112 protein-coding genes and 1 pseudogene (1 of these 113 cut by a window edge) are annotated in these 108,679 nt (G+C 69.9%); 57 read left to right on the forward strand and 56 right to left on the reverse strand.

Going from position 1 to position 108,679, the window contains the following annotated elements; translation table 11 throughout:
• Positions 1-182 (reverse strand): annotated as a pseudogene (locus AC0IW9_RS10415) (uracil-DNA glycosylase); the annotation flags it as partial.
• A gap of 100 nt (positions 183-282) precedes the next feature.
• On the opposite strand from AC0IW9_RS10415, the gene AC0IW9_RS10420 reads away from it, so the two are divergent.
• Positions 283-1,986: an electron transfer flavoprotein-ubiquinone oxidoreductase gene (locus tag AC0IW9_RS10420; RefSeq protein ID WP_471648170.1), complete on the forward strand. Its 1,704-nt coding sequence runs from the start codon at positions 283-285 to the stop codon at positions 1,984-1,986.
• Positions 1,987-2,043: 57 nt separating this feature from the next.
• Here AC0IW9_RS10420 and AC0IW9_RS10425 read toward each other — a convergent pair whose 3' ends face one another.
• From AC0IW9_RS10425 to AC0IW9_RS10440, 4 genes are read right to left on the reverse strand one after another with little or no spacing between them, the layout of a single operon-like run.
• On the reverse strand, positions 2,044-2,499 hold the full coding sequence (locus AC0IW9_RS10425) for a PIN domain-containing protein (RefSeq protein WP_471648171.1): 456 nt from the start codon (positions 2,497-2,499) through the stop codon (positions 2,044-2,046).
• Positions 2,496-2,750, reverse strand: coding sequence for a type II toxin-antitoxin system Phd/YefM family antitoxin (locus AC0IW9_RS10430; protein ID WP_471648172.1), 255 nt, complete (start codon positions 2,748-2,750; stop codon positions 2,496-2,498). The genes AC0IW9_RS10425 and AC0IW9_RS10430 overlap by 4 nt, the downstream gene beginning before the upstream one ends.
• Positions 2,751-2,809: 59 nt before the next feature.
• The gene (locus AC0IW9_RS10435) at positions 2,810-4,057 is read right to left on the reverse strand and encodes an acyl-CoA dehydrogenase family protein (protein WP_471648173.1); all 1,248 of its coding nucleotides are present in this window, start codon (positions 4,055-4,057) and stop codon (positions 2,810-2,812) included.
• A 3-nt stretch (positions 4,058-4,060) separates the two neighbouring features.
• The gene (locus AC0IW9_RS10440; protein ID WP_471648174.1) at positions 4,061-5,071 is read right to left on the reverse strand and encodes a phosphotransferase family protein; all 1,011 of its coding nucleotides are present in this window, start codon (positions 5,069-5,071) and stop codon (positions 4,061-4,063) included.
• A 92-nt stretch (positions 5,072-5,163) separates the two neighbouring features.
• Between AC0IW9_RS10440 and AC0IW9_RS10445 the strand changes: the two genes are divergently transcribed.
• On the forward strand, positions 5,164-5,643 hold the full coding sequence (locus AC0IW9_RS10445) for a TspO/MBR family protein (protein ID WP_471648175.1): 480 nt from the start codon (positions 5,164-5,166) through the stop codon (positions 5,641-5,643).
• A 10-nt stretch (positions 5,644-5,653) separates the two neighbouring features.
• On the opposite strand, the gene AC0IW9_RS10450 is transcribed toward AC0IW9_RS10445, so the two are convergent.
• Together AC0IW9_RS10450 and AC0IW9_RS10455 are read right to left on the reverse strand one after the other, a co-directional pair.
• Complete coding sequence (locus AC0IW9_RS10450; protein ID WP_471648176.1) at positions 5,654-6,286, reverse strand: flavin reductase family protein; 633 nt, start codon at positions 6,284-6,286, stop codon at positions 5,654-5,656.
• Positions 6,287-6,321: 35 nt separating this feature from the next.
• On the reverse strand, positions 6,322-7,281 hold the full coding sequence (locus AC0IW9_RS10455; RefSeq protein ID WP_471648177.1) for a tripartite tricarboxylate transporter substrate binding protein: 960 nt from the start codon (positions 7,279-7,281) through the stop codon (positions 6,322-6,324).
• Between the two features lie 218 nt (positions 7,282-7,499).
• Between AC0IW9_RS10455 and AC0IW9_RS10460 the strand changes: the two genes are divergently transcribed.
• Positions 7,500-7,970: a response regulator gene (locus AC0IW9_RS10460; RefSeq protein WP_471648178.1), complete on the forward strand. Its 471-nt coding sequence runs from the start codon at positions 7,500-7,502 to the stop codon at positions 7,968-7,970.
• Between the two features lie 12 nt (positions 7,971-7,982).
• Here the strand turns inward: AC0IW9_RS10460 and AC0IW9_RS10465 are convergent, their stop codons facing one another.
• From AC0IW9_RS10465 to AC0IW9_RS10475, 3 genes are read right to left on the reverse strand one after another with little or no spacing between them, the layout of a single operon-like run.
• On the reverse strand, positions 7,983-8,759 hold the full coding sequence (locus AC0IW9_RS10465) for an enoyl-CoA hydratase-related protein (RefSeq protein ID WP_471648179.1): 777 nt from the start codon (positions 8,757-8,759) through the stop codon (positions 7,983-7,985).
• A 10-nt stretch (positions 8,760-8,769) separates the two neighbouring features.
• Positions 8,770-9,912, reverse strand: a complete 1,143-nt coding sequence (locus tag AC0IW9_RS10470; RefSeq protein ID WP_471648180.1) for an NAD(P)H-dependent flavin oxidoreductase — start codon at positions 9,910-9,912, stop codon at positions 8,770-8,772.
• Between the two features lie 5 nt (positions 9,913-9,917).
• A complete protein-coding gene (locus AC0IW9_RS10475) occupies positions 9,918-10,682 on the reverse strand; it encodes a glutaredoxin domain-containing protein (RefSeq protein WP_471648181.1) in 765 nt (254 codons plus the stop codon).
• 128 nt (positions 10,683-10,810) lie between these two features.
• On the opposite strand from AC0IW9_RS10475, the gene AC0IW9_RS10480 reads away from it, so the two are divergent.
• Positions 10,811-11,914: a TRAP transporter substrate-binding protein gene (locus tag AC0IW9_RS10480; RefSeq protein WP_471648182.1), complete on the forward strand. Its 1,104-nt coding sequence runs from the start codon at positions 10,811-10,813 to the stop codon at positions 11,912-11,914.
• A 30-nt stretch (positions 11,915-11,944) separates the two neighbouring features.
• Here the strand turns inward: AC0IW9_RS10480 and AC0IW9_RS10485 are convergent, their stop codons facing one another.
• The 7 genes from AC0IW9_RS10485 to AC0IW9_RS10515 all read right to left on the reverse strand — a co-directional run bounded on the left by AC0IW9_RS10485 (position 11,945) and on the right by AC0IW9_RS10515 (position 21,839).
• Positions 11,945-13,318, reverse strand: coding sequence for an HlyD family type I secretion periplasmic adaptor subunit (locus AC0IW9_RS10485; RefSeq protein ID WP_471648183.1), 1,374 nt, complete (start codon positions 13,316-13,318; stop codon positions 11,945-11,947).
• Positions 13,302-15,020 (reverse strand): ATP-binding cassette domain-containing protein, encoded by a 1,719-nt coding sequence (locus AC0IW9_RS10490; RefSeq protein WP_471648184.1) that lies wholly within the window; start codon positions 15,018-15,020, stop codon positions 13,302-13,304. Before AC0IW9_RS10490 ends, AC0IW9_RS10485 begins: the two co-directional genes overlap by 17 nt.
• Positions 15,017-16,753 (reverse strand): ATP-binding cassette domain-containing protein, encoded by a 1,737-nt coding sequence (locus tag AC0IW9_RS10495; protein WP_471648185.1) that lies wholly within the window; start codon positions 16,751-16,753, stop codon positions 15,017-15,019. Before AC0IW9_RS10495 ends, AC0IW9_RS10490 begins: the two co-directional genes overlap by 4 nt.
• 21 nt (positions 16,754-16,774) lie before the next feature.
• Positions 16,775-17,497 carry a hypothetical protein gene (locus AC0IW9_RS10500; protein ID WP_471648186.1) on the reverse strand — a complete coding sequence of 241 codons (723 nt, stop codon included), beginning with the start codon at positions 17,495-17,497 and terminating at the stop codon, positions 16,775-16,777.
• Between the two features lie 31 nt (positions 17,498-17,528).
• Positions 17,529-18,773 carry a glycosyltransferase family 4 protein gene (locus AC0IW9_RS10505; protein WP_471648187.1) on the reverse strand — a complete coding sequence of 415 codons (1,245 nt, stop codon included), beginning with the start codon at positions 18,771-18,773 and terminating at the stop codon, positions 17,529-17,531.
• A 5-nt stretch (positions 18,774-18,778) separates the two neighbouring features.
• The gene (locus AC0IW9_RS10510; protein WP_471648188.1) at positions 18,779-20,998 is read right to left on the reverse strand and encodes a glycosyltransferase family 2 protein; all 2,220 of its coding nucleotides are present in this window, start codon (positions 20,996-20,998) and stop codon (positions 18,779-18,781) included.
• Positions 20,999-21,059: 61 nt separating this feature from the next.
• Positions 21,060-21,839, reverse strand: a complete 780-nt coding sequence (locus AC0IW9_RS10515; protein WP_471648189.1) for a calcium-binding protein — start codon at positions 21,837-21,839, stop codon at positions 21,060-21,062.
• A 449-nt stretch (positions 21,840-22,288) separates the two neighbouring features.
• Here AC0IW9_RS10515 and AC0IW9_RS10520 point away from each other — a divergent pair, with 449 nt between their 5' ends.
• Positions 22,289-23,536: a calcium-binding protein gene (locus tag AC0IW9_RS10520; RefSeq protein WP_471648190.1), complete on the forward strand. Its 1,248-nt coding sequence runs from the start codon at positions 22,289-22,291 to the stop codon at positions 23,534-23,536.
• 71 nt (positions 23,537-23,607) lie between these two features.
• Here AC0IW9_RS10520 and AC0IW9_RS10525 read toward each other — a convergent pair whose 3' ends face one another.
• Entirely contained in the window at positions 23,608-24,387 is a 780-nt protein-coding gene (locus AC0IW9_RS10525; RefSeq protein WP_471648191.1) for a class I SAM-dependent methyltransferase, read from the reverse strand.
• Positions 24,388-24,405: 18 nt separating this feature from the next.
• On the reverse strand, positions 24,406-25,407 hold the full coding sequence (locus tag AC0IW9_RS10530) for an NAD-dependent epimerase/dehydratase family protein (protein ID WP_471648192.1): 1,002 nt from the start codon (positions 25,405-25,407) through the stop codon (positions 24,406-24,408).
• A 210-nt stretch (positions 25,408-25,617) separates the two neighbouring features.
• Here AC0IW9_RS10530 and AC0IW9_RS10535 point away from each other — a divergent pair, with 210 nt between their 5' ends.
• A complete protein-coding gene (locus tag AC0IW9_RS10535; protein WP_471648193.1) occupies positions 25,618-26,931 on the forward strand; it encodes a nucleotide sugar dehydrogenase in 1,314 nt (437 codons plus the stop codon).
• A gap of 82 nt (positions 26,932-27,013) precedes the next feature.
• Positions 27,014-27,214, forward strand: a complete 201-nt coding sequence (locus tag AC0IW9_RS10540) for a hypothetical protein (protein ID WP_471648194.1) — start codon at positions 27,014-27,016, stop codon at positions 27,212-27,214.
• A gap of 37 nt (positions 27,215-27,251) precedes the next feature.
• On the opposite strand, the gene AC0IW9_RS10545 is transcribed toward AC0IW9_RS10540, so the two are convergent.
• Positions 27,252-27,884, reverse strand: a complete 633-nt coding sequence (locus AC0IW9_RS10545; RefSeq protein ID WP_471648195.1) for an MSMEG_1061 family FMN-dependent PPOX-type flavoprotein — start codon at positions 27,882-27,884, stop codon at positions 27,252-27,254.
• 199 nt (positions 27,885-28,083) lie between these two features.
• Between AC0IW9_RS10545 and AC0IW9_RS10550 the strand changes: the two genes are divergently transcribed.
• The 17 genes from AC0IW9_RS10550 (at position 28,084) to AC0IW9_RS10630 (ending at position 44,261) form a co-directional block, all read left to right on the forward strand.
• Complete coding sequence (locus AC0IW9_RS10550) at positions 28,084-28,833, forward strand: YebC/PmpR family DNA-binding transcriptional regulator (RefSeq protein WP_471648196.1); 750 nt, start codon at positions 28,084-28,086, stop codon at positions 28,831-28,833.
• 13 nt (positions 28,834-28,846) lie between these two features.
• Entirely contained in the window at positions 28,847-29,362 is a 516-nt protein-coding gene (ruvC, locus tag AC0IW9_RS10555; RefSeq protein ID WP_471648197.1) for a crossover junction endodeoxyribonuclease RuvC, read from the forward strand.
• Positions 29,363-29,432: 70 nt separating this feature from the next.
• Positions 29,433-30,038 carry a Holliday junction branch migration protein RuvA gene (gene ruvA, locus AC0IW9_RS10560; protein ID WP_471648198.1) on the forward strand — a complete coding sequence of 202 codons (606 nt, stop codon included), beginning with the start codon at positions 29,433-29,435 and terminating at the stop codon, positions 30,036-30,038.
• Positions 30,039-30,076: 38 nt separating this feature from the next.
• Entirely contained in the window at positions 30,077-31,108 is a 1,032-nt protein-coding gene (ruvB, locus tag AC0IW9_RS10565; RefSeq protein ID WP_471648323.1) for a Holliday junction branch migration DNA helicase RuvB, read from the forward strand.
• Positions 31,105-31,548 (forward strand): tol-pal system-associated acyl-CoA thioesterase, encoded by a 444-nt coding sequence (gene ybgC, locus AC0IW9_RS10570; RefSeq protein WP_471648199.1) that lies wholly within the window; start codon positions 31,105-31,107, stop codon positions 31,546-31,548. Before ruvB ends, ybgC begins: the two co-directional genes overlap by 4 nt.
• Positions 31,549-31,550: 2 nt before the next feature.
• Positions 31,551-32,321: a protein TolQ gene (tolQ, locus tag AC0IW9_RS10575; protein WP_471648200.1), complete on the forward strand. Its 771-nt coding sequence runs from the start codon at positions 31,551-31,553 to the stop codon at positions 32,319-32,321.
• A gap of 4 nt (positions 32,322-32,325) precedes the next feature.
• Positions 32,326-32,859, forward strand: coding sequence for a protein TolR (gene tolR / locus AC0IW9_RS10580; RefSeq protein WP_471648201.1), 534 nt, complete (start codon positions 32,326-32,328; stop codon positions 32,857-32,859).
• Positions 32,860-32,890: 31 nt separating this feature from the next.
• Positions 32,891-33,688: a hypothetical protein gene (locus AC0IW9_RS10585; protein ID WP_471648202.1), complete on the forward strand. Its 798-nt coding sequence runs from the start codon at positions 32,891-32,893 to the stop codon at positions 33,686-33,688.
• Between the two features lie 41 nt (positions 33,689-33,729).
• A complete protein-coding gene (gene tolB / locus AC0IW9_RS10590; RefSeq protein WP_471648203.1) occupies positions 33,730-35,103 on the forward strand; it encodes a Tol-Pal system beta propeller repeat protein TolB in 1,374 nt (457 codons plus the stop codon).
• 208 nt (positions 35,104-35,311) lie between these two features.
• Positions 35,312-35,788: a peptidoglycan-associated lipoprotein Pal gene (gene pal, locus AC0IW9_RS10595; protein WP_471648324.1), complete on the forward strand. Its 477-nt coding sequence runs from the start codon at positions 35,312-35,314 to the stop codon at positions 35,786-35,788.
• A 147-nt stretch (positions 35,789-35,935) separates the two neighbouring features.
• Positions 35,936-36,799, forward strand: a complete 864-nt coding sequence (locus AC0IW9_RS10600) for a tol-pal system YbgF family protein (RefSeq protein ID WP_471648204.1) — start codon at positions 35,936-35,938, stop codon at positions 36,797-36,799.
• 46 nt (positions 36,800-36,845) lie between these two features.
• Entirely contained in the window at positions 36,846-38,168 is a 1,323-nt protein-coding gene (tilS, locus tag AC0IW9_RS10605) for a tRNA lysidine(34) synthetase TilS (RefSeq protein WP_471648205.1), read from the forward strand.
• Between the two features lie 30 nt (positions 38,169-38,198).
• Positions 38,199-40,124, forward strand: a complete 1,926-nt coding sequence (gene ftsH / locus AC0IW9_RS10610; RefSeq protein WP_471648206.1) for an ATP-dependent zinc metalloprotease FtsH — start codon at positions 38,199-38,201, stop codon at positions 40,122-40,124.
• A 14-nt stretch (positions 40,125-40,138) separates the two neighbouring features.
• Positions 40,139-41,140, forward strand: coding sequence for a dihydropteroate synthase (gene folP / locus AC0IW9_RS10615; RefSeq protein ID WP_471648207.1), 1,002 nt, complete (start codon positions 40,139-40,141; stop codon positions 41,138-41,140).
• 60 nt (positions 41,141-41,200) lie between these two features.
• Positions 41,201-42,565 carry a phosphoglucosamine mutase gene (gene glmM / locus AC0IW9_RS10620; protein WP_471648208.1) on the forward strand — a complete coding sequence of 455 codons (1,365 nt, stop codon included), beginning with the start codon at positions 41,201-41,203 and terminating at the stop codon, positions 42,563-42,565.
• Positions 42,562-43,380 (forward strand): bifunctional hydroxymethylpyrimidine kinase/phosphomethylpyrimidine kinase, encoded by an 819-nt coding sequence (thiD, locus tag AC0IW9_RS10625; protein ID WP_471648209.1) that lies wholly within the window; start codon positions 42,562-42,564, stop codon positions 43,378-43,380. The genes glmM and thiD overlap by 4 nt, the downstream gene beginning before the upstream one ends.
• Complete coding sequence (locus tag AC0IW9_RS10630; protein WP_471648210.1) at positions 43,377-44,261, forward strand: PhzF family phenazine biosynthesis protein; 885 nt, start codon at positions 43,377-43,379, stop codon at positions 44,259-44,261. The genes thiD and AC0IW9_RS10630 overlap by 4 nt, the downstream gene beginning before the upstream one ends.
• A gap of 102 nt (positions 44,262-44,363) precedes the next feature.
• Here AC0IW9_RS10630 and AC0IW9_RS10635 read toward each other — a convergent pair whose 3' ends face one another.
• Positions 44,364-45,383, reverse strand: coding sequence for an AI-2E family transporter (locus tag AC0IW9_RS10635; RefSeq protein WP_471648211.1), 1,020 nt, complete (start codon positions 45,381-45,383; stop codon positions 44,364-44,366).
• Positions 45,384-45,494: 111 nt separating this feature from the next.
• Here AC0IW9_RS10635 and AC0IW9_RS10640 point away from each other — a divergent pair, with 111 nt between their 5' ends.
• The 3 genes from AC0IW9_RS10640 to serA all read left to right on the forward strand — a co-directional run bounded on the left by AC0IW9_RS10640 (position 45,495) and on the right by serA (position 49,117).
• Positions 45,495-46,271 carry a DUF1217 domain-containing protein gene (locus AC0IW9_RS10640; protein ID WP_471648212.1) on the forward strand — a complete coding sequence of 259 codons (777 nt, stop codon included), beginning with the start codon at positions 45,495-45,497 and terminating at the stop codon, positions 46,269-46,271.
• 81 nt (positions 46,272-46,352) lie between these two features.
• Positions 46,353-47,531, forward strand: a complete 1,179-nt coding sequence (locus tag AC0IW9_RS10645; protein WP_471648213.1) for a phosphoserine transaminase — start codon at positions 46,353-46,355, stop codon at positions 47,529-47,531.
• A complete protein-coding gene (gene serA, locus AC0IW9_RS10650) occupies positions 47,531-49,117 on the forward strand; it encodes a phosphoglycerate dehydrogenase (protein WP_471648214.1) in 1,587 nt (528 codons plus the stop codon). Before AC0IW9_RS10645 ends, serA begins: the two co-directional genes overlap by 1 nt.
• Positions 49,118-49,138: 21 nt before the next feature.
• On the opposite strand, the gene AC0IW9_RS10655 is transcribed toward serA, so the two are convergent.
• Complete coding sequence (locus AC0IW9_RS10655) at positions 49,139-49,933, reverse strand: enoyl-CoA hydratase (RefSeq protein WP_471648215.1); 795 nt, start codon at positions 49,931-49,933, stop codon at positions 49,139-49,141.
• Positions 49,934-50,017: 84 nt separating this feature from the next.
• On the opposite strand from AC0IW9_RS10655, the gene AC0IW9_RS10660 reads away from it, so the two are divergent.
• Complete coding sequence (locus AC0IW9_RS10660; RefSeq protein ID WP_471648216.1) at positions 50,018-51,103, forward strand: Zn-dependent alcohol dehydrogenase; 1,086 nt, start codon at positions 50,018-50,020, stop codon at positions 51,101-51,103.
• A gap of 79 nt (positions 51,104-51,182) precedes the next feature.
• Positions 51,183-52,232: a GGDEF domain-containing protein gene (locus tag AC0IW9_RS10665; protein ID WP_471648217.1), complete on the forward strand. Its 1,050-nt coding sequence runs from the start codon at positions 51,183-51,185 to the stop codon at positions 52,230-52,232.
• 1 nt (position 52,233) lies between these two features.
• Here the strand turns inward: AC0IW9_RS10665 and AC0IW9_RS10670 are convergent, their stop codons facing one another.
• From AC0IW9_RS10670 to AC0IW9_RS10695, 6 genes are all read right to left on the reverse strand, one after another.
• The gene (locus AC0IW9_RS10670) at positions 52,234-52,746 is read right to left on the reverse strand and encodes a hypothetical protein (RefSeq protein ID WP_471648218.1); all 513 of its coding nucleotides are present in this window, start codon (positions 52,744-52,746) and stop codon (positions 52,234-52,236) included.
• A 286-nt stretch (positions 52,747-53,032) separates the two neighbouring features.
• Positions 53,033-54,175, reverse strand: a complete 1,143-nt coding sequence (locus AC0IW9_RS10675; RefSeq protein ID WP_471648219.1) for an OmpA family protein — start codon at positions 54,173-54,175, stop codon at positions 53,033-53,035.
• 250 nt (positions 54,176-54,425) lie between these two features.
• On the reverse strand, positions 54,426-55,472 hold the full coding sequence (locus AC0IW9_RS10680) for an OmpA family protein (RefSeq protein ID WP_471648220.1): 1,047 nt from the start codon (positions 55,470-55,472) through the stop codon (positions 54,426-54,428).
• Between the two features lie 174 nt (positions 55,473-55,646).
• The gene (locus AC0IW9_RS10685) at positions 55,647-56,768 is read right to left on the reverse strand and encodes a 5-(carboxyamino)imidazole ribonucleotide synthase (RefSeq protein WP_471648221.1); all 1,122 of its coding nucleotides are present in this window, start codon (positions 56,766-56,768) and stop codon (positions 55,647-55,649) included.
• Complete coding sequence (gene purE / locus AC0IW9_RS10690; protein WP_471648325.1) at positions 56,765-57,232, reverse strand: 5-(carboxyamino)imidazole ribonucleotide mutase; 468 nt, start codon at positions 57,230-57,232, stop codon at positions 56,765-56,767. Before purE ends, AC0IW9_RS10685 begins: the two co-directional genes overlap by 4 nt.
• Before the next feature lie 52 nt (positions 57,233-57,284).
• The gene (locus AC0IW9_RS10695; protein WP_290318176.1) at positions 57,285-57,485 is read right to left on the reverse strand and encodes a YdcH family protein; all 201 of its coding nucleotides are present in this window, start codon (positions 57,483-57,485) and stop codon (positions 57,285-57,287) included.
• Positions 57,486-57,640: 155 nt separating this feature from the next.
• On the opposite strand from AC0IW9_RS10695, the gene AC0IW9_RS10700 reads away from it, so the two are divergent.
• The gene (locus AC0IW9_RS10700; protein WP_471648222.1) at positions 57,641-57,811 is read left to right on the forward strand and encodes a YdcH family protein; all 171 of its coding nucleotides are present in this window, start codon (positions 57,641-57,643) and stop codon (positions 57,809-57,811) included.
• Positions 57,812-57,836: 25 nt separating this feature from the next.
• Here AC0IW9_RS10700 and AC0IW9_RS10705 read toward each other — a convergent pair whose 3' ends face one another.
• Entirely contained in the window at positions 57,837-58,403 is a 567-nt protein-coding gene (locus AC0IW9_RS10705; protein WP_471648223.1) for a DUF1013 domain-containing protein, read from the reverse strand.
• A 148-nt stretch (positions 58,404-58,551) separates the two neighbouring features.
• Here AC0IW9_RS10705 and AC0IW9_RS10710 point away from each other — a divergent pair, with 148 nt between their 5' ends.
• A complete protein-coding gene (locus tag AC0IW9_RS10710) occupies positions 58,552-58,737 on the forward strand; it encodes a DUF1192 domain-containing protein (RefSeq protein WP_471648224.1) in 186 nt (61 codons plus the stop codon).
• A 66-nt stretch (positions 58,738-58,803) separates the two neighbouring features.
• On the opposite strand, the gene AC0IW9_RS10715 is transcribed toward AC0IW9_RS10710, so the two are convergent.
• The 9 genes from AC0IW9_RS10715 to AC0IW9_RS10755 all read right to left on the reverse strand — a co-directional run bounded on the left by AC0IW9_RS10715 (position 58,804) and on the right by AC0IW9_RS10755 (position 66,480).
• Positions 58,804-59,304, reverse strand: coding sequence for an Hsp20 family protein (locus tag AC0IW9_RS10715; protein WP_471648225.1), 501 nt, complete (start codon positions 59,302-59,304; stop codon positions 58,804-58,806).
• Positions 59,305-59,513: 209 nt separating this feature from the next.
• Positions 59,514-59,741 carry a 50S ribosomal protein L31 gene (gene rpmE / locus AC0IW9_RS10720; RefSeq protein ID WP_471648326.1) on the reverse strand — a complete coding sequence of 76 codons (228 nt, stop codon included), beginning with the start codon at positions 59,739-59,741 and terminating at the stop codon, positions 59,514-59,516.
• A gap of 85 nt (positions 59,742-59,826) precedes the next feature.
• Positions 59,827-60,198 carry a hypothetical protein gene (locus tag AC0IW9_RS10725; protein WP_471648226.1) on the reverse strand — a complete coding sequence of 124 codons (372 nt, stop codon included), beginning with the start codon at positions 60,196-60,198 and terminating at the stop codon, positions 59,827-59,829.
• Positions 60,199-60,219: 21 nt separating this feature from the next.
• Positions 60,220-60,876 (reverse strand): ABC transporter ATP-binding protein, encoded by a 657-nt coding sequence (locus AC0IW9_RS10730; protein WP_471648227.1) that lies wholly within the window; start codon positions 60,874-60,876, stop codon positions 60,220-60,222.
• Positions 60,869-61,624 carry an ABC transporter ATP-binding protein gene (locus AC0IW9_RS10735; protein ID WP_471648228.1) on the reverse strand — a complete coding sequence of 252 codons (756 nt, stop codon included), beginning with the start codon at positions 61,622-61,624 and terminating at the stop codon, positions 60,869-60,871. The genes AC0IW9_RS10730 and AC0IW9_RS10735 overlap by 8 nt, the downstream gene beginning before the upstream one ends.
• Complete coding sequence (locus AC0IW9_RS10740; RefSeq protein WP_471648229.1) at positions 61,621-62,553, reverse strand: branched-chain amino acid ABC transporter permease; 933 nt, start codon at positions 62,551-62,553, stop codon at positions 61,621-61,623. The genes AC0IW9_RS10735 and AC0IW9_RS10740 overlap by 4 nt, the downstream gene beginning before the upstream one ends.
• Positions 62,550-63,485: a branched-chain amino acid ABC transporter permease gene (locus AC0IW9_RS10745; RefSeq protein WP_471648230.1), complete on the reverse strand. Its 936-nt coding sequence runs from the start codon at positions 63,483-63,485 to the stop codon at positions 62,550-62,552. The genes AC0IW9_RS10740 and AC0IW9_RS10745 overlap by 4 nt, the downstream gene beginning before the upstream one ends.
• A 10-nt stretch (positions 63,486-63,495) precedes the next feature.
• Positions 63,496-64,815: an ABC transporter substrate-binding protein gene (locus tag AC0IW9_RS10750; RefSeq protein ID WP_471648231.1), complete on the reverse strand. Its 1,320-nt coding sequence runs from the start codon at positions 64,813-64,815 to the stop codon at positions 63,496-63,498.
• A gap of 87 nt (positions 64,816-64,902) precedes the next feature.
• On the reverse strand, positions 64,903-66,480 hold the full coding sequence (locus tag AC0IW9_RS10755) for an ABC transporter substrate-binding protein (protein ID WP_471648232.1): 1,578 nt from the start codon (positions 66,478-66,480) through the stop codon (positions 64,903-64,905).
• Between the two features lie 50 nt (positions 66,481-66,530).
• Between AC0IW9_RS10755 and pdxY the strand changes: the two genes are divergently transcribed.
• From pdxY to AC0IW9_RS10770, 3 genes are all read left to right on the forward strand, one after another.
• Positions 66,531-67,373: a pyridoxal kinase PdxY gene (pdxY, locus tag AC0IW9_RS10760; protein ID WP_471648233.1), complete on the forward strand. Its 843-nt coding sequence runs from the start codon at positions 66,531-66,533 to the stop codon at positions 67,371-67,373.
• Between the two features lie 401 nt (positions 67,374-67,774).
• The gene (locus AC0IW9_RS10765; protein WP_471648234.1) at positions 67,775-68,251 is read left to right on the forward strand and encodes a hypothetical protein; all 477 of its coding nucleotides are present in this window, start codon (positions 67,775-67,777) and stop codon (positions 68,249-68,251) included.
• An 8-nt stretch (positions 68,252-68,259) separates the two neighbouring features.
• The gene (locus tag AC0IW9_RS10770) at positions 68,260-68,739 is read left to right on the forward strand and encodes a hypothetical protein (protein WP_471648235.1); all 480 of its coding nucleotides are present in this window, start codon (positions 68,260-68,262) and stop codon (positions 68,737-68,739) included.
• Between the two features lie 248 nt (positions 68,740-68,987).
• Here AC0IW9_RS10770 and AC0IW9_RS10775 read toward each other — a convergent pair whose 3' ends face one another.
• Together AC0IW9_RS10775 and AC0IW9_RS10780 are read right to left on the reverse strand one after the other, a co-directional pair.
• Positions 68,988-69,338 (reverse strand): hypothetical protein, encoded by a 351-nt coding sequence (locus AC0IW9_RS10775; RefSeq protein WP_471648236.1) that lies wholly within the window; start codon positions 69,336-69,338, stop codon positions 68,988-68,990.
• 215 nt (positions 69,339-69,553) lie between these two features.
• A complete protein-coding gene (locus AC0IW9_RS10780; RefSeq protein WP_471648237.1) occupies positions 69,554-70,633 on the reverse strand; it encodes a TIGR03617 family F420-dependent LLM class oxidoreductase in 1,080 nt (359 codons plus the stop codon).
• Between the two features lie 140 nt (positions 70,634-70,773).
• On the opposite strand from AC0IW9_RS10780, the gene AC0IW9_RS10785 reads away from it, so the two are divergent.
• Positions 70,774-71,742, forward strand: a complete 969-nt coding sequence (locus AC0IW9_RS10785) for a Bug family tripartite tricarboxylate transporter substrate binding protein (RefSeq protein ID WP_471648238.1) — start codon at positions 70,774-70,776, stop codon at positions 71,740-71,742.
• Here the strand turns inward: AC0IW9_RS10785 and AC0IW9_RS10790 are convergent.
• Positions 71,726-72,634, reverse strand: coding sequence for a LysR substrate-binding domain-containing protein (locus tag AC0IW9_RS10790; protein WP_471648239.1), 909 nt, complete (start codon positions 72,632-72,634; stop codon positions 71,726-71,728). The genes AC0IW9_RS10785 and AC0IW9_RS10790 overlap by 17 nt on opposite strands.
• Before the next feature lie 107 nt (positions 72,635-72,741).
• On the opposite strand from AC0IW9_RS10790, the gene AC0IW9_RS10795 reads away from it, so the two are divergent.
• The 6 genes from AC0IW9_RS10795 to AC0IW9_RS10820 are packed head-to-tail and all read left to right on the forward strand — an operon-like array spanning position 72,742 to position 78,142.
• Positions 72,742-73,896 carry a thiolase C-terminal domain-containing protein gene (locus AC0IW9_RS10795; RefSeq protein ID WP_471648240.1) on the forward strand — a complete coding sequence of 385 codons (1,155 nt, stop codon included), beginning with the start codon at positions 72,742-72,744 and terminating at the stop codon, positions 73,894-73,896.
• Positions 73,893-74,303: a Zn-ribbon domain-containing OB-fold protein gene (locus AC0IW9_RS10800; RefSeq protein ID WP_471648241.1), complete on the forward strand. Its 411-nt coding sequence runs from the start codon at positions 73,893-73,895 to the stop codon at positions 74,301-74,303. The genes AC0IW9_RS10795 and AC0IW9_RS10800 overlap by 4 nt, the downstream gene beginning before the upstream one ends.
• A 4-nt stretch (positions 74,304-74,307) precedes the next feature.
• Complete coding sequence (locus AC0IW9_RS10805) at positions 74,308-75,087, forward strand: enoyl-CoA hydratase/isomerase family protein (protein WP_471648242.1); 780 nt, start codon at positions 74,308-74,310, stop codon at positions 75,085-75,087.
• Positions 75,084-76,076, forward strand: coding sequence for a CoA transferase (locus AC0IW9_RS10810; protein ID WP_471648243.1), 993 nt, complete (start codon positions 75,084-75,086; stop codon positions 76,074-76,076). The genes AC0IW9_RS10805 and AC0IW9_RS10810 overlap by 4 nt, the downstream gene beginning before the upstream one ends.
• Positions 76,063-77,115, forward strand: a complete 1,053-nt coding sequence (locus AC0IW9_RS10815; protein ID WP_471648244.1) for a CaiB/BaiF CoA transferase family protein — start codon at positions 76,063-76,065, stop codon at positions 77,113-77,115. The genes AC0IW9_RS10810 and AC0IW9_RS10815 overlap by 14 nt, the downstream gene beginning before the upstream one ends.
• Before the next feature lie 43 nt (positions 77,116-77,158).
• Complete coding sequence (locus tag AC0IW9_RS10820; protein WP_471648245.1) at positions 77,159-78,142, forward strand: Bug family tripartite tricarboxylate transporter substrate binding protein; 984 nt, start codon at positions 77,159-77,161, stop codon at positions 78,140-78,142.
• A 75-nt stretch (positions 78,143-78,217) separates the two neighbouring features.
• Here AC0IW9_RS10820 and AC0IW9_RS10825 read toward each other — a convergent pair whose 3' ends face one another.
• Positions 78,218-78,673 (reverse strand): hypothetical protein, encoded by a 456-nt coding sequence (locus AC0IW9_RS10825; protein ID WP_471648246.1) that lies wholly within the window; start codon positions 78,671-78,673, stop codon positions 78,218-78,220.
• A 132-nt stretch (positions 78,674-78,805) separates the two neighbouring features.
• Between AC0IW9_RS10825 and AC0IW9_RS10830 the strand changes: the two genes are divergently transcribed.
• The 3 genes from AC0IW9_RS10830 to AC0IW9_RS10840 all read left to right on the forward strand — a co-directional run bounded on the left by AC0IW9_RS10830 (position 78,806) and on the right by AC0IW9_RS10840 (position 81,290).
• The gene (locus tag AC0IW9_RS10830; protein WP_471648247.1) at positions 78,806-79,018 is read left to right on the forward strand and encodes a hypothetical protein; all 213 of its coding nucleotides are present in this window, start codon (positions 78,806-78,808) and stop codon (positions 79,016-79,018) included.
• Positions 79,019-79,087: 69 nt separating this feature from the next.
• On the forward strand, positions 79,088-80,194 hold the full coding sequence (locus AC0IW9_RS10835) for an amino acid ABC transporter substrate-binding protein (protein ID WP_471648248.1): 1,107 nt from the start codon (positions 79,088-79,090) through the stop codon (positions 80,192-80,194).
• Positions 80,195-80,222: 28 nt separating this feature from the next.
• On the forward strand, positions 80,223-81,290 hold the full coding sequence (locus tag AC0IW9_RS10840; protein WP_471648249.1) for an alpha/beta hydrolase: 1,068 nt from the start codon (positions 80,223-80,225) through the stop codon (positions 81,288-81,290).
• Positions 81,291-81,323: 33 nt separating this feature from the next.
• Here AC0IW9_RS10840 and AC0IW9_RS10845 read toward each other — a convergent pair whose 3' ends face one another.
• The gene (locus tag AC0IW9_RS10845; RefSeq protein ID WP_471648250.1) at positions 81,324-82,265 is read right to left on the reverse strand and encodes an AEC family transporter; all 942 of its coding nucleotides are present in this window, start codon (positions 82,263-82,265) and stop codon (positions 81,324-81,326) included.
• Positions 82,266-82,342: 77 nt separating this feature from the next.
• Between AC0IW9_RS10845 and AC0IW9_RS10850 the strand changes: the two genes are divergently transcribed.
• Entirely contained in the window at positions 82,343-83,410 is a 1,068-nt protein-coding gene (locus tag AC0IW9_RS10850) for an LLM class flavin-dependent oxidoreductase (protein ID WP_471648251.1), read from the forward strand.
• Here AC0IW9_RS10850 and AC0IW9_RS10855 read toward each other — a convergent pair.
• The 4 genes from AC0IW9_RS10855 to araD form a co-directional block, all read right to left on the reverse strand.
• Entirely contained in the window at positions 83,391-84,014 is a 624-nt protein-coding gene (locus AC0IW9_RS10855; protein WP_471648252.1) for an HD domain-containing protein, read from the reverse strand. The genes AC0IW9_RS10850 and AC0IW9_RS10855 overlap by 20 nt on opposite strands.
• Before the next feature lie 12 nt (positions 84,015-84,026).
• The gene (locus AC0IW9_RS10860) at positions 84,027-85,376 is read right to left on the reverse strand and encodes an amidase (RefSeq protein ID WP_471648253.1); all 1,350 of its coding nucleotides are present in this window, start codon (positions 85,374-85,376) and stop codon (positions 84,027-84,029) included.
• A gap of 51 nt (positions 85,377-85,427) precedes the next feature.
• Entirely contained in the window at positions 85,428-85,550 is a 123-nt protein-coding gene (locus AC0IW9_RS10865) for a hypothetical protein (RefSeq protein WP_471648254.1), read from the reverse strand.
• 61 nt (positions 85,551-85,611) lie between these two features.
• On the reverse strand, positions 85,612-87,351 hold the full coding sequence (araD, locus tag AC0IW9_RS10870) for an L-arabinonate dehydratase (RefSeq protein ID WP_471648255.1): 1,740 nt from the start codon (positions 87,349-87,351) through the stop codon (positions 85,612-85,614).
• 58 nt (positions 87,352-87,409) lie between these two features.
• Between araD and AC0IW9_RS10875 the strand changes: the two genes are divergently transcribed.
• The 5 genes from AC0IW9_RS10875 to AC0IW9_RS10895 all read left to right on the forward strand — a co-directional run bounded on the left by AC0IW9_RS10875 (position 87,410) and on the right by AC0IW9_RS10895 (position 91,890).
• The gene (locus AC0IW9_RS10875; protein ID WP_471648256.1) at positions 87,410-88,099 is read left to right on the forward strand and encodes a GntR family transcriptional regulator; all 690 of its coding nucleotides are present in this window, start codon (positions 87,410-87,412) and stop codon (positions 88,097-88,099) included.
• The gene (locus AC0IW9_RS10880) at positions 88,096-89,007 is read left to right on the forward strand and encodes a dihydrodipicolinate synthase family protein (RefSeq protein ID WP_471648257.1); all 912 of its coding nucleotides are present in this window, start codon (positions 88,096-88,098) and stop codon (positions 89,005-89,007) included. Before AC0IW9_RS10875 ends, AC0IW9_RS10880 begins: the two co-directional genes overlap by 4 nt.
• 98 nt (positions 89,008-89,105) lie before the next feature.
• Entirely contained in the window at positions 89,106-90,077 is a 972-nt protein-coding gene (locus tag AC0IW9_RS10885; RefSeq protein ID WP_471648258.1) for a TRAP transporter substrate-binding protein, read from the forward strand.
• Between the two features lie 3 nt (positions 90,078-90,080).
• Positions 90,081-90,599, forward strand: a complete 519-nt coding sequence (locus AC0IW9_RS10890; protein WP_471648259.1) for a TRAP transporter small permease — start codon at positions 90,081-90,083, stop codon at positions 90,597-90,599.
• Between the two features lie 10 nt (positions 90,600-90,609).
• Positions 90,610-91,890, forward strand: coding sequence for a TRAP transporter large permease (locus tag AC0IW9_RS10895; protein WP_471648260.1), 1,281 nt, complete (start codon positions 90,610-90,612; stop codon positions 91,888-91,890).
• Here AC0IW9_RS10895 and AC0IW9_RS10900 read toward each other — a convergent pair.
• The 6 genes from AC0IW9_RS10900 to AC0IW9_RS10925 form a co-directional block, all read right to left on the reverse strand.
• Entirely contained in the window at positions 91,841-93,232 is a 1,392-nt protein-coding gene (locus tag AC0IW9_RS10900) for an MATE family efflux transporter (RefSeq protein ID WP_471648261.1), read from the reverse strand. The two genes, AC0IW9_RS10895 and AC0IW9_RS10900, sit on opposite strands and share 50 nt — an antisense overlap.
• Before the next feature lie 77 nt (positions 93,233-93,309).
• Positions 93,310-94,680 (reverse strand): MmgE/PrpD family protein, encoded by a 1,371-nt coding sequence (locus AC0IW9_RS10905; RefSeq protein WP_471648262.1) that lies wholly within the window; start codon positions 94,678-94,680, stop codon positions 93,310-93,312.
• Between the two features lie 69 nt (positions 94,681-94,749).
• Positions 94,750-95,724 carry a hydroxyacid dehydrogenase gene (locus tag AC0IW9_RS10910; RefSeq protein ID WP_471648263.1) on the reverse strand — a complete coding sequence of 325 codons (975 nt, stop codon included), beginning with the start codon at positions 95,722-95,724 and terminating at the stop codon, positions 94,750-94,752.
• An 11-nt stretch (positions 95,725-95,735) separates the two neighbouring features.
• A complete protein-coding gene (locus AC0IW9_RS10915) occupies positions 95,736-96,695 on the reverse strand; it encodes a Bug family tripartite tricarboxylate transporter substrate binding protein (RefSeq protein WP_471648264.1) in 960 nt (319 codons plus the stop codon).
• 30 nt (positions 96,696-96,725) lie between these two features.
• Positions 96,726-97,337 (reverse strand): thiamine pyrophosphate-dependent enzyme, encoded by a 612-nt coding sequence (locus AC0IW9_RS10920; protein ID WP_471648265.1) that lies wholly within the window; start codon positions 97,335-97,337, stop codon positions 96,726-96,728.
• Positions 97,338-97,342: 5 nt separating this feature from the next.
• Positions 97,343-97,873 carry a thiamine pyrophosphate-binding protein gene (locus tag AC0IW9_RS10925; protein WP_290318216.1) on the reverse strand — a complete coding sequence of 177 codons (531 nt, stop codon included), beginning with the start codon at positions 97,871-97,873 and terminating at the stop codon, positions 97,343-97,345.
• Between the two features lie 99 nt (positions 97,874-97,972).
• Between AC0IW9_RS10925 and AC0IW9_RS10930 the strand changes: the two genes are divergently transcribed.
• Genes AC0IW9_RS10930 through arfB form a run of 3 tightly spaced genes read left to right on the forward strand, consistent with a single transcriptional unit; the run spans position 97,973 to position 100,499 of the window.
• Positions 97,973-99,343, forward strand: a complete 1,371-nt coding sequence (locus AC0IW9_RS10930) for an ethanolamine ammonia-lyase subunit EutB (protein WP_471648266.1) — start codon at positions 97,973-97,975, stop codon at positions 99,341-99,343.
• A complete protein-coding gene (gene eutC, locus AC0IW9_RS10935) occupies positions 99,340-100,077 on the forward strand; it encodes an ethanolamine ammonia-lyase subunit EutC (protein WP_471648267.1) in 738 nt (245 codons plus the stop codon). The genes AC0IW9_RS10930 and eutC overlap by 4 nt, the downstream gene beginning before the upstream one ends.
• The gene (gene arfB / locus AC0IW9_RS10940) at positions 100,074-100,499 is read left to right on the forward strand and encodes an alternative ribosome rescue aminoacyl-tRNA hydrolase ArfB (protein ID WP_471648268.1); all 426 of its coding nucleotides are present in this window, start codon (positions 100,074-100,076) and stop codon (positions 100,497-100,499) included. Before eutC ends, arfB begins: the two co-directional genes overlap by 4 nt.
• 9 nt (positions 100,500-100,508) lie before the next feature.
• Here the strand turns inward: arfB and AC0IW9_RS10945 are convergent, their stop codons facing one another.
• A complete protein-coding gene (locus AC0IW9_RS10945; RefSeq protein ID WP_471648269.1) occupies positions 100,509-101,267 on the reverse strand; it encodes an SDR family NAD(P)-dependent oxidoreductase in 759 nt (252 codons plus the stop codon).
• Between the two features lie 304 nt (positions 101,268-101,571).
• On the opposite strand from AC0IW9_RS10945, the gene AC0IW9_RS10950 reads away from it, so the two are divergent.
• Genes AC0IW9_RS10950 through AC0IW9_RS10960 form a run of 3 tightly spaced genes read left to right on the forward strand, consistent with a single transcriptional unit; the run spans position 101,572 to position 106,441 of the window.
• On the forward strand, positions 101,572-103,338 hold the full coding sequence (locus AC0IW9_RS10950; protein ID WP_471648270.1) for a cellulose biosynthesis cyclic di-GMP-binding regulatory protein BcsB: 1,767 nt from the start codon (positions 101,572-101,574) through the stop codon (positions 103,336-103,338).
• Positions 103,339-103,349: 11 nt separating this feature from the next.
• Positions 103,350-105,266: a glycosyltransferase gene (locus AC0IW9_RS10955; protein WP_471648271.1), complete on the forward strand. Its 1,917-nt coding sequence runs from the start codon at positions 103,350-103,352 to the stop codon at positions 105,264-105,266.
• Positions 105,263-106,441, forward strand: coding sequence for a hypothetical protein (locus tag AC0IW9_RS10960; protein ID WP_471648272.1), 1,179 nt, complete (start codon positions 105,263-105,265; stop codon positions 106,439-106,441). Before AC0IW9_RS10955 ends, AC0IW9_RS10960 begins: the two co-directional genes overlap by 4 nt.
• A gap of 148 nt (positions 106,442-106,589) precedes the next feature.
• On the opposite strand, the gene AC0IW9_RS10965 is transcribed toward AC0IW9_RS10960, so the two are convergent.
• Together AC0IW9_RS10965 and AC0IW9_RS10970 are read right to left on the reverse strand one after the other, a co-directional pair.
• A complete protein-coding gene (locus tag AC0IW9_RS10965; protein ID WP_471648273.1) occupies positions 106,590-107,786 on the reverse strand; it encodes an FAD-dependent oxidoreductase in 1,197 nt (398 codons plus the stop codon).
• Entirely contained in the window at positions 107,783-108,151 is a 369-nt protein-coding gene (locus tag AC0IW9_RS10970) for a hypothetical protein (RefSeq protein ID WP_471648274.1), read from the reverse strand. Before AC0IW9_RS10970 ends, AC0IW9_RS10965 begins: the two co-directional genes overlap by 4 nt.
• A gap of 57 nt (positions 108,152-108,208) precedes the next feature.
• Here AC0IW9_RS10970 and AC0IW9_RS10975 point away from each other — a divergent pair, with 57 nt between their 5' ends.
• A protein-coding gene (locus AC0IW9_RS10975; RefSeq protein WP_471648275.1) for a S49 family peptidase crosses the window boundary here: on the forward strand, positions 108,209-108,679 show its 5' portion. 339 nt of this gene lie beyond the right edge of the window; the window shows 471 of its 810 coding nt (coding positions 1-471); its start codon is at positions 108,209-108,211; the stop codon falls past the right edge of the window.

The following is a 108,679-nucleotide window of genomic DNA, read 5'->3' on the forward strand; positions in this document are numbered from 1 at the left end:
GGGGTGGGTGGGCCAGAGTCCGAACGTACGGAATCCGGCCGGGTGGTTTCCGTGGCGGTCGCCAGGTCCGGCGCGGGTGGGGCGGTGCGGTCCAGCGGCAGGGTCGCAAGGGCTTCATCCGCGCCCCAGTCGAGCTGGAGGCGCAGGGCGGCGATCAGGGCCGCCTGGGTTTCCGCCTCCATCGCCTGCTCCTCCATTCGGGAGGCATCTAATCCCCGGCCCCGGGGTTTCGTGCAAGCCAACCCCACGCTACATCCAGCGGGAACAGAAGGGAGCCAAGGCATGTCCGGGGCCGAAGAGCGCGAAGCTATGGAATTCGACGTGCTGATCGTGGGGGGTGGGCCGGCCGGGCTCGCCGCCGCGATCCGCCTCAAACAGGTCGCGCCGGATGTCACCGTGTGCCTGGTGGAGAAGGGCGGCGAGATCGGGGCGCATACGCTCTCCGGCGCGGTGCTGGAGCCGCGGGCGCTGGACGAGCTGATCCCGGACTGGCGGGACGATCCGCCGGCCCTGGCGACGCCGGCCGGCGACGACCGCTTCATGCTGCTGACCGAGACGAAGGCCTTCAGGCTGCCGACGCCGCCGCAGATGAACAACCACGGCAATTACATCGTCTCGCTGGGCAACGTCTGCCGCTGGCTCGGCGCCAAGGCCGAGGCCATGGGGGTCGAGATCTACCCGGGCTTCGCCGCCTCCGAGACGATCATCGAGGATGGCCAGGTGAAGGGCGTCGTCGCCGGCGTCATGGGCATCAAGAAGGATGGCGAGAAGGGCGCGGACTACCAGCCGGGCATGGAGCTGCGGGCGACCTATACGCTTTTCGCCGAGGGCTGCCGCGGGTCGCTGACCAAGCAGCTGTTCGAGCGGTACAATCTTCGGGAGGGCGTGGCGCCGCAGAGCTTCGCGCTCGGCATCAAAGAGCTTTGGGAGATCCCGAAGGAGAAGCACACGCCGGGCCTGGTGTGGCACAGCACCGGCTGGCCGCTGCCCTCCGATACCTATGGCGGATCCTGGCTCTACATGCTGGGCGAGAACCTGGTCTCGATCGGCTTCGTCGTGGGGCTCGATTACTCCAACCCCTGGCTTTCGCCCTTCGACGAGTTCCAGCGCTTCAAGACGCACCCGGAGGTGCGGAAGATGCTGGAGGGCGGCAAGCGCATCTCCTACGGCGCCCGTGCGCTGAACGAGGGCGGCTTCCAGGCCATCCCGAAGCTGATCTTCCCCGGCGGCGCGCTGATCGGCGATACCGCGGGCTTCCTCAACGTGCCGAAGATCAAGGGCACGCATACCAGCATGAAGACCGGCATGCTGGCGGCCGAGGCGGCGGCGGCGGCGCTGGCCGGGGAGGAGCGCCCGGCGCTGCTCGAAAGCTATCCGGCGACGCTCGAGAAGAGTTGGGTCTGGGAGGAGCTGAAGGGCGTGCGGAACATCCGCCCGGGCTTCGCCAAAATGGGCTTCTGGGGCGGCTTGGCGAATGCCGCGCTGGACACCTACGTCTTCCGCGGCAAGGCACCCTGGACCTGGAGCCACCATGCCGACCACGAGACGCTGAAGCCGGCCAGCGCCTCGAAGCGGATCGACTACCCGAAGCCGGATGGCAAGCTGACCTTCGACCGGCTCTCCTCGGTGTTCCTCTCGAACACCAACCATGAGGAGGACCAGCCGGCACACCTGCAGCTGCGCGATCCCGGCAAATGGAAGGGCGTTAACTGGGACCAGTTCCGCAGCCCGGAAAGCCGCTACTGCCCGGCCGCGGTCTATGAGGCGGTGGGGCCGGAGGCGGAGCGGGAGCTGCGCGGGACGCCGGATGCGGAGGCGACCGGCGAGGGTGCTTCGGTGGAGGCCGGGGACGCCCGGGCGCGGCTGGTGATCAATGCGCAGAACTGCGTGCATTGCAAAACCTGCGACATCAAGGACCCGACGCAGAACATCGACTGGAAGACGCCGGAGGGTGGCGGCGGGCCGAATTACATCGGCGGGATGTAGGGAGCGGGCGCCGCTGCCCGCTTCTCAAGGGAACCGGGCGGCGGCGGGATGGCAGGGTTAGGCAGGGAGCCTGCCGACCAAAGGATGCGGCATGATGGCGAAGGGATTCGCCACGGTCACGCCGCGCCAGACGAAGCCATCCTGCATGTCCTCGGACAGCAGCAGAGTGGCGCCCGCCTCGCCGGCTGCGGCAAGGATGACGGCGTCCCAGATCTGCAAGCCATGCTCCGTTGCCAGGGCGATGGCCTGTAGCATGGTGGCTTGGTCGGTCTCGGGAACCACGGCAGCCGCCGCGGACCATCGCAGGGCCGCTTGCTGGGCAAGGTCTGGCGAGCGCCGGCCTCGCCGCACCAGCACGGTGAACATCTCGCCGAGGACCTGGGCCGGCAGGACCAATCCGGCTTTGCGGATACCTGGAATCAGGGCCCGGGTGATGCGATGCTTGAGAGCATCGGTCGGGACCAGCAGCAGCGCCTCTGCATAGAGTAGGATATTCGAGTCGAGCGCGATCACTCCCGTGACCAGGATTTGCGCTCGTAGAGTTCCTCGCGTGTCCAAGGCTCGATGAGGGTGGGTTCCTGGGCGTCCAACCGCGCCAGCAGCGCCTCCCAGGCTGCCTCCTTCGCCGCCGTATCTTCTCGCACCGGGCCGATCTCGGCGACCGGGCGGCCGTGGGAGGTGATGACCACGCGCTCCCCGGCCGCGGCTTGGCGAAGCAGGGCGGAGAAGGAACGGTTGGCCTCGGCAGCGGTCAGGGTCTTCATGGCGGCACCAGGAAAGTAGTGTAATTCACTATATTGTAGTGCGGCGTCCGAAGCAAGGCTCAGCGCGGGAAGTAGCCGCCGCGCGACAGGCCCTGCGCCGCCTTCCGTGCCTTCAGCTCGGCCCGCGCCACGGTGCGGAGATGCACCTCGTCCGGGCCGTCGATGAAGCGCAGCGCGCGGCCCCAGCTGTAGAGGAAGGCGAGTGGCGTATCCGGCGTCAGCCCCATGGCGCCGAAGACCTGCATCGCCCGGTCGGTCACCCGCGTCTGCAGCCGTGCCGCGGCCAGCTTGATGGCGGAGACATCGACGCGGGCGGCCTTGTTGCCCTCCCGGTCCATCAGCCAGGCGGCGCGCAGCACCAGCAGCCGCACCTGGTCGATCTCGATGCGGCTTTCGGCGATCCAGTCCTGCACGTTGCTGAATTCTGACAGGTGCTTGCCGAAGGCGATGCGGGACTGGGCGCGGTCCACCATCAGCTCCAGCGCCACCTCGCATTGGCCGATGGTGCGCATGCAGTGGTGGATGCGCCCCGGGCCGAGCCGCGCCTGCATCAGGGCGAAGGCGGTGCCCTCCTCTCCGAGCAGGGCATCGGCGGGGACATGGACGTCGCGGAACAGCACCTCGCAATGCCCCTCCGGCGCGTGGTGGCCCATGATGGGGACGTTGCGGACGACGGTGACGCCCGGCGTGCCATGGGGCACCAGCAGGATGGTGTGTCGCTCATGCGGGCCGAGCGCGGCGCGATCCTGTTGCAGCCCCATCAGCAGGAAGACGCCGGCATTGGGGTGGATGGCGCCGGTGGTGAACCACTTGCGGCCGTTGATGACGTAGCCGTCGCCTTCCTTGCGGATGGTGGTGGCGATGTTGGTCGGGTCGGATGACGCGGTATCGGGCTCGGTCATGGCGACGGCCGAGCGCATCTCGCCGCGCATCAGCGGCTCGAGGTAGCGGGCGCGCTGGGCCGGCGTGGCGAACAGATGCAGCACCTCCATGTTGCCGGTATCGGGCGCGTTGCAGTTGAAGACCTCGGAGGCCCAGGGGACGCGGCCCATGATCTCGGCCAGCGGGGCGTATTCGAGGTTGGTGAGGGCGGTGCCGGGCTCATCCGGCTTGAGGCCGGGGAGGAAGAGGTTCCAGAGCCCCTGCTCGCGCGCCTTGGCCTTCAGGTCGTCGATGATGGCGAGCGGGAATTCGCCGCCCTCGGCGATGCGGCGGAATTCCGGGTCGGCAGGCAGGACGTGCTGGTCCATGAAATCCAGCAATTGCTGCTGCAGGGCACGGACCTTGTCCGAATAGGCGAAGTCCATGGGTCAGGCTCCGATGCTGGCAAGGCCGCGATGGGCAAAGGCGATGGAGAGCTCGCCGACCGCGGCGGCATCGGCTGAGGCGGCGTTGCCGGCGCGGGCGCGGGCGGCGATGCCCTCGAAGATCACGGCGAAGCGGAACATCGAGAAGGCGACGTGGAAGGCCTCCATCCGCGGTGCCGGGCGCTTCCGGCAGGCGTAGTAGTGGGCGAGGTATTCGGCCTCGGTCGGGATGCCGAGCGCCGCGATGTCGAGGCCGAACATGCCGCCATACTCATTGGGCGCGCTGCGCCAGGCGATGACGCTGAAGGCGAGGTCGGCGAGCGGATGGCCGATGGTCGACAGCTCCCAGTCCAGCACGGCGACGACCTCGGGCGAGCCGGGGCCGAACATGACGTTGCCGGGGCGGTAGTCGCCATGGACGATGGAGGCCTCGCCGTCATCGGGCGGGATATGCGCGGCGACCCAGGCGGCGAGCTCGGTCAGCTCCGGGATGTCGCGGAAGCGCTGGCTTTCCCACTGCTTGGTCCAGCGGCCGACCTGGCGCTCGAAGTAGTTGCCGGGGCGGCCGAAGCCCTCGAGGCCGGCCGCCTGCCAGTCGACGTCGTGCAGCTTCGCCAGCGTCTCGGCGAAGGAGAGGTACATGGCGCGGCGCTCGGCGACCGCGGCGCCGGGCAGGTCGCAACTATTGAAGACCCGGCCCTCGACCCGGTCCATGACGTAGAAGGGCGTGCCGACCACGTCCGGCTCGGCCTGGAAGACCACCACCGGCGGCACCGGGACGGCGGTGGGGGCCAGGGCCTGGAGGATGCGGGCCTCCCGGTCCACGGCATGGGCGGAGGGCAGGGTGACGCCGGGCGGCTTCTTGCGCAGCACTAGCCGGCGATTGGCATAGCTGACGAAGAAGGTCGGGTTGGACTGGCCGCCGGAGATGCGCTGCAATTCCATCTCCCCGGCCAGGCCGGGGATCGTGGCGCGCAGGAAGGCATCCAGCTTCGCCGGGTCGAATTCGGCCACCCTTGGTGTCCTCCGCGTGATTTCCGGCGGGAGAATGGCGGCGCCGGCCTCGTGGGGCAACCTGCCGGCGCGGAATGCGCTATGCTGCGCGCATGACCCTCACCGATACGATCGCGCTGTTCGGCTTCTTCGGCGCCGTCTTCGTCGTCGCCACCTCCGGCGCCTACTTCAAGCCGGGCGACTGGTACGAGAACCTGGCGAAGCCACCGTGGAACCCGCCGAACTGGCTGTTCCCGATCGCCTGGTCGGTCTTCTACACGCTGATCGCCATCTCGGGCTGGCTGGTCTGGCGGCAGGTGGGCTTCGGCCCCGCGCTGGTGGTCTACGGCGTCCATCTGCTGTTGAACGCCGCCTGGTCGGCGATCTTCTTCGGGCTGAAGCGGCCGGACTGGGCCTTTGCCGAGCTGGTGGTCTTCTGGCTCTCGATCGTCGCCACCATCGTGGTCTTTGCCCCGATCAGCGCCACGGCGGCTTGGCTGCTGGCGCCCTACCTGGTCTGGGGCAGCTTCGCCGGGGTGCTGAACTGGTCCATCTGGCAGCGCAACCGGGCGACGGGATTCGCCCGGGGCTGACCTGCTGCGTCTAGCGGTCTCGCTGCCCGGCGGCATACCCGCCGCCGTCGGTCGGGCGCAGTGCCTCGAACAGCTCCGTCACCGCGGCATAGTCGCGGTAGCCGCAGCGGGCGAGGGATTGCGCCGCGGCGGTATCGAAGCGGCCGTCGCGGATGAAGCCTTCCTGAATATGCACGCCGACGACCTGGCCGATGATGATCCAGCCGGCCAGCGCCGCGCCGGTCACGTCGTGCAGCTGCATGGAATGCACCACCTTGCATTCCATGGAGGCCGGGGATGCCGCGACGCGCGGGGCCCTCACCAGCTTGCAGGGGGCAGCCTCCAGCCCGGCCGCGGTGAACTCGTTCTCGCCATCGGCCAGTGCGCCGGAGGAGATGTTCATCGCCTCGAACAGCGGACGGGTCGAGAGGTTGAAGACGAACTCGCCCGTTGCGATGGCATTGGCGGCGCTGTGCTTCATGCTTTCGCTGGTGAAGGCCAGCATCGGCGGGCTGGAATGCACCGCGTTGAAGAAGCTGTAGGGCGCCAGGTTGGGCCGGCCTTCGGCATCGACGGTGGAGATCCAGCCGATCGGCCGCGGGGCGATGATCGCCTTGAAGGGATCATGCGGCAGGCCGTGGCCGAGCCGGGGTTCGTAGAACATGGGCGATGGTCCTGTGTGGATGGGGATCAATAGGCCTAGCCGCGCTTGCGGGCCATGCCGGAGGCGAGCAAGGCGGCCTCCACGCCGGGCTTCACGTCATGGATCAGCGCCATGGTCTCGGCCCGGCTGAGCGGGCGGCTGGCGATGCTGGCGGCATCCTGGCGGGCGATCACCTCCGGGTCGCGGGCGGCGGCCATCAGCGCGGCTTCCAGCTTCTCCCGGATGGGTGCGGGCAGGCCGGCGGGACCGGCCCAGATGATGGGCTGGCGCGTCGCGGTGTCGTGGCCCTGCTCGATCAGGGTCGGGACATCCGGGAATTCGGGCCAGCGGTCGATGCTGGCGCTGGCCAGCAGGCGCAGGTTGCCTCCCTTCACCAGGCCGATCATTTCCGAGGTGCCGGTATAGGTATCGACATGGCCCCCGGCGACTTGGCTGGCGGCATCGGTGATGCTGCCGAAGGGGACGTAGCTGAGCTGCATGCCTGTCAGCCGGGCCAGCTCGAAGAAGCTGACGGCCGAGCCGGGATTGGTCGTCGCCATGGTGATGGGGCGGCGGCGGCCCTCGGCGATGAGGTCGGCCAGCGTCCGGACCTGCGGCAGGGAGGGGCCGACCGGGACGCCGATGCGGAGTTCCGAGGTGCAGCCGAGGAAGTCGAAGGCCTCCATCGGCCTGAAGGGCAGGTCCATGGTCAGCGGCGCGACGACCAGCACCGAAAGCCCGGTGAGGCCGAAGGTATAGCCATCGGGCTTCGACTGGGCGATGCGGCCGGGGCCGAGGGTGCCGCCGGCGCCGGGCGTGTTCCGCACCGGGATGGAGACGCCGAGGGTCTTCTCCATATGCGCGGCGATGGCGCGGGCCACCACGTCGGTGCCGCCGCCGGGGCCGAAGCCGGTGACGAGGCTGATCTCCCGGCTCGGCCAGCGGTCCTGCGCGGCAGCCGGATGCAGGGCGGGGGCGGCGAGGGCGAGGCCCCCGAGCAGGGTCCGGCGGTGCATGGTTGGTGGTCCTCCCCCAGGTTTTCCGCCAGCCTAGCCCGAGCGGCGGGCGGGGTGCCATCCATGCGCTGGGCCATCCGTGTCCTGGCGCATCGCTCGCGAAGCCAATCCGCCGATCACGGCTTCTTCAGAAGCATTTCAGTGACGTCGATGTCTTTTATTCGCCTCTGGGTTGGGTGCTTGGGGAAGCTTCCAGCCCGGGTCGGAGGAGGGGGGTGATGCGGATATTGGTGGTCGAGGATGAGGTCCTCATCCGGATGCTGGTCTGCGACCTGCTGGAAGACGCTGGGCATGACTGCGTCGCCGTGGCGGATGCCGAGCAGGCGCTGATGCTGCTGGACCAGCCGCAGTGCCGGCCCGATCTCCTCGTCACCGACTACAACCTCGGGCCGGGGCTCGATGGCCAGGCGCTGGTCCGGCAGGTGCAGGCGATGCTGCCGGGGCTGCCGACGGTCTTCGTCACCGGCAACCCGGATTGCTTCACCGACTACCGCTTCGAGGCCTGGGAAAGGCTGGTGCCCAAGCCGTTTTCCGGCGAGTCCCTGGTCACGGCCATCGAGGCGGTGCGGCCGGTGGCGGTGCGGGCCGCCGGTATCGCCCTGGACGGCGCCCTGGATGGTATCGACATCCGCGCGGCGCTGTTCCGGCTGGTGACCGGGCTGGGTTGCGGCCGCGCCGAATTCGCCTGAGCGGCGGCGCGGTCAGCGGCCGGTCCAGCGGGGCGCCCGCTTCTCGACGAAGGCGCGGGGGCCTTCCTGGAAATCCTCGGTCAGCTTCATCCGGTCGCTGGCGGCGCGGCTGAGGCGCCAAAGGGTTTCCTCGTCCAGCTCCGTCGCCTGGCGGGCGATGGCGAGGCTTTCGCGGACGGCGATCGGCGCATTGCCGGTGATCCTGCGGGCCAGGGCGCGTGCGGTCTCCAGCACCTCCGCCGCCGGGACCACGGCATTGACCAGGCCATGGTGCAGGGCGGTCGCCGCGTCGATCGGCTCGCCGGTGGCGATCATGTGCAGCGCGACGGCCTTGGGCAGGGCGCGGGGCAGGCGGAAGACGCCACCCGCGGCGGCGACCAGGCTGCGCTTCACCTCCGGCAGGCCGAAGGTCGCGCCCTCGGCGGCGATGGCGAGGTCGCAGGCGAGCAGCAATTCGAGACCCCCGGCAAGGGCATGGCCCTGGGCGGCGGCGATCCAGAGCTTGCTGCGCCTGGCGCGGGTGAAGCCGCCGAAGCCGCCCTTCTCGGTGGCGAGGCTGGCGCTCTGCCCGGCCGAGACGGCCTTGAGGTCGGCGCCGGCGCAGAAGGCATGCGGCCCGGCGCCGGTCAGCACCACGGCCCAGAGATCCGGGTCGGCCTCCACCCGCTCCACCGCGGCTTCCAGGCCGGCGGCGACGGCGCCGTTGACCGCGTTGCGGGCTTCCGGCCGGTTGATGGTGACGAGGGCGATATGCGGTTCGGCGATCTCGAAGAGGACGGCGTCGGACATGCGGGATTCCCTAGGCGATGATGTGGCTGGTGCGACGCAGCGCCTGCTCGGCGCCGGCGACGATCCCGGCCAGGACTTCGGCCGCCGGGCGGATGCCGTGGATCATCCCGAGGCCCTGGCCGGCGAAGCCGCCCCAGACATCCGCCCGGCCGGCGGCCATGCCGGCGACGGTGACCGCGGTGGAGACGGCGCCCTGCCAGGGCATCGGCAGCGGTTCCAGCCCGGCCTCGGCATAGGCGGCGGCCCAGCGGCCCTTCACCATCCGCGCCGGCTTGCCGGTGACCGCGCGGGAGACGGTGGTGCCCTCGTCCCCACCATCGACCAGGGCCTGCTTCTGCGCGGCGCTGATGCCGGATTCGGGGGTGGCGAGGAAGGCGGTGCCGATCCAGGCGCCCTCGGCACCGAGCATGAGGGCGGCGGCGACGCCGCGGCCATCGCCGATGCCGCCGGCGCCCACCACCGGGACCCGGCCGCCGAGCGCATCCACCACCTGGGGGATCAGCGCCATGGTGCCGATGGGGGAATTATGGCCGCCGCCGTCATGGCCCTGCGCCACGATGACGTCGACGCCGGAATCCGCCACCTGCACCGCGTGGCGGCTGGCGCCGATCACGGCCATGACGATGGTGCCGTTCGATTTCAGCCGGTCCATCCAGGGGCCGGGATTGCCCAGGCCGGCGGCATAGACCGCGACCTTCTCCTCGATCACCACCTCCATCTGCGCCTCGAAGAAGGCCTGGGAGAGCGGGCGGGGGCCGTCCCGGTCGGTGGGGAAGCGGTCCTGCCAGTGGTCGATGGCGGCCTGGTCCGGTGCCTCCAGCCCTTCGCGGGCGAGGAAGGCGCTGGCGAAGGCGCGGTGCTGCGGCAGCATCTCCTCCGCCGTCGGGCCGCCGCCGTTGCCCGGCTTGCCGCCGCGGCGGACCGAGGCGGGGAGCAGGGTATCGACGCCGAAGGGGCGATCGGTGAGCGCCCGGGTCCGCCTGATCCAGTCCCGCAGCTGGTTGGGGCCGCAGGCGGCGGCGCCCAGCACGCCGAGGCCGCCGGCATTGGAGACGGCGGCGGCGAGTTCCGGCGTGCTGGCGCGACCCATCCCGGCGAGCAGGATCGGGTGGCGGATGCCGAGCAGGCCGCAGAGGCGGGTGGTGAGGGGCACCGGTCTCAGCCCCAGACTTCCTCCGGCATGGGCAGGCCGGCCCAAAGCTCGGCGCCGAGCCTGCCCTCGGGCTCGATGCCCAGGCCTTCCAGCACCCACATGAGCTGGCGGGTGTGCTGGCCGCTGTGCCAGGTGGTGCGCTCGAGGAATTCGTGCAGCGACTGGGCGCCGTAATAGACCTGGGCCGTGCTGGTCCAGTCGCGGTTGCGGCCCGGGCCTTCGAACCAGGCATTCAGCCGGGCGCGGACATCGGTCGCATAGGCCAGCAGGGCGGCGCGGTCGGCGCTGGGCGGCAGGCGGAAATAGGCCTCGTAGGTCAGCGGGATGCCGGCCTCATGCTCGAGGAAGGCGTCGACGATGTTGACGATGTGGTAGGCGAGGTCGGCATGGCTGCGCGGCCGGTCCGGCAGCAGCGTGGCCAGGGTCGCCTCGGGCAATTGCGCGGCGAAGCGGGCGGCGCCGGCGAGGATGGCATCCAGCCGGCGGCGCAGTTCCGCCACCGGCAGGATCTGCGGCGCGCCGAGGTCGATGCCGACGAGGTCGGCGACGTCGCGCAGCACCTGGCCATTGGCCCAGGCCTCGCCGCGGGTGACGATGGGCACCTGGCGGAGGCCAAAGCGCTCCAGCTCGGCATAGGCGCCGTCGTCGACCAGCACGTTGCGCGACAGGAAGGGGACGCGGCGGCGGGCGAGGAATTCCTTGGTGCGGAGGCAGCTCGTGCAGCCCGTCATCCAGTAGACGCGCACCTGGTCGTCGAGGGCGGCGGACATTCCTGTTCCTCCTGGGTTTTGCCGGCAGCTTATACCGCCGCGCCGGTTCGGCCAGCGGGTTTGGGGGTTCCCCGGCGACGGCTTCCGTGGTTCCTGCCGCCTCCGTAAGCTTCCGGAGGAAACCATCCATGGATCGCAGAGCCATACTGGGCCGCGGCGCACTGGCGACCGCTGCCGCCGGCCTCGCTTCGCCCATCCTTGCCAGCCCGGCCCTGGCGCAATCGGCGCCTGCCATCCGCTGGCGGCTGACCAGCAGCTACCCGACCAGCCTCGATGCCATCCACGGCGCCGGGCATGTCTTTGCCCGCACCGTCGCGGAGCTGACCGACGACCGCTTCCAGATCCGCGTCTTCGGCCCGGGCGAGGTGGTGCCGGCGCTGCAGGCGCTGGATGCGGTGCAGGCCGGGACGGTGGAGGCCTGCCACACCACAAATTCCTTCTACACCGGCAAGAACCCGGCCTTCGCCTTCGCCACCGGCCTGCCCTTCGGGATGAATACCCGCCAGCAGAGCGCCTGGATGTACGAGGGCGGCGGGATCGACCTGCTGAACGAGCTCTTCCGGACATACAACTGCTACGGCCTGCCGCTGGGCACCACCGGCGCCCAGATGGGCGGCTGGTTCCGCAAGGAGATCAAGGGCCTGGCCGATCTGCAGGGGCTGAAGATGCGGATCGCCGGGCTTGGCGGCACGGTGCTGTCCCGGGTCGGCGGCGTGCCGCAGCAGCTGGCCGGCGGCGACCTGTACCCGGCGCTGGAGCGGGGCACGATCGATGCCGTCGAATGGCTCGGCCCCTACGACGATGAGAAGCTCGGCTTCCACAAGGTGGCGCCCTACTACTACTACCCGGCCTGGTGGGAGGGCGCGGCGAATACCTCGCTGATGGTCAACCTCGACCAGTGGAACGCGCTGCCGGCCAGCTACAAGGCGGCGATCCGCGTCGCCGCGGCGGATGCGACGAGCTGGATGGTCGCCCGCTACGACACCCGCAACCCGGAGGCACTGCGCCGGCTGCTGGCCCAGGGCACCCAGCTGCGGTCCTTCCCGCGCGAGGTGATGGATGCCTGCTACCGTGAGGCCATGGCGCTGGAGCAGGAGCTGGCGGCGAAGAGCCCGGAGTTCCGCAAGATCCACGAGCCCTGGTCGAAGTCCCGCGACGACATGCGGGCCTGGTTCCGCGTCGCGGAGCTGTCCTTCGACAGCTACCTGGCGCAGGTGGCGGCGCGGCGCTGAGGGCGATGGGGGGGCGCAAGCCCCCCGGCATCAGTCGCGGAAGGCGCGGCGGGCGGAGCGCAGCAGCGGGCCCATCAGGTAGCTGAGCGGGGTGCGCTTCTCGCCGAGGACATAGACCTCGGCCGGCATGCCCGCCAGCGGCACGATGTCCGGGTTGTCCGCCAGGGCGCTGGCGTCGAATTCGGCGCGCAGCACGAAGTAGCGGTCGCCGGACTGGGAGGTCTGCACATCGGCGCCGACCACGGTGACATGGCCATGCAGCAGCGGCACCGAGCGGGTGCGGTAGGAGCTGAGGCGGACATTCACCCGCTGGCCGGGCACCACCTGCTCGATATCGACGGGCAGGACCTGGGCCTCGACGATCAACCGGTCGCGCTGCGGCACCAGGTCCAGCACCGGCTGGCCTGGCGTGATGGCGGCGCCGGGGGTGAAGGCGAGGATATTGGTCACCTTGCCGGCCTCGGGCGCGAGGACCTCGCGCCGGCTCAGGATATCCTGCGCGGCGCGGAGCTGCTGCGCGGCGCTGGCGATGGCGGCCTCGGTCGTCTGCAGGTCGTTGGCGATCTCCGACAGGCGAGTGAGGCGGATGCCGGCGAGCTGGCGCTCGGCCTGGATGATGCCTTCGCGGAGCTGGCCTTCCTGCGCCGTCGCCTGGCCGATGGTGGCGACGAAGCCGGCTTCCGACTGCTGCAGGTTCAGCACGGTGAAGCGGGAGGCATAGCCCTGGGACAGCAGGCGGTTGTAGCCGGCGATCTGTTCCCGGATGGTGCGGACCTGGGCCGTAGCACCTTCGCGCTGCGCCCGGGCGCCGGCGACCTGTTCCTGCAGCTGGCTGATGGCGCGTTCCTGCACGCCGGCGGTGCCGTCGTAGGCATCCCAGCGGGCCTTGAACAGGGCGCGCTCGGCGGTGACGAAGATCTGGATGCGGGGGTCGCCGGCGGCGGCGGCCAGCAGATCCTCGGGGAAGTTCAGCGCCCGGCTTTCGGCCTGTTCGGCGCGGAGCCGGGCGGCGCGGGCGCGACCGCCCCAGAAAGCCGCCCGAGCCTGGTCGGCGCTGGATTCCGCCTGGGTGACGTCGAGCTGGAGCAGCGGCTGGCCGGCTTCCACCAGGGAGCCTTCCTGCACCAGCATGCGGCGCAGGATCCCGGCCTCAAGCAGGTTGACGGTCTTGCGGCGGCCTTCGGGGACGAGCTGGCCGGGGGCGATGACCGCCTGTTCCAGCGTCGTCATCGTCGCCCAGCCGACGAAGGGCAACAGGGTCAGGCCGATGGCGAGCAACGAGGTCCGCACCACGCGGCTGACCGGTGGGCTCTTGATCGAGAATTCGAGTTGCCGTTGCAGGGATTCGAGCGGAATCGGCGGCGGCAGCGCCGTCGTCCGGCCTTGCTCAACCAATTGTTGCAAAATAAGGCTCCTTGCCTTCCTCGCGCTGGGCGGCATCCAGCTCCCAGATGCCGCCGGCGCTGAGCTTCAGCTGGTAGTCGGCCACATCGGTCCAGGTGGCGGGCTCATGCGTCACCACCAGCACGACGCCGCCGGCGAGGCGGGTGCGTTCCACCGCGGCGCGCAGGGCGTTGCGGGCCGGGCCGTCGAGCCCGACCTCGGGTTCGTCCAGCACCAGCAGTTCCGGATTGCCGTAGAGGGCCCGGGACAGCGCGACCAGGCGGCGCTGCCCGGCGGAGAGGCCGGAGGTGGTGCCGGAGGGGGTCTGGTAGCCCATCGGCATGCGGCCGATCATGTCATGTGCACCGGCGGCGCGGGCGGCGGCGACGACCAGCTCGGGCGGGGCATCCGGGCCGCGGCCGATATTGGTATAGATCGGCGCTTCCAGCAGCTGGACGTCCTGCGGCAGGTAGCCGATGCGGGCGCCGAGCTGGCCGCGGTCGCAGAAATGGGTGTCCTGGCCATTGAGCAGGACGCGGCCTTCCGTCGGCTCCAGCAGGCCGAGCACCAGCCGCAGCAGGGTGCTTTTGCCAACGCCGTTGCGGCCCTGGACGGTGGCGACGGCGCCGGGCCGCAGTTCCAGAGTCAGGCCGCCGATGATCGGGCGGGGGCGACCCGCCGGCCAGAAGGTGACGTCGTCGATCAGCAGGCCGGCCGGGGCATCGGCCACCGGCGGGCGGATCTCGGCCGCGCCATCCATCGCCATGACCTCGCGCAGCCGGCGCCAGGCCAGGATGCCGTCGTTCCAGCCTTCCCAGTAGCCGAGCAGGCCGGAGAAGGGGCCCATGGCGTGGTTGGCCATGAAGTAGCAGGCCATCAGCAGGCCGATGGTGCCGTTGTGCTCGATGATGGCAATCAGGCCGTTCAGCACCACGGCCATGAGGCAGAAGCTGGAGACGACATGCTCGATCTCCCGGATGGCATCGCCCCGGGTCTGCGCCCGGCCGGCGCTGTCCAGCGCCTGGTCGTAGCGGCGTTGCCAGCGGAACATGGTGGCCGGAAGCTGGCCGAGGCCGCGCACGACATCCGGATGCATGAGCTGGCCGGATAGCTGGGCGGAGGCGCGGTCCAGGTGCTCGTTGGTCTGGCTGGCGAGGCCGCTGACCGCACGCTTCATGCCATAGGCGACCAGGATGATGGTGACGATGCCTGCGATGGTGATCCAGGCGGCTCGCGGGTCCAGGTAAAACAGGAAGCCGACCGCGACGAGGCCCGCCACCATGTCCAGCGAGCCGGCGACGGCATGACTGGTGACGAAGCGCTGCACCGCGGAGATATCCTGCAGGACGGTGATGCCGGAGACCATGTCCCGACGGACCGAGTTGCGGATCGCGGCCTGCATCGCTTCGGCCCGCAACCGCAGGCCGAAGCGTTCGGTGACCGCCTGCAGCATCAGGGCACGGCGGTGCAGGTAGTAGTGCGAGGATACCGTCAGGAAGACCAGGACCAAAGCTAGGGCGACGACGCTGTCGGCATTGCCGGTATCCAGCACGCCGTCGCCGATATGGGCGATGGTCATGATGAAGGTGAAGACCCCGATCAGCCCGCCGAAAGTGAGCAGCAGGATGGTCAGTACGAAGAGCGGCGTGATGCCGATGTCGCGCAGACGGAGCCACCGCTGCCGTGCAGCCTTGGCCTTGGGCTGGGTGGGTGTCTCGGTCATGCCGCGGCGGCCCCGCGGTTGACCGCCGGGCCGCTGATCTGGGCCGGACCCTTGCGGCGCCGATCAGCCCCGACCAGGCGCGGCAATTCCTCGCCAGCCGGGACCAGCGTGCCGTTGCGCAGCGCCAGCACCCGGTCCGCCGCGGCGACGAGGGAGGGGCGATGGCTGGTGAAGATCACCGAGGTGCCTTCCCGCCGCAGCACGTCGAGCAGCGCCACGACCTGGGCCTCCCCTTCGGCATCCATGGAACCGGCGAGCTCATCGAGCAGCAGCAGCTTCGGCCGGCCGTAGAGTGCCCGAGCCAGGGCGATGCGGTGCCGCTGGCCCATGGACAGCTGGTAGTTGCCGCCGATCGGCGTCGCATAGCCTTCCGGCAGGGTGGCGATCACCTCATGCGCGCCGGCGCGATGGGCGGCCTCCAGCACCAGCTCCATGTTCGGCTCCTCGAGCCGGGCGATGACCTCGGCGGCGGTGCCGCGCGAGAGCAGCGGTTCCTGCGGCAGGAAGCCGACGTGCCGGGCGAAGTCCCGCCGGTCCCATTGGCTGGTCGCATGGCCATCGAGGTAGACGCCGCCGGCGGAAGGCCGGTGCAGCCCGACCAGCAGCCGCAGCAGGGTGGACTTGCCGCCGCCCGAGGCGCCGACGATGGCGACGATGCTGCCGGGCTCGACGGTGAGTTCGATGTTGCGCAGCAGCGGCGGGAGCGGGCCGCGGAAGGCATAGGTCATGTGCTCGACCACCAGCCGGCCATTCGGGCAGGGGAAGGGCAGGCCATCCGCTGGCGGCACGGTTCCCGAAACCAGGGAGCGCAGCCGGAGCCAGGCCGCCGTGCCTTCGCTGAGCTTGGCGTGCGTATCGCCGAAATCCGAGAAGGGTTTGACCAGTTGATAGATGACCATCACCGCGCCGGCCCAGGCGGGGTTGAGATGGGCGCCGGAGAGGGTGATCAGCGCTGCGGTGAAGACGACCGTGCCGCGGAACAGGCCCATCAGCAGGTCGAGGCAGAAGGCCAGCCGGGCGGCCTTGCGTTGCGCCAGCCAGGCTTCCCCGGCATTGGCGGTGCTGACCGAGGTCCAGAGCCGGACGAGTTGCGGCAGCATGCCCATGGCCAGCACGGCTTCGCCGGAGCGCATGGCATCTGCCGAGAGACCATAGGCCTGGGCGGTGCCGTTGGTGGTCAGCTCCGCCGCCCTGTTGGTGGCGCGAACCAGGAAATAGCTCAGGACTGCGGCGGTGGCGCCGAAAAGCGAGGCGATGATGGCATAATAGAAATGCACCGCCAGCAGCAGCGGTATCATCAGCGGAACGCAGATCAGCGAGATGCAGGTTCGGCTGGCGGTGCCGGCCAGGGTTGACCGGACCGTCTCCAGGTCGGTCATGACGGCGCTGGAGATGGCTTCCGGCCGCCCTGCACGCTGCGCCGTTGCCAACACCGCGGGTACGCTCAGACGGCTGGAGATGAAGCGCGAGAGATGGACGAGCGCGCTTCCCTGCAGGAAGCCGATCACCACGATGACCGCCAGCATCGATACCCAGAAAACCAGCATGGATTCGATGGTGTCGTAGCTCTGCGTGAGAGGCACCGACCGCATCAGTTCCAACCGGCTGAACAGCATCCCGAAGGTCAGCAGGACGCTGAGCATGCCGAGCCCGACCAGCAGCTTGATCCAGCCGGTGGCGACCAGCATGACGGATTCGATCGCCTGCCGCAGCAGCGCTTCGGACTCATTCACTGGGGCCTGCGCCATGGCGGATCAGAGACCTTGCCGGAAGTAGACGACCGCCGTGGCGGCGGTGAGCGCCACCAGCAGGATCCCGAAGAGCAGGGCCTGCCAGATGTCGATCCTGCCGCGATCCCTGGGCGCCGGCGGCGTGGCCAGTTCGGCCAGCCTGCCGTCCAGCCGGGTGATCCAGAGCTCCAGCGCATCGAGCCGGCGTTGCAGGTCCTGCCCAGCCTTGGCGATGGACTCGACGGCGCTGACGTCCGGCAACTGGGCGCTGCGCTGGCGCAACTCCTCGATCTCGCGCCGGACGCTCTGGTGTTCGGCCATCAGCGCTTCGGCGGCATTCTTCAGCTGCGCGGTCGCCTGCGCCGGGACCAGCATGTCGTCCTGGTTCCGGGCATGCACCGGCACCAGGAATTCATGGCCGTCCTTGCCATAGGCCACGGCGCTGAGGTCCCGCAGCTGGCGGAACCACTGGCGCAGCAGCGGAAATTCGAAGGCATGGCAGCCATCGCCGATGCCGTGCTTGGCCAGGTCGGGGCGGGCATAGTCGGCCACGGTGGTCGCCACGACTTCCCCGGCGAGGCGCAGTTCCACCTTCACCCGGTAGCCCGGGTGTGCGGCGTCCCAGGCCCAGCCATACAGGCGGTCGGCGGTGGCATTGTCGATCAGCCCGCGGACGTCCGACGGTTCGACTGCGGTGGCGGGGACCGGGGCGGCGGGGGCTTCGGACAACAGGGCATCGGCGTCCATGGGGCTCGGTTTCCTGGCCAGGGGCTGCATCTTAAACCGCGACCTCCGCCATTGCAGCTTGATAGAGTTCCAGATGCGCCAGGGCGGCCTGCTCCACCGTGGTAGGCGGGACGATGCCGGCGACGAGTTCATCCCAGAGGCCTGGTGTCTCGATCGCCCGGCGCATGACCTCGGCGAGGCCCAGGGGATCCTTCACCGGTGCATGCAGGCCGTCGATGCCGTCGCGGACCATCTCGGCCGTGCCGCCGATGCCGCTGCAGATGACCGGGCGGCGGTGGCGGAAGGCTTCCTGGACGACCAGGGGCGCATTCTCCCACCAGATCGAGGGAATGACGACCCAATCCACCTGTTCCATGAGCGCCGGCAGTTCCTCCGGCGTATAGGCGCCGCGCGAGGCGGCATCGGGGGCAGCGGCCAGGTCGGCGTTGAATTCGGCCATGAAGGTTTCGGACTGATAGGCGGCGCCGCCATGCAGCCCGACCCGGTGCGCCACCCCGGCCTCGCTGAGGCGGCGCGAGGCGCGCAGCAGCATGAGGCTGCCTTTGAAGCGGTTGATATGGCCGAAGAAGCCGAAGCGGTCCCGCCGCCCGTCCGAGGCCGGGCGATGCGGCACCGGCGGCAGGGCAGGGACGCCATTCGGCATGACGCTGAAGCGGCCGCCTGGCCAGCCCGCCGCCAGGTAGCGGCCGAGGGCGAATTCGCTGGGCACCAGGACGCGGGCGAAATCCGCCAGCACGTCGCGCATCTGCAGGTCCCGCATGACCAGGTCCCCGGCCGGGCGGCCGGGGAAGCAGCGCAGGCAGCCATCCAGCGTCGGCCCGGTGCAGAGCCGGCCATCGGTGGTGAGCAGTTGGCCTTCCTGGGCGCAGAGCGGGAAGAAATCATGCGCGGTGAAGACGAAGCGGGCCCGCGGTGCGAGGCGGCGGATCAGGTCCAGGGTCTCGACGCCCAGTTGCAGGGCGTGGTGCACATGGACGATGTCGGGGTCCAGCTGCTCGACCAGCGGGGCGATCGACAGCAGGCCATAGGTATCGGGCTGGGACAGGAAGAAACGGTCGAAGTGGTCGAGCCAGACCAGCAGCTCATCCGTGGCATCGCCGATCGACTGCACCATGGTGCCGGGCAGCCATTCCCGGTGGGTGCTGGTGACGGCGGCGAGGAAGAGCCCCGCCACCCCGTGCCGGTCCCGCAATGCGCGGAACAGGTTGCGGGCGAAGACTTCCGTTCCGCCGGCCTGCAGGCCGGGGTGGTTGTGACACAGGAAAAGGACGCGCATCGGCTTCAGCCTTGTCCGGCTGGCAGCGTGCCCGCGGGCCAGGGCCGCGCCATCAGGGCGGCCATGTCCGTGGCCCAGCGCCGATGATGCAGGCCGCGGTTGTAGGTCGCGGCCAGGGTGCGGGTATAGCCGGTGTGCAGATTGATCGACTGGCGTTCGAAGTGATACAATTCGGCGCCCGGGACATAGCCGATGCCGCCGCCATCCGCCCGCAGCCGCAGGCAGAGATCCGAATCCTCGTAGTCGCCGACGACGTAATCGGTGGAGATGCCGCCGACCGCGGCATAGGCGGCGCGGCGGACGCAGAAGGCGGCGCCGGTGATGCCGGGCACTTCGCGGGCCTGCAGCGCGGCCGGAAAATAGCGGGGCAGGCCCTTGAAATAGTGGCTGTTGTGCCAATCCCCGTTGTCCGGCTGTTCGAAGTAGAGGCCGGCGTGCTGCAGGGAGTTGTTGGCGAATAGCAGCTTCGGCCCCACTGCCGCGAGCTGCGGCGCGGCGGCCAGGGCGCCCAGCAGGGGCTGCAGCCAGCCGCGTGCGGCCGGCACCACATCCGAGTTCAGCAGCAGCAGCACCGGCGCCCGGGCCTCCGCCGCGCCGGCGTTGCAGGCGCTGCCGTAGCCATAGTTGTTCGGCTGCACGACCAGCGTCACCGGCATGTGGTTGATGCCGTGGTAGCCGCGCAGCATGTGCTCGAGCTCCTCCCGCTGCTCGGGGCTGTCGAGCACGTAGATCACCTCCGCCTCCCGCAGGGCGGGGTCGCGGGCGAGGGCGGAGAGCTGGTGCCGCAGGTAGTGGACGTTGCGGTAGATCGGGATGATCAGGCTGATGACCGGGGATGCCGCCGGCGTGCCGATGCGGATGACCTCCGGCGCCTGGCGTGCCGCCATGACCCGCTGGTGCAGCCGCTCGACCGGCAGGGCGATGCAGCGGGACAGGATGTCCGGCGTGACATGGGAGGGCGCGATGGCGCTGAGGATGCGGTCCCGCGCCAGCAGCGGGCTGGTGATGGCGGCGGGGGCGACCAGGGTCACCTGATCCCCGGTGGTCAGCCGGATGCGCAGGCGCCATTGCGCCGAGGGCTTGATGGCCCCCTGCGGCAGATGGGCGACGAAGCCGGCGCGGATGCCGGGGCTGCCATGCGGCGCATCGGCGTATTTCTTCACCAGGTCCGGCCGCGGGAAGCGGGTGAGCAGGCTGGTGGGCAGCGGCTGTTCGCCGAAATTGCCGGCGAGGGAGAGCTGGCCGATCAGCCCCAGCGGGTCCCGCAGCCAGCCGCGCAGGAAGAGCCCGCCGCCATGGTCGTCCACCGCCAGCTCGAGCGCGCCGCCGAAGGGCTCCTCCGGCTCGGCGACCTGGCTGAAGGCCTGGGCGGGGGCGAGGAGCTGGTGGTCACGCAGCAGCCGGCGGCAGGCCTCGTCCTCGGTCGCGCGGCGGGCCAGTTCATGCGTGGCGCTGCGGTAAAGCGCCTTGCTGGGCGCCTCCGGGCGGCGGGCGAGCTCGGCCAGGGTGGGCAGGTGGCCCTGGTGCGGGGCGAGGTGGATCGGGCCTTCCCCGGCGGCCGGAAGCAGGTAGCCATCCTCGAAGCGTCGGTCGGCCAGCACCATGGCGCCGGCGGCATGGCTGGCCTGGCGGATGCGGTGACGGCCGATGACCAGGGAGGTGGCCGGTGCGGAGGCAAGGCCGCGGGGCAGCGACCAGACCAGCGTATCCTCCCCACAGCGGGCAATGGGGGTGGCGACGCGGTCGGCGGATTTACCGAGCGAGGCAAGGTTGCGGCAGAAGCCGGCCAGGGCCGCATCTTCCGGCCGGCGAAACATGCCGAGCGCCCGGGCGGCGATGAAGCCGGTGATCCGCAGGATGACGGCCGGCGGCTGGCTGGCCAGCAAGTCCCGGACATCGCCGATGGCATGCAGATCGAGGCGGGCGATGCCGCCCAGCTCATCGGTGACGGTGAGGGTGGTGCCGGCGGCGAGGCCGGGCTGGGCCCGGGCAATGAGCAGGGACAGCGCAGGATCCGTGCCGGGCACCTGCAGCCAGGACATCGGGGGTTCGACCGGACCGTGGTCCGAGGCAAGCGAGGCGCTGCCGACATCGATGCCGGCTATGCCGCCTTGCAGGCCGAGCATGACGATGCCCGGTGAGAGCAGGAGAAATGCGGCAGCCGCGCTGCCGGCGATATTCTGTGATATCGCCGGCGTATGCCCGAAGGTATCCAGAAGCCTCACCCCCGTCTTCACGAGACACGGGTAACGGTTAAAGGTTTCCGGTGTCTTGAGCCAATCCGAACTAGACGATCTTGATCCAGGCTTCCGGGTTGTTCGCCAGGTCGGCGGCGCTGACGCCGGCGATGCCCTTGATCAGGATGGTGTCGGCGCCGATCGTGACCTTCACGCTGCTGCCGACGACTTCGATCTTGTTGGTGACGCCGTCGAAGCCGCTGAGCGAGGTAAGGCCGCCCATGCCCGCCTTGATCTCGACCATATCCGCACCGTAGGTGAAGCCGACGATCGTGTCGTTGCCACCGAAGCCGGCGCCATAGGCGAAGGTGTCGGCGCCTGCGCCACCGATCAGCATGTCGTTGCCGATGCCGCCAACCAGCCTGTCGTCGCCGTCGCCGCCCGAAAGCGTGTCATTGCCAGCGCCGCCCCAGAGGCTGTCGTTGCCCGAACCGCCCGAGATGCTGTCGGCGCCGATGCCGCCAATGAGCGTGTCGTTGCCGTCACCGCCCTGGAGGTTGTTGTTGCCGTCGCCGCCGAAGATGGCGTCGTCGCCACCGCCGCCGATGATCGTGTCGTTGCCGGCGCCGGCCGTGACGGAGTCGTCGCCGTCGCCGCCGAGGATGTAGTTGTTGCCCTCACCGGCGGAGACGCTGTCGGCGCCGGCACCGCCGTTCACGGTGTCGCTGAAAGCGCTGCCCTGGAAGCTGAAGTTCGACTCATCGCTGAGTGCGCTGCCCTTGTAGGCGATGCCGCCACTGGCGAGGGAGGCATCGACCTGGGTGTGGCCGGTCGCGTCGCTACGGTCGAGAAACAGACCGCCGGTCTCGATATGGTAGAAAGCGTCCACATTCGAAGGAATACCGGAGAGGGGGATAGGCGACCCTCCTGCGATCGAAGCAAAATCTGCCATGGCCTACACCCCGTCGACGGTTCGGGCACCGAAAAGGCGCCTTCCAATGAAGGTGATCTTTAACCAGCGGTTGCGTTGTGGTCAATCTGGAGGCAGTGCCCGAGACAAGTCATTACACCCACCCGGCCGGGGGGGTAAGGGAAGCCGCTCCGGATCCGGACATCCGGCCTGACGGCCACTTTCCGGCTCGATTGCAGTGAAATCGAAAAGGTTCCACGAAGCATGCCCGGTAAGATTATCACATGTTCGTGTGAAAAGAACCATTATCAGGATATGAACGGCGGTTTCCAGGCGGTGCCATGATCTTCAGTACAAATTGAGACGACCTGACTGCTTCACCAGCGGTTGTGAACACCGTATAAGCTGGCTGGTATCGGTTGAATGGGGTGTCCCGCAGGGGCGTCGCCCGTTCGCTTTGGATCAGCGGAGACGCCTCGATGGCCACATTCCTTGGGTACCCCGGCAACGCGACGCTGGTCGGCGACGGCAGCGACGACATCTTCGCCGTACTCGGCGGCTGGACCGGGACCGTGTCCCTGTCCGGCGGCGCCGGCAACGACACCTTCTACTTCGCGTCCGATTTCATCACGACCGCGGGCCAGTTCAGCACGATCGACGTCGGCACCGGCGCCGACGCCGTCTACAGCTACACCGCAAGCGGCCCCGTCAGCATCATCGCCAATGCCGATGCCATCGGCGACACGTTCATCGTCGGCATTGGCGCGGACACGATCTTGGCCGGTGACGGCGACGACTATATCGTCTCCACTGGTGGTGCCGACAGCATTACCGCCGGCGGCGGCAACGACACCATCCTCATCGCGTCCGGGGCTGCCACGATCAATGCCGGCAGCGGCAACGACTCGGTCGTCTGCGGCGACGGCGCCCAGACGATCGACGGCGGCTCGGGCAACAACTGGCTCGTCGCCGGCGCCGGTGACGACCTGATCTACTCCAGCGGTACGGATGTCATCTTCGGCGGCACCGGCATCGATACGCTGAGCTTTGCCAACCTGACCGCGGGTGTCGTGGTCAACGCATTCTCGGCGACCAGCACGGCGATCACCGGCACGACCTACTTCGACGGCATCGAGAAGCTGATCGGCACTGCCTATAATGACGTCTTCACCCTGACCGCCGGGACCATCGATGGCGGCGCCGGCTTCGACATCCTCGACCTGGGCAACTACCAGATCGGCTTCAGCATCGACCTTTCCGCCCCGGACAGCCCGGCCTTCGATCTCCATCTGATCTCGATCGAGGGCATCCGCACCGGCTTCGGCGCCGATGTGCTGACCGGCAATGCTGCCGACAACCTGCTGGACGGCGGCGCCAATGGCGATGAGCTGAACGGCGGCGGCGGCAACGACACCCTCATCGGCGGTGCGGGCGACGACCTGCTGACCGGCGGCGACGGTGCGGACGTGTTCCAGTTCGGCGCCAACTTCGGCGCCGACATCATCTTCGACTTCGAGGTCGGGACGGACAAGCTCTCCTTCGCCACCGGTTCGGTGACCGCGGCGAACTTCAACCTGGCGGGCGGCGACCTGACGGTGACCGTCGGGACTTCGTCCATCACCTTCATCAGCGACGCCACCGGCTTCAGCTTCGCCAACGACGTCATCTTCTACTGAGCCGGGACGGGGGCCGCGAGGCCCCCGGACCGCTGCAGGGGCCGGGCAGCGATGCTCGGCCCCTGCGCAATTCAGGCCTCGCGCGGGACCAGTGCCGGCGCCACCGCCTCGCCCGGCAGCGGCTTGCGCAGCACGCAGAGCGACTGGCCGAGCGGATAGCTGCCGGCCGGCACCCGGTCCGTCGCCGCCTCGGCATCCACGGCGACGATCGGTCCATCGCCATAGAGCATGGCGACGACGTTGAAGCCGAGCTTCTCCGCCCAGACCCGCAGGTCGGCACGGTGGAGGAAGACATTGAGGTGCCCGGCATTGCCGTTGCTGCGGGCCCAGCCGACGCAGTTCTGGAAGATCGGCCAGTTCACCGGCACCGCGAATTCCAGGAAGGAGAAGATCACCCGCCCGCCCGGCTTCAGCGCTTCCCGCGCGGAGTCGAGATAGGCATAGGATTCCTCGTGCAGCAGATGCGTGAGGACGGAGAAGAAGACGACGAGGTCGGCCGTGCCCGGCTCGACCGGCAGCCGATTCTCCTTCTCTACCAGGAATTGGAAGTCGGGCCGGTCCACCTTCCGCCGGGCATAGTCGACCAGCGCCGGCACCGGATCCGTGCCGATGTAGCGCAGCCCGGGGTAGCGGCGGAGCTGCCAGGCGAGCCGGCCCGAGCCGCAGCCGACGTCGACCACGCATTGGTCGGGCTGCAGCCCATGCGTCCGCAGCAGCGCATGTTCGTAGACGCCGATATCCTCGTAGTTGCCGCCGACGGCGATGGAGAGGGCCTGCTCCTCCGGGTAGTGCTTCAGCAGGTAGTCGACCCATTGCTCATAGCTGGCGACGCTGTGCAGCTTGCGGCTCATGCCGGACTCCCGTGGGCTTCAGAGGCGGTGATAGGCCCTGAACCAGGTGACGAATTCGGCGATGCCGGCGGCGATGCCGGTGCTCGGGCCATAGCCGGTCAGCGCCTTCAGCAGGCTGCCATCGGCCCAGGTCTTCAGCACCTCGCCCGGCTGCATGGCCATGAGATTGCGGATGGCGGGACGGCCACAGGCGCGCTCGAGCTCGGCGATGAAGTCGAGCAGCTGCACCGGCTGGGCATTGCCGATGTTCACCACGCGGAAGGGGGCGACGGGGCTGATCGAATCGCAGGGTGCCACGGCCTGGCCCGCGGCGGGGATGCAGGGGATCAGCCGGTCGATGGCCTCCACCAGGTCGTCCACATAGGTGAAGTCGCGCTCCATCCGGCCGTGGTTGTAGATGTCGATGGTCCGGCCGCGCAGGATGGCATCGGTGAATTTGAAGAAGGCCATGTCCGGCCGGCCCCAGGGGCCATAGACCGTGAAGAAGCGGAACATGGTGATGGGCTGGTGCCAGAGATGGGCATAGCTATGGCCCATCGTCTCGCAGGCCATCTTGGTCGCGGCATAGATGTTCAGCGGCGTGGCGACCGCATCCGTCTCCCGGAAGGGCATGGCGGTATTGGCGCCATAGGCGGAGCTGGTGGAGGCCATCAGCAGGTGGCCGACCGGCTGCGCCTTGCAGGCCTCGAGCAGCGTATAGGTCGCCAGCACGTTGTTGTGGATGTAGCTTTCCGGATGTTCCAGCGCGTAGCGGACGCCGGCCTGGGCGGCGAGATGCACGACCACGTCGGGCGTCTCCGCCGCCAGCACCGCGGCGATGCGGCCGGGTTCCGCGAGGTCGAAGAGCAGCGGGGTGAAGCCCGCGGCATCCGCCAGCAGGGCGTGGCGGGCTTCCTTCAGCCGCACGTCGTAGTAAGGGACCATGGCATCGATGCCGATGACCTGGTGGCCTGCCGCCAGCATCCGCCGGGCGAGGTGGAAACCGATGAAACCGGCGCTGCCGGTGATGACGATCTTCATGCGCGGCGCCGATCGGTTGTGCGGTTGGCCGATACTCCTAGAGCAGTTGGCGGGGCCAGGGAAACATTGGGCCGGGTCCGGCGTGGACGCGGCGGTTCCTTTTGCGTTGACATATTCAGTGCGTAATCGCATTGAATACGCATGCCGGATTCGTTGCTCACGCGGCCTTCCCAGGATGGGCCGGGACTGACGCCTTTCCCACTCGAGTCGTTGGCTGCCGCATTCCGCTCCCGGCAGGCCACCATCGCCGTCATCGGGCTTGGCTATGTCGGCCTGCCGCTGGCGCTGGCGCTGGTGGAGGCCGGCTTCACCGTGCTGGGGCTGGACCAGGACCAGGACCGCCTGCACCAGCTGGCCTGTGGCGAAAGTCCCTTGCGCCAGGTCCCGGCAGATGCGGTGCGGACCGGGCTGCGCAGCGGCCGGCTGCGGGTGACGGCCGCCTGGCATCGGCTGCTGGAAGCGGATGCGGTGCTGGTCTGCGTGCCGACCCCCCTCGGCCCTCATCGGGAGCCGGACCTGGGCGCGGTGGAGGCGGCGACGCGACGGATCGCCCAGCGGCTGCGGCCGGGGCAGCTCATCGTTCTCGAATCGACCAGCTATCCGGGCACGACGCGGCGGCTGATGCTGCCGATCCTGGAGGCGACGGGGCTGCGCTGCGGCGAGGGATTCTTCCTGGCGCATGCGCCGGAGCGGGAGGACCCCGGCAATGGCGGCTACCGGACCGCGACCATCCCGCGGGTGGTGGGGGGCGCCGACCCGGCTTCGCTGCAGCTTGCGGTCGCGCTCTACGGCGCCTTCGTCGACCGGGTGGTGCCGGTCGCCTCGGCCGATGTGGCGGAGGCGGCGAAGCTGACGGAGAACATCTTCCGGGCGGTGAACATCGCCCTGATGAATGAGCTGAAGCTGGTCTTCGAGGCCATGGACATCGACGTCTGGCAGGTGATCGAGGCGGCGCGGACCAAGCCCTTCGGCTTCATGCCCTTCTTCCCCGGGCCGGGGCTGGGGGGGCACTGCATCCCGGTCGACCCGCATTACCTGAGCTGGCAGGCGCGGGCGCTGGGCGTGCCAACCCGCTTCATCGACCTGGCGGGGGAGGTGAATGCCGCCATGCCGCGGCATGTGCTGGACCGGCTGGCCCTGGCGCTGGACCGCGGGCAGGGACGGGGGCTGCGCGGCAGCACGGTGCTGGTGCTGGGCATCGGCTACAAGCGCAACCTCGAGGATCTGCGGGAAAGCCCCGGGCTGCGGCTGATGGAGATGCTGGAGGCGCGGGGCGCCACCGTGCGCTTCCATGATCCGCTGGTGGCGGCGATCCCGGCCTTGCCGGAGCATCCCGCCCTGACGGGGCGGCGGAGCATGGCCTGGTCCGCCGCGGCCCTGGCCGAGTGCCATGCGGCCTTGATCGTCGCCGATCATGACGGGGTGGATTACGCGGGGCTGGCGGCCGCGGTGCCGCTGGTGGTGGATACGCGCAACGTCTGCGGCCGGCTGGGACTGGTAGGGCCGCATATCGTCAAGGCCTGAGTGCGGGTCGTTTCACCAACTTGTCATCGCCGAGCCTGGGGATAGGGCGCACACTCGCGCGACATTCCCCGCTGAGGTCCCGATGGAACAGCCCGGCCAGCCTGCCTTCCTGCCCGGCAGTTCGATCCTTGGCGGTGCCGCCGGTGGGTTGAGCTACGAGGGGGCCTTGCGCGATGCGGTCTCCGGCGAGGAGAAGGCGCGGCGACGGGCGGCCGGCGAGGCCCGCAAGGTGGCGCCGCCGCAGCACCAGGTGCAGCCGCCGCGGCCGAACCGGGACGGCTGAGCGGGGGGCGGGAACCGCCAGGCGGTCGCCGCCTGCCTCAGTACATCGTATCCAGCAGCCGCTGCGGCGCCTCCGCGTCATAGGTCTTGGGATCCACCAGCCCCCGGGTATGGGCGGCGATCAGCTCCCCCATGCTCGGCACCGCCGCCGGTCGGGCCCGCTCTCCCCAAAGGCGGGACCGGCTGATGGCCTTGGCGCATTGCATGTAGACCTCCTCCACCGTCACCAGCACCACCGTGGCGGGGACCTTGCCCTGCACGGTGAAGCTCTCCCGCAGGGCGGGGTCGGCGGTGATCCGGGCATGGCCATTGACCCGCAGCGCCTCGCCGGCGCCGGGCACCATGAACAGCAGCGCGACGGCGGGATTGGCGATGATGTCCCGCAGCGCATCCAGCCGGTTGTTGCCGCGCCGGTCCGGCAGGGCCAGGGTGCGGTCGTCCAGCGGGCGGATGAAGCCCGGGGCATCGCCGCGCGGGGTGGCGTGGACCCCCTGCGGCCCGACCGTTGCCAGGATGGCGAAGGGACTGGCGGCGATGAAGGCCAGCGCCTTGGGCTCGAGGTGGGGGATCACCTTCTTCAGCACCAGCTCCCGCGGCGGATCGTAGATCGCGGCGAGCTGGTCGAGGGTGGCGACGGCGAAGGGGTCGGCCAGGGCGGCTGGCGGGGGCATGGCATCCATGGAAGGGGAGGGTGCCAGCCGGCGAGGCCGGATCGCAAGCGCCCCGTTGCGGAGCAACATCGGCATCCCATGCGGAGCAACATCGGCACCCCGTTGCGGAGCAACGTAAGCACCCCGTGGCGTCGGCCGCCTCATGCGGCTATAAGCCCGGCTTCAAGCGGAATCTCAGAATCAGGAGAAGGCTGGGGCCATGGCGGGCCACTCGCACGCGAAGAACATCATGCATCGCAAGGCGGCCCAGGGCGCCAAGAAGGCCCGGGCCTTCGGCAAGCTGATCCGCGAAATCACCGTCTCGGCCAAGCAGGGCCTGCCGGACCCGGCGATGAACCCACGGCTGCGCGCCGCGGTGAAGGCGGCGCTCGTCTCCAACATGACGCGCGATACCATCGACCGCGCCGTCAAGCGCGCCGCGCTGGCCGGGCAGGGGGAGGACTATCAGGAGGTCCGCTACGAGGGCTACGGCCCCTATGGCGTCGCCATGATCGTCGAGGCCCTGACCGACAACCGCAACCGCACCGCCGGCGATATCCGCAGCGCCTTCGCCAAGGCGGGCGGGGCGCTGGGCGAAAGCAATTCGGTCGCTTTCCAGTTCGAGCGGAAGGGGGTCCTCTGGTTCCCCGGCCTGACGGACAAGGCGGAGGCGATGCTGGAGGCGGCGATCGAGGCCGGCGCGTTGGATGTCGAATCGGACGAGGAGGGCCACGAGGTCACCTGTGCGCCGGAGGATTTCTTCGCGGTGCGGGACAGCCTGGAGGCCGCCTTCGGCAGTCCGGAGAGCGCCAAGGTCGAATGGGTGCCCAATGTCCGCATCGACCTGGACGAGGACAAGGCGCGGGAGATCCTGAAGCTGATCGAACGGCTGGACGAGAGCGACGACGTGCAGAACGTCTATGCCAATTTCGAGGTCTCGGACGCGGTGTCCGAGCGGCTCTCGGCCTGAGGGTGCCCTGAGGGTGCATGGATCGGTTCGCCTGCTGGGCCTCGACCCCGGCCTGCAGCATACCGGCTGGGGCATGGTCGAGAGCGCCGGCAGCCGGCTGCGGCACCTGGGTGATGGGGTGATCTCGACCGATGCCGGCCAGCCCCTGGCCGAACGGCTCTGCACCCTGCATCGCGGCATCCTGCTGCTGCTGGAGCAGTGGCAGCCGGACGAGGCGGCGGTCGAGCATACCTACGTCAACAAGAACCCCCAGGCGGCGCTGAAGCTCGGCCAGGCGCGCGGCGTGGTGCTGCTGACCCCAGCGCTGACCGGCATTCCCGTCGCCGAATACCAGGCCATGGAAGTGAAACGCGCGGTGGTCGGCACCGGCCATGCCGACAAGGTGCAGGTGGAGGCCATGGTGAAGCGGCTGCTGCCCGGCGCCGTCATGCGCCGCTCGGATGCGGCGGATGCGCTGGCCATCGCCATCTGCCACGCCCATCACCGCGGGACGCGGATCGCGCTGGCGAAGGGATACGTGCCGGCATGACGGCGCCAGCGAAGCAGCCCCTTGGTCAGCCCTCCGGGCGGTGCCGCCCTCCGGCCATCGTGGGTGAAGCATGATCGGGAAACTAACCGGCAAGCTGGACGGGGTACAGGACGGCGGCTGCATCCTCGACGTGAATGGCGTAGGCTACCTTTTGTCCTGTTCGACCAAGACCCTGGACCGGCTGCGCGACGTGCAGGGACTGGCGAAAGTGCTGGTCGAGACGCAGGTACGCCAGGACGCGATCGTGCTGGTCGGCTTCGCCACGGTCGGGGAGCGCGATACCTTCCGCAAGCTGGGCTCCGTCCAGGGCGTCGGTACCAAGCTGGCGCTGGATATCCTCTCGGCCTTCACGCCGGAAGATCTGGCGGAGGCGGTGCGCCGGGCCGACCGGACCGGGCTGCGCCAGGCCAATGGCGTGGGCGCCAAGCTGGCTGACCGGCTGGTGACCGAGCTGCGTGAATGGGCCGGCGGCATCCAGGCGCCGAGTGGGATTGCCGTCAGCGACAGCGTGCTGCCGCTGCCGGGCGCGGCGGCGGATGCGGTCTCCGCCTTGATCAACCTCGGCTGGAAGCGGCCGGAGGCCCAGGCGGCGGTCAACCGTGCCAAGGGCCGGCTGGGCGAGGATGCCGGGCTCGAGGGGCTGATCCGCGATAGCCTGAAGGAGCTGGCGCGATGAGCGGGAGCCGTCGCCGACCACCGCCGCCGCCGCCCGAGATGGAAGCGGACGACCGCATCACCACGCCGGTCCGCACCGACGAGGATGCCGCCGAGGCGACCCTGCGGCCGCAGGTGCTGGCCGATTTCACCGGCCAGCAATCGCTGCGGGAGAATCTGGGAATCTTCATCGAGGCCGCCCGCACCCGGGGCGAGGCGCTGGACCATGTGCTGCTGCACGGCCCGCCCGGCCTCGGCAAGACCACCCTGGCGCAGATCGTGGCGCGGGAGCTGGGCGTCGGCTTCCGCGCGACCAGCGGGCCGATCCTCCAGCGGGCCGGCGACCTCGCGGCCATCCTGACCAACCTGCAGCCGCGCGACGTGCTCTTCGTCGACGAGATCCACCGGCTGCAGCCGGCGCTGGAGGAAACCCTCTATCCGGCGATGGAGGATTTCCAGCTCGACCTCATCATCGGCGAGGGGCCGGCGGCGCGCACCGTGCGGATCGACCTGCCGCCCTTCACCCTGGTCGGCGCGACGACCCGGGCCGGGCTGCTGGCGACGCCGCTGCGCGACCGCTTCGGCATTCCGCTGCGGCTGCAATTTTACACGCCGGAGGAGCTGCTGCTGATCGTCCGCCGCGGCGCGCAGAAGCTGGGCTTCGAGCTGGCCGAGGCGGGGGCGCTCGAGATCGCCAACCGCTCGCGCGGGACGCCGCGCATCGCCGGCAGGCTGCTGCGCCGGGTGCGCGACTTCGCGCTGGTGGGCAAGGTTGTCGCCGACCGGGCCATGGTGGATGGGGCGCTGGCCCGGCTGGAGGTGGACCGCATGGGCCTCGATGCCATGGACCGCCGCTACCTCCGCCGCATCGCCGAGCACCACAACGGCGGGCCGGTCGGGGTGGAGACGCTGGCCGCCGCGCTGGCCGAGAGCCGCGACACGATCGAGGATGTCATCGAGCCCTACCTGATCCAGGAGGGGCTCATCCTGCGCACGCCACGCGGGCGGATGCTGGGCGAGCCGGGCTGGCGCCACCTCGGCATGACGCCGCCGGCGGGCTTCGTCGTCCAGCCGGACCTGCTGCTGCCGTGAGGACCGCCCCCGATTCTCCGGCGCATGGCTTTCCCATCCGCGTCTACTTCGAGGATACCGATGCGGGGGGGATGGCCTATCACGCGACCTATCTCCGCTGGGCGGAGCGGGCGCGGACGGAATCCTTGCGCGACATGGGCTTGCCGCATTCCCTGATGATGGAACGTCACGATTCGATACTCGTGGTGCGGCGCATCGAAGTAGAGTATTGGCGCCCCGCCCGGCTCGATGACGCCTTGGTCGTCGAGACGCGGGTCATCGCGGTGAAAGGCGTCACCCTCGTGCTGGACCAGCGGATGGTCCAGGGCGCGGTGACGCTCGCGGCGCTGCGGGTGGAGCTGGCTTGCGTGGATCGGCACGGGTTGCGGCCGAAGCGGATACCCGAACCCTGGCGCAGCGCCCTGAGCGGCGCGCCCGGTTCGATGGAAAAGGGAGAGTAGCGGTGGACCGCAGCGTGACGGCAACGGACCTGGGTGGCGCATTGCACGACCTGTCCCTCTGGGGCCTGTTCCTCCAGGCCGACTGGGTGGTCAAGCTGGTGATGGTCGGGCTGCTGCTCGCCTCCGTCTGGGTCTGGGCCATCGTCTTCGAGAAGCTGACGAGCATCCGCCGCGCCAACAGGGCCGCCGATGCCTTCGAGGACAGCTTCTGGTCGGGCGGCAGCCTCGATGACCTGTTCCGCAAGGAAGGCGAGCAGCCGACGCATCCCATGGCCGCGGTCTTCGCCGCCGCGATGCGGGAATGGCGCCGCAGCGCGCAGCGGCTGGCGGGTTCCGACCTCGTCGCCGCCGGGCTGAAGGAGCGCATCGACCGCAGCATGAACGTGACCGTGCAGCGCGAGATGGACCGGATGGAGCGCTGGATGATCTTCCTCGCCTCGGTCGGTTCGGTCGGGCCCTTCATCGGGCTGTTCGGCACGGTCTGGGGCATCATGAACAGCTTCGCCGCCATCGCCGGCATGCAGAACACCAACCTCGCCGTGGTGGCGCCGGGCATCGCGGAGGCGTTGTTCGCCACCGCCATCGGCCTGGTCGCGGCCATCCCGGCGGTGCTGGCCTACAACAAGATCAGCTCCGACCTCGCCCGCTTCGCCGGGCGGCTGGAAGGCTTCGCCGCCGAGTTCGGCGCCATCCTGTCGCGGCAGTCGGAAAGCGCGGTGACCGGAGCCTCGGGCGCCGCCGAGGCCCGCACCACCGCGCCGGTCGCGGAATAGGCCGGTGGCCGCGTCCCTGAACGGCGCCCGCGGCGGGCGCGGCCGGCGCTACCGGCCGATGGCCGAGATCAACGTCACCCCGCTGGTCGACGTGATGCTGGTGCTGCTGATCATCTTCATGGTCGCCGCGCCGCTGATGACCGTGGGCGTGCCGGTGGACCTGCCGAAGACCCAGGCGAGCGCGCTGAACCAGGACAACGAGCCGATCACCATCTCGGTCAATCCCGAGGGCAAGATCTTCCTGCAGGAGACCGAGGTGCCGCTGGAGGGCCTGGTGACGCAGCTGCAGGCGATCGCCGGGGAAGCCGCGCAGGGAGCCAACGCGCAGGAGCGCCGCATCTTCGTCCGCGGCGACAAGGCGATCAGCTACGGCCGGGTGATGGAGGTCATGGGGACCATCAGCGCCGGCGGCTTCAGCAAGGTGGCGCTGCTGGCCGAGCAGCCGCCGGGTCGGGCGCCGACCACGGCGCCCCGTCCGGCTACGAGGCCGGCCTCGCCGGCGGCCCAGCCCGCGACGCCGCGCAGCCCAGCACGCTAGCCGAGTAAGGGGGACGCGCGGGGGCGCGGACATGCAAGTCAGGGGGTTGCGATTCTGGGGGCTGGTCTCGGCGGCATTGCACGTCGCTGCCCTGATACTCGGGCTGGTCTTCGGCCTGCCGCGGCCGCTCGAGGAGCCGAAGGAGCAGGCGATCGCGGTGGAGCTGGTCGCCGCGCTGCCGCCGCAGCAGGCCCAGGGGGAGCGCGCCGCGCCGGTGGCCGCGCCCAGCACGGTGCCGCAGCCGCCACGGCCGGAGCCGCCGGCCCCCGAGCCGGTGCGCGAGCAGATTCCGACGCCGCCGGCCCCGCCACCGCCGCCGCCGCCGCCGCCGAGCCGCGAGGCCGGCACCGGCCAGACGCCGTCGGTCTCGCGGCCGCAGGAACGCAGCACCAGCGTGCAGAACACGCTGGACCGGCTGCGCGCGGCGCAGCAGGCCTCGAACGAGGCGCCGCGTGGCCAGCCGCGCCCGACGCCCGGGGCGCCGCAGCAGGGCGGCGGCACGCCGACCGGCACCGCCAACCTCAGCGCCGGCGAGAAGGCCGGCCTCGCCGACAAGATCAGCGAATGCTGGAGCGTCGATGGCGGTGCCGTCGGCATCCAGAACGTCATCGTCGAGTTCCGCGTCGAGGTTGATGCCGGCGGTACCGTGCGCAACGTCAGGCCGAATGGCTCGGTGCCGACCGAGCCGCGCGCGCGGGCGGTCTATGAGGCGGCGCGGCGCGCCCTGCTCGATCCGAAATGCAACCCCTTGCCGCTGCCGCGCGAACGACTGGCGGCATTGCGCGATACCGTTTTCCGCTTCAATCCACGCGACCTCGGGCTGCGCTGACGCGCCTTGCCGTGGTAGCCGATGGCAGGAGGATTTGCCGCATGATCCGAGACGACGGGGCTGACGCCCGCTTCCTGTCGCGCCGCGCGGCGCTGTTCGGCGGCATGGCCCTCGGCCTGCCGCTGCTGACCGGCCTGCCGGCCTGGGCCCAGGGGCCAAGTTCCGTGGTGGACATCACCAAGGCGCGGACCGATCCCATCCCCATCGCCATCCCGGATTTCGCGGGTGGTTCGGCGGATGCGCAGCGCATCGGCCGCGACATCGCCCGGGTGGTGCTGACCAACCTGCGCAATTCCGGATTGTTCCGTCCGGTGGATCGCGCCGCCTTCATCCAGACGGCGGAGGCGGCGGCACAGACGCCGCGCTTCCAGGACTGGCGCGTCATCGGCGCCCAGGCGCTGACGACCGGCCGGGCCGAGATTTCCGGCGACCGGCTGCGCGTCGAATTCCGGTTGTGGGACGTGCTGCCGGAAGCGCAGATCCAGGGCACCGCCTTCACCGCCCCGGGCGCCAATTGGCGGCGCATCGCGCATCTGATCTCCGACGTGATCTATGAGCGGCTGCTGGGCGAGAAGGGGTACTTCGATACCCGCGTCGTCTATGTGGCGGAGACCGGGCCGCGCGACCGCCGCACGCGGCGGCTGGCGATCATGGACCAGGATGGCGAGAACCAGCGCTTCCTGACCGATGGCAGCAGCGCCGCGCTGACGCCGCGCTTCCATCCGAATGCGCAACAGATCGCCTTCATGTCCTATGCCCGCAACGAGCCGCGGGTCTATCTTTTCAACTTGGATACCGGGCGGCAGGAAGTGCTCGGCGTCTTCGCCGGCATGACGCTTTCGCCGCGCTTCAGCCCGGATGGGCGCAGCGTCATCCTCTCCTCCACGCGCGGCAACGACGCGAATATCTACGTCGTCGATCTCGGCAGCCGGCGCGAAAGGCAGCTCACCTCGGGCGGTGGGCTGGATGTCTCGCCCTGCTTCTCGCCGGATGGTTCGCAGATCGTCTTCAACTCGGACCGCGGCGGCGACCAGCAGCTCTACGTCATGGATGCGGGCGGCGGCGGCATCCGCCGCATCTCCTTCGGCCGTGGCCGCTATGCGACGCCGGTCTGGTCGCCGCGGGGCGACCTGATCGCCTTCACCCGCATCTCCTCCGGCCAATTCGCCATCGGCGTGATGCGGCCGGATGGCTCGGGCGAGCGCATCCTGTCCGAGGGCTGGGGCATGGAGGGGCCGACCTTCGCGCCGAACGGCCGGGTGATGATGTATTTCCGCGAGACGCCGGCCCGCGATGCGCGCGGTGGCGGCTATTCCGCGCGGCTGTCCAGCATCGACATCGCCGGCTTCAACGAGCGGCAGATCCTGACCTCGACCGATGCCTCCGATCCGGCCTGGTCGCCATTGCTGGCGTGATGCTGTATGCGGCGGAAACACGTTGAAACAAGTTTAAAGGTTTCTGCCGCGTGCAAGCTCAGCATTGCAAAGGATGCATTTCCCGGCGCCAATGTTGCCATACTGGCGCCCGTTTTCCTTGACCCTCTAACGCGCTGGTTGTAACCGCCGCGGCGGGTTTCCGCGGTGTCGCGCTGTGCCGATCGGAAGGATGAAGGACAACATGATGCTGAATACCAAGATGCTGGGTGCGGTCGCCGCGCTCGCCCTGCTCGCCGCCTGCGAATCGAAGACCGAGAATGCCGCGACCGGCGCCGGCGCCGCCGCGAATACCTCGGCCGGCCCGCGCCCGGGCAGCCAGGAAGACCTCGTCGCCAATGTCGGCGACCGCGTCTTCTTCGATACCGACGAGTCCTCCATCCGCACCGACCAGCGCAGCATCCTCGAGCGCCAGGCCGCCTGGCTCGCCCGCTACCCGGCGGTGACGGTGCAGCTCGAAGGCCATGCCGATGAGCGCGGCACGCGCGAGTACAACCTGGCGCTCGGCCAGCGCCGCGCCAATTCGGCGCGCGACGTGCTGGTCGCCAGCGGCACAGCCGGGGCCCGCATCGCCACCATCTCCTACGGCAAGGACCGCCCGGCCGCGCTGGGCTCCTCCGAGGATGCCTGGGCGCAGAACCGCCGCGCCGTCACCGTCGTCCGCTAGGCCTGCCGCCATCGCGCCATGCCCTGCGTGGCGCGATGGAACGGGTTTCGTGGAACCATGGATGACCATCGGGCTTTCGCCATGCGGTCATCCGTCGCCTTCCTTGCCTTTCCTTCCTGATGCGATGAGCCCCACCGGAGGCCCACTATGCGCCGTGCGCTCGCCGCCCTGATCCTGACCGCGCCGCTGCTGCTGCCCGCCGCCTCCCGGCCGGCGCTGGCACAGGCGGAAAGCCGTGAGGGGATCTATCTGCAGAACCAGATCCTGCAGCTCCGCCAGGAGCTGGACCAGGCACGCCGTGGCGGTTCCGCGCTCGGCGGGCCGGCGCCCAGTGTGGCGCCGCGCGCCGGTGGCGGCGCGCCGCAGGGCGAGATGGTGGGCGCGCTGCTCGACCGCGTCACGGCGCTGGAGGAGGAGGTCCGGCGGCTGCGGGGCCGGCTGGAGGAGGCCGAATACCGCGGCCGCACCCTGGCGCAGACCGTCGAGAAGCTGCAGGGCGACATGGACTACCGCTTCCAGCAGATGGAAGGCCAGGGCGGCCGTTCCGGTTCGCCCGCGGCGGCGCCGTCCCGTCCCGCGCCACCGCCGGCGGCACCCGCCCCGACCGCGGCGGCACCTGCCGCCGCCCGGACGCCGGAACGCGCCATCGCCGATGGCCAGGCCGCGCTGAGCCGGCGCGACTATCCCGCTGCCGAGGCCGCGGCGCGCGAGGCTTTGGCGGTGCGCGGCAGCCCGCGGGCCACCGATGCGCAGCTGCTGCTGGGCGATGCCTTGAACGGCAAGCGCGACTTCGCCGGCGCCGCCCTGGCCTATAACGATGCCTATACCCGCGGCCGGACCGGGCCGCGCGCGCCCGAGGCGCTGCTCGGCCTGGCCGGGGCCTTCACCAGCCTGAACAGCAAGCGGGAGGCCTGCGAGACGCTCGACGACCTCCGCAGCAATTTCCCCAACCTGCGCGGGCCGCTGGCGGAGCGTTCGGCCGAGAGCCGGCGCCGCGCCGGCTGCCGCTGAACCGACGCTGGTTGGGCCGCTTACCGAGGCTGAGTTCGCGGCGCTGATGCGGCCGCTGGGGCCTTTCGGCCCCGCCCCGCATATGGCCGCCGGTGTCTCCGGCGGTCCCGACAGTCTGGCCCTGGCGCTGCTGGCCGGGGCCTGGGCGCGGGCGCGTGGCGGCTCGTTGCTGGCATTGGTGGCCGAGCACGGGCTGCGGGCGGAAAGCGCCGCGGAGGCCGCCGGGGTGGCGGCTTTGCTGACGGCGCGGGGGATCGCGGTTCGGGTGCTGCCGCTGGGCCTCGCGGCGGGGCCGGGCCTGCAGGACCGGGCGCGGGCGGCCCGCCATGCGGCGCTGCTGGCGGCCTGCGCCGCGGCGGGGCGGCCCTGGCTGCTGCTCGGCCATCAACGCGGTGACCAGGCGGAGACCCTGCTGTTCCGGGCTCTGCGCGGCAGCGGCCCGGCCGGGCTGGCGGCCATGGCGCCGCTGCGCATGGCCCCGGCCGCGCTGGTGCTGCGCCCCTTACTGGATGTGCCGCCGGCGCGGCTGGAGGCGGTGGTCGCCGCCGCCGGCCTGGCCCCGGTGCGGGACCCGAGCAATGGCGACCATCGATTCGCCCGGGCCCGGCTGCGGGATGCCCTGGGCGAGCCCGGCGGGACCGGCCCCGCCACGGCGGCCCTGGCCGAGGCCGCCGCAGCCTTCGCCCGGCGCCGGGCCCGGCTGGCGGCGGCGGTGGCCACGAGGCTGGCCGCCTGCGCCCGGCTGCTGCCGGAGGGCTATGCCGAGGTGGATCCGCTGATGCTCGGCGAGGATGCCGTGGCGGATACGGCGCTGGCGGCGCTGCTGCGGGCGATCGGCGGGGCCGGCTTCGCGCCGCCCCGGGCCGCGGCGGCAGCGCTGCGGCGGCAGGGGGCCGGCACCCTGGCCGGCGCCTGGCTGCGCCCCGGGCCGCGTGGCCGCTGGCGGCTGTTGCGGGAGATGGCGGGGCTGGCCCCGCCCGTGCCGGCGGTGCGCGGTGCGGTCTGGGACGGGCGGTTCCGCCTGCTGGGCCCGGGGGCGGCGGGGCATGAGCTGGGACCGCTGGGGGCTGCCGATGCGGCACGGCTGCGCCGGAGGGCGCCGGGGCTGCCTGCGGCGGTGCTCTCGACCTTGTCGGCAATCCGATACAATGGCGTGCTGGTGGCCGTCCCCGCCTTGGATTATCCTGAGGTCGGGCACTGTATGGCCTTCAGGACAGTGTTCGCCCCGGCTGGGGATGCGGTTTCGGAAGCCTTTTCCGCAGACAGCACGGTCACGAAGCATCTGGGGCATTCACGGCCGGGGTTGGCGTCCCTATCTTGTGGGATGCTGGCCTCGGGACGTCGTGCCCGAGGCACCATGGCCCGGTAGGGGGCCGTGGCGGGAACAGGATACGTATCGGTGAACAATTTCGGCCGCAATTTGGCGCTCTGGGTCATTGTGGCCCTGCTCTTGGTGGCGCTGTTCAACCTGTTCCAGCCCGGTACCACGGGACAACGGGGGGCCCAGCAGGTCGCCTATTCGGAATTCCTGAACGAGGTCGGCGCCGGACATGTCCGGGACGTCGTCATCCAGGGCAAGACCGTCACCGGCACCCTGACCGATGGCCGGACCTTCCAGAGCTATACGCCGGATGATCCGAACCTGGTCGGCCGGCTGACCGAGAAGGGCGTGCGCGTCGTCGCCCGGCCGGAGGAGTCCGACGTCAACCCGCTGCTGCACTACCTGCTCAGCTGGTTCCCGATGCTGCTGCTGATCGGCGTCTGGGTCTTCTTCATGCGGCAGATGCAGTCGGGCGGCGGCCGGGCCATGGGCTTCGGCAAGTCCAAGGCGAAGCTGCTGACCGAGAAGCAGGGTCGCATCACCTTCGAGGACGTGGCCGGCATCGAGGAGGCAAAATCGGAGCTCGAGGAGATCGTGGAATTCCTGCGGGATCCGCAGAAGTTCCAGCGCCTCGGCGGCAAGATCCCGAAGGGCTGCTTGCTGGTCGGCCCGCCGGGTACCGGCAAGACCCTGCTGGCGCGCTCCATCGCCGGCGAGGCGAACGTGCCCTTCTTCACCATCTCGGGCTCCGACTTCGTCGAGATGTTCGTCGGCGTCGGCGCCAGCCGGGTGCGTGACATGTTCGAGCAGGGCAAGAAGAATGCCCCCTGCATCATCTTCATCGACGAGATCGACGCCGTCGGCCGGCATCGCGGCGCCGGCCTGGGCGGCGGCAACGACGAGCGGGAGCAGACCCTCAACCAGATGCTGGTCGAGATGGACGGCTTCGAATCGAACGAGGGCGTGATCATCATCGCCGCGACCAACCGGCCGGACGTGCTGGACCCGGCGCTGCTGCGCCCCGGCCGCTTCGACCGGCAGGTGGTGGTGCCGAACCCCGATGTGATGGGCCGGGAGAAGATCCTCCGCGTCCATATGCGGAAGGTGCCGCTGGCCTCCGACGTCGACCCCAAGACGATCGCCCGCGGCACTCCCGGCTTCTCCGGTGCCGACCTGGCGAACCTGGTGAACGAGGCGGCGCTGCTGGCGGCCCGCACCGGGCGCCGGACGGTGGGCATGCATGAGTTCGAGGCGGCCAAGGACAAGGTCATGATGGGCGCCGAGCGCCGGTCGCTGGTCATGTCCGACGACGAGAAGCGGATGACCGCCTATCACGAGGCCGGCCATGCGCTCTGCGCGATGAAGCTGCCGGAATGCGACCCCGTCCATAAGGCGACCATCATCCCGCGCGGCCGTGCGCTGGGCCTGGTGATGTCGCTGCCCGAGGGCGACCGCTATTCCAAGCACAAGTCGAAGCTGCTGTCCGAGCTGGCCATGGCCATGGGTGGCCGTGTCGCCGAGGAGCTGATCTTCGGACCGGACAAGGTCTCGAACGGCGCCTCGGGCGACATCAAGATGGCGACCAACCAGACCCGGATGATGGTCACCGAATGGGGCATGTCCGAGAAGCTCGGCATGATCGCCTATGGCGAGAACAGCCAGGAGGTCTTCCTGGGCCATAGCGTCACCCAGTCGAAGAACCTGTCCGAGGAAACGGCGCGGCAGATCGATGGCGAGATCCGCCGGATCATCGACGAGGCCTATGCCCGCTCGAAGCAGATCCTGTCGGAGAACATCGACGAGCTGCACCTGCTGGCCAAGGGCCTGCTGGAGCACGAGACGATCAGCGGCGACGAGATCAAGCTGATCATCCGTGGCGAGCCCATCGTGCGGAACCGGCCGGATGAGCCGGTGCCGCAGGGCCGCGGCAGCGTGCCGACCAGCGGCCGGCCCTCGCGGCCTAGCCCCGGCGGCCTCAACCCGGCGCCCGCGCCGGGTGCCTGAGCCGACCGGTCGGCATGGTTGATTGGATAGAGCCGCTGGGTCTGGTGACAGGCCCGGCGGTTTCCAATTCCGGCCTGCCCCTGCAGGGGGGGCCGCTGCGCTTCCTGCTGGCGCGGCAGGGTGGCCGGGTGATGCCGGCCGAGGCGGTGCCGGAGCCCTGGCGGGCGATCCTCACCGCGCGGCCCCCGGATTTCGCCGGCCTGGCCGACCCGGGCCGGCCGCTGGTGATGGGCATCGTCAACGTCACCCCGGATAGCTTCTCCGGCGATGGGCTCGCCACTGACCAGTCCCGTGCCATCGCCCAGGGCGAGGCGATGCGGGCGGCGGGGGCGGATATCCTCGATGTGGGGGGCGAATCCACCCGGCCGGGAGCCGCACCGGTCGAGCCGGAGGAGGAGATGCGCCGGGTGCTGCCGGTGGTGCGCGCCCTGGCCGGCATCGCCCCGGTTTCCATCGATACCCGCCATGCCGCGACCATGGCGGCGGCGCTGGCGGCCGGCGCCCGCATCGTCAACGACGTCACCAGCCTGCGGAACGATCCGGCGGCCCTGCGGCTGGTGGCGGAGGCGGGGGCGCCGGTCGTCATCATGCATATGCCCACCACCGACCCGCGCACCATGCAGCAGCATGCCGGCTATCCCGATGCCGGGTTGGCGGTGCTGGACTTCCTGGCCGGGCGGCTGGCCGCGCTCGAGGCGGCGGGCATTCCGCGGGGGCGCATCGCGGTGGACCCCGGGATCGGCTTCGGCAAGACCCTGGCGGAGAACCTGGAACTGGTGGACCGGCTGCCGCTGCTGGCCGGGCTCGGCTGCACCATCCTGCTGGGGGCCTCGCGCAAGGGCTTCCTCGGCCGCATCGCCGGGGTGCCGGAGGCGGGGCAGCGGATGCCGCCCAGCCTGGCCATCGCTCTGGCCGGGGTCAATCGCGGCGCGCATATCATCCGGGTGCATGACGTGGCGGAAACCGTCCAGGCGCTGCGGGTGTGGCAGGCCTGCGCCGTCGGCGACATAGGCTGATGGACCGGCGGGGCCGGCGGCGCTAATCCCTGGAACACCACCATCCGGCGCGAAACCCCCATGACCCAGCCCACCCGTCGCCTCTTCGGCACCGATGGCATCCGCGGCACTGCCAACAAGGCGCCGATGGATGCCGCCACCGCGCTGCGGCTCGGCCAGGCGGCGGGGCGCTACTTCAACCGCGGGACCCACCGGCACCGGGTGGTGATCGGCAAGGATACCCGGCTCTCGGGCTATATGCTGGAGCCGGCGCTGACCGCGGGCTTCATCGGCGCTGGGATGGACGTGGTGCTGGTCGGGCCGATGCCGACGCCGGGGATCGCGCTGCTGACCCGCAGCCTGCGGGCCGACCTCGGCGTGATGGTCAGCGCCTCGCACAATCCCTACGAGGACAATGGCATCAAGCTGTTCGGCCCGGATGGGCTGAAGCTGTCCGACAGCCAGGAGATGGAGATCGAGGCGCTGATGGCCGGCGACCTGGCGGCGGCCCAGGTGGCACCGGCCCGGCTCGGCCGCGCCAGCCGGATGGATGATGCGCCCGGCCGCTACATCGAGGCGGCCAAGCAGAGCTTCCCGCGCAAGCTGACCCTGGAGGGGCTGCGGGTGGTGGTGGATTGCGCCCATGGCGCCGCCTATCGCGTGGCGCCGACCGTGCTGTGGGAGCTGGGGGCGGAGGTCGTCTCCATCGGCGTGGCGCCGGATGGTTTCAACATCAACAAGGGCGTCGGCTCCACCGCTCCGGCCGAGCTGGCGTCCCTGGTGCGGGAGCGGCGGGCGGATATCGGCATCGCCCTCGATGGCGATGCCGACCGGCTGGTGCTGGTGGATGAGGCGGGGGCGATCATCGATGGCGACCAGATCCTGGCGCTCATCGCCGCCTCCTGGCACGCCGAGGGGCGGCTGCGCGGCGGGGCGGTGGTCGCCACCGTCATGTCCAACATGGGGCTGGAGCGCTACCTGAAGGGGCTCGGCCTCGGGCTGCTGCGGACCGCGGTCGGCGATCGCTACGTCGGGGAGAAGATGCGCGAGGTCGGCTGCAACCTCGGTGGCGAGCAATCCGGCCATATGATCATGACCGATTTCGGCACCACGGGGGATGGGCTGATCGCGGCGCTGCAGGTGCTGTCGGTGCTGGTGCAGGAAAGGCGGCCGGCCAGCGAGGTTTGCCGCCGCTTCACGCCCCTGCCGCAGCGTTTGGTGAACGTGCGCTTCGCTGGGGCCTCCCCGCTGAAGCATGAGGCGGTGCAGCAGGAGATCGCCGCCTTCGAGGAGAAGCTGGGCGACCGCGGCCGCATCCTCATCCGGGCGAGCGGGACGGAGCCGCTGATCCGGGTGATGGCGGAGGGCGAGGACGAGGCCATGGTGGATGCGACGGTCGAGGCACTGGCCGAGGCGATCCGCGCCCGGGCAAAGGTGCCGGCGTGACCATCGGACGGGTTCTCATCGTCGCCGGTTCCGATTCCGGCGGTGGCGCGGGCATCCAGGCGGATCTCAAGGCGGTGACGGCGCTGGGCGGCTATGCCGCGACGGCGATCACCGCGTTGACGGCGCAGAATACGCTCGGCGTGCAGGGGGTGCTGCCCATCCCGACCGACTTCATCCGCCAGCAGATGCGGGTGGTGCTGCGGGACATCGGCGCCGATGCGCTGAAGACCGGCATGCTGCACGACAGCGCCACCATCGCGGCGGTCTGCGACGAGATCGCGGCCGAGGCGCCCGGCGTGCCGCTGGTGGCCGACCCGGTGATGGTCGCCAAGGGTGGCCATGCGCTGCTGCAGCCGGATGCGGTGAAGACCCTGAAGCGCCGGCTGCTGCCGCTGGCCGCCGTCATCACCCCCAACCTGCCGGAGGCGGAGGTGCTGACGGGCCTCGCCATTGCCGATGAGCCGGCGATGCACCGGGCCGTCGCGGCGCTGCTGGCGATGGGGGTGAAGGCGGTGCTGCTAAAGGGCGGGCACCTGGAAGGGCCGGTGGTGGTGGACCTGCTCGGCACCGCCGCCGGCGTCATCCGTTACGAAAGCTCCAAGATCGACAGCCGGCATACCCATGGCACCGGCTGCACCCTGGCCAGCGCGGTCGCCGCCGGCCTGGCGCAGGGGATGGCGCTGCCCGCCGCGGTGGTGCGGGCGCGGGCCTATGTGCGGGCGGCGATCCTGGCGGCGCCGGGCCTCGGGGCCGGGCATGGCCCGCTGGGGCATGGCGTGACGATCGACCCGGCGCGGCTGGAGGACTTGCGGTGAGGACCTATCCCTTCGTCACGGTGGACGTCTTCACCGACCGGCGCTTCGGCGGCAACCAGTTGGCGGTCTTCCCCGATGCACGGGGGCTGAGCGATGCCGAGATGCAGTCGCTGGCCGCCGAATTCAATCTCAGCGAGACGACCTTCGTCCTGCCACCGGCGGACCCGGCCAATACCGCCCGCGTCCGCATCTTCCACCGCACTGCGGAGATGCCCTTCGCCGGGCATCCGAATGTCGGCACCGGCTTCGTGCTGGCGGAGCGGGCGGTGGAGGGGGTGCTGCGCTTCGAGGAGATCGCCGGGTTGGTCGAGGTGAAGGTGGAGCGCGATGCCGCCGGGGTGCTGACCGGGACGACCATCGCCGCGCCCCAGGCGCTGAAGCTGGGCGGGGAGGTGCCGGTCGAGCTGGCCGCCGGCTGCGCCGGGATCGACCCGACCGGGATCATCACCGCGCGGCATGCCCCGACCCTGGCGGCGGATGGCGGCAATTGGCGGTTGCTGGTCGAGGTGACGCCGGAGGCGATGGCCGCGGCGGGGCCGGATATCGCCGGGTTCCGCCGGACGGTGACGGCGCATGCCGAACTCGACGGAAAGCTTTCGCTGTACCTTTACCGGCGGGAGGGGGCAGGGCTCCGGGCCCGGATGTTCTCGCCGCTGAGCGGCACCTGGGAGGATGCAGCGACCGGCAGCGCGGCGACGCCGCTGGCCGGCTTCCTGCTGCACCTGAGCGGGGCGGAGAGCGCCGCGATCGACATCGTCCAGGGCGTCGAGATGGGCCGGCCGAGCCTGCTGCGGACCACCGCGCGGCGGACCGCCGGCGGCATCCGCGCCACGGTCGGCGGCGGCTGCGTGCCGGTGCTGCGGGGCGAGGCGACGCTGTAGCCAAAGCGTGGTCGTCTGAGGTGGATCACCGAAAGACGTGAATCACGCGGCAGAACCACAGGCTGGACCCTGTCCGGCGCTTGGATCAGCGTCGGACAGGGACTAGCTGTCCGCCTTCCGCGACCAGCCCAGCCAGCCCTCGATATAGCCGCGCCGCACCAGCACCATCCCCAGCGCGGAAAGCGGCGCGGCCAGCGCCACGCCGAGCAGGCCGAACAGCGCCCCGGTCAGCACCTGGGTGACCAGCAGCAGGGCCGGGGGCAGGTCGGCGGTGCGGCTCTGCACCATGGGGGTGAGGAAATTCCCCTCCACGGTCTGCACCAGGATCACCAGCCCGACGACCCAGAGGGCCAGGCTCGGCGCCTGGGTCAGCGCCAGCAGCACCGCCGGGACGGCGCCGATCATCGGGCCGATGACGGGGATGAAATTCAGCACCGCGATGATGGTCCCAAGCAGCCCGGCCAGGGGCACGCCGAGCAGCATCAGGCCGATCCAGGTGAGGGTGCCGGCGACGATCATGCCGATGGCCTGGCCGAGCAGCCAGCCGCGCAGGGTGGTGCCGGCCTCGTCGAAGGTGGCGCGCATCTCCTCGTTCAGCTCGGGCGCGAAGAGGTGACGCAGGCCCTTCAGGTATTCCTCCGGCCGCACCGCGAGGTAGAGCGCCAGCAGGATCACCAGCACCGCATTGCCGAGGCCACCCAGGGTGCTGCTGGCGGCCGAAGCGGCCGCCGCCGCGGCCCCTTCCACGCCCCCGCCGCCCATCAGCCGGCTCGGGTCCACCTGTTGCAGCACCCATTCGCCCCAGCCGGTGCCGGCGACGGTATTGCGCAGGGTCTCCAGGCTGCGCGGCAACTCCTTGGCGAGTTGCTGGGCCTGCGCGGTCAGCGGGCCGGCGGCGAACCAGCCGGCGAGGCCGATGGCCAGTATCACCAGCGCCGCCACCACCAGCACCGCGGCCCAGGGCGGCAGGCCGGTGAGGCGCGACAGCGGCTCCGCCCCCGCGCGTAGCGCCAGGGCCAAAAGGACGGCAGCGAAGCCGAGCAGCGGCACTTCCGGCGCGAGCCAGAAGAGCACCAGCAGCAGGCCGAGGAGAATGAGGACGGACGCCTGGGATCGGGACATGCCGGCGCGAACAAATGGCGCGCAATTCGGTTCCCACCCGATCCTGTCCGGTTCCGGATTTAACCGGATTTCAAGGGTGCTGTGGCGATGGTGCCGCGGCACGAGGGTTCCATGCCGCTCACCGCAGATCTCGTTTCCAATCTTTTCGGCGGCTCTTCCGGCAGCACCGCGGCGGGGGATGCGGCCTCGGGCATCGCCGCGCTGAAGCTGGCGCGGACCGCCGGCGCCGCGACCAAGGGGATTGCGCGGGAGAAGCGGGACCCGGTGACGGTCACCGCGCTGAAGCAGTTCGAGACGGCGATCGCCAAGGCCAAGGATGTGAAGACCGCCCTGCAGGACCCGCGGGTGCTGGCGGTGCTGCTGCCGGGCCTCGGGCTGTCCGACCAAGTCGCCTATCCGGGTCTGGTGCAGAAGGCGCTGCTGGCGGATCCCGCCGATCCCAAGGGGTTGCTGGCCAGCCTCGATTCCCGCTTCGCCGCCGCCGCCAAGACGCTGGACCTGCGGAACAAGGGGCTGGCGGGGCTGAAGGATCCGGCGCTGCAGAAGACGCTGACGGATGGCTATGTGCAGTACCAGTACCAGACCGGGCTGGATGCGGCGAACCCCGGCATCTCGGATGCCCTCTATTTCCTGAAGACCGCCAAGGGCGAGACCAATATCTACAACATCCTGGGCAATTCGGTGCTGCGCCGGGTGGTGACCGGGGCGCTGGGGCTGCCGGATGCGATGGTGGTGCAATCCGTCGAGACCCAGGCGCGGGCGGTCACTGCGCGCCTCAAGCTCAGCGACCTGCAGGATCCGCGGAAGCTGGAGAAGCTGGCCGAGCGCTATGTCATCGCCGCCGCCGGTTCCTCCACCGGCCGCTCGCCCCTTTCCCTGCTTGCCTGAGGCGGCGGGGCGGCCTACCTCTTGCGGCGGGCCACGCCCCCCCACCGGGGCGCATCTGCTTCTGGAAGGGAGCCTGCAACCATGGCGATCGCCACTCCGCCGGCCACGCGGCCGAAGAACTCCCGTTTCTCCTCCGGCCCCTGCGCCAAGCGTCCCGGCTGGACCCTGGATGCGCTCTCGGGCGCCTATCTCGGCCGCAGCCATCGGGCCGCCGGCCCCAAGGCCCGGCTCGCCGAGGTGATCGAGCGCAGCAAGATGGTGCTCGGCATGCCGCCGGGCTGGCGCTTAGGCATCGTCCCGGCCTCCGATACCGGCGCGGTCGAGATGGCGCTCTGGTCGCTGCTCGGCGCCCGCGGCGTCGACGTGCTGGCCTGGGAGAGCTTCTCCAAGGATTGGGGCACGGATGTCATCAAGCAGCTGAAGCTGGCGGATGCACGGGTCATCGGCGCGCCCTATGGGCAGTTGCCGGACCTCGGCAGCGTGGACTTCTCCCGCGACGTGGTCTTCGTCTGGAACGGCACCACCAGCGGCGTGCGGCTGACGGGCGGGGACTGGATTCCGGCCGACCGCGAGGGGCTGACGATCTGCGACGCGACCAGCGCCGCCTTCGCCATGGAGCTGCCCTGGGACAAGCTCGATGTGGTGACCTGGTCCTGGCAGAAGGTGCTGGGCGGCGAGGCGGCGCATGGGATGCTGGCGCTGTCGCCGCGTGCGGTGGCGCGTCTGGAGAGCCACAAGCCGGCCTGGCCGATGCCGAAGATCTTCCGCATGACCAAGGACGGCAAGCTGAACGAGGGCATCTTCAAGGGGGAGACGATCAATACCCCCTCCATGCTTGCGGTCGAGGATGCGCTGGACGGCTTGCTCTGGGCCGAAGGCATCGGCGGGCTGCGCGCGCTGATCGCCCGATCGGAGGCGAACCTCGCCGCCATCGCCGGCTGGGTGGCGCGCAGCGACTGGGCGGATTTCCTGGCCGAAGTTCCGGCCACGCGTTCCTGCACCTCCATCTGCCTGAAGATCGTGGCCCCCTGGTTCACCGCGCTCGATGCGACGGCCCAGGCGGCGGCGGCGAAGAAGCTGGCGACCCTGCTGGACCGCGAGGGCGTGGCGCTGGATGCGGCGAATTACCGCGACGCACCGCCGGGCCTGCGCATCTGGGGCGGCGCCACGGTCGAGACCACGGATATCGAGGCGCTGCTGCCATGGCTCGACTGGGCTTTTGCGAGCGTCGCGGCCGAGTACAGCAAGGTGGCCGCGTGATGCCGAAGGTCCTCATCTCCGACAAGCTCTCGCCCGCCTCGGTCGAGATCTTCAAGCGGCGCGGCATCGAGGTGGACTTCAAGCCGGGCCTGTCCCCGGCCGAGCTGCGCGCCATCATTGCGCCCTATGACGGGCTGGCGGTGCGCAGCGCGACCAAGGTCACCCGCGAGCTGATGGAGGCGGCGCCGAACCTCAAGGTGGTCGGCCGGGCCGGCATCGGCGTGGACAATGTCGATGTGACGACGGCGACGGCGCGCGGCGTCGTGGTGATGAACACGCCCTATGGCAATGCCATCACCACCGCCGAGCATGCCATCGCCATGATGTTCGCCCTGGCCCGGCAGCTGCCGGAAGCCAGCGCTTCCACCAAGGCGGGGAAGTGGGAGAAGAACCGCTTCATGGGCGTCGAGCTCTTCGGCAAGACGCTCGGGCTGATCGGCTGCGGCAACATCGGCTCGATCGTCGCCGACCGCGCCGTGGGTATCCGGATGAAGGTCGTGGCCTTCGATCCCTTCCTGTCGGAGAAGCGCGCGGTCGAACTCGGCGTCGAGAAGGTCGAGCTGAACGAGCTGCTGGAGCGGGCCGATTTCGTCACGCTGCATACGCCGCTGACCGAGCAGACGCGGAATATCCTCAGCCGCGGCAACATCGCCCGGCTGAAGAAAGGTGTCCGCATCATCAACTGCGCCCGCGGTGGGCTGGTGGATGAGGCGGCGCTGTATGATGCGCTGAAGTCCGGCCATGTCGCCGGCGCCGCGCTGGATGTCTTCGAAACCGAGCCGGCGACCGACAGCCCGCTGTTCGGGCTGGAGAACGTGGTCTGCACCCCGCACCTCGGTGCGGCGACGGCCGAGGCGCAGGAGAACGTGGCGCTGCAGGTGGCCGACCAGATGGCGGACTACCTGCTCTCGGGCGCCGTCTCCAATGCCATCAACATGCCGAGCGTGACGGCGGAGGAAGCCCCGCGGCTCAAGCCATACATGGAGCTGGCGCGGTTGCTGGGCGCGCTCGCCGGGCAGCTGACGGCGGCGAACGACGATGCCATCAAGGCGATCCGCGTCGAGTACGAGGGCCATGTCGCCGAACTGAACCGCAAGCCGCTGACCGCCGCGGCGCTGGCCGGGGTGCTGACGCCGCTGATGGGCGCGGTGAACATGGTCAATGCGCCGGTGGTGGCGAAGGAGCGCGGCATGGATGTCGCCGAGACGGTGCATGAGCGCCGCGGCGACTATGCCACCCTGCTGCGGGTGACGGTTGTGACGGAGCGGCAGTCCCGCAGCGTCGCCGGCACCCTGGTGGGGGACGCCAAGCCGCGCTTGGTCGAGATCAAGGGCATCCCGGTCGAGGCGGATTTCGCGCCGGACATGCTCTACGTCACCAACCAGGACAAGCCGGGCTTCATCGGCCGCTTCGGCATGGCGCTGGCCAATGCCGGCATCAACATCGCCACCTTCCACCTCGGGCGCTCGGCCCAGGGCGGCGATGCGATCTGCCTGGTCTCGCTGGATGGGCCGCTGCCCGAGCCGGTGCTTGCCGAGGTGCGGACGCTCCCGCTGGTGGTGCAGGCGACCGCGCTCAGCTTCTGAGCGGCGGTCGCCCAGGCCAGGCTATTTCCCCTGGAAGACCGGCGGGCGCTTCTCCATGAAGGCCCGCAGCGCTTCCTGGTGATCCGCGGTTTCCCGCGTGCGCATCATGCCGATGGCCTCGGCATCCAGCGCCTCGGCCAGGGTACCTTCCTCGGCGATCTTCATGTTGCGCTTCATGTAGCGCCAGGCGACGCGCGGGCCTTTGCCGAGATGCTTCGCCAGGGCCATGGTCTCGGCGCGGAGCTGATCGTCCGGGACCAGCCGGTTCACCAGGCCGAGCTTGTCCATCTGCGCCGAATCCAGCTTGGCGCTGGTGAAATAGAGCTCCCGCGCCTTGGCCGGGCCGACCAGCCGCGCCAGGAAATAGTGGCCGCCGAAATCGCCGGAGAAGCCCATGTTGGCGAAGGCGGTGGTCATCCGTGCGCTGGTCCCGGCGATGCGCATGTCGCAGGCCAGCGCCAGGGACATCCCGGCCCCGGCGGCGACGCCATTCAGCATGGCGATGGTCGGCTTCGGCATCTCATGCAGCAGACGGGAGCATTCCATGCGGCTGCGGAGCTCGTCGGCACCGGCCTCGGGGGTTGCCGGCGGCGGCTTGGCCCCGGTGGCGCGGGCCTTCATGTCGCCGCCGGCGGAGAAGCCGCGCCCGGCGCCGGTCAGCACCACGCAGCCGATGCTGGGATCGACCGCGGCATCGCCCAGGGCCTTCAGCAGGTCCCACATCATGTTGCCGCCGAGGGCGTTCAGCGCCTCCGGCCGGTTCATCGTCAGCAGCAGCACGCCATCGGCGCTTTCCTGCAACAGCTCGGGCTCCATGCGATCTCCTCCGGTTTCCTTGGGGCTGGAATCTACACGGCGGCGCCGTGTTAGGCTTCCCCCTACCCAAGGGAGAAATGCGCCATGAAGGCCGCCGTCCTGCACGCCGTGAACCAGCCGCTGACCATCGAGACGGTCAGCCTGACGAAGCCCAAGGCGCGGGAGGTGCTGGTGCGGACCGCCTTCGCCGGGCTCTGCCACAGCGACCTGCATTTCATCGAGGGGCTCTACCCGCACCCTTTGCCGACTGTCCCCGGGCATGAGGTGGCCGGCGTGGTCGAGGCGGTCGGTGCCGATGTCACCTACCTGAAGCCGGGCGACCATGTGATCGGCTGCCTGTCGGTCTTCTGCGGCGCCTGCTCGCAATGCACCACCGGCCATACGGTGCTGTGCGAGAATACCGAGGTGAAGATGACGCCCGGCATGTCCCGCCGCCTGTCCTGGCAGGGCGGGCAGCCGATGCACCAATTCCTCAATCTGAGCGCCTTCGCCGAGCAGCTGCTGGTGCATGAGAATGCGCTGGTGAAGATCGACCCGGAGATCCCGCTGGACCGCGCCACCCTGGTCGGCTGCGGCGTCATCACCGGCGTGGGGGCGGTCTTCAATACGGCGAAGATCGAGGCGGGATCGACCGTCGCGGTCATCGGCTGCGGCGGCGTCGGGCTCTCGGCGGTGAATGGGGCGGCGCTGGCAGGGGCCTCGCGCATCATCGCCATCGACCGGCTGCAATCGAAGCTGGACCTCGCCCGGATCATGGGCGCGACCGATACCGTGCTGGTCGGCAACGACGACCCGGTGGCGGTGGTGAAGGAGCTGACCGGCGGCGGCGTCCACTACTCCTTCGAGGCGCTGGGGCTGAAGGCGACGGCCGAGCAGAGCTTCGCCATGCTGCGGCCGGGCGGCACCGCCACCATCATCGGCATGGTGCCCTTCGGCGTGAAGATCGAACTGCATGGCTTCGACTTCCTGCGGGAGCGGAAGATCCAGGGATCGTCGATGGGCTCCAACCACTTCCGGGTGGACATGCCGCGGCTGCTCAAGCTCTGGCAGCAGGGCCGGCTGCACCTGGACCACCTTATCAGCGGCACCCTGGCCCTGGAGGAGATCAACGCCGGCTTCGCCAGGCTGAAGACCGGGGAGGCGGTGCGCCAGCTCATCCACTTCCCGTGAGGGCGGACGGGGCCGGGTTAGCACAGGGTTTACGGTCCCGCCGCTACCCTCGCCCCGCCGACGACGGGACGGATTGCTCATGCCGCTTGCCGAGACCGAGGCGCCAGGCGGTGAGCCGCGGCGCGAACAGGTTGTTGCCCATGCCTATGCCGCGATCGCCTCGATGGCGAAGCACGCGGTGCCGCCTTCCCCGCCCTGCTTCACCGTCTGGTACAATTATCATGCGGGCGACAACACCATGGTCCGCCGGGTGCTCGACACCTACCTGAGCAATGGGCGGCCGATCACCGACGCATTGCTGCAGGAAATCCACGCCCGCTTCTTCGATACCCACCGCGAAGCCACCGCGCTGACCCATACGACCGACCGGCTGCGCGAGGCGACCGAGCAGGTGGCCGGGCTGATCAAGGATTCCGGTGGGCAGACCGCGCGCTATGGCACGGCGCTGGGCCAGTTCTCGGATGACATCGGCCGGAACGGCGCCGACCTGCAGGGCGCCCTCGGGCGGATCGTCGCCGATACCCAGGACATGGCGGAACGCACGGCGCGGCTGGGAGAGCGGCTGGAGGGCTCGGCCCGGATCATCACCGAGCTGCGCGACCAGCTTGAGGAGGCCTTGCGCGAGTCCCGGACCGATGTGCTGACCGGCTTGCCGAACCGGCGGGCGGTGGAAACCATGGCGCAGCATCTGGCGCGGACGGCCCAGGAGAAAGGCAGGCCATTGGCCCTGGGGATGCTGGACATCGACCGCTTCAAGTCCATCAACGACACCTGGGGGCATCCGGTCGGCGATGCGGTGCTGCGGCGAGTCGCCGGCACCTTGCGGGACAGCGTGCTGCCGGATGCCTTCTGCGGCCGCTTCGGCGGCGAGGAATTCGTCGTCCTGCTGCCGGGCTATGATCTGCATGCGGCCTGCCAGCTGGCGGAGCGGCTGCGGCAGGCGGTCGAAGCGCAAAGCTTCTCGCTGCGGGATGGCGGCAAGCCCCTGGGGGTGGTCACGCTTTCCGCCGGAGTCGCGGTGCAGGCCTGGGGCGAGGCCTGGTCCGGACTGCTCTCCCGCGCCGATGCCGCCTTGTACCGGGCGAAGCAGGCGGGGCGGAACCGCGTGGTCTGGGACGGCGGCGCCTAGGTCAGCGCCGGCGTTCCATTCGGTCGAAATCCGAAGCGACGAGCCCGGCCGCCTCAGCCGTGCGGGGCAGGCGGGGCATGGCAGAGAGCCGGGAAAGCGTGCCCGCCGGGCCGACGGTGAAGGCGGGGCCGGTCAGGGCCGCCTCGGCCGTCGCGCGGCTGCCGGCACGAAGCGCCTCGCTGGCACGGCGCAGGCTGGCGATCACCACATCCGGGTTGGCCGCAGGGGCGATGCCGAGATAGGCGCGCATTTCGCCTCGTGCGACCTCGAGCTGCTGGACCACGGCGGGGTTCAGCTCCGTCGCGTAGCGCGGGCTGGCGGGCAGGCCGCTGGTGAGGAATTCGAGCTGTTCCGCCGCCACCGCCGCCTCCGCCGGGCGACCGGCCCAGCGGCTGGTATCGCCCAGGTTGCGCGGCGCATAGAGCGCGGCGCCGCGGAGCGGGTCGCCGAAGCCGCCGAGGTAGTTGGCGCTCGGGTCCTCCGCGCAACCGGCCAGGGCCAGGAAAATCCCCATTGTCACGGTCACGAGACGGGGAGCGGCGCCGCGGGTGGGAGCGACCATTGGGCCGGAGCGTTCCGGCTCCGTTGGAACGCAACGGAAGGTCATCATGCGCGGCATCCTGCTTTGGCTCCTCGGCATCCCCATCCCGATCCTGATCCTGTTGTACCTGTTCAACGTATTGTAGGCCGATACGCCGAAACGACGAAAAAAAGGGGCGCCTTTCGGCGCCCCTTTCCAATTCGCCACCAGGCGGAAGGTGGCGCGCCCTTGGCCTTGCGGCCTCGGGCGCGCCGTTCCCTCAGCGCAGGACGATCTCGACGCGGCGGTTCTGCGGCTCGCGCACACCATCGGCGGTCGGGACCAGCGGACGGCTCTCACCGAAGGCCGTCACGCTGATCTCGTTGCGGCCGATGCCACGGTTGACCAGCTCCGCGGCAACCGCATCGGCGCGGCGCTGCGACAGGCGCTGGTTGTACTGCGGGGTGCCCGAACGGTCGGCGTGGCCGGCCACTTCGATGCGGGTGGACTGGACGCGGCGGCTGTTCTGGGCCGCCTCGCCGATGATCTCACGCGCACGGGTGGTCAGGTCCGCACGATCCCAGTCGAAGAAGACCAGGTAGGTGCGGGCCGGAGCCGGCATCGGGGCCGGCGGCGGGGCTTCGGCAACCGGCGGCGGCGCCGGCGGCGGCTGGAACAGGGCGTAGCGAAGGCCGAGCATGATCGAGTGGTTCATGTTCTCGGGCTCGATCTTGCCGCGAACCGTCTGGCCGGTGGCCGTGTTGCGGACCGAGGCATCGAGCCGGGGCTCGAGGGTGCCCATGAAGCGGTACTCGGCGGTCAGCGAGAGGCCCGTCACGCCCAGCCAAGTCAGCGGGGTGGCGACACCGGCGATGCCCTGGTAGGCGAAGCGGCCGGCAGCGTCGTCGGAGTAGATGGTCGTGCGCTGGCCAGCGCCGCCGTTGCCGCGGACGTTGTTCATGTCCGTCCAGACGTAGCCGGCGCCGACGCCGACATAGGGCTGGAAGATGGACTGGCCGAGGCCGAAGTTGGCGAAGTCGAAGTCATAGAAGGCATTGGCCATCACGCCGTAGCTGCGCTGGAAGCCACCGACGCGACCGACCGGCGCGAGGCCGAAGCCACGGATCTTGTCGATCTCGTTCTCGCGGTAGTTGCCCTCGATTTCGGCCCGCACGCCGTTGCCGAAGCCGTAGCCCAGGCTCAGCACGCCACCCCAGCCCACCTTGGAGCCGAGCTTGCCGGCATCGTCGCGCGCACCGCCGAGGCCGTTGCGGACATCGACATGCTCAGGATTGCCGAGCCAGTTCACGCCGGCGCCGGCGCCGATATACACGCCGGTGACCGGCTGGGCGCTGGCCACGCCGGAGGCCAGCAAGGGGGCTGCCACCAGGGCGGTGGCCAGCAGGGCCCGTTTCAGACTCATCGATACTGCTCCACGCAAGAGACGCTACCCATCGGGACCGGCCATCCGGCTCGACGCGGGCTGCGTTCCCTGGCCTGAAGAAAAAATTCGCCGACGAGTTCACTGGTGAAAATGCGAGGCCGGCGGCTGTGGCAGCAAAGCCACACAAGCGTTACGTCCCGAAACATTCACCGGCCTGGGCCGGCATCGGGCATGAAAAAAGGGGACGCCTTGCGGCGCCCCCTTGGTCTCAGCGAAGAGGCCGTGCTGCTTAGCGCAGGACGATCTCGACGCGGCGGTTCTGCGGCTCGCGCACGCCATCGGCGGTCGGGACCAGCGGACGGCTCTCACCGAAGGCGGTGATGGCGATGTCCGTGCGGGCGACGCCCTGGCGAACCAGCTCGGCAGCGACGGCCTGAGCGCGACGCTCGGACAGGCGCTGGTTGTACTGCGGGGTACCCGAACGGTCGGCGTGGCCGGCCACTTCGATCTTCGTCGCGGAAACGCGGCGGGCGCCGCCGGCGGCTTCGCCGATGATCTGGCGGGCGCGGTCGGTCAGGTCAGCCTTGTCCCAGTCGAAGAAGACGAGGTAGGTGCGGGCCACGGCCGGCGGCTGCGGGGCCGGAGCCGGGGCAACCTCGGCCATCGGCGCGACCGGGGTGTTGAAGGCGTAACGCAGGCCGATCAGGGCGCTGGCGTTGTAGTTGTCCGGCTTGAAGCTGCGGGCGGCCGGGCCGACGGCGCTGGTGCGGCTGACGTTCAGGCTCGGCTCGAGAGTGCCGAGGAAGCGGGCTTCGGCGGTGAGCGAGAGACCGCCACCGACCGCATAGGCCACGCCGGCGATGCCCTGGTAGGCGAAGTTGCCGTCGGTGTCGTCGATGCGGTAGCGGGCGGCACCCGGACCGGCCAGGTTGGCCTTGTCGACTTCGGTCCAGATGTAGCCGGCGCCGGCGCCGATGTACGGGGTGAAGGCGGTGCCCGTCGGGATGTCGAAGAAGACATTCGCCATGGCGCCGTAGCTGCGGAAGTAGCCGCTGGTGCCACGGATGTTGCCGCTAGTGCCGATCGAACGGACGTCGTTGTGGCGATAGCTGCCCTCGACCTCGGCGCGCAGGCCGTTGCCGAAGCCCCAGCCGATCGAGGCCAGGCCGACGATGCCGACGTCATCGGTCTTCAGCTTGCTGTTATCACCGCCCGACGGCAGGTGGTAGTTGGCGCCGGCGCCGGCGCCAACGTAAAGGCCGGAGACCGGCTGGGCCTGCGCGGCGACCGGCAGCGCCAGGACCGTCGCAGCCAGAAGGGCCTTCCTGAGGGTCATCTAATCTCTCCTCGATTCATACGCACTGTTGGGTCGCTGAGCCCCATCGCAAAGTTTAGCGACAATGGCGCTGCGTTCAGGGAACCTAGCACCACCCAACCGTACCTGCATCCAGGTAAAGGCCATTTCCGCATCGATGTGGCGAGAAAGCCACAGACAGGGATGGCAAATACGTCACAACCCGGCCAGGGCTGCCGCTTCATCCAGGCCGGCGAGACTGCCGAGCGGCAGCAGACGATTGGCATGGCCGAGTTTCCGGCCTGGGCGAGCCTCTGACTTGCCGTACCAATGCGGGACGATATCGTTTGTTTCCAGCAATTTGGGCCAGAGCGCCAAGCCGGACGGACCGACCAGGTTGCGCATGACGGCATCGTGATGCCGGGTCGGCGCCGCCAAAGGCAGGCCGGCGACTGCCCGGATATGCTGCTCGAATTGACCGGCAGCACAGGCGTCCATGGTCCAATGGCCGGAGTTGTGCGGCCGTGGCGCGATCTCGTTGCCCAGCAGGCGGCCATCGGGCAGCACGAAAAGCTCCAGCGCCAGCACGCCGACCAGCTCCAGCGCGGCCGCCACGGCGGCAGCATGGCGCTGTGCTGCCGCCGCCACGGGCTGCGGCAGCCGGGCCGGGGCGAAGCTGAGGTCGAGGATGTGGTCGTGGTGGCGATTCTCCACCGCGTCATAGACGGCGACAGTGCCATCCAGGCTGCGCGCCGCGATCGCCGAGACTTCCGCGACGAAGGGGACGAAAGCCTCCAGGATCAATGGCTTGGGCGCCAGCCGGGCGAAGGCGGCGGTGGCCTCCGCGGCGGTGCGAACCACCGCCTGGCCGCGACCGTCGTAGCCCAGGCGGGTGGTCTTCAGCACCGCCGGCAGGCCGATGGCAGCGATCGCCAGGGCCAGGCCCGCCTCGTCCTCCACCGCGCGCCAGGGCGCGACCGGAACCCCGGCCGATTCGAGGAAGGCTTTCTCGACCAGTCGGTCCTGGCAGACCCGCAGCACCTCGACTCCAGGGCGGCAGGGGGCCAGCGGGGCGAGGGTGGCGAGGGTTTCGGCCGGGACATTCTCGAATTCGAAGGTCACGACGTCGACCGCGGCAGCGAAGCGAGCCAGCGCCGCAGCATCCTCATAGGGGGCGACGGTGGCGGCGGCGGCGACCTGCATGCCGGGGCTATCGGCGTCCGGCGCATAGACGTGGCAGCGATAGCCGAGCCGGGCCGCGGCCATGGCGGACATCCGCCCGAGCTGGCCGCCGCCGAGGATACCGATGGTGCCGCCGTGGCGGAGCGGGCCGTTCATGCCGCCGGATCCTGTGGCAATTCGGGCACGCCTTCGGTCTGCGCCGCCCGCCAGGCATCCAGCCGGGCCGCCAGCGCAGCATCGCCCAGGGCGAGGATTGCGGCGGCCAGCAAGCCGGCATTGATCGCCCCGGCCTTGCCGATGGCCAGCGTCCCGACCGGGATGCCGCCCGGCATCTGGGCGATGGACAGCAGGCTATCCATGCCCTTCAGCGCATGGCTTTCGACCGGCACGCCCAGCACCGGCAGCGGCGTCATCGCGGCGGCCATGCCCGGCAGATGCGCGGCGCCGCCGGCCCCGGCGATGATGACCTTCAATCCGCGCCCACGGGCCGCGGTGGCATAGGCGAACAGCCGTTCCGGCGTCCGGTGGGCGGAGACGACCCGCGCCTCATGCGGAATACCGAGCTTGCCGAGCACCTCGACCGCATGGCGCATGGTGTCCCAGTCCGAGCGGCTGCCCATGATGACGCCGACCAGCGGCGCCGCCTCCTCGATCGTCACGCGCTTTGGCCCCTCAGGCGATGATGTCGGGGACGAGGCGGCCTTCCAGCCAGGAGATCTCGTCCTTCAGCTTCAGCTTGCGCTTCTTCAGGCGCTGGACCTGCAACTGGTCGGCCAGGCTGGTGGATAGCCGGGCAATCACCGTATCGAGGTCGCGATGTTCGCTCCGCATCTCGTGCAGGCGGCGCAGCAGGCTGTCTCGGTCATCCAGCATCGTGATGCGGGCTCGGCCTGATGAAGGTTTGACGAAAAAGGAAAGGGTGCATCCGGGGCACCATCGCCATTAGCATGAGAGAGCGCGGGCGCAACAGCAGGGCGCGTCCGAATGGCTGATACGTCCGCGCCGAACGACGGAAAGGAGATGCCCGCATGATGAACTCGCCAAGGCTCCGGTCCCTGGAAGACAAGCACGCGGTCCTGGAACGCCAGATCGGCGCCCAGGACGCCCGCCCGAAACCGGATGACCTGGAACTGGCGCGGCTGAAGCGGGAGAAATTGCGGCTGCGCGAGGAGATCGAGCGGCTGCGCCGGCCGAGCTGACCGGCCGGGCCTGGGCCGATCCGGCTCAGGCAGCGCTCTCTTCGGAGTAGTCCGGCGGCGGAGCGCTGCCGGGCTTCTCGCCGGCGGCGATCAGCGCGGCATTCAGGTCCGACTGGCTGCAGAGGCCGAGGATCACCGGGTCGCGCGGCTTGATGTTCGCGCTGTTCCAATGGGTGCGGTCGCGCACCTTGGCGATGGTTTCCTTGGTGGTGCCAAGCAGCTTGCCCACCGCCACGTCCGAAAGGTTGGGATGGTTGCGGATGAGCCAGGCGATGGCATCCGGCCGGTCGTTCCGCTTGGAAACGGGGGTATAGCGGGCGCCCTTGCCGCGGGCCTTGGGTGCCGGCAGGGTCGAGGTCTGGATATTCAGCCGAAGCGCCGGATCGGCCTCGCAGCGGATGATCTCCTCCCGCGTCAGCTGCCCGTTCAGCACCGGATCGTAGCCGATGATGCCCTGGGCGACCTCGCCATCGGCGATGGCCTGGACTTCCAGGGGATGCATGCCGACGAAATCGGCGACCTGCTCGAAGGTGAGGGATGTCTTGTCGATCAGCCACACCGCGGTGGCCTTGGGCATCAACGGCTGGGTCATGGGATGCAACCTATCTGAGCGGTGCCAATTGCCTGGTGCCAATTGGATGGCGCCCCGGGACGTCCAGGGGCGCCCACCGCGGCTTGGGGTGGCATATAGAGGCGGCATTGGGCGGGGTCAAAGCCCGCGATATGGGAGAATTAGCCGAATGATCGAGGAGGAAAGCCCGAAGCCCATCGTCGGTTTCGCTCCGGCCGCATTGGATAGCTGGGGCATCGCCGAGTTGCGGCGTTACATCGCCAGCTTGCAGGCCGAAATCGCCCGGGCCGAAACGGCGATCAAGGCGCGGGAAGCCCATCGCGGCGCTGCCGATGCCTTCTTCCGCCAACCCTGAGACGCACGAAAAAAGGCCGGCGGGATGTCTCCCGCCGGCCTCATTCATGCGCCCATCAGCTTAGGCTCAGGCAGCCTGAGCCTGTGGTGCCTCGGCCTGCGGGGCCTCGACCTGGGCCTGGACCCGGCTCGGCAGGCCCGGCTGCACCGGGATGCGGCGCGGCTTCAGCGCTTCCGGCACCACCCGCTTCAGGGTGAGCTGGAGCAGCCCGTGCTCGAGGTTCGCACCATCGACCACGATATGGTCGGCAAGCGCGAAGCGACGCTCGAAGGCGCGGCCGGCGATCCCGCGATGCAGGAAGCTGCCGGCATTGGCGGCACCATTGGTGGCCTGGGGCGCCCGGCCGGAGACGGTCAGCACATTGTCCTGCGCGACGATCTCGAGGTCATCCGGGCCGAAGCCGGCAATCGCCAGGGTCAGGACATAGCTGTCCTCGGCGGTCTTCTCGATGTTGTAGGGGGGGTAGCCCTGGGGCTCCGCGGATGCGCGCGCTGTCTCGAGCGTGCGGGCCAGCCGGTCGAAGCCGATGGCGGTGCGGAACAGCGGGGAGAAATCAAGCGTGTTCATAGGCGGAACCTCCTTGAAGGGAAGCAAGGTCCAATAAAGCCAGCGATCCTGGGATGTTGCGGCCCCATCAGGGCACCGCGGCGAAACCTCGGACCGCGTCAGGAGCCCCGTTCGGGCGCCCCTGACAGAGAGTGAAATTAGAAAACGCCGCCCCCCGATCAAGGGAGGCGGCGCCAAAAAAATCTGCCGCAGCGAGCGGGGCCGGAAGGCTACTTCTTCCGCATGCCCAGGCCGGCGAACTTCTTGTTGAACTTGGCCACCTGCCCGCCGGTGTCCATGACGCGCTGCACGCCGGTCCAGGCCGGATGCGACTTCGGGTCGATATCGAGCCGGATGGTGTCGCCCGGCTTGCCGTAGCAGGAACGCGTGGCGTACGTCGTCCCGTCGGTCATGATCACGGTGATATCGTGGTAGTCGGGGTGAATATCGGGCTTCATGGCGCGCTCACGGGATATGGCGCAGCCGATACCGACCGGCCGCGGGGAAGGGGGCGTATAGGGGATGGTGGGGCGGGGCGCAACCTCAGCGCCGGCCTCGCCCGCCGCCGCGGCCATGGCCGAAGCTGCGGCCGCCATGGAAGCCGCCGCGGCCGATGAAGCCGCCGCGATAGCCGCCCCAATGACCGCCCCGGTAGCCGCCGCCCCACCAGCCGCCGCGGCGGACCCCGAAGCCCAGGCCGATCGCCGGTCCGCCGGCATACCAGGGATAGGGATCGTAGAAGCCCACCGGCGGCGCCACCCAGGGCTGCTCCTCCGGGCCCCAGGGCGGGCCGTGTTCCGCTTCATGCGCGGCCAGCACGGCCGGATCCGGCAGGGTGGTGCGCGGCTGGGCGGCGCAGCCGGCCAGCAAGGCGCCGAGCGCCGCCAGCCGCAGCCAGGTTCCCGAGGGCTTCATCCCCCTCATATAGGGAGGCCCTCAGCCAGGCGCTATTTCCCCGCGTTCGATGACGAAGGTCGCCTCGACGAGGGGACGCAGCAATTCGGGGTTGCTCTCGGTGATGAGGATGGCGACGTCCGGCAGCGCCTCGTGCAACCGCTTCAGCGCCTCGGCGTAGCGCTGGGCGAGGACCGGGGCGAGGCCCTGGAAGGGCTCGTCCAGCAGCACCGCCCGGGTGCCGACCATCAGCGCCCGGCCGAGCGCCACCATCTTGCCCTGGCCGCCCGAAAGGCCCGCGGCGCGGCGGGGGGCGAGGTCGCGCAGCTCCGGCAGCAGGGCGAAGACGGCGTCCAGCCGCCGGGCGGTCTCGGCCGCCGGCAGCTTCAGCACCTGGGCCGGCAGCACCATGTTCTCCCGCACCGAGAAGCTGCCGAAGAGGCGGCGCTCCTCCGGCGCATAGCCGATCCCGAGCCGGGCGCGGTGATGCGCCGGGACGCCGGTGGCATCGGTGCCGTCGATGGCGACGGCCCCGGCCCGGGTCGGCAGCAGGCCCATGAGGGTGCGCAGCGCGGTGGTCTTGCCGGCGCCGTTGCGGCCGATGAGGGCCACCCGGCCGCCGGGCGGTACGCGGAGGGAGACGTCGCGCAGCACTCGGATGCCGGCGATGTCGACGGAAACGCCCTTCAGCTCAAGCATGGGCGGAGATCCCGATCACGTCCCGCTGCACGACGGGGTCGGCCAGCACCTGGGCCGGTGGGCCGAGCGCGGCGATCCGTCCCTGGCTCCAGACCGCGACGCGGTCGGCGAAGCGGGCGACCACGTCCATGTCGTGCTCGACGAAGACGGCGGTGACGCCGGACTGGCGGAGGACGCGGACCAGGGTCTCGACGATCTGCATCTTCTCCGCCGCGGCGACGCCGCTGGTCGGCTCGTCCATCAGCAGCAGGCGGGGCTGCAGGGCGACCGCCATGGCGATATCGGCCAGCTTGCGGGCGCCCTCGTTCAGCGCATCGGCGCGGGTCTCGGCCACGCCCTCCAGGCCGAAGCGCTGCAGTAGGTCCATCGCCTCCTCCCGCCAGGCGGGGCGGAGCAGGGGAGCGAGGGGCGACCAGAGGCCGAGGCGGGAGGCGACGGCGAGTGCGGCATTCTCCAGCACCGTATGCTCGGTGAAGAGCTGCGGCAGCTGGAAGCTGCGGCCGATGCCGCGCCGGACGATGGCGCGGGGCTTGAGGCCGAGGATCGGCTGGCCATCGAATTCGATGCGGCCGGCCTGTGGCTGCAGGTAGCCGGTCGACATGTTGATGAAGGTGGTCTTGCCGGCGCCGTTCGGCCCGATGATGGCGAGGAACTCGCCGGGCATGACATCGAGGTCGATGCCATCGGCCGCCTTCACGCCGCCGAAGGCCAGTCGCAGGCCCTTGGCCGAGAGCAGAGGGGTGCTCATGCGCCGCGCCCCTTCAGCCTGCTCGACAGGATTCCCCAGACCCCGCCCGGGGCAAACAGGATCACCAGCAGCAGCACCCCGCCCAGGATCATCTGCCAGGCATCGGCGACCGCCGCCGCGGCATAGACCCGCACCAGCTCGAAGGCCGTGGCGCCGAGGAAGGGACCGAGCGCGCTGCCGGCACCGCCGAGGATGGCGATGAAGACCAGCTCGCCCGAGGAGGTCCAATAGGCGAGCTGCGGCGTCACGTGCCGCGTCGTCATCGAGACCAGGGCGCCGCCGACGCCACCCATCAGCGCCGAGAGCACATAGGCGAACAGCAGCACCAGCCGGGCCGAGACGCCCATGAATTCCAGCCGCGTCTCCCGCGTCTTGATCCCAGCCAGCGCCCGGCCCATCGGGGAGCCAAGATAGGCCCGGACCAGCAGGCCGAAGCCGATGGCCAGCGCCAGGGCGATGCCGAACATCACCCATTCCTGCACCTCCCGCTCCAGCCGCATGCCGGCGAAGGTCAGGGTGGCGACGCGGATGCCGTCGGTGCCGTGGGTGATGGAATAGAGCTTCTCCAGCAGGGAATAGATGACCATGCTGAGCGCCAGGTTGAGCATGCCGAAGAAGATGTCGCGGTAGCGCACCACGAACAGGCCGATGACCAGGCCAAGAGCGGTGGCCAGCAGCGCCGCCAGCGGCAGCAGCAGCAGCACCTCGGGCACGCTGGGTGCCACGAAGGCGACGGTATAGGCGCCGACCGCGAGGAACATGGCATGGCCGAAGCTGACCTGCCCGGCACGGAGCAAAAGCAGGATCCCCAGGACCGCGATGCCCTTGGCCAGCGCGACAGTGAGGACGAACTTCAGCCAGGGAACCGCCCAGGCACAAAGGACGAGGGCGAGGGCGCCGACGATCGCCAACAGTGTCTCGCGCTTCATACCCGGCGAGTCTCCAGCACGCCGAACAGACCCTGCGGCCGCACCAGCAGCACCGCGACCATGATGATATAGGGCACCACCACCTCGAACTCCGGGGCGAAATAGACGGCGATGCTGCGGCCGAGGCCGATCATCAGGGAGGTCAGCGCCGCTCCCTCGATCTGCCCGAGGCCCGCGGTCGCCACCACCGCAAAGGAGAGCACGATGGTGCTGGCGCCGACGCCCGGCACCAGCGAGGTGGTTGGCGAGGCCAGCGCCCCACCCAGCGCGGCGAGGCCGGCGCCGAAGCTGAAGGTCAGCAGCATGATCTTCGCCGCGTCGATCCCCATCGCCGTCGCCGCCTCCTTGTCGGTGGTGACGGCGACGATGACCCGCCCCGTCAGCGTCCGCCGCAGGAACCAGGCGAGCGCCGCGAGCGTCGCCACCGCCACGCCCGGCAGGACGAACAGCTGGTAGGCGGTGAAGGGGATGAAATCGTCACCGAAGGGGATGTCGACCGTGCCGAGGAACTTCATCGGCGCGTCCTGCATGATGGGCTGTACGCCCCAGATCAGCTTCTGCACGTCTTCCAGGATCATGAAGAGGGCGAAGGTGACCAGGAGCTGCAGCACATCCTCATGCCCGTAGATCCGCCGCAGCAGCAGGCGCTCAATCAGCGGGCCGAGGACGGCGCCGACCAGCAGCGCCGAGAGCACCAGGGCAACATAGCCCGCCCAGGCCGGCAGCCCGAGCGAGGCGAGGAAGATGCCGATCGAGGCCGCGGTATAGGCCCCGATCGCAAACAGGCTGCCATGCGCCACGTTGACGATGCGCAGCACGCCGAACACCAGGTTCAGCCCGACGGCCACCATGAAGACCAGCGCCGCATAGGCCAGCCCATCGAGCAGGGCGAGGCCGAGCAGCAGGCCGTTGTCGCTGAACCAGTCCATCATGGTGCTGGGATCAGCCGGCCATCGGCGCGGGGACCTGGGAGACGAAGTCCGGCTTCAGGGTCTTCAGCCAATCCGTGCTCTTCTGCCCGACCGGGGCGCTGACCATGGCCGCCGGGAACAGAATCATGTCCTTCGGCACGGCGAAGGGGTACTTGTCGTTGAAGCTGCTGAGCCCGACGATCTGGTCCTCGAGGCCCTGGCCATCCTCGCGCAGGGTGATGGAGGAGGTCGGGGTGTCGAAGGTCAGGCCGCGGAAGGCATTGGCCAGTTCCTGGTCGTTCGGCCAGCCGCCGGCGCCCTTGGCCGCGATCGCCTTGGCGAAGCCGGCCTGCATGGCGGAGATGGCCTGCGCCATGTGGTGGCAGGGGTAGATCGGGTATTCGTTGTACTTGGCCCGGTAGGCATCGACGAAGCGCTTCAGCCGGGCCGGGTCCTTCGGTGCCGGGTGGTTGTTCCAGTGGTCGCCGCGGGCGCCGATGATATGCCCGGCGGGCATGGTGCGGCCGAGCGTCGGCAGCGAGGCCTCGGCGATCGGCATGACGAAGGTCGAGCGCTCGAACAGCCGCCGCTCGGTCGATTGCCGGATCAGCGTGGTGAGGTCGCCGCCCCAGGAGGTGGAGAGGATGACGTCAGGCCGCGCAGCCAGCAGCCGGGTGACTTCGGTGCTGTAGTCGGTGGCGCCGAAGCGGGGGAACATCTCCGCCACCACGCGGACGCCGGGCTTCATCGCATCCATGCCCGCCTTCCACAGCTCCCAGCTGTCACGGCCCCAGGCGTAGTCCTGGTTAATGACGGCCAGCGTCCGGAAGTCCGGCTTGTGCTTCAGCAGATAGAGCAGCGGGGCAAGGACTTCCGGCGTGCCGTAGCCCTGGGTGCGGAAGGCGTAGGGGTGCGGGCCTTCCTCGAAGATGCGCTGGGTGCCGCAATCCCACAGCAGCGTGGTCTTCTTCATCTCATCGGAGAGCGGCGTGCAGGCGAGGCAGGAGCCGGAGGAGATAGAGGCGAAGATGATCTGGCAGCCCTCGTTCTGCACGAGGCGGCGGTATTCGCCGACCAGATGGTCGGTCCCGGGTGCCTCGTCCACGAAGAAGGGGCGCACCGGGATGCCGCCGATGCCGCCCGCCTTGTTCAGTTCCTCGAACAGCAGCTCCGCCGCCTGCTTCGCCGGCACGCCGAAGACGCTGGCGGGGCCGGAGAGGAAGGTGGTGATGCCGACCCGCAGCTCGGTGGGCTTCGCCTGGGCGCGCGCATTGCCCCCGGCGAACAGCAGCGCACCGGAGGTGGCGGCGGCGCCGAGCATGGCGGCGCGGCGGGTGACGGCTTCGGTCATGGACGTTCCTCTCCTGGCCCCGGTGTCATCCCGGGATTGCGGGGGGCATCCTGCCGGGGCGGAGCCAGGGAGGGAAGGGGGGGACGGCTAGTCGTTGCTTTTCCCGATATTCCAGTAGACCGGCACCGGCGCATCCAGGATGCCCTGCAGCCGGGCGGAATAGCCCCGCACCAGGCTGAACTGGCCGAGCGGGACATAGGGCACGCTGGCCAGTGCCCGGGCGTGATAGGCGGCCGCGGCGGTGCGCCGGGTGTCGGCCTCGGGCGTGGCCAGGAAGGCGTCACGCAGCTTCTCCATCTCCGCATCGCAGGGCCAGCCCGGCAGGCCGGTGCGTTCGCAGGCGGAGCGCATGGCATTGTGCCCGGCCGGGTCCATGGCATCGAGGCCCGAGGGCGCCGAGACGAAGAGGTTCCAGCCCTGCGGCCCCGGCGTGCGGGAAAGACGGCGCTGCACCAGGGTCGCCCAGTCCATCGCCTGGATATCCACCTTGATTCCCGCCTGCTGCAGCAGGTCGGCGGAGACCATGGCGAGGCTGTGGCTGATGGTGCTGTCCTGCGCATCCAGCACCACGACGGGCGTGCCGTCGTAGCCGCTGGCGGCGACCAGCCGTCGGGCTTCGGCGAGGTCCGGTGTCACCCAGCCGGCGCTGGTATGGTGCGGGCTGCCGCAGACATAGAAGGACCGGCAGTCGCGCCACAGCGTCGGGTCCGGCAGATAGGCGGGCAGCACCTTGGCCGGGTCCACCAGATGCAGCATGGCTTGGCGCAGGCGCGGGTTGTCGAAGGGCGGCACCGCCTGGTTCATGCGGAAGATCGGCTGCACGCCGACATTGTCCTGCCCGCCGAGACGTAGCGTCCGGGTACGGCGCACGACCGGGAAGAGGTCGGGCGGGAGTTCCTCGAAGATGTCGATCTCGCCGGCGACCAGGGCGTTCAGCGCGGTCTGGGCATCCGGCAGATAGACCCATTCGACGCGCTCGATGCCGGCGCGCTTGCCGCCGGCCAGCCCATCCGGCGGCTCGGCGCGCGGCACGTAATCGGCGTTGCGGCGATAGATGACGCGGTCGCCGGCGCGCCAATCCTCCCGCCGCAGCGTGAATGGGCCGGAGCCGGTGGGATCGGTGATCGGCGTCGCGGGCGGCGTTGCCGCGACGCGGGCCGGCATGATGAAGGCGGGCTGGCCGGAGGGCTTGGCGAGCGCTTCGAGCATCAGGCCAAAGGGGGCGCGGAGGGTGATGCGGAAGGCACCCGGTGCCGTCGGTTCCAGCGCGGTGGCGAGGCCCATGAGCTGCTGGCCGAGCCCGTCCCGCACCGCCCAGCGCTTCAGGCTGGCGATGACATCCTCGGCGGTGACCGCGGCGCCGTCGTGGAAGCGCAGCCCCTCCCGGAGGGTGAAGTCCCAGGTGAGGCCATCCGGGGCGGTGGTCCAGCGCGCCACCATCTGCGGCCGCGGCTGAAGCTTCGAATCGAGGGCAAAGAGCGTGTCGTAGACCATGTAGCCATGGTTGCGGGCCATGTATTCGGGGCTGATGAAGGGGTCGAGCGAGCGCAGGTCGCCGAAGAGCTTCACCCGCAGGGTATTGGGGTCGCCACGGCCCTGGGCGGCGGCATCGGGGGTCGGCAGCAGCAGCGCGGCTGCCACCAGGGCGGCGAAAGGACGCAGCATGGGTTCCTCCACTGTTTTCGTTGCGGCGAGGATGCCCTAGCCTCCGCCCGGTGAATATCCTCTCGATTCAGTCCTGGGTGGCCTATGGCCATGTGGGCAATGCCAGCGCCGTCTTTCCGCTGCAGCGGCTCGGCGCCGAGGTCTGGGCGGTCAATACCGTCCAATTCTCCAACCATCTCGGCTATGGCGGCTTCCGCGGCCAGGTCTTCCCGGCATCCCTGATCCGCGACTGCGTGCAGGGGATCGAGGAGCGCGGCGTGCTGCCGGGCTGCGATGCGGTGCTGTCCGGCTATATCGGCGATGCCGAGACCGGGGCGGCGGTGCTGGAGGCGGTGGCGCGGGTGAAGGCTGCCAATCCGCGGGCATTGTACTGCTGCGACCCGGTGATCGGCGACAATGGCCGCGTCTATGTCCGCCCCGGCATCGCCGAGCTGATGCGCGATGAAGCCCTGCCGCTGGCCGATCTCGCCACGCCCAACCAATTCGAGCTGGAATGGCTGACCGGCACCACGATCGGCACCCTGGCGGCGGCCAAGGCCGCGGTCACCGCGCTGCAGGCGCGCGGGCCGCGCTGCGTGATGGTGACCAGCCTGCGGACCGCCGAGACGCCGGAGGATGCGATGGACCTGCTGGCCGGGGAGGGTGGCCGTTTCTGGCGGTTGCGGACGCCGCGGCTGGCGCAATCCTTCAACGGCGCCGGGGATGCGATTGCCGCGCTGTTCCTGTTCCACCGGCTGGGCGGCGATGCGGCAGGCGCCATGGCGGCGGCGGCGTCTTCCATCCACGGGCTGCTGCAGCGGACGGTGGCGGCGGGATCGCGGGAGCTGCTGACGGTCGCGGCGCAGGAGGAATTCGTCAGCCCGAGCACGCGGTTCCTGGCCGAGCCGGTCTAGCCTGTCGTTCAGCCGTGATAGTCGCGATGGTGCCGGCGGAAGCGCTGGGCAGTCTGCTTGCGGCGCCGGTGCTGAACCGAACCGGAGCTGGGATCGTTGCCGGTACCGGGGCCACGGCCGAGCCGTATGGGATACCGTATTGGTCACCTCCACCTCGCAGGCCATCGTGCCGTCGCTGCTGGCGCGACTGCCCTTCGATCCTGCAGGCGATTGATCCGCTCCTACATCGCCTTTGCTGCCTCTACTCGATTTGCCGGCCTGGTCTGCAGGTGCGGGTTGATCGTGCCGTCAGGATGCGCGATCAGACTGTCATGTCCCTACACCGGCGTACCCAATCGCACGCAGCCACTTCTTCTCGTGCCGCATATCGCTGCCGATCCCTGGCGTTGCCGGTGGTCGCCATGCTCGCCTTGCCGGGATGCCAGGCGCTTTTGACCGAGGCCACGTCCGCCACGGCCGGCATCGGCGGCGCCAGCGTTGCCGATGCCGTCGGCGCGAATGCCGCAACCACCACCGGCATCGGACTTGGCGTGCAGGCGCTCGGCCGCGCCGGGCTGCAATATGCCCAGCGCGTAACGCATAAGGCCGCGCAGGACCGCATCGCCGCCACGGCCGGGCCGCTGCCGGTCGGCAGCATCGGCGAATGGGCCACCGACCACAGGATTCCTGTCGAGCCGAACGAACGCGGCCAGGTCACCGTCAGCCGGGTGATCAGCACCGGCGCCCTGGAGTGCAAAGAGATCGTGTTCTCGGTGGACAGCGGCCAGGGAGAGCGGCTCAAACGCGGCTTCTTCCTTGCCGCGGTCTGCCGCGACGGCGACGCCTGGAAATGGGCTTCGGCGGAACCCGCCACCGAGCGTTGGGGTTCCTTGCAATGAGGTGGACCGTGGCGGCGGTCCTGGCAGCGGCGGCGACGCTGGCCGGCTGCAGTTCCGTCGGCGGCATCGTGGGCGCGGTGACCGGTACCGCGGCGGCGGTGGGATCCGGCAATCCTGCGGTTGGCGCAGCGGTTGGCGTCGGCACCCGGGCGGCCGCCGACTATGGCATTCGCTACGCGTCGCGGCGCTGGCATCGCACGGAGCAGGATGCGCTGGCCACGGCAGTGGGCACGATGACGGTGGGCGAGGCCCGTCCCTGGGAGGTCCGCCACGCCCTGCCTTTCGGAAATGCGCAGGGCGAGGTGAGGGTACTGCGTGCCATCGCCACGCCGCTGGCGGAGTGCAAGGAAGTCCTGTTCTCCGTGGTGTCGGGCGAGGCGACGGAGGCGACGCGGCAGTGGTTCGTCACCAGCGCCTGCCGCCAAACCGAGGGATGGAAATGGGCTGCTGCCGAACCGGCGACAGAACGTTGGGGTAGCTTGCATTAGAAGCTCTGCGCAGCCCGGTCGCAGGACGAAGGGGATCCGGGCCAGGCATCATTCGCGCTTCGGGTTGCTGGACCGAAACCGAAACTACGGCACTCGGCCGATGCAGGCCCGTTCATCTCCCGCACCCCTATGCCCCGTGCAGCGGTTCATTGCCTGCATCTCGAGAGGCGACGGGGAGCGGTTGAGAGAGGTCGACAACTTCCGGAATTAGCCTCTTCCGGATTCATTCCTGCCTAAAGCGGGGCGTCCTAGTTTTGGCCAAGCCTGAGAAGTGGCAGCAATGGGACCAGCGCGGCCAATGCCACTGGCAGGGACCAATATTCCATATTGATCCAGAACAGCTTGTGGCGGCGCCGGAACACGAACCGTTGCTGGGTCTTCGGATCAATGAGTTCCCGCTCTGCCGAGCCATTCAGTCTCCGCCCAATGATCCAGTTCGCTGCTGCTGCGGCAAACAACCCGACGCTGAATGCAATGAAAGCCAGGTCGGGACGGCCAAGCGCCGTGAGGATCAATTGCAGGATGGCACCCACGACAACGGCGGTTCCCACCACGATAGGCAGAGCCAGAATTCCCCAGCCGGACCAGATTACAAACACGCGCCGTGTCTCCAACTACCCTAAGACGATTGCACTGCCGACTTTGGCGGTGTTGCACCATGCCTACGAAAATTGCCACCCTTCGGCCTTTGCCGATGCAGCACCTCGCCAGAACAGCCTTGCTGACTGTCCGACAGCCTGCCAGAGAATCCTGTCGTGCCTCCACACACCATGGATAGGGATCCGCGATATCGCCTGGATCGAGCGAGATCATCCTATGGAATTGGAAGCCCTCTCTCGGCATCGCGCCGGCCTGCAGGCTCGAAGCTTTCGAAACGCGCCGGTAGTGCCTGCACCTCCCGTACGACGGCCCGGATCGCGCCCATGTCCGCGTCGTGTGGAAAGGGAATGACCACCGTGTCTACCAGGCCGCCGAAACGTGTCGCGATCCTTTCCGCGATCACGTCATAAGGGCCGATCGCGGCAAAGAGGTGCAGGACCTCGTCCGGAATCAGAGCCGACATCTCCTGGAACTCGTTGCGCCGCGCCATGACCGACAGGCGCATGCCGAGTTCGCCAAGGCCATGCTGATCCAGAACCGTACGGTAGGCAGGCGTGGAGGCATACCAGGCGACACGGGCACGAATTCGCTCCGCCTCCTGCTTGACCGCTTCGGCATTCGGTCCGGTTGCGATGAAGCCGCCGCCGCTCACTTCAAATCGCTCGCGCGCCATGCCGACCTCGGCAAGATGCCTGGCGATCGTCGGTTCCACCTGGTGTTCCAGATAGGCGCGTGTGGCGAAGCTGTGCAGCCGGACGCCGTCACAGAGCCGCGCAGCCGTGCGCAGCATCAAGGGCCCGACGGCGGCGAGGGTCACGGGCGGCATCGGCAGGTGATTGGGACCGGGCGAGAAGCCCTCGTTCATCAGGCTGAAGCGGTAGTGCTCGCCGGCGTAATCGAGCGGGCCGCCGGTTTCCCAGCAGTGCCAGATCGCCCGCAACGCCTGCACGTACTCCCCCATGCGCGCCGCCGGCGCGACCCAGGGCACGCTGAAGCGGCGTTCGTTATGCGCGCGCACCTGCGTGCCGAGCCCGAGCACGAAGCGCCCGCTGCTGTGGCGCGCCAGTTCCCAGCTCATGCTGGCCACGATCATCGGGCTGCGCGGGAAGGCGATGGCAACGCTCGTCGCCAGCTCGATCCGCGACGTGGCGAGCCCGGCGAAGGCGAGGGGCGTGAAGGGCTCGTGCTTGTTCTCGTTCGTCGTGACGAGATCGATTCCCGCGGCTTCGGCAGCGGCGGCGACGGGACCGCAGCGGCGCCAGTCCTCGACCGGCAGGTTGATGCCAACGCGCATGCGAGTCCTCCTTGCTTGGCCGCCACGCTGCGGCAGGCGCAGCCTAGCGGCTTCCCCGCCAGCGCCAAGTCCGCCCCGCTGCATTGGACAGCGCATTGCGGAGACGCCAGACTGGACCAACAAGAAACGGAGGGAACAGCATGCCGAGCCCCAGCCTGCCGTCCTTGTCGCGCCGTGGGCTTTTGGCTCTGGCGGCCGGCAGCCTCACGGCACCGGCCCTTGCCGCCTATCCCGACCGGCCCATCCGCCTGGTGGTGGGTTATGCCGCCGGCGGTGGCACCGACATCACCGCCCGCGCCGTCGCCACCCGCCTGGGCGCCGAGCTGGGCCAGCAGATCGTGGTGGAGAATCGCGGCGGCGGCGGCGGGTTGCCGGCGATCCAGTCGGTGCTGCAGGCGCCGGCCGATGGCTATTCGGTGATGTTCTCCACCGCCGCGGTGCTGGTGGCGCAGGCGCTCGGCACGCCGATGAATTTCGACCCGCTCGAGGTGCTCGCGCCGGTCGGCCTGATCGGCGTCAGCCCGAATGTGCTGGTCGTGCATCCCTCGGTGCCGGCGCATGACCTGCGGGAGCTGCAGGCCTATGGCCGCAGCCGCGGCGAAGCGCTGCGCTTCGGCTCGCCCAGCATCAGCTACACCACGCATCTGGTCGGGCAGGAACTGGGGATCGAAGTGGAGGAGGTGCGCTACCGCGGCACCGGCCAGCTGATGACCGATCTGCTGGCCGGGCGGCTGCAGGCCTATCTCATCCCGCTGCCGGGCATCCAGGCCGCGGTGCGCTCGGGGGAGTTGCGGGCAATCGCGGTCAGCACCCGGACACCCCTGGCGGCACTTCCCGACGTGGCGACCACCGTGGCGCAGGGCTTCCCCAACCTGATCTCCTTCACCTGGACCGGGCTCGAGCTGCGCAGCGGCACGCCGCCCGAGGCCTTGGAAAGGCTGGGTGCGGCCCTGAACCTCGCCCTGGCCGAGCCGGAGTTCCGGCTGAAGCTGAGCGGATCGGGCGTCGAGGCGGTGGAGCGCACCGATCCCGACAGCTTCCGCACCCTGGTGCTGGAGGACAAGGCGCGGGCGGAGGCGGTGATCCGCCGCTTCAACCTGCGCGGCTAGGCATCGGCCCAGGCGGGGACGCGGCCGCTGCATCCGCCGCGATCTCCTCCAGCAGCCAAGCCCGGAAGGCCTGCAGGGCAGGGATCGCCCGGCCCGGCGGCATGACCAGCCAGTAAAAATCGACGGTATCCACGACCTCGGCGGTGATGCGCAGCAGCCGGCCCTGCCGCACATCCTGCGCCACCAGCATCGGCGAGACGATGACGGCGCCCAAGCCCTCCAGCGCCGCCTGCACCGCCAGGGAGGTGCTCTCGAACAGCAGCGGTGGCCCCTGCAACGGGTGGCCCGTCGCCGCCGCCCAGACCTCCCAATCCCCCGGCCTGACCCGGCTGCCCAGCAAGGTCATCCCCCGCAACCCCTGGGAGCGGGCCATCCGCGCCTGCTCCGACGCGGCATAGGGCGCCACGTCCACCACCTGCAGCCGCTCCGCGCCGGGCGCCGGTGCCTGGTTGGCGGAGCGGATCGCGGCATCCACCGGATCCCGGGCGAAATCCACCGGCGCGATGGAGGTGGTGACCTCCACCTCCTGCCCCGGGTAGCGGGCGCGGAAGCGGGGCAGGCGGGGGATCAGCCAGCGCAGCGCCCAGGTGGTATAGGCCCGCACCCGGAGCGGGCCGTCTGGCCTGGCGCAGATCGCGCTGGTCGCGCCGCGGATGGCGTCGAAGGCTTGGCCGAGCGCCGCGGCGTAATCCTTGCCCGCCGCGGTCAGCTGCACCGAATTGGCGCCGCGATGCAGTAGGCCGGTGCCGAGATGCGCTTCCAGCGCGCGGATGCGCTTGCTGATGGCAGGCTGGGTCACGTTCAGCCGCGCCGCGGCAGTGGTCAGGCTGCCGGTCTCCGCCACCAGCACCAGGGCATGCAGGCTGGCCAAGGGGGGCAGGGTATCGCGCATGTCCAAGCCTAACCTGAGGTTGGCCTACCCCGCCAATTCATTCCTCGCGCGCCCTTGCCGCCGGGTGCAGCATCCGCGCCGGAGAAACGTCTGGAAGCCGGTAAACGATGCCACCCGACCCGCAATCCCCCGCGATTCATCTGCCATGGCCGCTGCGCGACAAGGTCGCCTTCGTCGGTATCGGCACCACGCGCTACGGCAACTTCCCCGAGACCGACAGCTATGGCCTGGGCTGCGAGGCGCTGAATGCGGCGCTCGACGATGCCGGCCTGACGCCGGGCGAGATCGACGGGCTGATTGTCAACCGCATCCCGAGCTACGAGCGCTTCGCGGAGATGATGGGCATCAACCCGCAATACTGCCTGCTGACCGAAACGCCGGGCCGCTTCTCCGCCGTTTCCCTGGCGCTGGCGGCGCAGGCCATCGCCACCGGCGCGGCGAAGACCATCGCCCTGGTCTACGGCAACAACGGCCGCAGCGTGCGGATGATGTATGGCGGCGGCGACAGCCAGTGGAGCCCCTGGGGCATGACCAGCCCCGGCGCCATCCACGCCATGATGTGGCAGCGCCACATGCATGAGTTCGGCACGACGCATGCCGACCTCGGCGAGGTCTCGGTCGCCTTTCGCCACCACGCCACGCTGAACCCCGTCGCGGTCATGCACGGCAAGCCCATCACGCTCGAGGACCATGCCGAGGCGCGGCCGATCTGCGAGCCGCTGAAGCTGCTGGACTACTGCCTGATCAACGACGGCGCCGTCGCCTGGATCATGACGAGCGCCGAGCGCGCCAAGGACCTGAAGCGCCCGCCGGTGCTGCTCTCCGGCTATGCGAGGCAGGACTGCTTCGCCTATGGCAGCGCCCCGGCCGACGACTACTGGCACCCGTCGCTCTCGGCCTGCCGCAGCGTCTACGACCGCGCCGGCATCGGCCGCGACGACATCCAGGGCCTCGGCATCTACGACAATTTCTCGCCGACGGTGATGTTCAGCCTGGAAGGCCTCGGCTTCTGCAAGCAGGGCGAGAGCGGCGACTTCGTCCGCGACGGCACGCTGCGGCTCGGCACCGGGCGCTGGCCGACCAATACCTCCGGCGGACATCTCTCGGACAGCTACATGCAGGGCTGGGGCATCATCGCCGAATGCGTCCGCCAGCTGCGCGGCGACTGCGACAAGCGGCAGATCCCCGATGCCCGTGCCATGCAGTACATCTGCGCCACCCATATCGCGCAAAGCCTGATCCTGCGGAGGGCCGACGCATGACCCTTTCCACCCGGCCGGTTCCCGTCGTCGACAATTGGAACAAGCCCTTCTGGGCGGCCTGCGCCGAGGGCAAGCTGACGCTGCAACGCTGCAAGGCGACGGGGCAATGCTTCTTCCCGCCCGCCCCGGTCTCGCCCTTCAGCGGCCGGCCGGAATGGGACTGGATCACCGCCTCGGGCCGCGGGACGCTGTGGTCCTTCGTGGTCTTCCACCAGAGCTACTTCCCCGGCATGCGTGACGAGCTGCCCTATCCGGTGGTGATGGTGAAGCTGGAGGAAGGCCCCTACCTCCTCACCAACCTCGAGGGGCTCGAGCCCCGCGACCTGAAGATCGGCATGCCGCTCGCCGTCCGCTTTCCCGGCGGGCCGGAGGGTTTCGTCCTGCCGCAATTCGGTCCGGAGGCCTGACGCCATGCCCGACCCGATCATCGTCACCCGGCACGACGGCTGGGCGGAATTGCGGATCGACCGCGAGGCGAAGCGCAACTCCATGGACCGCGCCAGCCGCCAGGGCCTGCTGCGCGCCTTCGAGGCGCTGCGCGGCGAGGCGCGGGCTATCGTCCTCACCGGCAGCGGCGGCAGCTTCTGCGCCGGCATGGACCTGAAGGAGCGCGAGCAGGACCGCCAGCATGGCATCGAGGGCGCCGGCGAGGAATGGATCGCGGTGAACATGGCGATCCGCGCTCATCCCTCGATCTTCATCGCTGCCGTGAACGGACTGGCGCTGGGCGGCGGTGCCACCCTCATCAATGTCTGCGACCTGGCCATCGCCAGCACCAGGGCCAGCATCGGTTGTCCGGAGATGGGTTTTTCGACGTATCCCGGCATGGCGGGGCCGGCGATCCAATTGTCCGGCGTGACCCGCAAGCAGGCGGCCTGGCTGGTCCTCACCACCAACCGCATCGACGGCGCCACGGCGGAACGCTGGGGCATGGTCAACCAATGCGTCGAGCCGGAGGCGCTGCTGCCCACGGCGCGGGCCCTGGCGGAGAAGGTCGCGGGCTTCGATGCCGTGGCGCTGGCCGAGAGCAAGAAGGCGCTCGACCGCATCCCCGGCATCATCACCGACTGGCAGGAAGCGATGGACCACGGCCAGATGGTGAACCTCACCATCCGCTCGAAGACCACCGCCCAGGCGGAGGGCAGTGCCCGCTTCGCCGCCGGCATCAAGAACCCAGGGCAGGGGGTGTGAGCGGGCCGGCGCCGCTCGCCGGACGGCGGGTGCTGGACCTCGGCGCGCTTTGCGAGCAGCGGCCGCATGCGCTGGCCGCATCCATGGCCGCCAAGCTCTGTGGCGCCTATGGGGCGGAGGTGGTGCGGCCACGGCCGGCAGGCGGCGAGCCCTTCGCCAGCCTGCCGCCGCTGCTGCCCGACGGGACCTCGGCGCTCGACCGCTTCCTGAACCTCGGCAAGCACCCCGGCCAGATGAGCGGCCGGTTCGATGCCGCCATCGGCGACGGCGCGACGCTGGCGGCGCATGCCGCCGGCGTGCCGGTCAAGGCGCGCCTCTCGGTCTTCGGCCCGGACCAGCCGGACCCGCCGATGACCGAGCTTGGCCTTGCCGCACTGTCCGGCCTGCTCGGCATCGTCGGCGAGGCACCGCCCGCACCGCCGTCGCGGCTGGCCGGGCACCAGATCGCCTATTCCGCCGGCCTGGCGACCTGCACCGCCCTGCTTGCCGCGCTGCGGGCGGGCGGGGAAGAGATGGTCGATGTCTCGCTTCTCGACGTGACCGCCTGGCTGAACTGGAAGGTGGCGGCGGGGGTGATGGTGATGGGCAGCGCGCCGGTGCGCGGCAGTGCCAAGCTCACTTGGTTCACGGTACCGGCGCGGGATGGGCACGTCGCCCTGGTCTACCAAGACAAGGACTGGCCGCCGCTGCGTGACCTCATCGGCGATCCGCGCCTGCTCGATGAGCGCTTCGCCACCGGCGCCGCACGCGGCGCCAATCGCCTGGCGCTGCTGGAGGTGATCGGCCCCTGGTTCGCCGCCCGCAACCGCGCCGAGATCACTGCGGCGGCGCAGGCGCGGCGGGTGCCGATCGGGCCGGTGAAATTTCCCGCCGAGTTGCTGGAGGATGCGCAGTACCGCGCCCGCGGCTTCCTGGCGCCGGATGGCACGCCATCCCTGCCGGTCGGCTGGGACGGCCGGCGCCTGGAGATGGCCGATGCCGCAACCTGATCCCGCCCTGCCCCTGGCCGATATCCGCGTCGTCGACCTCGGCTGGATCACCGCCGGCGCCGCCTCCTCCACCATGCTGCTCGACCTCGGCGCCAGCGTCGTGAAGGTCGAGGGCCCGGGCGCCCCCGACCCCTTCCGCCAATGGGAAGGCGCCGACCTCGGGACCGACTGGTGGAACCGCTCCCCCTTCTTCGCCTTCACCAACCGCGGCAAGCAATCGCTCTGCCTCGACCTGAAGGACCCGCTCGGGCGGGACGCACTGCTGCGCCTGCTGGAAGGCGCCGACGTGCTGGTGGAGAATTTCCGCCGCGGCGTCATGGCCTCCTTCGGGCTCGATGCCGCCATGCTGCGCCAGCGCTTCCCGCGCCTGGTCATCGCCAGCATCTCCAGCCAGGGCGAGACCGGGCCCGACCGCGACATGGTCTCCTTCGGCTCGACCCTGGAGGCGACCGGCGGGCTGGCGGCGCTGACCGGGGCCGGCGATGCCCCGGTGATCACCGGGCGCGACGTGAACTACCCGGACCAGGTGGTCTGCCTCTTCGCCTCGGGCGCCATCATCGCCGCGTTGCTGGAGCGGGACCGCACCGGGCAGGGCGCGCATCTCGACCTTTCGCAGCGGGAGCTGACCAGCTTCCTGCTGGGCGAGGAGCTGATCGCGGCCGCTGCCGGCGCGCCCTCGCCGCGTCACGGCAATCTCGACCCAGGCGAGCCGGCGGAGCGGCTGATGGCCGATGGCCAAGGGGGCTGGCGGGTCGAATGGCCCGGTGGCAGCGCGCCGGTGCGGGACGGCGTGACGCTGGCCGCCGCCGCGGATTTCGCCGCCGGTACCGCCGTGCTGCGCAGTCCGGATGGCGCCCCGGCCAAGGGCATCCCGTTCCGGCTGGCCCGGCGCCCGCTGGCGGTGCGGGACTGCTGCCACGCGCTGGGCGCCGACAACCATGCGGTGCTGCTCGCCGCCGGCTTCGAGGCAGATGACATCGACCGGCTCGAAGCGGCCGGCGTGTTGGCCGACCGGCCGCGTCCGACCGGGCGCGGCTGAACAAGATCAACCTGGCAAACCAGGATCACCGGAGGAACCGACCTTGCGACCCGTCACCTATACGCCGCTGGGGCGCCGTGGGCTGCTGACCCTGGCCACCGGGCTGGCCATCGCCGCGCCGGCGCGCGCCGAGACCTACCCAACGCGGCCGATCCGGCTGATCGTCCCCTATACCCCAGGCGGCGGCACGGACAATCTCGGCCGCCTTGTTGCCCGCACGCTGGGGGAGCGGCTGGGCCAGCCGGTGGTGATCGAGAACCGCGGCGGGGCCGGCGGCAATATCGGCCAGGCCGCGGCCGCCCAGGCTGCGGCGGATGGCTATACCACGCTGATCACCGGCAACGGCATCGCCATCAGCGACCTGCTGTTCCGCAACCCCGGCTACGACTGGAAGAAGGATTTCGTGCATATCGCGCGCTTCGCCAGCACGCCGATGCTGCTGGTGGTGAACAACGACGTCCCGGCGCGCAGCCTGGCGGAGTTCATCGCCTATGCCCGGGCCAATCGTGGCAAGCTCAACCACGGCACACCCGGTGCCGGCACCTCCCAGCACCTGGCGGCGGCGCTGTTCGACGACCTGGCGGGAACGCAGATCATCCACGTCCCCTATCGCGGCACCGGCCCTTCGGTCACCGGGCTGCTGACCGGCGAGGTGGAGGTGATGTTCGCCTCGGCCAGCGCGGTCGAGACCCTGATCCGCGAAGGCAAGGTGCGCGCCCTGGCCACGACCGCGGCAACCCGCGCGCGCGCCTGGCCGGAGCTGCCGGCGATCGGCGAAGCGCTGCCGGGCTATGCGGCGGAGCTCTGGTACACCTTTGCCGCGCCGGTGCGGACGCCGCCCGCCATCGTGTCGACGCTGGAAGCCGCGGCGAAGGACATCATGGCCAATGAGGCTTTCTGCAACCTCTTGATGGAGCGCGGCTTCGATCCGGCTTATCTCGGCCATGCCGCGCTGGATGCCGCATTGGACGCGGATCGGCGGCGGTGGGAGCCGGTCCTGCAGCGCACCGGCATCACCCCGGAGTGAGGATCGCTGCCAACGCTGTTCGCGGTGCGGCGACCGCTGCCCGGCACGTCGGAACAGGCAGCCTGACCTAAGCAGCTAGCCGGGGCGGAAACCCTCAATCACCCGCAGCACCTCGGGGCGGATCGTCGCCCAGTCCGCCAGCGGGGCGGAGCCGATGATGAGATAGCTGCGGCCCCGCCCGAAGAGGCAGACCGCCCGCACCATCACCGGAATTCGGCTGCCGATGGCGATGGCCTGCGACTCGATCGCCCGCCCCGGCAGACCGGCGGCTTCGATGACCTCCTCTGCCGGCAACAGGTTGAAGTGGAAGGGGCGGAAGTGGCGCAGGCTGGCGGCGAGATGCCCTGGCCGGTCGGCTGGCGCCACCGGCCGTTGCGCCCGCACCAGGACCATGCCGGTCTCCCGCGCAGCGGGTGCCGCCTGGCTGTCCCGCAGCACGGTCCAGCCGAAGGCTTGGTTGGTGATGCGCAGCCGCTGGCCTTCGGGAAGGCCGAAAGGCGAGGCCGCCGCCAGCAGGACATCGCGTCGCATCCAGGCTTCCATGCCGGAAGCCTAGCGCCATGGGCCGGCCGCGGCCAGTCCAGCGGGCATTTTCGGCATGGATTGCGCGCGGGGCGCGCAACCCATTGCTCAAGCCGCGTTGTCGATTCCGGAGGTAGGCGAATGGCAGACCCGGAGGATCGTGACGCCGGCTTCTACTGGATCAGTATCGATGGCCAGGAAGTCGAGGTCGCGCAGTGGCAGAGCGAATGGAGCCAATGGCTGGTGACCGGCAGCACAGAGCCCCTGTCGGATGCGGTATCCGCGCATGTGCTAGTGCTGAGCGAGGCGCTGCCGGTGCCGGTGGTGGACATGGCGCGCGCCAAAGCCGGTTAGTATCGCAAGCGACGTGGTTGGCGGGACGCCCGCAGGGGGGCATCATGCCGGCAAAGCCGGGAGATCCTGATGCACGCCCCCATTCTCGCCGCGGCCCTTGCCGCGGGCCTCGTACTGCTCGCCCCCGGCTCGCTCAGGGCGCAGGGTCCGGCCCAAGGGTCTGCTTCCCAAGGTGCTGGCCAAGGGTCTGGCCAGGGGCCAGCACAGGGCCAACCCCAGGCCGCCGGCCCGACCCTGGCGGCGGTGAAGGGGCGGGACCTGCTGATCTGCGGCACCTCCACTGGCGCCGCCGGCTTTTCCCTGCCGGATAGCCGGGGCGAATACCGGGGCATCGACAACGACCTGTGCCGCGCCGTAGCCGGTGCGACGCTGGGCGACCCGACCAAGATCCGCTGGGTGCCGCTGACCACCACGGCGCGGCTGACGGCGCTGCAGTCCGGCCAGATCGACGTGCTGATCCGCACCGTGACCTGGACCCAGGGGCGCGACACGGCCAACGGGTTGAACTTCACCGCGGTGAGTTTCTTCGACGGCCAGGGCTTCCTGCTGCGCGCCTCGCTTGGGCTGAAATCCGCCAGCGAGCTGGTCGGCGCCTCCATCTGCGTCGTCGCCGGCAGCACCAACGAGCTGAACCTGTCGGATTGGGCGCGGACCAACAACATCCGCTACAACCCTGTGGTCTTCGAGCAGAACGACGAGGCCCGGCGCAGCTACCTGGCCGGGCGCTGCGACGCCTATTCGACCGATGCCAGCCAGCTCGCGGGGCTCCGCGCCTCCTTCCCCAATCCGGCCGAGCACGTGATCCTGCCGGAGATCATCAGCAAGGAGCCGCATGCGCCGGTGGTCCGGCACGGCGACGACCAGTGGTTCGACATCATCCGCTGGACCTTCTTCGCGCTGCTGACGGCGGAGGAGCTGGGCATCACCCAGGCCAATATCGATAGCTTTCTCACCAGCCAGAATCCTGAGGTCCGCCGGCTGCTCGGGCTCTCCGGCGACCATGGGCCGCTGATGGGCCTCGACCGGCGCTGGGCCTATTGGGCCATCAAGGCGGCGGGGAATTACGGCGAGATCTTCGAGCGCAACCTCGGCATGGGCAGCCCGATCAAGCTGCCGCGCGGACTGAACGACCTCTGGAGCCGCGGTGGGCTGATGTACGCGCCGCCGATCCGCTAGGGTGCGGGGAAACCGAGAGGAAACCCCGATGTCCAAGCTGCCGCTGGGCTGCGCGATCGCCAGCCTGCTCGCCTTCGCCGCGCCGGCCGCCATGGCCCAGCCTGCTGGCCCCAACTCCGGCCCCGGTCCGCGCGACGTCCCCGCCCGCAGCCTGCCGGTGCCGAGCTCGCCCAGCCCGCAGGTGCAGCGGCTGATCGCCGCGCCGCTGCGCCAGGGTTGGAACACCCCGCCGACCACGCCGGAAGGTTGGCGCGCCCTGGCCGAGGCCGGCGCTGCCGCCACCCGGCTCGGCCTGCCCGGTCTGCGGGAGCGGCTGAAGGTGGATGTCGAGGCGGCCGAGATGGGCGGCGTGAAGGTCTTCCGCGTCACCCCGCGCGAGATCCGGCCGGAGAACCGCAACCGCCTGCTGATCCATGTCCATGGCGGCTGCTACGTGCTGAACCCCGGTGAGGCCGGGCTGCCCGAGGCCATCTTCATGGCCGGCTTCGGCGGCTACCGCGTCATCTCGGTCGACTACCGCATGCCGCCGGAGGCCTATTTCCCCGCCGCGCTCGACGATGCCATGGCGGTCTGGAAGGCGGCGCTGCAGACCACCGATGCGCGGAACATGGCGATCTTCGGCAGCTCCGCCGGCGGGGCGCTGACGCTCGAGATGGTGCTGCGGGCCAAGGCGGAGGGGCTGCCGCTGCCGGCCGCCATCGCCCCGGGCACGCCCATGTCGGACGTGACCGGCGTCGGCGACAGCTTCCAGACCAATGGGCTGGTCGACAACGTGCTGGTCGCGGTAGACGGCTTCTGCGATGCGGCGACGCGCTTTTACGCCAATGGCCACGACCTGCGCGACCCGCTGCTCTCGCCCATCTACGGCGATGTGCGCGGCTTCCCGCCGACCATCCTCACCACCGGCACCCGCGACCTGCTGCTGAGCAATACCGTGCGGATGCACCGGGCGCTGCGCCAGGCCGGCGTCGAGGCCTCGCTGCAGGTCTTCGAGGGCCAGTCCCACGCGCATTACTACCGCGACGACACCGCGCCCGAGAGCCGCGAGGCCTTCGGCGAGATCGCCGGCTTCTTCGACCGGCATCTGGGTAAGTAGCTCGGGGGCAAGTAGCTCGGTGGCAAGTAGCGCTCAGGGCACCGCGACGGCCGGCGCCATCAGCCAGGCCGTCGCCGGGAAGGCCAGCGCGGCGATCAGCGTGGAGAACAGCACCACGGCGGAGACCTCGTCCTCCGCCGCCTGGTTGCGCTGGGCCATGACGAAGGCATTGGTCGCCGTCGGCATCGCGGCCAGCAGCACGCCGGACTGCACCCAGAAGGGCTCCAGCCGCAGCACCGTGCCCAGTACGACCCAGACCAGCAGCGGATAGGCCGCCAGCTTCGCCATGACCGCCCCGCCGGCCGCCGCCAGCAGCCGCCGGTCGATCTTCAGCCGCGCCAGCGTGCCGCCGAGGGCAAAGAGCGCCGTCGGCCCCGCCGCGGCGCCGAGGAAGCCGAGGAAGCGCTCGATCGGCCCCGGCAGCGGGATGCCCGCGGCGCCGAGCAGCGCCCCGCCGGTGATGGAGAGCAGCACCGGGTTCAGCGCGACCGAGCGCAGCGCCCGCAGCCCGTTGCGCAGCCCGGCGCCGGGGACGGCCGGGGCCATCAGCACGGAACCGAGGGCGAGGACCACCGCGACCTCCGACATGATGGACATGGCGATCGGCCCGGCCCCGCGTTCGCCCAGCAGCGGCAGCAGCAGCGGCGGGCCGAGATAGCCGACATTGCCCATGGCCGCCGCCGCGCCGATCGCCGCCGCCGGGCCGCGCCGGCGGAAGGGCAGGGCGGCCAGCATCACGGCGCCGAAGATGCCGAGGCAGGCGCCGAGGTAGCCGAAGAAGAAGCCGGCCTCGAAGCTTCGCGCCAGTGGTTGCGCCGCCATGAGACGCAGCAGCAGCGCCGGGAGGGCGAAGAGGAAGGAGAAGGCGCCGACCGCATCGACCATCGCCGGCTGGATCAGGCGCAGCCGTGCCGCGCCCAGCCCCAGGCCGACCACGGCGAAGATCGGCAGGCAAAGGGCTAGGAAGGCAATCACCGGGGCAGCATAACCGGCCCCGCTTGCCCCGTCGCCCATTGCGCGCTTGGCTGCGCCGAACAAAAGGAGACGCAAGCATGGAATTCGGCATCGCCATGGCGACCGACGCCACCGCCTGGAAGCTGACGGCCCGGGCCGAGGAGCTCGGCTTCCGCACCGCCTGGTTCTACGACACCCAGATGCTGAGCGCCGACTGCTTCGTCGCCATGGGCGCCGCGGCGGTGAAGACCAGCCGCATCCGGCTCGGCACCGGGGTGCTGATCCCCTCCAACCGCATTGCGGCGGTCACCGCCAATGCCTTCGCCACCCTGAACAAGCTGGCGCCGGGGCGGGTCGATATCGGCATCGGCACCGGCTTCACCGGGCGGCGGGCCATGGGCCTCGGCGCGATGAAGCTGAGGGATTTCGAGGAATACATCCGCGTCATGCTCGCCCTGCTGGCCGAGGAGACGGTGGAGACCGAGATCGAGGGGGCGCGGCACAAGATCCGCCTGCTGAATCCCGACCTGGGACTGATCGATACCCGGACGCCGATGCGGCTGCATCTGGCCGCCGCCGGCCCACGCGCCCGGGCGCTGACGGCGCGGCTGGGGGCCGGTTGGATCAACTTTTTCTCCGACGTCCCTGCCGCCGTCGCCATGCTGGGCGAGATGCAGCAGGCCTGGGGTGCCGCCGGCCAGGCGAAGGCGCTGGAAGCGACGGCCTTCGTCCTCGGCTGCGTGCTGGAGGAGGGCGAGCCTTGCGACAGCCCCCGCGCCATGGCCCAGGCCGGACCGCGCGCCGCAGTGCTGCTGCATCGGGCGGCGGATGAGGTGCTGTCCGGCCTGCCCAACATCTCCCCGGTGCCGGAGCAGTGCCGCGCGGCGGTGGAGGGCTATGTCGCCCTGGCCCGTAGCTTCGAGCCGAAGGACGCGCCCTACCTCAACAACCACCGCGGCCACCTGATGTTCGTCAAGCCGGAGGAGAAGCCCTTCGTCACCGCCGAGATGATCCGCATCAGCAGCTTCACCGCGACCGAGGCCGAGCTGCGCCAGCGGGTCGGCGACCTGCGGGATGCCGGCTATACCGAGTTCACCGTGCAGATCGTCCCGGGGCAGGAGGCGGCGATCGAGGATTGGGGCCGCATCATGCGGGCCTTTCGGTAGCCTCGCGGCGAATATTTTCGCGCGCCGCCGCCTCCCACCAGCCCGGCACCTGGCCGGACCGGAAGATGGCCGGTTCCGCCAGCAGCCCGGCCAGGAAGGCGCGACGGCCGGTGCGGAACGCCGCCTCCGGCACCATCGCGTATTCCCGCCGCACCCGGGCGGTATTGTCCGCGAAGCCGGCGGGGTCGCAGGCCAGCCCGGCGAGGTCCAGGTCGCAGAACAGCCGGTTCCGCGGGGCCATGGCGGCCAGATGGTCGGCGGTGGCCTCGATCATGTCGATGGCCTGGTCCAGCACCACTGGGTCCAGCCGCAAGGCGGAACCGATCCGGGCCAACTGCCGGGCCGATTCCGTCTCGTTCCGGCCCTTGGGCGCCGGGATGTCGTAGATCAGGTCGTGATAGGCCGCGGCCCAGAGGATCGCCCGATCCCCGGCATCGCCGCCGAGCGCCAGCCAGGTGGCCCAGATGCCGCCGACATGCTCGCCGTCGTGGTAGTGGCGGGCCGGTCCGGCATAGGCGGTGGCGACCTCCGCCCGCATGGCCTCCGGCAAGGCGGCCAGCAGGGCGTTCCAGCCTTCGGCGGAGCGCCGGATCGGTGCCGTCATGGCCGCAACCGTTCAGCCCTCCGCCAACGCCGCCTCGATCGCCGCCGCGGTGCGGAACAATGCGGCATCGGCCATGTGCTCGCCGGTCAGCATCAGCCCCACCGGTGCCTCGCCCGGCCGCTGGATCGGCAGGCTGATGCTGCAGCGGTCGAGGAAATTGCCGACTGCGGTATTCCGCAGCAGGAGCATGTTGATCCGGTTGTACTCGCCCTCGGCTTCCACCTCGGCGATGGCGGGCGGGACGATCGGGCAGGTCGGCGTCACCATCGCATCGAAGGCTTCCGTCCGCTTCGCCACGGCAGTGCAGAGCCGGGCGCGGGCGGCGAGGAGGTCGATGTAGTCCGCCGCGCTCATGCGCTCGCCGCGGCGGATGCGGGCGAGGATGCGCGGGTCGTAGCCCGGGCCGCGGACGCCGATCAGGCCGCGGTGCCAGGCCCAGGCCTCGCTGGCCGCAAAGCCGCCGGTGGCATTGACCGTCGGCAACTCGGCGAGTTCCGGGATATCGAAGAGCTCGATCCGCGCGCCGGCGGCAGAGAGCCGCGAGAGCGCGCGCTGGAAGGCATTGCCCACGGTGGTGTCGATGTCGTCGGTTAGGAAGGTCCGCCGCGGCAGGCCAAGCCGTAGCCCGGCGAGTGCCCGGGGCGCCACCGGCTGCGGCGATTCGACGCCGCTGATCACCGCATCCAGCAGGGCGCAGCAGGCGACGCTGCGGGCCAGTGGCCCGACCGAATCGAGCGAGGGCGCCAGCGGCAGCACGCCGGCGATGGGCACGCGCTTCGCCGTCGGCTTGTAGCCGACCACGCCGCAGAGCGCCGCCGGCACGCGGCAGGAGCCGCCGGTATCGGTACCCAGCCCACCAAAGCCCATGTGATCCGCCGCCGCGACCGCCGCGCCGGAGGAGGAACCACCGGGCAGCCGCCCGGTGGCGCGGTCCCAGGGACTGCGCGGCGTGCCGTAATGCGGGTTCACGCCCAGGCCGGAGAAGGCGAATTCCACCATGTTGGTGCGGCCAAGGATGACGAAGCCCTGGCGCCGCAGCCGCGCCACCACCGGCGCATCCTGGCTGGCCGCTGGCGCATCCTTCAGGACGGCGGAGCCGGCCGGGGTCGGATGGCCATGCTCGTCGAACAGGTCCTTGACGGTGATGGGAATGCCGGCCCAAGGGCTGGGCGCCCGGCCGGCATGACGCAATGCGTCCATGGCCCGGGCCTCGGCCCGGGCCGCCTTGGCATGCACGGCGGTGAAGGCACGCTGGCCCTCGCCACCCGGTTCGGCGATGCGGTCGAGCGCGGCATCGACCAGGGCTTCGGCGGAAATTCGACCGCTGGCCAGGGCGGCGGCGGCGTCGGCGATGTGCTGCATGGCCGGATGCTGGCCAGGATTGACGGCCAGCACAAGATGTTTACCCGGCTATTACTCCGGATCGTTCGCGGGCGGATTGCGCACGATTTCAGCCATGGCCGGTGGGAACATCACCACACCGAACATCCAGCCCTCCATCAGCTGGAACTCCGCGCCGGACTCCTCGTCGCTCATGCATCCATCCTCTCACATCGTGGCATATAACGTGAAAGAGGATGAAATGGCTCCGCAACTCTCAGTGAATTTCCGGCTCCGGCGTCGGCGCCCCAGCTTCCAGGAAGTCGAAGTCGCAGCCTTCATCGGCCTGGCGCACATGGGCGAGATGCAGGGCGGTCCACCCGCGGGCATAACGGGTCGGTGGCGCGACCCAGGCGGCGCGACGTGCCTCCATCTCGGCCGGATCGACCAGCAGGTCCAGTGTACGGTTCGGGACGTCCAGCCGGATGAGATCACCGTTGCGGACGAGCGCCAGCGGCCCGCCGACATGCGATTCGGGCGCCACATGCAGCACGCAGGTGCCGTAGCTGGTGCCGGACATGCGGGCATCTGACAGCCGCACCATGTCGCGGACGCCTTCTTTCAGCAGCTTCTTCGGGATGGGCATCATGCCCCATTCCGGCATGCCGGGCCCACCCTGCGGCCCGGCCTGGCGCAGCACCAGCACGCTATCGGCCGTGACCTCCAGGTTGGGGTCGTCGAGGCGCGCATTCATGTCGTTGTAGTCCTCGAAGACCACGGCCGGGCCGGTGTGGGTCAACAGCTTCGGGTCGGCGGCGCTGGTCTTGATGACGGCGCCGCGCGGCGCGAGCGTGCCGCGCAGGATGGCGACGCCGCCTTCCGCCTGCAGCGGCCGGTCGAGGGGACGGATGATCTCCTCGTTGTAGATCTCGGCGCCGTCCAGGTTCTCCCCGAGGGTCGCGCCGGTGACGGTGCGGGCAGTGAGATCGAGGTAGGGCGCCAGCCGCGCCAGGAAGGCCCGCGCCCCGCCGGCGTAGAAGAAATCCTCCATCAGGAAGGTGTCGCCGTTCGGCCGCAGGTTGGCGATCAGCGGCACCCGGCGGCTGATGGCATCGAAGCGCTCGAGGTCGAGCTGGAAGCCGCCGCGCCGCGCCATGGCGATGAGGTGCGGGATGGCATTGGTCGAGCCGCCGAAGGCCATGGTCGCGGTAACGGCATTGTCGATGCTGGCCTGGCTCAGCAGCCGCGCCGGGGTCTCATCCTCCCAGACCATGTCCACGATGCGGCGGCCGCAGGAGGTCGCCATGCGCGGATGTGCGGAATCGGCGGCGGGGATCGAGGAGGCGCCGGGCAGGCACAGGCCCATCGCTTCCACCGCCAGCATCATCGTTGCCGCGGTGCCGGCCGTCATGCAGGTGCCGAAGGACCGCGCGATGCCGGTCTCCATGTCCTTCCACTGCGCCTGGCTGATGTTCCCGGCGCGGAGCTCGGCATGGTACTTCCACACGTCGCTGCCCGAGCCCAGCTTCTTGCCGTGCCAGTTGCCGCTCAGCATCGGCCCGGCGGGGACGAAGATGCAGGGGAGGCCGGCCGAGAGCGCGCCCATGACGAGCGCCGGCGGCGTCTTGTCGCAGCCGCCGAGCAGCACAAGGCCATCGCAAGGATGGCTGCGGGCCAGCTCCTCCGTCTCCATCGCCAGCAGGTTGCGGTAGAGCATGGAGGAGGGCTTCTGGTACTGCTCGGTGACGGGATGCGCCGGCAGTTCCACCGGGAAGCCGCCGGCCTGCCAGACGCCGCGCTTCACCTCCTCCGCCCGGGTGCGGAAATGGGCGTGGCAGACGCTGAGGTCGGACCAGGTATTGATGATGCCGATGACCGGCTTGCCGCGGAAGTCCTGCTCGGAAAGCCCGGTCTGCAGCAGGCGGGAGCGGTGGCCAAAGGCGCGGATGTCATCCACGCCGAACCAGCGGTGGCTGCGCAGCTGCTCGGCCGTCTTGCGGCGCGGCTGGTTTCCCATGGGCTTTCCCTCCGGCGTGACTTCCGGGGCAAACTGCCACCTGCTATAGCAGATGTCCATGTCCACCGCCGTCGAACCCTTCGCCGAGGCCGAGACCCTGTCGCTGGGCGAGCGCGCCTACCGGCGTCTGCGCGACAGCATCGTCCAGGGCACGCTCCAGGCCGGCAGCCGCATCTCGGAACGCAGCATGGCGAGCGCCCTCGGCATCTCCGCCCAACCGGTGCGGGAGGCCTTGCGGCGGCTGGAACAGGACGGGCTGGTGGTGACCCTGCCACGGCGCGGCACCGTGGTGGCGGAATTCGGACTGGAACGGCTGGCCGAGCTGGGTCGCATCCGGGCCGCGCTGGAAGGGGTTGCCGCGGCGCTGGCGGCCGAGCGGATGACCGGCGAGGACCTCGCCAGCCTGGGCGAAGTGGTGCGCGGCATGCGCACGGCGACGGCGGCGGCGGATACCGAGGCGCTGGCCGAGCTGAACGAGCGCTTCCACGCCCTGCTGCAGGGCGCGACCGGCAATATGTTCCTGGTGCGCTCGCTTGAGGCGCTGCGCGCCTATGACGATCTCGGCCGGCTGCGTGCCATCGGCAGCGCGCCGAAGGACATGCCGAAGGCGTTGCGCGAGCATGTCAGCATCCTCGCCGCGCTGCGGGCGAGGGACCCGGTGCTGTCCGAGGCACGGATGCGGGCACATGTGCTGCGGTCGCTCACCACCAATGGTGTTCTCTCGCCCCCCAGGAAACGCCCCGCATGACGCCCGATGCCCTGGCCGCCGCGCTATCCGGGATTTCCGGCATTCTGGTGACGCCCTTCGATGCGGCGGATGCCATTGCCCCGGCAAGGCTAGTGCCCATCGTCGAAGCCTGTGTCGCGGCCGGTATCGATGCCGTGACAATCAATGGCAATACCAGCGAATTCTATGGCCTGACCTATGCCGAGGCCGAGCGCATGCAGGCCGAGGTGCCAGCCCTGGTCGGCGGGCGCATGGCGGTGACGGCGGGCATCGGCCGCAGCGTGTCGGAGGCCTGCGCCCTGGCCCGTCGTGCCGCCGCCGATGGCGCCGATGCCATCATGGTCCACCAGCCACCCGATCCCTTCGTCGCACCGCGCGGCGTGGTCGCCTATGTGGCGCGCGTGGCCGAGGCGGCGGGGTTGCCCGTGGTGCTCTATCTCCGCAACGACGGGATCGGCCTGCCGGCGATCGAGGCGCTGACCCGCATCCCCGGCGTCGTCGCAGTGAAATGGGCGACGCCCAATCTCATGGTGCTCGCCCAGGCGATGCGCCGGGCGGCCGAGGGGGTCGGCTTCATCTGTGGGCTGGCGGAGCCCTGGGCGCCGCCGATGACCGCGCTCGGCGCGCGGGGCTTCACCTCCGGCCTGATCAATGTCGCGCCGGAGCGGTCAGCCGCCATCCGGGATGCGTTGCGGGCGGGCGACTACGCCGGGGCCAATGCCGCCATCGCCGCGATCGGTGGCTTCGAGGCGCTGCGGTCGGAGGAGCAGAACGGCGCCAATGTCGCGGTGGTGAAGGCGGCGCTGATCCTGGCCGGGATCGAGGCCGGCGCCGCCCGGCCGCCCGCGGCCTGGCCGCTGCCGCCCGGTTCGGCCGCGGCCTTGCGGGACCTCATGGCCCGCTGGGGCAAGCTCGCACGCCAGCATTGACTTCTCGGCGAGGCGGGGAGCATCCTGCTATCTGCTATAGCAGGTAGTGGGCGACGCAAGATCGCCCTGCGGAGGGGATTTCCATGCAGAGCATCGCCTTGACCCGTCGTCTTATGCTCGGCGCGACCTTGGCAGCCCCCTGGATCGGCGGCCGTGCCAGTGCCCAGGGCCTCACCCTCCGCGCCGCCGACATCCACCCCGATGGCTATCCGACCATCGAGGGCGTGAAATACATGGGCAAGCTGCTCGAGGAGCGGACCGGCGGCCGCATCCGCATCCAGATGTTCCATTCCCGCCAATTGGGCGACGAGAAGGACAGCCTTGAGCAGACCCGCTTCGGCGTCATCGACATCACCCGCGTCAATACCGCGCCGCTGAACAACTTGGTCCCGGAAACCCTGGTGGCAGGCCTGCCCTTCCTGTTCCGCGACACCGCACATATGCAGAAGGTAATGGACGGGCCGATCGGCGAGGATATCGGCCGCGCGACCCTGCCGCATGGGCTGGTGACGCTGTGCTACTACGATGCCGGCGCGCGCAGCTTCTACACGCGCGGCAAGCCGGCGCGGACGCCGGACGACCTCAAGGGCATGAAGATCCGGGTCCAGCAATCCGACATGTGGGTGGCGATGATGCGCGCCTTCGGCGCCAATGCCACGCCGCTGCCTTATGGTGAAGTCTATTCCGCCCTGCAGACCGGCGTCGTGGATGGCGCGGAGAACAACTACCCTTCCTACCTCACCGCGCGGCATTTCGAGGTGGCGAAGCACTACGCCCTCACCGAGCATTCCCTCACGCCCGAGATCGTGGCGATGAGCAAGCGCAGCTTCGACCGCATCGCCAAGCCGGACCAGGAGATCATCCGCGCCGCGGCGAAGGAAAGCGTGCCGCATATGCGCGGCCTCTGGGTGAAGATGGAGGAGGATGCGCGCAAGCAGGTGGAGGCCGGCGGCGCGCTGATCGTCGAGGCCGACAAGCCGGCCTTCGCCAGGCTGGTGCGCCCGGTCTACGACCAGTTCGTGCGGGATGCCAAACTGAAGCAATTGGTCGAACGCATCCGGGAAGGCTGAGCGGTGCGCGCATTCTCGGCCCTGCTGGACGGCGCCGTCCGGGTGGCACTGTTCGTCGCCGGGCTGGCATTGGTGGTGATGACGGGCGTGGTCGCCTGGGGTGTCTTCGGTCGCTTCGTGCTGAACGACACGCCGGCCTGGGCGGAAGCCTCGGCACTGCTGCTGATGGGCTGGGTCATCCTCGGCGCTGCCGCGGCCGGGGTGCGGGAAGGCTTCCACATGGGCTTCGAGACCCTGCGCGACGTGCTGCCGCCGCCGCTCGCACTGGCCTGCAAGGTCGTCTCGGATGCGGTCATCACCATCTTCGGCGCGGCGATGGCCTGGTATGGCGCTGATCTGGCGCTGACGGTCTGGGATGCGACCCTGCCGACGCTGGGCCTGCCGGGGACGGTGGAATACCTGCCGATCACCCTGGGTGGGGTGCTGATGGCCTTGTTCGGGGTGGAACGGCTGCTGGCGCATGTCGTCACCGGCGCCGACCCGGTGGGCGTGCCCAAAGACACCATCCTGACCGATAGCTGAGGGCACGGATTTGGAACTGACCCTGTTGCTCGGCGCCTTCACGCTGCTGCTGCTGATCGGCTTGCCGGTCGCCTTCTGCCTCGGCGCCGCGGCTTTCGCCACCGTGCTCTACATGGACCTGCCACCGATCGTGGTGTTCCAGCAGCTGGCATCGGGCATGAACGTCTTCTCCATGCTGGCGATCCCCTTCTTCATCTTCGCCGGCGACCTGATGATGCGCGGCCAGATCGCCGACCGGCTGGTGGCGCTGGCGGCCGCCATGGTCGGGCATCTGCGCGGTGGGCTGGGGCAGGTGAATATCGTCGCGGCGACGCTGTTCGGCGGCGTCTCCGGCTCGGCGGTGGCGGATGCCAGCGCGGTCGGCGGGGTGATGATCCCGCAGATGAAGGCGCGCGGCTATGCGCCGGACTATGCGGTGAACGTCACCGCCAATGCGGCGCTGATCGACCTGCTGATCCCGCCCAGCCACAACATGATCCTCTATGTCATCGCGGCCGGCGGGGCGATCAGCGTGGCGGACCTCTTCACCGCCGGCATCGTGCCGGGGCTGGTGATGATGGTCTCCCTCATGGTCGTCGCCTGGCTGGTCGCGGTAAAGCGCGGCTACCCGCGGGAGGCCTTCCCGGGTTGGGCCATGCTGGCGCGGCTCGTCTTCAACGCCATCCCCGGGCTGATGCTGATCGTCATCATCTTCGCCGGCGTCCGCAGCGGCGTCTTCACCGCGACCGAGAGCGCCTGCGTCGCGGTGATCTATGCGCTGCTGGTGGTGCTGTTCGTGTACCGGAGCCTGCGCTGGGAGGGGTTCGTCTCGGCGATTGGCGGTGCGGTGCGGACGACCGGCATGGTGATGCTGATCATCGGCACGGCCTCCGCCTTCGGCTGGCTGATGGCGCTGCTGCAGGTGCCGGCGATGACCGTCGCCATGATGCGCGGCATCACCGACGACCCGCTGATGACCCTGCTGATCATCAACGTCATCCTGCTGCTGCTCGGCACCTTCATGGACATGGCGCCGCTGATCATGATCGGCACGCCGATCTTCCTGCCGGTGGTCAAGGCGATCGGCATGGACCCGGTGCAGTTCGGGATCGTGCTGATCGTCAACCTCGGGATCGGCACCATCACCCCGCCGGTCGGGCCGGTGCTGTTCGTCGCCTGCGCGGTTGGCAAGGTGAGCATGTGGGATGCGACCAAGACCAGCGGGCCCTTCTATGGCGCGATGGTCGTGGTGCTCGCCCTGGTCACCTATGTGCCGGCGCTGTCGTTGTGGCTGCCGGCGCTGTTCCGCTGAGGGGCGCGGAAGCGCGAAGCTGGCCGGTGACGCGGAAGGCAACCAGCGCCGCCGCGGCGCCGAAAACCACCGAACCGATGGCCTGCCCCAGCATGATCCCGGCCGGACCATGACTGATGCCGAGCATGACCAGCGGGATGGTCCCCAGCGTCGCCCGGCCCCAGTTGAAGGCGGTGGATAGCAGCGGCCGGCCGAGGTTGTTGAAGACCGCGTTCGAGACATAGAGCGCGCCGATGAAGACGAAGCTGCCCGCCGTCCAGGAGCAGAACAGCCGGACGATCTCGGCCGTCGCGTCGCGGGCGGAGAAGGCCGCCACCAGCAGGTCCTGTGCCAGCCAAAGCACCGCCCAGGCCCCGAGCACCGCCACCAGGGTGAAGACCATGCTGTCCCGCACTGCGCTGCGCACCCGGTCGTAGCGTCCGGCACCGGCATTCTGCGCGACGATCGGCCCGACCGCCCCGGTCAGCGCATAGACCAGGCCGAAGGCGACCGGGGTGATGCGGTCGATGGTCGCCTGGCCGGCGACGGCCGCCGGGCCGAACAGCGCCATGCTGCCGGTGACATAGGCGGCGGCCACCGGCGTGGCGAGGTTGGAGAGCACCGCCGGCCCGGCGACCGACAGGATGCTGCGGGTATCGGCGCCGAAGGCGGCCGGCGTGAAACGGCCGAGCAGCCGGTGGCTGTGGGTCACGCCATGCCAGCCGACGAAGGCCAGGAATACGCGGGACAGCACCGTGCTGATCGCCGCCCCCGTCAGGTCCAGCCCCAGGCCGAAGATCAGCAGCGGGTCGAGCACCGCCGTGGCGAAGGCGGCGGCCAGGGTTACGTTCATGGACCGCCGCGCATCGCCGACCGAGCGCAGCAGCGCGGCGAAGCACATGCCGGCGGCGAGGAAGGGGACCGAAACCGCGGTCAGCGCCAGGAAGCCCGCCGCCAGGCTGCGGGTCTCGCCCTCGGCCCCGAGCAGCCGCAGGATGGGCTCAAGCGCCGCGACCGTCGCGATGGCGACCAGGGAGGTCGCCAGGATGATCAGCACCAGCCCGGCGGTGGCCAGCCGGCGCGCCTCCGCAAGTTGGCCGGCGCCGATCCGGGTGGAGACTGCGGCGCTGACGCCGATGGTCAGGCCGATCGCCAGCGAGACCTGGAAGAAGCCCACCGTGCCGGCGAAGCCCACCGCCGCGGCGACCGGCTGCTGCCCAAGCATCGAGATATAGAGCAGGTTGAGCAGGTCCACCGCAAAGATGGCGACCAGCCCGATGGCGCCGGTGCTCGCCATGACGGTGACATGGCGCATGGTTGAGCCCGTCAGGAAGCGGGCATTGTGGTCGGTGGCGCTGGCCAAGGGAGTATCCAGACGATGGGGGAAGCCCAGCCTTAGGTCGGGCCCCCACCCATTGGTTCCGGCCGGTGCCGGAAAGTCTACTCGGCGGCCTGACGCATCGGGGCCAGCAGCGGCACCGCTCCTGGCAGGGCATCGCTGGTCCAGAGCTGGTCCAGCAGGGCGGCCGCCGCGCGCTCGCCGATCACCGGGGCGACCAGTTCCAGGAATTTCTCGGACAGCTCGGCATCGCTCAGCGGCGCGTCCGGGTCGCCCTTGCGGGTCGGCTGGAAGCGGTACAGCTCCCGGCCGTCGTTGAGGGTGATCCAGACCTTGGCGGCGCGCTGGCCGGGATAGGCGTCGGCCAGCTCGGGGTCCAGTTCCACCGTCACCTTCGGCATGATGGCGCGGATGGCGGGGTTCACCAGGTTTTCCGGCTCGAAGGCCGCGATCCGCACCCCGCCGAGGACGAGCAGCGCGCCGATGGTGAACTGGACGGAGAAGCGGGCTTCCTGTTCGGTGCTGATCACCGGGCGGTCGCAGATGCTCTTCGTCGGGCCGTAGCCGCCGACGTGAATCTTGGCAACGTCGGTCGCCTTGAAGCCATGTTCCGCCTGCAGGTCCCGCACCGCGTCCAGCGCGGCGAAGATATGGCCGCAGCAGCCATGGTTCTTAAAGGTCATCTCGGTGATGCAGATGCGGCTGTCGAGATCGGCGAAGGCCTTGTCCCACTTGCCGGTATCCTCGCTGGTCGCCGCGGCGAAGCCCTTCGGCCCATGCAGCGCATCCAGCGCGCCGGTGACGCCCGCCGCCGCCGCGATGGCCGCGAGTGAGCCGGCATCGGCGGCATGGCCGGGATGCAGCGGCTTCGACATGGAATCCGATAGGAAGGCCTGCTGCAAGCCGCCGGCGAAGGTCGCGGCGGTGGCGATGGCATGGCCGATCTTCGTCGCATCGCAGCCCAGCGCCACGGCGGTCGCCACCGCCGCGCCGAAGGTGCCGACGGTGCCCGTCGTGTGCCAGTTCTTGTAGTGGCTCGGCTGCACCGCCATGCCGATGCGGCAGGAAACCTCGTAGCCGGCGGTGATGGCGCGGAGCAGCTGCTCCATCGTCCCGCCATGGGCCTGGAGCGTGGCCAGCGCCGGGGCGATGGTGGGGCAGCCCGGGTGGTAGCCGGCATCGCGGAAGATGTCGTCGAATTCGACGGTATGGCTGGCCGTCGCGTTCAGCAGCGCGGCATGGCGCAGCGGCCCGGGCTTGCCATCGACGTAGCAGGTCGCCCGCCCCGGGCCGCGTTCCGCTGCCATGGCGGCCGCCAGCAGGGTGGCGGGCGGCTTGGAGCAGCCGGGCAGCAGCGCCGCGAACCAGTCGATCAGCGCCCGGCGGGCGTGATGCGCCACCTCGGGCGAGAGCGGCCGGTCGCGCCAGGATGCGGCGTGTTCGGCGAGGACGGGAAGCGGGTTCTCCACCATGCTGTGACTCCTTCTGAAGGCCGTCCGATTCACGCTTCGGGCCATGCGGCCCTCCGCGATCGGGCGGGGCTACGCGTTGCCGCGCAGCACCTCCTGGTTGATGACCACGTCGGGGTCGAGCTTGCCGTCGAAGACCTGCAGGATGCTCTCGGCGCAGGACAGCGCCATGCGGCGCAGGCTCTGATCCGTCGCCGCCGCGGTATGCGGCGTGCAGAGGACGTTCGGCAGCTTGAGCAGCGGGTTGTCCGGGCTTGCCGGCTCCTCCCAGAAGACGTCGAGGCCGGCGGCGGCGAGATGGCCCGAGGTCAACGCCCCGGCCAGCGCCTTCTCGTCCACCAGGGTCCCGCGCGCGGTATTCACCAGCACCGCGCCGCGCTTCATCGAAGCGAAGAACTCGCCGTTGACGCTGCCGCGGGTCTTCTCGTTGCTCGGCAGGTGGATGGTGACGACATCGGCCTCGGCCAGCCCGGCCTGGAGGTCCTTCACCGGGATGAAGCCGGCGCCCTTGATGGTGTTCTGCGGGATGAAGGGGTCGCGGACCAGCACCTTCATGCCGAAGGCATGGGCCAGCCGGGCGACGCGCCCGCCGATGCGGCCGAAGCCCATCACCAGCAGGGTGCGGCCGGCCAGGTCGAAGGTCGCCGGCACCGGCGGGTTGGACCAGCGCAGCTCGCGCGTCGCCGCATCGTAGAAGCGGGTCTGCCGGGCGATGTTCAGCAGCAGCATCATCGCATGCTCGGCGACCGAGGTTGCATTGGCATCTGGCGTGACCGTCAGCGGGATGCCGCGCTCGGTCAGCGCCGGCACATCCACCGCGTCGTAGCCGACGCCGTGCCGCGCCACGATGCGCAGGTTGGTCGCATGCGCGAGGAAGGCGCGGTTGATCGGCGTGGCGCGGACGATGACCGCATCCGCCTTCGGGATGGAGGCGGCGATGGTTTCGTCATTCACCGGGTTCAGCACCTCCACCGTCACGCCGGGGCGGGCGCGCAGCAGGGCCAGGGCTTCAGGATGGACGGGGCGGAGACAGACGACATGGGGCATGGTTCAGGGTCCTAGTCGGCGGTTGCGCCGGAAAGCCGGACGATCTCCGCCCAGCGCGGGATCTCGGCACGGATGAAGGTCGCGAAGTCCTCGGGGGTGCTCGGGGCCGGCTCGCTGCCCTGCTCGGCGAGGGGCTTCATCAGTGCCTCGCTGCGCAGCGCCGCGCCGATTTCGGCCGAGATGCGGTTCACCGCCGCGATGGGCGTCCCGGCCGGGGCGACGATGCCGTTCCAGAGCGGGATGGCGAAGCCGGGGAGGGTCTCGCCCACCGTCGGCACATCGGGCAGCAGGGCGGAGCGCCGGGGCGTGGTGACCGCCAATGGCCGGAGCTGCCCGGCCTGGACGGCGCCGATCACCTCGACCAGGGGCGAGGCCAGCATCTGGATCTTGCCCGCCATCAGGTCGGTCGCCGCCGGGGCGCCGCCGCGATAGGGGATATGCACCAGCTCCAGCCCGGCTTTGGCGGCGAAGAGGGCGGAGGCGAGATGCAGCGAGGTGCCGGAGCCGGCGCTGCCGTAGTTGACTTGGCCAGGCCGCGCCTTGGCATAGGCGATCAGCCCGGGGAGGTCGCGGACCGGCAGATCGGGGTTCACCACGATCAAATTCGGAATCACCGCCACCTGGGAGATCGGGGCGAAGTCCTTCAGCGGGTCGAAGGGTAGGGTTTTATACAGCGCCTTGTTGGCGGCCAGGATGCCGCTGACCGCCATGAACAGGGTGTGGCCATCCGGCGTGGCCCGGGCCGCTGCCTCGGCGCCGATATTGCCGCCGGCGCCCGGCCGGTTCTCGGCGACGACCGGCTGGCCGAGCCGGTCGCCCAGTGCCTGGGCGACCAGCCGCGCCGTCACATCCGTGCTGCCGCCGGCGGCGAAAGGGATGATCAGGCGGATCGGCCGATCCGGCGCCCAGTTCTGGGCGAGGGCCGGGCAGGGGAGGGCGGCCATGACCGCCAGCAGGCTTCTTCTTTTCATTACCCGTCCTCCCTCTCAGCCCGGGCTACATCATTGCAGATGCGCCGACTTGCCCATGATGGCCTCGCGCATCCGCGCCTGGAGGATGCTCGCCTCACGCGGCGGCAGCACCAGCGGCAGGGTCTGCTCGTCGATCTTCACCTGGGCAAAGAGCGGCCCGGCTCCGGCATGGATCGCCTGGCGCAGCGCCAGCACCTCCTCCGGCGTCTTCACCAGGCGGCAATCGCCGATGCCGGCGCCCTTCGCCATCGCCACGAGGTCGACGCCGTGATGCGTATGCGTCTCCTGCATGCCGGTCTCGCCGTAGTGCTCGTTGTCGAGCACGACGATGGAGAGGTTCTTCGGCCGCTGCACCGCGATGGTCGCCAGCGAGCCGATGCCCATCAGCATCTCGCCGTCGCCGGTGATGACCAGCACCTTGCGGTCCGGCTGGGCCAGCGCCAGGCCGAGGCCCATCATCGCCGCGCCGCCCATGCCGCCCCAGAGCGGCAGGTTCTCCGGGCAGTCGCCCGCGGCGGTGATGTCCCAGGCCGGCGCGCCGAGGCCGGCGATGCAGAGCATGCCGCGGCGGTCCTCGAGCAGGGCGGAGACCACGGTGCGGCGGAGCAGCTTGCCGGTCGCGCCGGTTTCGATGTTTGCCATGGGGCTCACTTCCCGAAGGTCTTGGCGCCGATGACGCGCTGGCCGATCAGGGTCGCGGTCGGGCGATAGGTATTGAAGGCCATGCGCAGGGTGGCATTGACCGTCGGCGCGATATCCTCGGGGCTGTCGGCCCGCTTCACCAGGGTGCCCATGGCCTCCAGCACCGTCTGGGTCGCATTGCCCATCGGCACCTGGAAGGGGTTGAACTCGCCGTAGTCGCCCCGCATCGTCACGATCATCGGCAGCGGCGTCCGGTGGGCGATGGCGACCGAGAGCATGTTGATGCAATTGCCGACGCCGCTGGACTGCATCAGCAGCACGCCCTTCTCCCCGCCCAGCCAGGCGCCGAAGAGCATGCCGATGCCCTCTTCCTCGGTGGTGAGGGTCACGACCTTGATGTCGTTGTCGGCGAGGCAGCGCTTGATGAGCCGGGAATGCCCGGCATCAGGCACCAGCGCGACCTGGCGGATGCCGTGGTCCTTCAGCAGGCCATAGATCTGGTCGGGCCAGTCTTCGGCAGAGGTATCCGGTTGCATGCGTTTCCTCGATTGGGGTTGGCCGCACCATCCCGCGCCGCCGCCGCGCTGGCAAGACCGGGCCCGGCCGGGCTAGAGGAAACCATCAGGAGAGCAATTATGGGCTTCGCGCAGACGGTGGGCGGCACCCGCTACACATTCCCCGATCTCCGCACCCTGCTGGCCCGCGCCACGCCGCTGCGCTCGGGCGACGTGCTGGCCGGCTTGGCGGCTGAGACCGCGGCCGAGCGCGTGGCCGCCCAACGGGCCCTGGCCGACCTGCCGCTGCGACATTTCCTGGATGAGGCGGTAGTGCCCTACGAGGCGGATGAGGTCACCCGGCTGATCCTCGATGGTCATGATGCGGCCGGCTTCGCCCCGATCGCCCATCTGACGGTGGGCGGCTTTCGCGACTGGCTGCTGGCAGCCGAGCCGGCAGCCCTGGCGGCGCTCCGTCCCGCGCTGACGCCGGAGATGGCGGCCGGCGTGTCCAAGATCATGCGGCTGCAGGACCTGGTCGCCGTTGCCGCCAAATGCCGGGTGACGACCGCCTTCCGCAACACGCTCGGGCTGCCCGGCCGGCTCTCGATCCGCCTGCAGCCGAACGACCCGGTGGACGACCCGCGCGGCGTGGCGGCGGCAATCCTCGATGGGCTGCTGCTGGGGGCGGGGGATGCGGTCATCGGGGTCAATCCGGCGACCGATAACCTCGAGACCACGATCCGCGTGCTGGAGCTGCTGGATGCGGTGCGGGACCGCTATGCCATCCCGACGCAGAGCTGCGTCCTCGCCCATGTCACCACCAGCCTGCTGGCGATCGAGCGCGGCGCCCCGGTCGACCTGGTCTTCCAGTCGATCGGCGGGACCGAGGCGGTAAACCGCAGCTTCGGCGTCTCCCTCTCCCTGCTGGCGGAAGCCCACCAAGCGGCGCTATCGCTGCGGCGTGGCAGCGTCGGCAGCAACTGCATGTATTTCGAGACCGGCCAGGGCAGCGCCCTCTCGGCCGAGGCGCATCACGGCGTCGACCAGCAGACTGTCGAGGCCCGCGCCTATGCCGTGGCCCGCGCCTTCGACCCGCTGCTGGTCAATACCGTGGTCGGCTTCATCGGTCCTGAATATCTCTTTGACGGCAAGCAGATCACCCGGGCGGGGCTTGAGGACCACTTCTGCGGCAAGCTGCTCGGCCTGCCGATGGGGGTCGACGTCTGCTACACCAACCATGCCGAGGCCGATCAGGACGACATGGATGCGCTGCTGACCCTGCTCGGCGTCGCCGGCGTCACCTACATCATGGGTGTGCCCGGGGCGGATGACGTGATGCTGGCCTACCAGTCCACCTCCTTCCACGATGGGCTTTATGTGCGGGAGGCGCTGGGCAAGCGCCCGGCTCCAGAATTCGAGGCCTGGATGACGCGCATGGGGATCGAGGCCGCCAGCGGGGCCGGGCTGCTGCCGGGCGGTATGGCGCCGGCCCTGGTCGGATTGGCATGACCGAGCCGGTTGCCTGGACCGACCTTCGCCGCTTCACCAGTGCGCGGGTGGCGCTCGGCCGCGCCGGGCATGGCCTGCCGACCGCGGCGCATCTCGATTTCCAGGAGGCCCATGCGCGGGCCCGGGACGCGGTGCATTCCACCCTCGACGCCCCGGCGCTGGAAGCCGCCATCGCGCCTGAACCGCTGCTGCGGGTCGCCAGCCAGGCCAGGGATCGCCGCAGCTACCTGCTGCGCCCCGACTTCGGCCGGCGGCTGCGGGAGGCGGATCGCGCCGGCCTGCCGGCCGCGCCGGGCAGCTTCCTCTTCGTCGTCGCCGACGGGCTTTGTGCCACCGGGGTGCAGGTGCAGGCTCCGCGGCTGATCGCGGCCGCCGTGCCGCTGCTGCGCCGGGCCGGGCTGGCGATCGCCCCCATCGTGCTGGCCAGCCAGGCACGCGTGGCGCTGGGCGATGAGATTGGCGAGGCGATGGGCGTCGCGATGGTCGCGGTGCTGATCGGCGAAAGGCCGGGCCTGAGCGCGACCGATAGCCTCGGCCTCTACCTCACCCTCGCGCCCCGGCGCGGGCGGACCGATGCCGAGCGCAACTGCATCTCCAATATCCGCCCCGGCGGGCTCGATGCGGCGGCGGCGGCGGAGAAGCTGCTCTGGCTTACCGGGGCGGCGCTGCAACTGGGGGCGACCGGCGTGGCATTGAAGGACGAACAGCCGGCCACGCCGTTGCTGTCGCCATGAAGATACCCGTCACGCCGCGCATCGCCCTCGACGAGGAGGAGCTGAGCGAGGATTTCATCCGTTCCTCCGGCCCCGGTGGGCAGAACGTGAACAAGGTGGAGACCGCAGTCCAGCTGCGGTTCAATGCCCGGCTCTCGCCCAACCTTCCGGACGCGGTGCGGCACCGGCTGGAGAAGCTGGCCGGGCATCGGCTGACGCAGGATGGGGTCATCATCATCACCGCCCAGCGTCACCGCACGCGGGAACGCAACCGGGAGGATGCGCTGGAACGGCTGCTCGAGCTGATCCGCGAAGCCGCCATCCCGCCGCCGCCGCCGCGCCGGCCGACCAAGCCGACGCTCGGGTCCAAGCTGCGCCGGCTGGAGGGCAAGGGCCGGCGGGCCGATGTGAAGAAGGGCCGGGGCCGCCAGGATCGGGATTGAGGGCGGGGATTAAGTCAGCAGCTGCCCGCCATCGACAATCACGGTCTGCCCGGTGACCCAGCCGGCCAGCGGGCTGGCCAGGAACAGCGCCACATTCGCCACTTCCTCCGGCGTGCCGAGCCGGCCGAAGGGGATGCTTTCCAGGATGCGGCCATAGAGTGCCGGGTCGGAAGCTTTCCGCGCCTCCCAGGAGCCACCGGGGAATTCGATCGAGCCGGGCGCCACCGCATTCACCCGGATGCCCTTCGCTGCATACATCGCCGCCTGGGACTGGGTGTAGTTGATCAGCAGCGCCTTCACCGCGGCATAGGCCGGCGTCCGCAGGGAGGGCCGGTAGCCCGAGATGGAGGAGACGTTGATGATGCTGCCGCCGGTTCCGCCCGGCCCCGCCTCGAGGAAGGGCAGGGCGGCGTGGGTGGCGCGTACGGTTGCCATCACATCGACCGAAAGACCCTTCTCCCAGCCCTCCTCGGTATCCGGCGCGCCGAAGCCACTGGCGTTGTTCACGAGAATGTCAACGCCACCGAGCGCTGCCGCGGCGGCGGAGACGTAAGCCTTTACCGCCGGCCCATCGCCCAAGTCGCATGAAGAGGAATGGGTTTTACCGCCGAATGTGGCGAGTTCGGCCTCGGTGGCGGCCAGTGGCCCAGTGCTGCGGGCGCAGATGGAAACCGCCGCCCCGGCTTGGGCGAAGCCCAGAGCGATGGATCGTCCAATGCCGCGGCTGCCGCCGCATACGATCACGCGCCTGCCCTTGAAGTCGAACATGCCGAAGCTCCCGCCCTTGTTTTCGTCGGCAGGCTGACGGAGCGGTCCAGCCAGGGCAAGGCCCCCGCCAGACCCGGCTGAAAATCGTTTTTATTTCGTCATGAAATCGCGTATTGCGGGAATGACTCTGCGGGCTGCTACCAGCAATAGGTTGTTAGGCGATGCCACGAATGCGAGATTGTTCCGTATCAGTGATGCATCTCGCTTATCGCGCATGACAGCGGCCAGGAAATGGGAACTCAGCATGGTTTGGTCGCGGTCGCATGCGCGGCACCATTTGGCCGCTGTCTTGTGCTGGGCGGGCATGTTCCTCGTCCCCGCTGCGGCGACCAGCCTGGATGACCTCGGTTTCCCCCAAGGCTTCACCCTGCGCGGGCCAGCCGGTGCCGCGGAAGCCTTCTTTCCGCTGCCGCAGCGCTCCGGCCGCACCGACCTGCAGCTCGAGGTCACCGCCTCGCCGATGCTGGATGAGCTTTCCTCGGTCACCATCTACGCGGATGAGACACCGCTCGGCACCGTGCAGGTCAACCAGGGCCAGGTACGGGAACGCATCCCCATTCCGCCCCGCTTCCTGAACAACGACTTCCTCCGCATCCGCTTCCAGGGCGACCAGGCGCTGCGTCGCGGCGTCGAATGCTTCGACAACGACACGCCGGCGGTCTGGAGCCGGATCGAGCCGACGACCCAGCTCGTCGCGGCGGAGGAGGGCAACCCAGGCCTCGGCGTCATCTGGCGGATGCTCTCGGGCGATGTCGGCATCTCCCTGCCGGTCAACATCACCACCAACGACCTCGAGGCCGCGGTCTCCGTCGCCATGGCGCTCACCGCCCGCGGCGCCCGCCCGGTGATGCTGCCGCCGAACGACCCGAATGCGCATATCCGCATCGGCCCGGCGACCTCCCTCGGGCTCGAGCCACGCACCGCCGGCGGCCAGCGCATCATCATCTCCGATAGCGCTTCCGCCGCCGCCCTCATCGCCATGGGGCCGGCGCTGCGGGTCTTCAACACCACCGCCGCCAGCGGCCAGGCCCTGCCGCGGCCGGACCTGACCAAGGCGGATGCCGTCTCCTTCAACGAACTCGACATCCCGCGCCAGGCGATCGACGTCTATGGCAGCGCGGCGCTGACCTTCGAGCTGCCGCTGAACCGCCTGCCGCCAGGCCGCCGCCCCTATGCGCTCAGCCTCAATGGCAAGGGCGCCACGGTGCCGCAGGGCGAGAGCATGGTGGTCGCGGTCTATGCCGGCCGCCGGCTGGTCTGGTCGGAGACCTATCGCGGCCAGCTCGACCTGAACGAGGTCCGCATCAACCTGCCGCCGGACCTGATCCGGCACCGCATGGCCGTCACCCTGCGGCTCATGCGGATCGGCATCCGCCGCAGCTGCACCTATTCGGATGCCTTGTCCTTCCAGCTGGCCGGCAGCAGCAAGCTGCTGCTGCAGGATGGCTTCGTCTCCCCCGGTGAGTTCGGCGGCCTGTCCTTCCCGGATACCGCGGCGGCGCTGATCCGCCTCGGCACCTCCCAGGCAACCGCGGCGGCCGCCATCCCGTTGCTGGCCCGGCTGCTGAGCGATGCCGGTGCCCGGCCGGAGCTGGTCGAGGTCGCCACCAGCGGCCAGTTGAACCGCCCCTTCATCGCCCTCAGCGAGACCTTGCCGCCCGACCTCAGCGGCGCCGGGCTGCTGCGGCCGGACCGCGGCCGCGTCATCCTCGAGATGCCGCGGGCCGGGATGAAGGTGGAGCTCGGCAACGTCGGCGGCATCACCGTCGTGCAGCTGGCCAATGCAAGCAATGTCCCCGGCCTTTGGATCAGCCCCGGCACGCCGGCCAGCATGGTCATACCGCCGCGGGCGACGCTGACCACCGGCACCGTCGCGGTCTATGACGGCCGCGGCCTGCCCTCCGCCTTCGATACCCGCAGCCCGGAGGTCCTGGTGACCGAGCTGGTGGCGCCCAGCCAGACCTCCCTGCTGGACCGCTGGCGGACCGAGCTGTTCATCGCGATCTGGGTGCTGCTGACCGCCGCCGTCATCGGTGGCGTCATCCGCTACCGCCGCCGCCGTGCCGGCTGACCTGCCAACCGATGGCCGAGCCCCATCCCCCGCGCGACGCCGAGACCATCGCCTGGCTGCTCGCGGAGGGGCGGCTGGAGCATAAGCAGCTCGCCAAGGCGCGCGAGCAGGCGCGCGGCTGGAATACCGGCACCGGCGCGGCGCTGATGGCCGAGGGCAGCATCAGCCATCGGGACTGGGCCGCGGGCATCGCCGGCGGCTCCGGCCTGCCATTGGCGGACCTGCTGCAGGAACCGCCGGAGGAGGCGCTGCTCGACCCCGATGACCGCCCCGACTACCTCGAACTCGGCGTGCTGCCCTGGCGGGAGGAGATGGGCCCCGAGGGCCAGATCCGGCTCATCCTGGCGGCCGAGGCGCCGGATTGCCCGGCCGTCGCCGCCTGGGCAGCCGGCCGCTTCCCCGGCATCGTCCTCGGCTGGGCCGCGACGACCAAGTTCGACATCCTCTGGGCGATGCAGCAGGCCTTCGACGACATCGCCGACCATGAGGCGCGCGAGGCGCTGTTCATCGCCTCTCCGCATCTCTCGGCCAAGCATACCGTCACCCGGCCGCAGGTCGTCAGCGTCGCCATCGGGCTCGGCATCCTGCTGCTCGGACTGGCCACCGCGCCGATGCCGACGGTCATCGTCCTCTCCGGCTTCGTCACCGTCTTCTACATGCTGAGCTTCGGCTTCCGCTTCCTGCTCACCTGGGTCGGTGCCCACAACGACGTCGATATCTCGGTGACGGCCGAGGAAGTCACCGACCTCAGCGATGATGAGCTGCCGGTCTATACCGTGCTGGTGCCGATGTACCGGGAGGCGGAGGTACTGCCGATCCTGGTACATTCCATCCGTCGCATGGACTATCCCCGCGCCAAGCTCGACGTGAAGCTGGTGCTGGAGACGGACGACAAGGAGACGATCGAGGCGGCCAAGGCGCTGCGGGCCGAGGGGATCTTCGAGATCATCCGCGTCCCCACCAGCCATCCGAAGACCAAGCCCAAGGCCTGCAACTACGCGCTGCGCTTCGCCCGTGGCGAATACTGCGTGGTCTTCGACGCCGAGGACATGCCGGAGCCCGACCAACTCAAGAAGGCGGTCGCGCTGTTCAAGCGATCGGCCGACAACGTCGCCTGCATCCAGGCACGCCTGAACTACTTCAACCGGCGGGAAAACTTCCTGACCCGGATGTTCACCCTCGAATACAGCAATTGGTTCGACTACCTGTTGCCCGGCCTGCATGTGCTGAAGGTGCCGATCCCGCTCGGCGGCACTTCCAATCACTTCCGCACCAGCATCCTGCGCGACCTCGGTGCCTGGGACCCCTACAACGTGACGGAGGATGCCGATCTCGGCGTGCGGCTGACCCAGGCGGGGTATGAGGTGGCGGTGGTGAATTCCACCACCTTCGAGGAAGCCAATGGCGTCCTCCGCAGCTGGATCAACCAGCGCAGCCGCTGGATCAAGGGCTACATGCAGACCTGGCTGGTGCATATGCGCCACCCGATGCGGCTGTACCGGCGCCTGGGCTTCGTCGGCTTCTGGGGCTTCCAGTTCTTCATCGGTTTTCCCGTGCTGACCTCGCTGGTCAATCCGCTGCTCTGGTCCACCACCCTGATCGCCGTGGTGGCCGGGGCGGATGTGGTGAACAAGGTCTTCCCGCCGCCCATCATCTACTTCGCCATGTTCAACCTGGTGGTCGGCAATGCCATGTACGTCTACCTGACCATGGTGGCGGCGGCGAAGCGGGGCTGGTTCCAGCTGATGCCCTGGGCGCTGCTGGCGCCGGTCTATTGGGTGCTGCATTCGGTCGCCGCCTACAAGGCGATCTGGCAACTGATCGTCGCGCCGCATTACTGGGAGAAGACCCAGCACGGCACCTCCTCCGCCACCCAGCAGACCCTGGCGGCGATCGCCGAACCCCATGCCGCGGTGCCGGCCGAATGAGTGGCGCCGCCGGCTTCGCCCCGGTCATCGCGGCCGCGCCGGCTTCCCGGCAGCGGCCGCGCTTCCGCCGCACTTCGGCGCTGCTCATCGGCTATCTCGCCTTCCTCTGGTTTGCTCTGGTCGCCGACTGCATCCTCGGATCGGGCCAGCTCGACGAGGTGTTGGCGCAGATCTGGCGGGTCAGCGACGACCCGGCGGCCTTGGCCGGGCAGTGGATCGCCGCCTCGCTGCTCGGCATCATCCGGATGGTGCCCAATGCCGGGCCGCAGACCCTGGTGCTGACCACGACGCTCGGCGCCGGCGGGCTGATCGGGATGCTCTTCCTGCGCCTTCGCCGCTTTGGCTGGGGCTTTGCCGAGGCATTGGCCGCCGTCGCCATGCTGGCGCTGCACCCGGCGATGCTGATGCTGGCGACCACCGGCCAGACCCAGCTGCTCTCCGTCATGGTGATCGGCATCGTCATCCTCTGCCTCGACCGCGCGGCCTCGGTCGGCGATGCGCAGTCGCTCATGGCGCTTGGGCTGATGCTGGCGGTGCTGATGCTTACCGCGCCGGATGCGCTCTACGTCGTCCTGCCGATCGCCGCCATCCTGCCTTTCTGCCTGCGCGGAGTGCAGGATCTCGGCTCGGCCGCGGCGCTGTATCTCATCACGCTTTTCCCATCGGCCGTCGCGGTTGGTGGCATCCTGCTCGGCTCGGCCACGATGGGGGAAGCGCCGGCCTATGCCCTGCGCCGCTGGCTGGCGCCGATGCATGGGGCGCTGGAAGCCGCGGGCTCCGTCTGGCTCAACCAGCGCGGCGGCGACTTCTTCGCGCCGCTGCTGGAACTGCTGCCCCTGTTCCTGCTCGCCATGCCGCCGGCGCTGCTGGCGCTCCTGGCGCTGGTATTGCGGCCGGAGGAACGGCGGCGGCCGGTCGCGGCCTTCCTCGCATTGCTCGGCGGCCCGCTGTCGGGGGCGGGGGCGACGCTGTTCTGGCATGCCTCCGGCCCGCTGCCGGCCATTGCCGTGGGGATGGCCGCTGTGCTGGCCTGGACCGTGAGCCGCAACGGCACCCGGCTCGAGCGCCAGGCCTGGCTGGCTGCCATGGCGCTGGGCCTGGGGTTGAGCTGGCGCAGCGGCTGGATCTGGGATGGCGCCGACATGGCCGCCTGGCGCTCGGCCCTGCCGTTGTAAGCCGGGCCTGAGCCATGACGGCGGAAGATCTCATCGCCTTCTGGTCCAGGTTCGGCGAGCCCTCGAAAGAATAGGAACTGCGGCCCCTGCGCGATGCCGCTGCCTCGGCCGAAGCCCTACCGCCGGTCGATATCCTCCGCACCGGCCGTCATGCCACGGCTTCCAGGTCGCGCAGCGATTGGATCAGGGAGGTCTGCAACAGGTGCTCGCGGTGCTTCACCGGATCCTGCGCCACCGACCGCAGGCTGTCGTGATAGGCGGACCGCGCCGCCGGGTCCCGCTGGCTCAGCATCTGCCGGTTCCGCATCGCCTGCGCCTGCACCACATCCAGCGCCACCTTGCGCCGCTGCCGCTCGTACCGCCCCAGCAGCGCCATCGGCTCCCCGCGCCAGACCGCGGCGAGCTTGTCCGCCAGGTTGATGGCGTCGTGGATGCCGCCATTCATGCCCATGCCGCCCAGCGGATTGTTCACATGCGCCGCGTCGCCGACCAGCACCACGCGCCCGGCGACATAGCGCTGCGCCACCCGCTCATGCACCCGGTAGGCGGTGCGGTGCCGCAGCTCATAGGCAGTGCCGGTCGGCAGCACGCGCTGCATGCGTTCCTGCAGGCGGCTCTCGGATATCATCCGCTCCTCCGGCTCGGCCGGGTTGGTCGGCAGCAGCAGCCGCCACAGCAACCGTGTCCGCACCAGCACGAACCATTCCTCGGGGTCCGAGACATAGGCGACATTGGCCAGCTGCGGGATCGCCGCGTGGAAGGCGAAGGGTGTCGAGAGGGTCAGGTAGGTTTCCGGGACAGTCATCTCCTCGAAGCCGATGCCGGCCGCCTTGCGCACCGCGCTGCGGGCACCGTCGGCACCGATGAGGAAGGCGCCCGTCAGCCTCTCCGTGCTGCCATCGGTGCGAGAGACGGTCAGGTGTACCGTATCGGCATCCTGCCACAGGTCGGTGGCCCGGGCGTCATAGATGAATTCCACGTCTCCTCGCGCCGCCAGCCGGTCCCGCAGCAGCCGGGTCAGCCGCCATTGCTCGCACTGCAGCCGGTAGGGATGCCGCGTGTCGTCCTTCAGCAGGCCGAGGTCGAAACAGGCCACCGGGCCGGAGGCGCGATCGCGGAATTCCCAGGTCGGGCAGACCATGCCCATCGCCAGCATGGGCTGCACCACGCCGAAGCGGTCCAGCATGTCCAGCGTCGGCGGATGGAAGGTGGAAGCCCGCAGGTCGTCCGGCAGTTCCTGCTCCGCTTCGACGATGGTGACGGGGATGCCTTCCTCGGCCAGCGCCGCGGCTGCCACCAGCCCAACCGGTCCCGCCCCCGCCACCAGGATGCGACGCGCCTTCATCCGTATTCCCTTTGATCCAATCGGCCGGCCGCCATCCAGGCCCAGGCGCCCAGCGCAAGGCCGAGCATACCCCAGGTTGCATTGTAGTTCGCCACCGCAACGGTGCCCAGGGCCACCGCGGCGACCCTGATGCCGAAGGGCGCACCGAACAGTGACCAGATGCCTAACCCCAGCGCGGAGGCACCCCAAAGCTGCCAATGCTGCAGCCAGAGCAGCGCATCGCGCGGCAGGCAGGCCAGCCGTGGCATCGCCACCGCGCAGGCGGCGGCCCAGTCCCGCGGCTCCACATAGGCGGCGCGATAGGCAAGGATCCCGCCCAGCGCCGCCGCCACCGCCAGCAGGCCGTATCCGTCACGTTTCGTCATGGGGAGAATGGATGCCATGCCTTGATGGCGGCGCCGCGGCGGGCATTTGTTGAAGCCATGATGACCCTTCCCTGGCGGCCCCGGCCGCCGCGTATTGCCCTGGTCCGCCTGCAAGGCCCCATTTCCGCCCGGCCCGGCTTCGGCGGAGGTATCAGCCTCGCCACTGCGGCGCCGGTGTTGGACCGCGCCTTCGGCCTGAAGCACCTGGCCGCCGTCTTCCTGGTGATCAACTCGCCCGGTGGCTCCCCGGTGCAGTCCAGCCTCGTCGCCGCCCATATCCGCCGCTTGGCGGAGGCGAAGAAGCTTCCCGTCATCGCCTGCGTCGAGGATGCCGCGGCCTCCGGCGGCTATTGGATCGCCTGCGCGGCGGATGAGATCGTCGCCGACCCGGCCTCGATCCTCGGCTCCATCGGCGTGGTCGCCGCGAGTTTCGGCTTCGAGGGCGCGCTGCAGCGGCTGGGGGTCGAGCGGCGCATGCATACGGCCGGGACGGAGAAGAGCTTCCTCGATCCCTTCCGGCCGGAGGCG

It is taken from the genome of Belnapia sp. AC561 (assembly GCF_979252845.1).

What these genes read in the sequence shown, in the direction of transcription:
- serA (WP_471648214.1), top strand. Translation starts at nt 47,531, where the DNA reads ATGCCGAAGGTCCTCATCTCCGACAAGCTCTCGCCCGCCTCGGTCGAG.
- purE (WP_471648325.1), bottom strand. Translation starts at nt 57,232, where the DNA reads ATGGGCAGCCGCTCGGACTGGGACACCATGCGCCATGCGGTCGAGGTG.
- AC0IW9_RS10740 (WP_471648229.1), bottom strand. Translation starts at nt 62,553, where the DNA reads ATGAAGCGCGAGACACTGTTGGCGATCGTCGGCGCCCTCGCCCTCGTC.
- AC0IW9_RS10705 (WP_471648223.1), bottom strand. Translation starts at nt 58,403, where the DNA reads ATGACCCAGCCGTTGATGCCCAAGGCCACCGCGGTGTGGCTGATCGAC.
- AC0IW9_RS10435 (WP_471648173.1), bottom strand. Translation starts at nt 4,057, where the DNA reads ATGGACTTCGCCTATTCGGACAAGGTCCGTGCCCTGCAGCAGCAATTG.
- ruvB (WP_471648323.1), top strand. Translation starts at nt 30,077, where the DNA reads ATGGAAGCGGACGACCGCATCACCACGCCGGTCCGCACCGACGAGGAT.
- AC0IW9_RS10865 (WP_471648254.1), bottom strand. Translation starts at nt 85,550, where the DNA reads ATGAGCGACGAGGAGTCCGGCGCGGAGTTCCAGCTGATGGAGGGCTGG.
- arfB (WP_471648268.1), top strand. Translation starts at nt 100,074, where the DNA reads ATGAAGATACCCGTCACGCCGCGCATCGCCCTCGACGAGGAGGAGCTG.
- AC0IW9_RS10735 (WP_471648228.1), bottom strand. Translation starts at nt 61,624, where the DNA reads ATGAGCACCCCTCTGCTCTCGGCCAAGGGCCTGCGACTGGCCTTCGGC.
- AC0IW9_RS10725 (WP_471648226.1), bottom strand. Translation starts at nt 60,198, where the DNA reads ATGAAGCCCTCGGGAACCTGGCTGCGGCTGGCGGCGCTCGGCGCCTTG.
- AC0IW9_RS10800 (WP_471648241.1), top strand. Translation starts at nt 73,893, where the DNA reads ATGACCCTTTCCACCCGGCCGGTTCCCGTCGTCGACAATTGGAACAAG.
- AC0IW9_RS10835 (WP_471648248.1), top strand. Translation starts at nt 79,088, where the DNA reads ATGCACGCCCCCATTCTCGCCGCGGCCCTTGCCGCGGGCCTCGTACTG.
- AC0IW9_RS10765 (WP_471648234.1), top strand. Translation starts at nt 67,775, where the DNA reads ATGCTCGCCTTGCCGGGATGCCAGGCGCTTTTGACCGAGGCCACGTCC.
- AC0IW9_RS10875 (WP_471648256.1), top strand. Translation starts at nt 87,410, where the DNA reads ATGTCCACCGCCGTCGAACCCTTCGCCGAGGCCGAGACCCTGTCGCTG.
- AC0IW9_RS10545 (WP_471648195.1), bottom strand. Translation starts at nt 27,884, where the DNA reads ATGCCCCCGCCAGCCGCCCTGGCCGACCCCTTCGCCGTCGCCACCCTC.
- AC0IW9_RS10460 (WP_471648178.1), top strand. Translation starts at nt 7,500, where the DNA reads ATGCGGATATTGGTGGTCGAGGATGAGGTCCTCATCCGGATGCTGGTC.
- ruvA (WP_471648198.1), top strand. Translation starts at nt 29,433, where the DNA reads ATGATCGGGAAACTAACCGGCAAGCTGGACGGGGTACAGGACGGCGGC.
- AC0IW9_RS10710 (WP_471648224.1), top strand. Translation starts at nt 58,552, where the DNA reads ATGATCGAGGAGGAAAGCCCGAAGCCCATCGTCGGTTTCGCTCCGGCC.
- AC0IW9_RS10730 (WP_471648227.1), bottom strand. Translation starts at nt 60,876, where the DNA reads ATGCTTGAGCTGAAGGGCGTTTCCGTCGACATCGCCGGCATCCGAGTG.
- AC0IW9_RS10925 (WP_290318216.1), bottom strand. Translation starts at nt 97,873, where the DNA reads ATGCAACCGGATACCTCTGCCGAAGACTGGCCCGACCAGATCTATGGC.
- AC0IW9_RS10455 (WP_471648177.1), bottom strand. Translation starts at nt 7,281, where the DNA reads ATGCACCGCCGGACCCTGCTCGGGGGCCTCGCCCTCGCCGCCCCCGCC.
- AC0IW9_RS10780 (WP_471648237.1), bottom strand. Translation starts at nt 70,633, where the DNA reads ATGCGCGTTGGCATCAACCTGCCGGTCGAGGACTGGCGCCGCTGCGGT.
- tilS (WP_471648205.1), top strand. Translation starts at nt 36,846, where the DNA reads ATGCGGCCGCTGGGGCCTTTCGGCCCCGCCCCGCATATGGCCGCCGGT.
- folP (WP_471648207.1), top strand. Translation starts at nt 40,139, where the DNA reads ATGGTTGATTGGATAGAGCCGCTGGGTCTGGTGACAGGCCCGGCGGTT.
- AC0IW9_RS10880 (WP_471648257.1), top strand. Translation starts at nt 88,096, where the DNA reads ATGACGCCCGATGCCCTGGCCGCCGCGCTATCCGGGATTTCCGGCATT.
- AC0IW9_RS10585 (WP_471648202.1), top strand. Translation starts at nt 32,891, where the DNA reads ATGCAAGTCAGGGGGTTGCGATTCTGGGGGCTGGTCTCGGCGGCATTG.
- AC0IW9_RS10505 (WP_471648187.1), bottom strand. Translation starts at nt 18,773, where the DNA reads ATGCGCGTCCTTTTCCTGTGTCACAACCACCCCGGCCTGCAGGCCGGC.
- AC0IW9_RS10970 (WP_471648274.1), bottom strand. Translation starts at nt 108,151, where the DNA reads ATGACGAAACGTGACGGATACGGCCTGCTGGCGGTGGCGGCGGCGCTG.
- AC0IW9_RS10745 (WP_471648230.1), bottom strand. Translation starts at nt 63,485, where the DNA reads ATGATGGACTGGTTCAGCGACAACGGCCTGCTGCTCGGCCTCGCCCTG.
- AC0IW9_RS10930 (WP_471648266.1), top strand. Translation starts at nt 97,973, where the DNA reads ATGGGCTTCGCGCAGACGGTGGGCGGCACCCGCTACACATTCCCCGAT.
- AC0IW9_RS10920 (WP_471648265.1), bottom strand. Translation starts at nt 97,337, where the DNA reads ATGGCAAACATCGAAACCGGCGCGACCGGCAAGCTGCTCCGCCGCACC.
- AC0IW9_RS10830 (WP_471648247.1), top strand. Translation starts at nt 78,806, where the DNA reads ATGGCAGACCCGGAGGATCGTGACGCCGGCTTCTACTGGATCAGTATC.
- AC0IW9_RS10685 (WP_471648221.1), bottom strand. Translation starts at nt 56,768, where the DNA reads ATGAACGGCCCGCTCCGCCACGGCGGCACCATCGGTATCCTCGGCGGC.
- AC0IW9_RS10450 (WP_471648176.1), bottom strand. Translation starts at nt 6,286, where the DNA reads ATGTTCTACGAACCCCGGCTCGGCCACGGCCTGCCGCATGATCCCTTC.
- AC0IW9_RS10530 (WP_471648192.1), bottom strand. Translation starts at nt 25,407, where the DNA reads ATGAAGATCGTCATCACCGGCAGCGCCGGTTTCATCGGTTTCCACCTC.
- rpmE (WP_471648326.1), bottom strand. Translation starts at nt 59,741, where the DNA reads ATGAAGCCCGATATTCACCCCGACTACCACGATATCACCGTGATCATG.
- AC0IW9_RS10860 (WP_471648253.1), bottom strand. Translation starts at nt 85,376, where the DNA reads ATGCAGCACATCGCCGACGCCGCCGCCGCCCTGGCCAGCGGTCGAATT.
- eutC (WP_471648267.1), top strand. Translation starts at nt 99,340, where the DNA reads ATGACCGAGCCGGTTGCCTGGACCGACCTTCGCCGCTTCACCAGTGCG.
- AC0IW9_RS10490 (WP_471648184.1), bottom strand. Translation starts at nt 15,020, where the DNA reads ATGACCGAGACACCCACCCAGCCCAAGGCCAAGGCTGCACGGCAGCGG.
- AC0IW9_RS10525 (WP_471648191.1), bottom strand. Translation starts at nt 24,387, where the DNA reads ATGAGCCGCAAGCTGCACAGCGTCGCCAGCTATGAGCAATGGGTCGAC.
- AC0IW9_RS10665 (WP_471648217.1), top strand. Translation starts at nt 51,183, where the DNA reads ATGCCGCTTGCCGAGACCGAGGCGCCAGGCGGTGAGCCGCGGCGCGAA.
- AC0IW9_RS10675 (WP_471648219.1), bottom strand. Translation starts at nt 54,175, where the DNA reads ATGAGTCTGAAACGGGCCCTGCTGGCCACCGCCCTGGTGGCAGCCCCC.
- AC0IW9_RS10850 (WP_471648251.1), top strand. Translation starts at nt 82,343, where the DNA reads ATGGAATTCGGCATCGCCATGGCGACCGACGCCACCGCCTGGAAGCTG.
- AC0IW9_RS10680 (WP_471648220.1), bottom strand. Translation starts at nt 55,472, where the DNA reads ATGACCCTCAGGAAGGCCCTTCTGGCTGCGACGGTCCTGGCGCTGCCG.
- AC0IW9_RS10475 (WP_471648181.1), bottom strand. Translation starts at nt 10,682, where the DNA reads ATGTCCGCCGCCCTCGACGACCAGGTGCGCGTCTACTGGATGACGGGC.
- AC0IW9_RS10950 (WP_471648270.1), top strand. Translation starts at nt 101,572, where the DNA reads ATGTTCCTCGTCCCCGCTGCGGCGACCAGCCTGGATGACCTCGGTTTC.
- AC0IW9_RS10785 (WP_471648238.1), top strand. Translation starts at nt 70,774, where the DNA reads ATGCCGAGCCCCAGCCTGCCGTCCTTGTCGCGCCGTGGGCTTTTGGCT.
- AC0IW9_RS10640 (WP_471648212.1), top strand. Translation starts at nt 45,495, where the DNA reads ATGCCGCTCACCGCAGATCTCGTTTCCAATCTTTTCGGCGGCTCTTCC.
- AC0IW9_RS10915 (WP_471648264.1), bottom strand. Translation starts at nt 96,695, where the DNA reads ATGAAAAGAAGAAGCCTGCTGGCGGTCATGGCCGCCCTCCCCTGCCCG.
- AC0IW9_RS10790 (WP_471648239.1), bottom strand. Translation starts at nt 72,634, where the DNA reads ATGCGCGATACCCTGCCCCCCTTGGCCAGCCTGCATGCCCTGGTGCTG.
- AC0IW9_RS10695 (WP_290318176.1), bottom strand. Translation starts at nt 57,485, where the DNA reads ATGCTGGATGACCGAGACAGCCTGCTGCGCCGCCTGCACGAGATGCGG.
- AC0IW9_RS10600 (WP_471648204.1), top strand. Translation starts at nt 35,936, where the DNA reads ATGCGCCGTGCGCTCGCCGCCCTGATCCTGACCGCGCCGCTGCTGCTG.
- AC0IW9_RS10965 (WP_471648273.1), bottom strand. Translation starts at nt 107,786, where the DNA reads ATGAAGGCGCGTCGCATCCTGGTGGCGGGGGCGGGACCGGTTGGGCTG.
- AC0IW9_RS10430 (WP_471648172.1), bottom strand. Translation starts at nt 2,750, where the DNA reads ATGAAGACCCTGACCGCTGCCGAGGCCAACCGTTCCTTCTCCGCCCTG.
- AC0IW9_RS10795 (WP_471648240.1), top strand. Translation starts at nt 72,742, where the DNA reads ATGCCACCCGACCCGCAATCCCCCGCGATTCATCTGCCATGGCCGCTG.
- AC0IW9_RS10825 (WP_471648246.1), bottom strand. Translation starts at nt 78,673, where the DNA reads ATGCGACGCGATGTCCTGCTGGCGGCGGCCTCGCCTTTCGGCCTTCCC.
- AC0IW9_RS10700 (WP_471648222.1), top strand. Translation starts at nt 57,641, where the DNA reads ATGATGAACTCGCCAAGGCTCCGGTCCCTGGAAGACAAGCACGCGGTC.
- AC0IW9_RS10945 (WP_471648269.1), bottom strand. Translation starts at nt 101,267, where the DNA reads ATGTTCGACTTCAAGGGCAGGCGCGTGATCGTATGCGGCGGCAGCCGC.
- AC0IW9_RS10670 (WP_471648218.1), bottom strand. Translation starts at nt 52,746, where the DNA reads ATGGGGATTTTCCTGGCCCTGGCCGGTTGCGCGGAGGACCCGAGCGCC.
- AC0IW9_RS10480 (WP_471648182.1), top strand. Translation starts at nt 10,811, where the DNA reads ATGGATCGCAGAGCCATACTGGGCCGCGGCGCACTGGCGACCGCTGCC.
- AC0IW9_RS10540 (WP_471648194.1), top strand. Translation starts at nt 27,014, where the DNA reads ATGGAACAGCCCGGCCAGCCTGCCTTCCTGCCCGGCAGTTCGATCCTT.
- AC0IW9_RS10905 (WP_471648262.1), bottom strand. Translation starts at nt 94,680, where the DNA reads ATGGTGGAGAACCCGCTTCCCGTCCTCGCCGAACACGCCGCATCCTGG.
- AC0IW9_RS10420 (WP_471648170.1), top strand. Translation starts at nt 283, where the DNA reads ATGTCCGGGGCCGAAGAGCGCGAAGCTATGGAATTCGACGTGCTGATC.
- AC0IW9_RS10445 (WP_471648175.1), top strand. Translation starts at nt 5,164, where the DNA reads ATGACCCTCACCGATACGATCGCGCTGTTCGGCTTCTTCGGCGCCGTC.
- AC0IW9_RS10855 (WP_471648252.1), bottom strand. Translation starts at nt 84,014, where the DNA reads ATGACGGCACCGATCCGGCGCTCCGCCGAAGGCTGGAACGCCCTGCTG.
- AC0IW9_RS10465 (WP_471648179.1), bottom strand. Translation starts at nt 8,759, where the DNA reads ATGTCCGACGCCGTCCTCTTCGAGATCGCCGAACCGCATATCGCCCTC.
- glmM (WP_471648208.1), top strand. Translation starts at nt 41,201, where the DNA reads ATGACCCAGCCCACCCGTCGCCTCTTCGGCACCGATGGCATCCGCGGC.
- AC0IW9_RS10635 (WP_471648211.1), bottom strand. Translation starts at nt 45,383, where the DNA reads ATGTCCCGATCCCAGGCGTCCGTCCTCATTCTCCTCGGCCTGCTGCTG.
- AC0IW9_RS10750 (WP_471648231.1), bottom strand. Translation starts at nt 64,815, where the DNA reads ATGACCGAAGCCGTCACCCGCCGCGCCGCCATGCTCGGCGCCGCCGCC.
- AC0IW9_RS10645 (WP_471648213.1), top strand. Translation starts at nt 46,353, where the DNA reads ATGGCGATCGCCACTCCGCCGGCCACGCGGCCGAAGAACTCCCGTTTC.
- araD (WP_471648255.1), bottom strand. Translation starts at nt 87,351, where the DNA reads ATGGGAAACCAGCCGCGCCGCAAGACGGCCGAGCAGCTGCGCAGCCAC.
- AC0IW9_RS10910 (WP_471648263.1), bottom strand. Translation starts at nt 95,724, where the DNA reads ATGCCCCATGTCGTCTGTCTCCGCCCCGTCCATCCTGAAGCCCTGGCC.
- AC0IW9_RS10660 (WP_471648216.1), top strand. Translation starts at nt 50,018, where the DNA reads ATGAAGGCCGCCGTCCTGCACGCCGTGAACCAGCCGCTGACCATCGAG.
- AC0IW9_RS10500 (WP_471648186.1), bottom strand. Translation starts at nt 17,497, where the DNA reads ATGGACGCCGATGCCCTGTTGTCCGAAGCCCCCGCCGCCCCGGTCCCC.
- AC0IW9_RS10550 (WP_471648196.1), top strand. Translation starts at nt 28,084, where the DNA reads ATGGCGGGCCACTCGCACGCGAAGAACATCATGCATCGCAAGGCGGCC.
- AC0IW9_RS10805 (WP_471648242.1), top strand. Translation starts at nt 74,308, where the DNA reads ATGCCCGACCCGATCATCGTCACCCGGCACGACGGCTGGGCGGAATTG.
- AC0IW9_RS10840 (WP_471648249.1), top strand. Translation starts at nt 80,223, where the DNA reads ATGTCCAAGCTGCCGCTGGGCTGCGCGATCGCCAGCCTGCTCGCCTTC.
- AC0IW9_RS10815 (WP_471648244.1), top strand. Translation starts at nt 76,063, where the DNA reads ATGCCGCAACCTGATCCCGCCCTGCCCCTGGCCGATATCCGCGTCGTC.
- AC0IW9_RS10715 (WP_471648225.1), bottom strand. Translation starts at nt 59,304, where the DNA reads ATGAACACGCTTGATTTCTCCCCGCTGTTCCGCACCGCCATCGGCTTC.
- AC0IW9_RS10960 (WP_471648272.1), top strand. Translation starts at nt 105,263, where the DNA reads ATGAGTGGCGCCGCCGGCTTCGCCCCGGTCATCGCGGCCGCGCCGGCT.
- AC0IW9_RS10955 (WP_471648271.1), top strand. Translation starts at nt 103,350, where the DNA reads ATGGCCGAGCCCCATCCCCCGCGCGACGCCGAGACCATCGCCTGGCTG.
- AC0IW9_RS10755 (WP_471648232.1), bottom strand. Translation starts at nt 66,480, where the DNA reads ATGCTGCGTCCTTTCGCCGCCCTGGTGGCAGCCGCGCTGCTGCTGCCG.
- AC0IW9_RS10655 (WP_471648215.1), bottom strand. Translation starts at nt 49,933, where the DNA reads ATGGAGCCCGAGCTGTTGCAGGAAAGCGCCGATGGCGTGCTGCTGCTG.
- tolB (WP_471648203.1), top strand. Translation starts at nt 33,730, where the DNA reads ATGATCCGAGACGACGGGGCTGACGCCCGCTTCCTGTCGCGCCGCGCG.